The sequence below is a fragment of the Actinoplanes italicus genome (assembly GCF_003001815.1).
Taxonomy (GTDB): domain Bacteria; phylum Actinomycetota; class Actinomycetes; order Mycobacteriales; family Micromonosporaceae; genus Actinoplanes; species Actinoplanes italicus.
Map to the genome: position 1 here is coordinate 57,672 of NZ_PVMZ01000011.1, position 115,343 is coordinate 173,014.

Annotated in this window: 94 protein-coding genes, 1 tRNA gene and 3 pseudogenes (1 of these 98 only partly in view); 50 read left to right on the plus strand and 48 right to left on the minus strand. The window is 70.2% G+C overall.

Annotated elements, in window-relative coordinates:
• From CLV67_RS25915 to CLV67_RS25925, 3 genes are all read left to right on the plus strand, one after another.
• Positions 1 to 262, plus strand: the 3' portion of a protein-coding gene (locus CLV67_RS25915; RefSeq protein ID WP_239166541.1) for a GntR family transcriptional regulator. 482 nt of this gene lie to the left of the window's left edge; the window shows 262 of its 744 coding nt (coding positions 483-744); the start codon falls outside the window, past its left edge; its stop codon occupies positions 260 to 262.
• A gap of 87 nt (positions 263 to 349) precedes the next feature.
• On the plus strand, positions 350 to 919 hold the full coding sequence (locus tag CLV67_RS25920; RefSeq protein ID WP_106322807.1) for a DJ-1/PfpI family protein: 570 nt from the start codon (positions 350 to 352) through the stop codon (positions 917 to 919).
• A gap of 1 nt (position 920) precedes the next feature.
• On the plus strand, positions 921 to 1,733 hold the full coding sequence (locus tag CLV67_RS25925; RefSeq protein WP_106322809.1) for an alpha/beta fold hydrolase: 813 nt from the start codon (positions 921 to 923) through the stop codon (positions 1,731 to 1,733).
• A 123-nt stretch (positions 1,734 to 1,856) separates the two neighbouring features.
• Here the strand turns inward: CLV67_RS25925 and CLV67_RS25930 are convergent, their stop codons facing one another.
• The gene (locus CLV67_RS25930) at positions 1,857 to 2,792 is read right to left on the minus strand and encodes a hypothetical protein (RefSeq protein WP_106322811.1); all 936 of its coding nucleotides are present in this window, start codon (positions 2,790 to 2,792) and stop codon (positions 1,857 to 1,859) included.
• 36 nt (positions 2,793 to 2,828) lie between these two features.
• On the opposite strand from CLV67_RS25930, the gene CLV67_RS25935 reads away from it, so the two are divergent.
• The 3 genes from CLV67_RS25935 to CLV67_RS25945 all read left to right on the plus strand — a co-directional run bounded on the left by CLV67_RS25935 (position 2,829) and on the right by CLV67_RS25945 (position 5,559).
• Positions 2,829 to 3,581, plus strand: coding sequence for an SDR family NAD(P)-dependent oxidoreductase (locus CLV67_RS25935; protein WP_106322813.1), 753 nt, complete (start codon positions 2,829 to 2,831; stop codon positions 3,579 to 3,581).
• A gap of 452 nt (positions 3,582 to 4,033) precedes the next feature.
• Positions 4,034 to 4,528: a hypothetical protein gene (locus CLV67_RS25940; protein WP_146169294.1), complete on the plus strand. Its 495-nt coding sequence runs from the start codon at positions 4,034 to 4,036 to the stop codon at positions 4,526 to 4,528.
• Positions 4,525 to 5,559, plus strand: coding sequence for an NAD(P)H-dependent flavin oxidoreductase (locus tag CLV67_RS25945; RefSeq protein WP_106322817.1), 1,035 nt, complete (start codon positions 4,525 to 4,527; stop codon positions 5,557 to 5,559). The genes CLV67_RS25940 and CLV67_RS25945 overlap by 4 nt, the downstream gene beginning before the upstream one ends.
• Before the next feature lie 1,312 nt (positions 5,560 to 6,871).
• Here CLV67_RS25945 and CLV67_RS25950 read toward each other — a convergent pair.
• The 3 genes from CLV67_RS25950 to CLV67_RS25960 all read right to left on the minus strand — a co-directional run bounded on the left by CLV67_RS25950 (position 6,872) and on the right by CLV67_RS25960 (position 10,720).
• Positions 6,872 to 8,437: a GntP family permease gene (locus CLV67_RS25950; RefSeq protein ID WP_106322819.1), complete on the minus strand. Its 1,566-nt coding sequence runs from the start codon at positions 8,435 to 8,437 to the stop codon at positions 6,872 to 6,874.
• A 9-nt stretch (positions 8,438 to 8,446) separates the two neighbouring features.
• Positions 8,447 to 9,982 carry an alpha/beta hydrolase gene (locus tag CLV67_RS25955; protein ID WP_106322821.1) on the minus strand — a complete coding sequence of 512 codons (1,536 nt, stop codon included), beginning with the start codon at positions 9,980 to 9,982 and terminating at the stop codon, positions 8,447 to 8,449.
• Between the two features lie 63 nt (positions 9,983 to 10,045).
• Positions 10,046 to 10,720, minus strand: coding sequence for an SDR family oxidoreductase (locus CLV67_RS25960; protein WP_106322823.1), 675 nt, complete (start codon positions 10,718 to 10,720; stop codon positions 10,046 to 10,048).
• Positions 10,721 to 10,802: 82 nt separating this feature from the next.
• On the opposite strand from CLV67_RS25960, the gene CLV67_RS25965 reads away from it, so the two are divergent.
• Positions 10,803 to 11,384: a TetR family transcriptional regulator gene (locus tag CLV67_RS25965; protein ID WP_106322825.1), complete on the plus strand. Its 582-nt coding sequence runs from the start codon at positions 10,803 to 10,805 to the stop codon at positions 11,382 to 11,384.
• Positions 11,385 to 11,422: 38 nt separating this feature from the next.
• On the opposite strand, the gene CLV67_RS25970 is transcribed toward CLV67_RS25965, so the two are convergent.
• Both CLV67_RS25970 and CLV67_RS25975 read right to left on the minus strand, forming a co-directional pair.
• On the minus strand, positions 11,423 to 12,028 hold the full coding sequence (locus CLV67_RS25970; protein WP_106323190.1) for an acyl-CoA-like ligand-binding transcription factor: 606 nt from the start codon (positions 12,026 to 12,028) through the stop codon (positions 11,423 to 11,425).
• A gap of 115 nt (positions 12,029 to 12,143) precedes the next feature.
• Positions 12,144 to 13,667 (minus strand): MFS transporter, encoded by a 1,524-nt coding sequence (locus CLV67_RS25975; RefSeq protein ID WP_106322827.1) that lies wholly within the window; start codon positions 13,665 to 13,667, stop codon positions 12,144 to 12,146.
• Positions 13,668 to 13,813: 146 nt separating this feature from the next.
• Between CLV67_RS25975 and CLV67_RS52040 the strand changes: the two genes are divergently transcribed.
• Positions 13,814 to 13,972 (plus strand): hypothetical protein, encoded by a 159-nt coding sequence (locus CLV67_RS52040; RefSeq protein ID WP_170153995.1) that lies wholly within the window; start codon positions 13,814 to 13,816, stop codon positions 13,970 to 13,972.
• A 150-nt stretch (positions 13,973 to 14,122) separates the two neighbouring features.
• Positions 14,123 to 15,094: a PfkB family carbohydrate kinase gene (locus CLV67_RS25980; protein WP_106322829.1), complete on the plus strand. Its 972-nt coding sequence runs from the start codon at positions 14,123 to 14,125 to the stop codon at positions 15,092 to 15,094.
• Between the two features lie 147 nt (positions 15,095 to 15,241).
• On the opposite strand, the gene htpG is transcribed toward CLV67_RS25980, so the two are convergent.
• Together htpG and CLV67_RS25990 are read right to left on the minus strand one after the other, a co-directional pair.
• The gene (gene htpG, locus CLV67_RS25985) at positions 15,242 to 17,104 is read right to left on the minus strand and encodes a molecular chaperone HtpG (protein ID WP_106322831.1); all 1,863 of its coding nucleotides are present in this window, start codon (positions 17,102 to 17,104) and stop codon (positions 15,242 to 15,244) included.
• A gap of 59 nt (positions 17,105 to 17,163) precedes the next feature.
• Complete coding sequence (locus CLV67_RS25990) at positions 17,164 to 17,718, minus strand: SMI1/KNR4 family protein (protein ID WP_106322833.1); 555 nt, start codon at positions 17,716 to 17,718, stop codon at positions 17,164 to 17,166.
• A 173-nt stretch (positions 17,719 to 17,891) separates the two neighbouring features.
• Here CLV67_RS25990 and CLV67_RS25995 point away from each other — a divergent pair, with 173 nt between their 5' ends.
• Positions 17,892 to 18,485 carry an HAAS signaling domain-containing protein gene (locus CLV67_RS25995; RefSeq protein WP_106323192.1) on the plus strand — a complete coding sequence of 198 codons (594 nt, stop codon included), beginning with the start codon at positions 17,892 to 17,894 and terminating at the stop codon, positions 18,483 to 18,485.
• A 60-nt stretch (positions 18,486 to 18,545) separates the two neighbouring features.
• Here the strand turns inward: CLV67_RS25995 and CLV67_RS26000 are convergent, their stop codons facing one another.
• The 3 genes from CLV67_RS26000 to CLV67_RS26010 all read right to left on the minus strand — a co-directional run bounded on the left by CLV67_RS26000 (position 18,546) and on the right by CLV67_RS26010 (position 20,913).
• Positions 18,546 to 19,478, minus strand: a complete 933-nt coding sequence (locus CLV67_RS26000; RefSeq protein WP_239166539.1) for an endonuclease/exonuclease/phosphatase family protein — start codon at positions 19,476 to 19,478, stop codon at positions 18,546 to 18,548.
• Between the two features lie 86 nt (positions 19,479 to 19,564).
• Positions 19,565 to 20,455 (minus strand): alpha/beta fold hydrolase, encoded by an 891-nt coding sequence (locus CLV67_RS26005; protein ID WP_239166538.1) that lies wholly within the window; start codon positions 20,453 to 20,455, stop codon positions 19,565 to 19,567.
• A gap of 95 nt (positions 20,456 to 20,550) precedes the next feature.
• Positions 20,551 to 20,913, minus strand: coding sequence for a hypothetical protein (locus tag CLV67_RS26010; RefSeq protein ID WP_106322837.1), 363 nt, complete (start codon positions 20,911 to 20,913; stop codon positions 20,551 to 20,553).
• Positions 20,914 to 21,089: 176 nt separating this feature from the next.
• Between CLV67_RS26010 and CLV67_RS26015 the strand changes: the two genes are divergently transcribed.
• Positions 21,090 to 21,371, plus strand: coding sequence for a hypothetical protein (locus CLV67_RS26015; RefSeq protein ID WP_106322839.1), 282 nt, complete (start codon positions 21,090 to 21,092; stop codon positions 21,369 to 21,371).
• Between the two features lie 67 nt (positions 21,372 to 21,438).
• Here the strand turns inward: CLV67_RS26015 and CLV67_RS26020 are convergent, their stop codons facing one another.
• Positions 21,439 to 21,984: a TrmH family RNA methyltransferase gene (locus CLV67_RS26020; protein ID WP_106322841.1), complete on the minus strand. Its 546-nt coding sequence runs from the start codon at positions 21,982 to 21,984 to the stop codon at positions 21,439 to 21,441.
• Positions 21,985 to 22,146: 162 nt separating this feature from the next.
• On the opposite strand from CLV67_RS26020, the gene CLV67_RS52045 reads away from it, so the two are divergent.
• From CLV67_RS52045 to CLV67_RS26035, 4 genes are all read left to right on the plus strand, one after another.
• Positions 22,147 to 22,302: a hypothetical protein gene (locus CLV67_RS52045; RefSeq protein ID WP_170153997.1), complete on the plus strand. Its 156-nt coding sequence runs from the start codon at positions 22,147 to 22,149 to the stop codon at positions 22,300 to 22,302.
• Between the two features lie 112 nt (positions 22,303 to 22,414).
• On the plus strand, positions 22,415 to 24,421 hold the full coding sequence (locus CLV67_RS26025) for an NADPH-dependent 2,4-dienoyl-CoA reductase (protein WP_106322843.1): 2,007 nt from the start codon (positions 22,415 to 22,417) through the stop codon (positions 24,419 to 24,421).
• 14 nt (positions 24,422 to 24,435) lie between these two features.
• Positions 24,436 to 25,233 (plus strand): crotonase/enoyl-CoA hydratase family protein, encoded by a 798-nt coding sequence (locus tag CLV67_RS26030; protein WP_106322845.1) that lies wholly within the window; start codon positions 24,436 to 24,438, stop codon positions 25,231 to 25,233.
• 11 nt (positions 25,234 to 25,244) lie between these two features.
• Positions 25,245 to 25,799 carry a PadR family transcriptional regulator gene (locus tag CLV67_RS26035; RefSeq protein ID WP_106322847.1) on the plus strand — a complete coding sequence of 185 codons (555 nt, stop codon included), beginning with the start codon at positions 25,245 to 25,247 and terminating at the stop codon, positions 25,797 to 25,799.
• A 77-nt stretch (positions 25,800 to 25,876) separates the two neighbouring features.
• Here CLV67_RS26035 and CLV67_RS26040 read toward each other — a convergent pair whose 3' ends face one another.
• Positions 25,877 to 26,641, minus strand: a complete 765-nt coding sequence (locus tag CLV67_RS26040) for a CDP-alcohol phosphatidyltransferase family protein (protein WP_106322849.1) — start codon at positions 26,639 to 26,641, stop codon at positions 25,877 to 25,879.
• On the opposite strand from CLV67_RS26040, the gene CLV67_RS26045 reads away from it, so the two are divergent.
• The 5 genes from CLV67_RS26045 to CLV67_RS26065 all read left to right on the plus strand — a co-directional run bounded on the left by CLV67_RS26045 (position 26,634) and on the right by CLV67_RS26065 (position 31,718).
• Complete coding sequence (locus CLV67_RS26045) at positions 26,634 to 27,716, plus strand: zinc-dependent alcohol dehydrogenase (RefSeq protein WP_373873170.1); 1,083 nt, start codon at positions 26,634 to 26,636, stop codon at positions 27,714 to 27,716. The two genes, CLV67_RS26040 and CLV67_RS26045, sit on opposite strands and share 8 nt — an antisense overlap.
• A gap of 57 nt (positions 27,717 to 27,773) precedes the next feature.
• Positions 27,774 to 28,172 (plus strand): 6-pyruvoyl trahydropterin synthase family protein, encoded by a 399-nt coding sequence (locus CLV67_RS26050; RefSeq protein WP_106322853.1) that lies wholly within the window; start codon positions 27,774 to 27,776, stop codon positions 28,170 to 28,172.
• Positions 28,169 to 29,455: a glycosyltransferase family 4 protein gene (locus tag CLV67_RS26055; protein WP_106322855.1), complete on the plus strand. Its 1,287-nt coding sequence runs from the start codon at positions 28,169 to 28,171 to the stop codon at positions 29,453 to 29,455. Before CLV67_RS26050 ends, CLV67_RS26055 begins: the two co-directional genes overlap by 4 nt.
• A 346-nt stretch (positions 29,456 to 29,801) precedes the next feature.
• Positions 29,802 to 30,581: a class I SAM-dependent methyltransferase gene (locus CLV67_RS26060; RefSeq protein ID WP_373873169.1), complete on the plus strand. Its 780-nt coding sequence runs from the start codon at positions 29,802 to 29,804 to the stop codon at positions 30,579 to 30,581.
• Between the two features lie 120 nt (positions 30,582 to 30,701).
• On the plus strand, positions 30,702 to 31,718 hold the full coding sequence (locus CLV67_RS26065) for a lysylphosphatidylglycerol synthase domain-containing protein (protein WP_239166540.1): 1,017 nt from the start codon (positions 30,702 to 30,704) through the stop codon (positions 31,716 to 31,718).
• A gap of 50 nt (positions 31,719 to 31,768) precedes the next feature.
• On the opposite strand, the gene CLV67_RS26070 is transcribed toward CLV67_RS26065, so the two are convergent.
• Positions 31,769 to 32,461, minus strand: coding sequence for a RibD family protein (locus tag CLV67_RS26070; protein WP_106322859.1), 693 nt, complete (start codon positions 32,459 to 32,461; stop codon positions 31,769 to 31,771).
• A gap of 113 nt (positions 32,462 to 32,574) precedes the next feature.
• Between CLV67_RS26070 and CLV67_RS26075 the strand changes: the two genes are divergently transcribed.
• The 3 genes and pseudogenes from CLV67_RS26075 to recQ all read left to right on the plus strand — a co-directional run.
• On the plus strand, positions 32,575 to 33,246 hold the full coding sequence (locus CLV67_RS26075) for a GTP cyclohydrolase II (protein ID WP_106322861.1): 672 nt from the start codon (positions 32,575 to 32,577) through the stop codon (positions 33,244 to 33,246).
• 68 nt (positions 33,247 to 33,314) lie between these two features.
• Entirely contained in the window at positions 33,315 to 35,228 is a 1,914-nt protein-coding gene (locus tag CLV67_RS26080) for a SpoIIE family protein phosphatase (protein WP_239166536.1), read from the plus strand.
• 36 nt (positions 35,229 to 35,264) lie between these two features.
• A pseudogene (gene recQ, locus CLV67_RS26085) lies at positions 35,265 to 37,103 on the plus strand (DNA helicase RecQ); the annotation flags it as partial.
• A 1,579-nt stretch (positions 37,104 to 38,682) separates the two neighbouring features.
• On the opposite strand, the gene CLV67_RS26090 reads toward recQ, so the two are convergent.
• Both CLV67_RS26090 and CLV67_RS26095 read right to left on the minus strand, forming a co-directional pair.
• Positions 38,683 to 39,354: a YceI family protein gene (locus CLV67_RS26090; protein ID WP_239166535.1), complete on the minus strand. Its 672-nt coding sequence runs from the start codon at positions 39,352 to 39,354 to the stop codon at positions 38,683 to 38,685.
• Positions 39,355 to 39,740: 386 nt separating this feature from the next.
• Positions 39,741 to 40,145: a VOC family protein gene (locus CLV67_RS26095; protein WP_106323202.1), complete on the minus strand. Its 405-nt coding sequence runs from the start codon at positions 40,143 to 40,145 to the stop codon at positions 39,741 to 39,743.
• Between the two features lie 187 nt (positions 40,146 to 40,332).
• On the opposite strand from CLV67_RS26095, the gene CLV67_RS26100 reads away from it, so the two are divergent.
• Positions 40,333 to 41,922, plus strand: coding sequence for a hypothetical protein (locus tag CLV67_RS26100; RefSeq protein WP_106322863.1), 1,590 nt, complete (start codon positions 40,333 to 40,335; stop codon positions 41,920 to 41,922).
• 230 nt (positions 41,923 to 42,152) lie between these two features.
• Here CLV67_RS26100 and ppdK read toward each other — a convergent pair whose 3' ends face one another.
• Positions 42,153 to 44,837, minus strand: coding sequence for a pyruvate, phosphate dikinase (gene ppdK / locus CLV67_RS26105; RefSeq protein WP_106322865.1), 2,685 nt, complete (start codon positions 44,835 to 44,837; stop codon positions 42,153 to 42,155).
• A gap of 370 nt (positions 44,838 to 45,207) precedes the next feature.
• The gene (locus CLV67_RS26110) at positions 45,208 to 45,900 is read right to left on the minus strand and encodes a hypothetical protein (protein WP_106322867.1); all 693 of its coding nucleotides are present in this window, start codon (positions 45,898 to 45,900) and stop codon (positions 45,208 to 45,210) included.
• Between the two features lie 97 nt (positions 45,901 to 45,997).
• On the opposite strand from CLV67_RS26110, the gene CLV67_RS26115 reads away from it, so the two are divergent.
• From CLV67_RS26115 to CLV67_RS26140, 6 genes are all read left to right on the plus strand, one after another.
• Positions 45,998 to 46,069: transfer RNA gene (locus tag CLV67_RS26115), tRNA-Gly, on the plus strand.
• 1 nt (position 46,070) lies between these two features.
• Entirely contained in the window at positions 46,071 to 48,218 is a 2,148-nt protein-coding gene (locus CLV67_RS26120) for a hypothetical protein (RefSeq protein ID WP_203737297.1), read from the plus strand.
• 74 nt (positions 48,219 to 48,292) lie between these two features.
• Positions 48,293 to 49,753, plus strand: a complete 1,461-nt coding sequence (locus CLV67_RS26125; protein WP_106322869.1) for an FAD-linked oxidase C-terminal domain-containing protein — start codon at positions 48,293 to 48,295, stop codon at positions 49,751 to 49,753.
• A gap of 63 nt (positions 49,754 to 49,816) precedes the next feature.
• Positions 49,817 to 50,974, plus strand: coding sequence for an FAD-binding oxidoreductase (locus CLV67_RS26130; RefSeq protein ID WP_106322871.1), 1,158 nt, complete (start codon positions 49,817 to 49,819; stop codon positions 50,972 to 50,974).
• Between the two features lie 40 nt (positions 50,975 to 51,014).
• Positions 51,015 to 52,463, plus strand: coding sequence for a (Fe-S)-binding protein (locus CLV67_RS26135; protein WP_106322873.1), 1,449 nt, complete (start codon positions 51,015 to 51,017; stop codon positions 52,461 to 52,463).
• 383 nt (positions 52,464 to 52,846) lie between these two features.
• Positions 52,847 to 53,935, plus strand: a complete 1,089-nt coding sequence (locus CLV67_RS26140; RefSeq protein WP_106322875.1) for a cellulose binding domain-containing protein — start codon at positions 52,847 to 52,849, stop codon at positions 53,933 to 53,935.
• A 384-nt stretch (positions 53,936 to 54,319) separates the two neighbouring features.
• Here the strand turns inward: CLV67_RS26140 and CLV67_RS26145 are convergent, their stop codons facing one another.
• Together CLV67_RS26145 and CLV67_RS26150 are read right to left on the minus strand one after the other, a co-directional pair.
• Positions 54,320 to 54,646 carry a putative quinol monooxygenase gene (locus CLV67_RS26145; RefSeq protein WP_106322877.1) on the minus strand — a complete coding sequence of 109 codons (327 nt, stop codon included), beginning with the start codon at positions 54,644 to 54,646 and terminating at the stop codon, positions 54,320 to 54,322.
• A gap of 120 nt (positions 54,647 to 54,766) precedes the next feature.
• Positions 54,767 to 55,456, minus strand: coding sequence for a suppressor of fused domain protein (locus CLV67_RS26150; protein WP_106322879.1), 690 nt, complete (start codon positions 55,454 to 55,456; stop codon positions 54,767 to 54,769).
• 213 nt (positions 55,457 to 55,669) lie between these two features.
• On the opposite strand from CLV67_RS26150, the gene CLV67_RS26155 reads away from it, so the two are divergent.
• The 5 genes from CLV67_RS26155 (at position 55,670) to CLV67_RS26175 (ending at position 60,809) form a co-directional block, all read left to right on the plus strand.
• Entirely contained in the window at positions 55,670 to 55,963 is a 294-nt protein-coding gene (locus tag CLV67_RS26155; protein ID WP_106322881.1) for a hypothetical protein, read from the plus strand.
• Positions 55,964 to 55,971: 8 nt separating this feature from the next.
• Positions 55,972 to 56,451 (plus strand): SsrA-binding protein SmpB, encoded by a 480-nt coding sequence (gene smpB / locus CLV67_RS26160; protein WP_106322883.1) that lies wholly within the window; start codon positions 55,972 to 55,974, stop codon positions 56,449 to 56,451.
• 9 nt (positions 56,452 to 56,460) lie between these two features.
• Positions 56,461 to 57,462: an LLM class flavin-dependent oxidoreductase gene (locus tag CLV67_RS26165; RefSeq protein WP_106322885.1), complete on the plus strand. Its 1,002-nt coding sequence runs from the start codon at positions 56,461 to 56,463 to the stop codon at positions 57,460 to 57,462.
• A 289-nt stretch (positions 57,463 to 57,751) separates the two neighbouring features.
• A complete protein-coding gene (gene helR / locus CLV67_RS26170; RefSeq protein WP_106322886.1) occupies positions 57,752 to 59,995 on the plus strand; it encodes an RNA polymerase recycling motor ATPase HelR in 2,244 nt (747 codons plus the stop codon).
• Between the two features lie 88 nt (positions 59,996 to 60,083).
• Positions 60,084 to 60,809, plus strand: a complete 726-nt coding sequence (locus CLV67_RS26175; RefSeq protein WP_106322888.1) for an alanyl-tRNA editing protein — start codon at positions 60,084 to 60,086, stop codon at positions 60,807 to 60,809.
• Between the two features lie 85 nt (positions 60,810 to 60,894).
• On the opposite strand, the gene CLV67_RS26180 is transcribed toward CLV67_RS26175, so the two are convergent.
• The 4 genes from CLV67_RS26180 to CLV67_RS26195 form a co-directional block, all read right to left on the minus strand.
• Positions 60,895 to 62,028, minus strand: a complete 1,134-nt coding sequence (locus tag CLV67_RS26180; RefSeq protein ID WP_106322890.1) for a sugar ABC transporter substrate-binding protein — start codon at positions 62,026 to 62,028, stop codon at positions 60,895 to 60,897.
• A 243-nt stretch (positions 62,029 to 62,271) separates the two neighbouring features.
• Entirely contained in the window at positions 62,272 to 63,141 is an 870-nt protein-coding gene (locus tag CLV67_RS26185) for a carbohydrate ABC transporter permease (protein ID WP_239166534.1), read from the minus strand.
• Entirely contained in the window at positions 63,138 to 64,097 is a 960-nt protein-coding gene (locus CLV67_RS26190) for a carbohydrate ABC transporter permease (protein ID WP_106322894.1), read from the minus strand. Before CLV67_RS26190 ends, CLV67_RS26185 begins: the two co-directional genes overlap by 4 nt.
• Before the next feature lie 8 nt (positions 64,098 to 64,105).
• On the minus strand, positions 64,106 to 65,518 hold the full coding sequence (locus CLV67_RS26195; RefSeq protein ID WP_239166533.1) for an ABC transporter substrate-binding protein: 1,413 nt from the start codon (positions 65,516 to 65,518) through the stop codon (positions 64,106 to 64,108).
• 110 nt (positions 65,519 to 65,628) lie between these two features.
• Between CLV67_RS26195 and CLV67_RS26200 the strand changes: the two genes are divergently transcribed.
• Positions 65,629 to 66,195, plus strand: a complete 567-nt coding sequence (locus tag CLV67_RS26200; RefSeq protein WP_106323208.1) for a GNAT family N-acetyltransferase — start codon at positions 65,629 to 65,631, stop codon at positions 66,193 to 66,195.
• A gap of 123 nt (positions 66,196 to 66,318) precedes the next feature.
• Here the strand turns inward: CLV67_RS26200 and CLV67_RS26205 are convergent, their stop codons facing one another.
• The gene (locus tag CLV67_RS26205) at positions 66,319 to 67,746 is read right to left on the minus strand and encodes an NAD-dependent succinate-semialdehyde dehydrogenase (RefSeq protein ID WP_106322896.1); all 1,428 of its coding nucleotides are present in this window, start codon (positions 67,744 to 67,746) and stop codon (positions 66,319 to 66,321) included.
• A 115-nt stretch (positions 67,747 to 67,861) separates the two neighbouring features.
• Here CLV67_RS26205 and CLV67_RS52050 point away from each other — a divergent pair, with 115 nt between their 5' ends.
• The 4 genes from CLV67_RS52050 to CLV67_RS26220 all read left to right on the plus strand — a co-directional run bounded on the left by CLV67_RS52050 (position 67,862) and on the right by CLV67_RS26220 (position 70,889).
• Positions 67,862 to 68,017, plus strand: coding sequence for a hypothetical protein (locus tag CLV67_RS52050; protein WP_170153999.1), 156 nt, complete (start codon positions 67,862 to 67,864; stop codon positions 68,015 to 68,017).
• A gap of 54 nt (positions 68,018 to 68,071) precedes the next feature.
• Positions 68,072 to 69,637: an alpha-amylase family glycosyl hydrolase gene (locus CLV67_RS26210; protein WP_106322898.1), complete on the plus strand. Its 1,566-nt coding sequence runs from the start codon at positions 68,072 to 68,074 to the stop codon at positions 69,635 to 69,637.
• A gap of 68 nt (positions 69,638 to 69,705) precedes the next feature.
• A complete protein-coding gene (locus tag CLV67_RS26215) occupies positions 69,706 to 70,464 on the plus strand; it encodes a PDDEXK family nuclease (protein WP_106322900.1) in 759 nt (252 codons plus the stop codon).
• On the plus strand, positions 70,434 to 70,889 hold the full coding sequence (locus CLV67_RS26220; RefSeq protein ID WP_106322902.1) for a hypothetical protein: 456 nt from the start codon (positions 70,434 to 70,436) through the stop codon (positions 70,887 to 70,889). Before CLV67_RS26215 ends, CLV67_RS26220 begins: the two co-directional genes overlap by 31 nt.
• 307 nt (positions 70,890 to 71,196) lie before the next feature.
• Here CLV67_RS26220 and CLV67_RS26225 read toward each other — a convergent pair whose 3' ends face one another.
• A complete protein-coding gene (locus CLV67_RS26225) occupies positions 71,197 to 72,159 on the minus strand; it encodes a hypothetical protein (protein WP_203737294.1) in 963 nt (320 codons plus the stop codon).
• Between the two features lie 244 nt (positions 72,160 to 72,403).
• Here CLV67_RS26225 and CLV67_RS26235 point away from each other — a divergent pair, with 244 nt between their 5' ends.
• Complete coding sequence (locus CLV67_RS26235; RefSeq protein WP_106322904.1) at positions 72,404 to 73,324, plus strand: helix-turn-helix domain-containing protein; 921 nt, start codon at positions 72,404 to 72,406, stop codon at positions 73,322 to 73,324.
• Between the two features lie 56 nt (positions 73,325 to 73,380).
• Here CLV67_RS26235 and CLV67_RS54795 read toward each other — a convergent pair.
• The 3 genes and pseudogenes from CLV67_RS54795 to CLV67_RS26245 all read right to left on the minus strand — a co-directional run.
• Positions 73,381 to 74,112, minus strand: a pseudogene (locus tag CLV67_RS54795) (HNH endonuclease signature motif containing protein); the annotation flags it as partial.
• A 663-nt stretch (positions 74,113 to 74,775) separates the two neighbouring features.
• A pseudogene (locus tag CLV67_RS54800) lies at positions 74,776 to 75,522 on the minus strand (DUF222 domain-containing protein); the annotation flags it as partial.
• Positions 75,523 to 75,632: 110 nt separating this feature from the next.
• A complete protein-coding gene (locus CLV67_RS26245; protein WP_106322906.1) occupies positions 75,633 to 76,076 on the minus strand; it encodes an NUDIX hydrolase in 444 nt (147 codons plus the stop codon).
• 39 nt (positions 76,077 to 76,115) lie between these two features.
• Between CLV67_RS26245 and CLV67_RS26250 the strand changes: the two genes are divergently transcribed.
• A complete protein-coding gene (locus tag CLV67_RS26250) occupies positions 76,116 to 76,748 on the plus strand; it encodes an L-threonylcarbamoyladenylate synthase (RefSeq protein WP_106322908.1) in 633 nt (210 codons plus the stop codon).
• On the opposite strand, the gene CLV67_RS26255 is transcribed toward CLV67_RS26250, so the two are convergent.
• The 5 genes from CLV67_RS26255 to CLV67_RS26275 all read right to left on the minus strand — a co-directional run bounded on the left by CLV67_RS26255 (position 76,729) and on the right by CLV67_RS26275 (position 88,450).
• Entirely contained in the window at positions 76,729 to 79,800 is a 3,072-nt protein-coding gene (locus CLV67_RS26255; protein WP_170154000.1) for an AfsR/SARP family transcriptional regulator, read from the minus strand. The genes CLV67_RS26250 and CLV67_RS26255 overlap by 20 nt on opposite strands.
• 311 nt (positions 79,801 to 80,111) lie before the next feature.
• Positions 80,112 to 81,347, minus strand: coding sequence for an SGNH/GDSL hydrolase family protein (locus tag CLV67_RS26260; protein WP_106322913.1), 1,236 nt, complete (start codon positions 81,345 to 81,347; stop codon positions 80,112 to 80,114).
• Between the two features lie 262 nt (positions 81,348 to 81,609).
• The gene (locus CLV67_RS26265) at positions 81,610 to 82,728 is read right to left on the minus strand and encodes a lytic polysaccharide monooxygenase auxiliary activity family 9 protein (protein WP_106322915.1); all 1,119 of its coding nucleotides are present in this window, start codon (positions 82,726 to 82,728) and stop codon (positions 81,610 to 81,612) included.
• A gap of 2 nt (positions 82,729 to 82,730) precedes the next feature.
• Positions 82,731 to 85,616 carry a glycoside hydrolase family 48 protein gene (locus CLV67_RS26270; RefSeq protein WP_239166531.1) on the minus strand — a complete coding sequence of 962 codons (2,886 nt, stop codon included), beginning with the start codon at positions 85,614 to 85,616 and terminating at the stop codon, positions 82,731 to 82,733.
• A 122-nt stretch (positions 85,617 to 85,738) separates the two neighbouring features.
• A complete protein-coding gene (locus CLV67_RS26275; protein ID WP_106322920.1) occupies positions 85,739 to 88,450 on the minus strand; it encodes a cellulose binding domain-containing protein in 2,712 nt (903 codons plus the stop codon).
• Positions 88,451 to 88,783: 333 nt separating this feature from the next.
• Here CLV67_RS26275 and CLV67_RS26280 point away from each other — a divergent pair, with 333 nt between their 5' ends.
• The 4 genes from CLV67_RS26280 to CLV67_RS26295 all read left to right on the plus strand — a co-directional run bounded on the left by CLV67_RS26280 (position 88,784) and on the right by CLV67_RS26295 (position 93,906).
• Positions 88,784 to 90,148 (plus strand): UDP-glucose dehydrogenase family protein, encoded by a 1,365-nt coding sequence (locus CLV67_RS26280; RefSeq protein WP_106322922.1) that lies wholly within the window; start codon positions 88,784 to 88,786, stop codon positions 90,146 to 90,148.
• Positions 90,149 to 90,515: 367 nt separating this feature from the next.
• A complete protein-coding gene (locus CLV67_RS26285) occupies positions 90,516 to 91,886 on the plus strand; it encodes an ABC transporter substrate-binding protein (protein WP_106322924.1) in 1,371 nt (456 codons plus the stop codon).
• 164 nt (positions 91,887 to 92,050) lie between these two features.
• Positions 92,051 to 92,986: a carbohydrate ABC transporter permease gene (locus CLV67_RS26290; protein WP_170154013.1), complete on the plus strand. Its 936-nt coding sequence runs from the start codon at positions 92,051 to 92,053 to the stop codon at positions 92,984 to 92,986.
• Positions 92,986 to 93,906 (plus strand): carbohydrate ABC transporter permease, encoded by a 921-nt coding sequence (locus CLV67_RS26295; RefSeq protein WP_106322928.1) that lies wholly within the window; start codon positions 92,986 to 92,988, stop codon positions 93,904 to 93,906. The genes CLV67_RS26290 and CLV67_RS26295 overlap by 1 nt, the downstream gene beginning before the upstream one ends.
• 81 nt (positions 93,907 to 93,987) lie before the next feature.
• Here the strand turns inward: CLV67_RS26295 and CLV67_RS26300 are convergent, their stop codons facing one another.
• Entirely contained in the window at positions 93,988 to 95,655 is a 1,668-nt protein-coding gene (locus tag CLV67_RS26300) for a DHA2 family efflux MFS transporter permease subunit (RefSeq protein WP_106322930.1), read from the minus strand.
• Positions 95,656 to 96,020: 365 nt separating this feature from the next.
• Complete coding sequence (locus CLV67_RS52745; protein ID WP_203737284.1) at positions 96,021 to 96,851, minus strand: NAD(P)H-dependent oxidoreductase; 831 nt, start codon at positions 96,849 to 96,851, stop codon at positions 96,021 to 96,023.
• 63 nt (positions 96,852 to 96,914) lie between these two features.
• Here CLV67_RS52745 and CLV67_RS26310 point away from each other — a divergent pair, with 63 nt between their 5' ends.
• The gene (locus CLV67_RS26310) at positions 96,915 to 97,283 is read left to right on the plus strand and encodes a MerR family transcriptional regulator (protein WP_106322932.1); all 369 of its coding nucleotides are present in this window, start codon (positions 96,915 to 96,917) and stop codon (positions 97,281 to 97,283) included.
• Positions 97,284 to 97,502: 219 nt separating this feature from the next.
• Here CLV67_RS26310 and CLV67_RS26315 read toward each other — a convergent pair whose 3' ends face one another.
• Positions 97,503 to 99,386, minus strand: a complete 1,884-nt coding sequence (locus CLV67_RS26315) for a zinc metalloprotease (RefSeq protein ID WP_106322934.1) — start codon at positions 99,384 to 99,386, stop codon at positions 97,503 to 97,505.
• 94 nt (positions 99,387 to 99,480) lie between these two features.
• Between CLV67_RS26315 and CLV67_RS26320 the strand changes: the two genes are divergently transcribed.
• Entirely contained in the window at positions 99,481 to 100,239 is a 759-nt protein-coding gene (locus CLV67_RS26320; RefSeq protein ID WP_106322936.1) for an ABC transporter ATP-binding protein, read from the plus strand.
• Positions 100,240 to 100,271: 32 nt separating this feature from the next.
• Positions 100,272 to 102,125, plus strand: coding sequence for a hypothetical protein (locus CLV67_RS26325; protein ID WP_106322938.1), 1,854 nt, complete (start codon positions 100,272 to 100,274; stop codon positions 102,123 to 102,125).
• A 200-nt stretch (positions 102,126 to 102,325) separates the two neighbouring features.
• Here the strand turns inward: CLV67_RS26325 and CLV67_RS26330 are convergent, their stop codons facing one another.
• Positions 102,326 to 102,958: a maleylpyruvate isomerase family mycothiol-dependent enzyme gene (locus tag CLV67_RS26330; protein WP_106322940.1), complete on the minus strand. Its 633-nt coding sequence runs from the start codon at positions 102,956 to 102,958 to the stop codon at positions 102,326 to 102,328.
• A gap of 53 nt (positions 102,959 to 103,011) precedes the next feature.
• Positions 103,012 to 103,578: a TetR/AcrR family transcriptional regulator gene (locus tag CLV67_RS26335; RefSeq protein WP_106322942.1), complete on the minus strand. Its 567-nt coding sequence runs from the start codon at positions 103,576 to 103,578 to the stop codon at positions 103,012 to 103,014.
• 23 nt (positions 103,579 to 103,601) lie between these two features.
• Here CLV67_RS26335 and CLV67_RS26340 point away from each other — a divergent pair, with 23 nt between their 5' ends.
• A complete protein-coding gene (locus CLV67_RS26340) occupies positions 103,602 to 104,816 on the plus strand; it encodes an amidohydrolase family protein (RefSeq protein WP_106322944.1) in 1,215 nt (404 codons plus the stop codon).
• A gap of 69 nt (positions 104,817 to 104,885) precedes the next feature.
• Here the strand turns inward: CLV67_RS26340 and CLV67_RS26345 are convergent, their stop codons facing one another.
• The 9 genes from CLV67_RS26345 to CLV67_RS26385 form a co-directional block, all read right to left on the minus strand.
• Complete coding sequence (locus tag CLV67_RS26345; protein WP_106322946.1) at positions 104,886 to 105,506, minus strand: hypothetical protein; 621 nt, start codon at positions 105,504 to 105,506, stop codon at positions 104,886 to 104,888.
• Positions 105,507 to 105,705: 199 nt separating this feature from the next.
• Positions 105,706 to 107,055, minus strand: a complete 1,350-nt coding sequence (locus tag CLV67_RS26350; protein ID WP_106322948.1) for a nitrate/nitrite transporter — start codon at positions 107,053 to 107,055, stop codon at positions 105,706 to 105,708.
• Between the two features lie 2 nt (positions 107,056 to 107,057).
• Positions 107,058 to 107,375: a Rieske (2Fe-2S) protein gene (locus CLV67_RS26355; protein ID WP_106322950.1), complete on the minus strand. Its 318-nt coding sequence runs from the start codon at positions 107,373 to 107,375 to the stop codon at positions 107,058 to 107,060.
• Complete coding sequence (gene nirB / locus CLV67_RS26360) at positions 107,372 to 109,834, minus strand: nitrite reductase large subunit NirB (RefSeq protein ID WP_106322951.1); 2,463 nt, start codon at positions 109,832 to 109,834, stop codon at positions 107,372 to 107,374. The genes CLV67_RS26355 and nirB overlap by 4 nt, the downstream gene beginning before the upstream one ends.
• A complete protein-coding gene (locus CLV67_RS26365; RefSeq protein ID WP_106322953.1) occupies positions 109,834 to 110,181 on the minus strand; it encodes a molybdopterin oxidoreductase in 348 nt (115 codons plus the stop codon). Before CLV67_RS26365 ends, nirB begins: the two co-directional genes overlap by 1 nt.
• Positions 110,182 to 110,183: 2 nt before the next feature.
• Positions 110,184 to 112,280 (minus strand): molybdopterin oxidoreductase family protein, encoded by a 2,097-nt coding sequence (locus CLV67_RS26370; protein WP_106322954.1) that lies wholly within the window; start codon positions 112,278 to 112,280, stop codon positions 110,184 to 110,186.
• Between the two features lie 95 nt (positions 112,281 to 112,375).
• Complete coding sequence (locus CLV67_RS26375; RefSeq protein WP_106322955.1) at positions 112,376 to 113,056, minus strand: sirohydrochlorin chelatase; 681 nt, start codon at positions 113,054 to 113,056, stop codon at positions 112,376 to 112,378.
• 379 nt (positions 113,057 to 113,435) lie between these two features.
• Positions 113,436 to 114,533: a uroporphyrinogen-III synthase gene (locus tag CLV67_RS26380; RefSeq protein WP_203737288.1), complete on the minus strand. Its 1,098-nt coding sequence runs from the start codon at positions 114,531 to 114,533 to the stop codon at positions 113,436 to 113,438.
• Positions 114,534 to 114,849: 316 nt separating this feature from the next.
• On the minus strand, positions 114,850 to 115,065 hold the full coding sequence (locus CLV67_RS26385; protein ID WP_106322957.1) for a hypothetical protein: 216 nt from the start codon (positions 115,063 to 115,065) through the stop codon (positions 114,850 to 114,852).
• Positions 115,066 to 115,343: the final 278 nt, after the last annotated feature.

A 115,343-nucleotide genomic window follows, 5' to 3' on the forward strand; every position in this document is an offset into this window, starting at 1 on the left:
CGCGCTGAGCGCGGAGAATCAGGTCATCCGGGAGACGCTCGCTCGCCTGCACAGTCACGTGCACCTCTTCCGGCTGCACCACGACGCCCAGGTCACCCACCTGGCCATGGCCGAGCACGAGCAGATCGTGGCCGCGATCGCGGCGCGGGACCCCGACGCCGCCGCCTACGCGATGCGCCGGCACATCCTGCGCTCCGGCGAGCGTTTCCGGCGGATCTTCGACGAGGTCAAGGACGCGGACATGATGGTGGGAGAGCCTTGACGGGTGGGCCACCCCGAGGAATGCTGACTCGACCGGATCGGATCCGATCCGATCCGCACAGCCGCCCCCGGATGTGAGGAGAAGCAGATGCCCAGAGCACTGCTCCTGACCGGCGACGCCGCCGAAGAGCTCGACACCATGTATCCCTACTACCGCGTGCAGGAGGGCGGCTGGGACGTCGACGTCTCGTCGCGGACATTGCGTGACGTGCAACTGGTCATCCACGAGTTCGACCCCGGCTCCGACGCGTACGTGGAGAAGCCCGGCCGGAAACTGCCGGTCGACGTGCCGTGGGCCGAGGTCGACGTCGAGCGCTACCACGCCTTGATCATTCCTGGAGGCCGTGCCCCCGAGTGGATCCGCGTCGACGCCGACGTCCGGCGTATCACCGAGCACTTCTTCGCGCGCAACCTGCCCATCGCCCTGGTGTGCCACGGCGCGCAGGTGCCGGCGGTCTACGGGCTACTGAAGGGCCGCAAGACGGCGTGCTTCCCGCCCATCACCGGCGACATGGAGAATGCGGGTGCGACGGTCATCGACGCTCCCGACGTCGTGGACGGCAACCTCGTCTCGTGCCGGGGCTGGCCCGACATGCCGCAGTTCGGCCGGGCGATGATGGACGTGTTCTCGAAGTCCGTCAGCTCCGCGTCGGCGTGAGGTGGCGGAATTTCGGACCGTCACCGTCGGCGGCTCGCCCGTCCACGTCCTGGACAGCCGCGGCGGCCCCGCCGTGCTGATGCTGCACGGCTCCGGGCCCGGCACGACCGGGTCTGGAGCCTGGGCCGCGACGGCGGAGGCGCTGGGCCCGTCCTGGCGTTGGGTCGTGCCTGACCAGGCGGGATTCGGCAGCACTCCGGTGCCGCCGGGCTCCCGGGGCGGCCTCGGACTGTGGACGGAGCAGGCCGCGGGCCTCATGGATGCTCTGGGCGTCGAGCAGTACGCCGTGGTAGGGCACTCGATGGGCGGCGCGGTGGCCCTGGCGCTGGCGGCCGCGCGCCCCCGGCAAGTCACCCGGGTCGTCGCCGTCTCGACGATGGGCGCTCCCGGTGCGCCGCTGTCCGCCGACCTCGACGCGATCTGGGCCGCCCCCGCCGACCGGCACGGAGCCAGGGACATGCTGAGCCGCCTGTTCCTCACCCAGGCGCTGGTGACCGACACGGCCGTCGACGCCCGTGCGGCCGCGATGCGAAAGGGGGCAGCCGCGTACGCGTCGTTGTTCCCCCCGCCCCGGGCACGATGGGCCGACGACCTGACCCTCCCGGCGCGGGCACTGGCCGCGATCCGCGCTCCCGTGCTGCTCGTCCACGGCGCCGAGGACCGGGTCACCCCGCTCGTGACGGCAGCCCTGCCCCTTCTCGAGCACCTGCCCGACGTCCGCCTGCACGTCCTCGGCCGCTGCGGTCACGTTCCGGCGCTCGAGCACCCGCACGAGTTCCGGCAACTCCTGTCAGGCTTCCTCTCCCGGGACTGATGCCCCGATGCCGGTCACCGATACCCGCGCGGGCCGGGCCGCAGCAGCGCTACCCGCGAGCACCAGCCATGCACGCGCCGCACGGCCCCACCGCGACTCCCGGGCTGAGGCGATGGGTCACCCTCACTCCGTGGCCCGCCGGTCGGCGTAGCGGCGCGCCTCCTCCGTGTGCCAGCCGGGCCGGAACGTGCCGGCGGCCACCGCCGCCTCGAACTCCGCCAGGTCCGACGAGATCTCGGCGAACCGCTCGATGCCGCGGGAGGCGCCCGGCCCGTCGCGATAGGCCACGATGACGTCGACGACGCGCCGTGCGAGAGCGACGAGGTCCACCTCCGGGCGATACATCGACGCCCACACCTCGGACTCCAGCGTGAGGGCCTCGATCTCCCACGGCTCCGCGGCGGGGAACTCCCCACCGTCCCGCTCCGCCCAGGCCCGATCGATTCCGATCATCCGGGCCGCGTACGGCGGGCCGAACTGGAGAAATGTGTCGAACACGCCGTCTCTGACCGGAACGGCCCACGGCCTGGTCCGTCCGATCCGGGCCACCCCGAGTGCCTTGACGAGCGCGAACAGCAGGTCGTCGGCGGGCGTCTCCGCACTGCTACGGGCAAGCAGTTCACGAATCCTGTCGCCGTCGCCCGGAAGACCGGCGGCGGCCGCCCAGGCGACCAGTTCGGCGTGCACGGTGTCGAGGCCCCGCGCGACCGGGTCCGGCAGATAGCGAGGCTGGTGCTTGAAGGCGCCACAGAGCCGGTCGACGTCCCACAGGTGGGCGAAGACTCCCGCGCGTTCCGGAGTCGAGGCGTACATCGCCCCGCAGTACCCGTCGCTGATGTAGACGGCGAGAGCCGGCCTCCCGGTCGAGGCGACGAGCCCGGTCGTCGGAGCGACGAGGTCCGGCGGATCACTGAGGCCCCAGGTCTCCACCATCTGCCAGCCGTCACCCAGTTCCCGCAGCCAGCGCTTCTCGTCACCGTAGCCGCCCCGCACAGCGTCCTCGTCCGTCAGCAGCCCCCGCGGTTTGGCGACCACGACGGTCCCCCAGTACCCACCCATAACGCCGACCCCCGTTCGCGCGGGCACAATACAACCATGCGCCCGTCCTTCGTCGTCACCGGCGCCGCCCAGGGAATCGGCCGCGCGATCGCCCAACGCCTGACCGGGAACGGTCACGTGGTCGTCCTCGACGTCACCGACCGCCTGACCTGGCAGCACGACGCCGTCACGCTCGTCTCCGGCGACGCCGCCGACCCGGACACCGCCCGCCGCGCCGCCGACACTGCGGAGGCGCACGGCCCGCTGGCCGGCTGGGTCAACAACGCGGCCGTCTTCCACGACGCGAACCTGACCGACGCCACACCCGCACGCGTCCTGGACCTGATCACGACGAACCTGGCTCTCGCCGTGACCGGCTGCCACACCGCCGTGAACCACTTGCTGGCGCACGGGCGTACCGGCGCGATCGTCAACGTCTCCTCGCACCAGGCCCAGCGCCCGGTCCGCGGCGCCCTGCCGTACGCCACCGCGAAGGCCGCGATCGAGGGCCTGACCAGGGCCGTCGCCGTGGATCACGGGCCGGGCGGCATCCGTACCAACGCCGTCGCCCTGGGGTCGATCACCACGGATCGCTCCGAGGAGTACCGGGCAACCGACCCCTCGTTCGACGCCCAGATGGCCGGCCTGCACCCGCTCGGCCGCCCCGGCACCCCGGACGAGGTCGCCGACGTGGTCGCGTTCCTGCTCTCCCCCGCGTCCGGTTTCGTCAACGGCGCGATCCTGCCCGTTGACGGCGGCCGGTCCGTGAACGGCCCCGACCCGGAGGCTCAATCCCTCCCGCGCGGCTAGACACCTTTCGCGGTCAGGGTGCGGCCCGCCAGCCGTAGCTCAGCCGTGGAAATCCGGCCGGCAACGGAGGGCAGCGGGATCCCTTGACCGGCTTGAAGAGCGCGGCCTGATCCGGCGCTCCGGAGAGCACCGCCGTGCAGGGCCGGTGGTGCGGCGGTGGGAACACACGCAGCCGTTGCGCGCGACCCTGCCGCCGCCATAGCGACGGCAGGCGTCCATGGACCCGCAACGTGGGACCTCACCGTTGTTGCCGACAACGTCAGGAGCACACGCAAAGCCTGGGTGTGCCCAGCCGAAGCCGAGCCACGTCATGGCAGCTGGATTCGAGGACTGAGATCGGGCCGGCGGGCTGGACCTCGACGGCGAAAGCTCTCCAGGTAGTCCCAGCACCACCATGAAAGGCAATGCTGGCGGGATGTCGCCGACCCACGCCGCAGGCCGAGGATCGGGGTATGCGAATTCCGGTGGAGGTGCCCGCCACGGTGCGGGTGGCGTTCTGGTGCTGGCTCGCCGCCGTGGGCGCGGGCGTGATCGAGACGATCCTGGTGGTCACCGGTGGCGGACATCAGGACGGCCTGGTGGCCGGTGTGGCGGTCCGCGCGGTCGTCTTCACCGCCGCGGTCGTCGTCTCCTGGCAGATGCTGACCGGGCGGCCATGGGCGCGGATCGCCCTGACCGCCGGGCTCGGTGTGATCGGCCTCTCGTCGCTGGTCGCCGATCCGATCGCCTGGCTCGCCGAGGGCAACTCGGTCGCCAGCCTGCTCGCCGACAGCACCATGTCCGACCTGATCTTCGGCGCCGTCCGGGCGGTCCACGTCGTCGCCGTCCTGGCGGCCACCGCGCTGATGTTCACGCCCCCGGCCAACGCCTGGTTCCGCCCGGCGTCCGCCGGTGATCACCCTCGTCTAACGTCAGGAAAGGCACATCCGGCGAGGAGGGCATCATGAGTGACCGCCTGACCAGGCTGCTCGGCATCGAGCACGGCATCGTGCAGGGCCCGTTCGGCGGCGGCCTGTCGTCGGTCCCGCTCGCCGCCGCGGTCAGCGCGGCCGGTGGTCTCGGCTCGTTCGGCGCCAACCACCTCACGCCCGACGGGATCACCGCGCTGGTCGGCGAGCTGCGCGCCGCCGTGCCCGACGGCCTGCCGTTCAACGTCAACCTGTGGGTCCCACATCCCGGCGAGCAGGACCTGCGCCCCACGGCAGCCGACGTCGAGCGCTTGAGACCCTTCTACGAACGTCTCGAACTCAAGACCCCTGATGGGTACGCTCCGCCGCCGCTCTTCGACGACCAGATCGACGCCCTGCTCGCCGCCGCCCCACCGGTGATCAGCTTCGTGATGGGCGTTCCACCGGCGCGGGTCGTCGAGGAGACCCGCCGCCGCGGCATCGTCACGCTGGGCACCGCCACCACGGTCGACGAGGCGCTGGCACTGGAGGCCGGCGGCATCGACGTGGTGATCGCCTCCGGCAGCGATGCGGGCGGCCATCGTGGCGCTTTCCTGAGACCGGTGACCGAGTCCCTGGTGGGCACGTTCTCCCTGGTCCCCCAGGTGGCCGACGCGGTCGGTGTCCCGGTGCTGGCGGCGGGCGGCATAGCCGACCGCCGAGGCGTGCTGGCAGCGCGCGCTCTGGGCGCCGACGGCGTACAGATCGGCACCGGTTTCCTGGCCACCACGGAGTCCGGCACGAGCACCGCCCACAAGGCGGCCCTGGCCGGCCCCGACGCCCGGACGACGGTACTGACCAGGATCTTCTCCGGCCGCCACGCCCGGGCAATCCTCAACCCGCTGATCCGCGAGATGGCCGCCGCCGAGGATCAGGTGCCGCCCTACCCGGTCCAGAACACGCTGATGCGCCCCCTACGGGCAGCGGCCGCGTCCCGCAACGACGCCGCACACGTCAACCTGTGGGCCGGTCAGGCCGCAGCCCTGTCCCGTCCCATCCCAGCCGCCGACTACGTGGAGTCGCTCCTCTAGAAAGCGCCCGAATCAGGTCCGCCAGGCCGCGGGATTGCCCGGCGGTGTGGAGGAGCGCGGCCTGAGTTGGTGCCCCGGGACAGCGATGTTGTGAGGGCCGGTGCTGCGGCCGCGCAGTCACACGTAGCGGCTGCGCGCGACCCGGCCGTCGTGATCGCGACGGTGGGCGTCCCCCGACCGACAATGTGGGACCTCACCGTCGTTGCCGACGACTTCAGGCGCACACGCAGAGCCCGGGCATGTGCTCCCGGGGCTTGCAGGCAGTTGGCGGCAGCACCAAGTCCGTCAAGCGCCGCAAGCATCCTTCCCGACGCCGTGACCCGCGGTGCGAATCGAGCCGCCGTCAAGCGCCGCAAACATCCTTCCCGACGCCGTGATCTACGGTACGAATCGAGCCGCCGTCAAGCGCCGCTAACATCCTTCGCGACGCCGTGATCTACGGTGCGAATCGAGCCGCCGTCAAGCGCCGCAAACATCCTTCCCGACGCCGTGATCTACGGTGCGAATCGGGCCGCGGTGAAGCTGCCGGCCGCAGTCCGAGCGGTTCTTGATCGGCCACCGATGTCCTACGCACCCTTCCTGGCCCGGGAAGCAGCCATATCACCGGGCTCACCTCCGAAAACGGCCCAGAATGATCGTCCTGCACAGGGATATGGCGATCAGATCTCGCGAGCCGTAACTCACGACGGTATGGCGCCGGGCTGAACTGATCTCGGGAGCTCCGGGGAGCCCGGCGGAGACAAAGCCGGTGCGTTCGGCGGTAGCGGAGTGCGGCCGGAGCGGTGGCCGCCGCACAAGCCCGGCGGCCACGTCGAGACCTGAAACCGTCGAGACCTGAAACCGCAGCCCCGCGTTTCTGCCGCGAGTGGAGGCGAGGTCCGGCACCCCGCCCATCTCACATCCACCGCGCGCCGAAGCCCGTCGCTACACCCCTTCGCGTTCGCCGCGCGTCAGTGCCAGACGCCATACCCCCTCGCGTCCACCGCAGGACGGGACCGGAACCCTTAGCGTCCGCTGCGGGACCAGACCAGACCCGTCGCGTCCACTGCGGGACCAGACCAGAACCCCCCGCGTCCACTGCGGGACCAGACCAGAACCCCCCGCGTCCACTGCGGGACCAGACCAGAACCCCCCGCGCCCACTGCGGGACCAGACCAGAACCCCCCGCGCCCACTGCGGGACGGAACCGAGATTTCCTCGCGTCCACTGCGGGACGGAACTGGGACTTCCTCGCTTCCGCTGTGGGACGAGACCCGGAACCGGGACTCCTCGGGTCCGCTGGCCACGAGACCGTGCGCAGGCCGTACCGGAATCAAATGATCAGTGAGAGCAGCATGACGCAAGCAAACCCGACCACCGAAATGATCGTCTCCATGACCGACCAGGTCTTGATCGTCTGGCCGACCGTCATGCCGAAGTATTCCTTGACCATCCAGAAGCCGGCGTCGTTGACGTGCGAGAAGAACAGCGAACCGGCACCGATTGCCAGTGCCAGCAGGGACACCTCGGGCCGGTCGAGGGTGGTGGCGAGCGGCGCCACGATGCCGGCCGCGGTGATCGTCGCGACGGTTGCGGAACCGGTGGCGACGCGGATGCCGACCGCGACGAGGAAGCCGAGGACCAGCGCGTTGAAGTTGGCGTCGCGGGCGGCGTCGGCGATCACGTTGCCGACGCCCGCGTCGACCAGGACCTGCTTGAAACCGCCGCCCGCGGCGACGATGAGCAGGATGCCGGCGATCGGCGGGAGCGCGCCGCCGATGACGGCGTTGGTCTCGCGGCGGTCGAATCCGGCTCGTTTGCCGAGTGCCCACATGGCGACCAGGACGCCGGCGAGCAGGGCGACCACGGGTTCGCCGATGACCTCCAGGACGTCGCGAGCGGCGTTGCCTTCGGGGAGGATCAGTTCCGCGGCGCCGCGGGCGAGCATCAGCAGGACGGGCAGGAGCACCGTGAGCACGGCCGCCGAGAAGCCGGGGTCCCGGCGCGGGCCGAGCTGCTCGTCGACGGACCGGCCGGGGGCGACCGGGTCCGCGATGTCGTCGCGGTCGACGAAGTCCTGACCACCGACCGGTCCGGTGGGCGGCCGGTCCCCGCCAGAAGAACCGCCAGAAGAACCGGTGGAAGAACCGCCGGAAGAACCGGTGGAAGAACCGGTGGAAGAACCGGCGAGAGAGCTGCCGGAACCGCCGGCGGAAGAACCGGAAGAGCCGGCCGGGGCGAGCAACGCCGGAACCGGCAACGGCACCCGCTTCGCGATGAAGTTGCCGAAGAGAGGACCGGCGACGATGACCGTCGGAACGGCGCAGATCAAGCCGAGCATCAGGGTCAGACCGAGGTCGGCCTGCAGGCTCTCGATGGCGACCAGCGGCCCCGGGTGCGGCGGCACGAGACCGTGCAGCACCGACAGTCCGGCCAGTGCCGGAATCCCGAGGCGGAGCAACCCCACGTCGGTACGCCGCGCGACGAGAAGCACGATCGGCACCAGCAACACGACGCCGACCTCGAAGAACAGCGGCAACCCGATGAGCGCCGCCACGCCGGCCATCGCCCACGGCAGCGCGGCCCCGGAGACGCCGTTGACGATCCGGTTCACGATGCCGTCGGCGCCGCCCGACTCGGCGAGCAGCGCGCCGATCATCGAGCCGAGCGCGATGAGGACGCCGACGCCGCCGGCCGTGGTGCCGAGGCCCTTGGTGAACGAGTCGACGGTGGCGTCGGGCGCGGCGCCCGCGGTGATACCGAGGACGCCGGCTCCGACGATCAGGGCCAGGAATGGATGCCACTTGGCCCACGCGATGAGAAGAACGACCGCCGCGATGCCGAGCACCGCCGCGAGCACTAGCTGAGCGGTGCCGGCATCGGTGATGGTCTCCGTCATGGGGCGCGATTACCCCGCGGAAACACCCCTCAATCCCGGGACGAGCGGGTACGGAATGCCCGACTGTGCCCTGAGCGGTGATGTCGGGAAGACGGCCGGGCAGTGGGTGCCCTTCGCCGGGGTGCTGCGGTCGACGAGGTACGTGTCGATCGCGGCCCGTGCGCACGGGCTCAGCCAGTAGGTGCCGTGCCCGACACCGTCGTAGGTGAGGAACGTGGCGCTCGGCAGCTGGCCCGCCAGGGTCCGGCCCCACTCGTACGGGGTGGCGACGTCCCACCGGCTGTTGGCGAGCAGGATCGGCGGCAGTTTCGCCGAGGCGCGGAGCCGGTGCGGCGGGTTGGTGACGCCGTACGGCCAGTTCTGGCACCCGGTGAGGTCGGACCAGGCGAGCGGGTTGAGCCGGGTGTGCGGGGCGAGCCGGTTCTGGGCCTTCTCCAGTGCCCGCAGCGCCGGATAGGTCCCGACCTCGAAGCGGAAGTCGGAGCACATGACCGGCAGGTACCCGTTGGGCACCGGCTCGCCGCGCAGCCGGGCCGGTTCGCCGCCGGAGCCGAGCAGGATCAGCTCGTCGGCCAGCTGGAACCAGGACGCGGGCTCGTAGAGGTAGCCGAACACCAGGTTGAGCAGGTCCTCCGGCTTGATGACGTTGCCGTTGACGACCAGTTCACCGGCCTCGGCCCGCGCGTAGAGGTCGTCGAAGTACGCCAGCGCGCCCTCGTCGTGCAGCGCGCACTCCCCGGTTCGGTCGCACCAGGCCGTGAACTGCAGGAATGAGCCCTCCATCGCCAGCGTCTCCCACTTCTGGTAGCTGGGGATGCTCTGCGAGTGGTCCATGTTCGAGTCGAGCGTCATGGCGCGGATCCGGTCCGGGAACAGTTCCGCGTACTGCTGGCCGATCATGGTGCCGTAGGAGACGCCGTAGTAGCTGATCCGCCGCTCCCCGATCGCCGCCCGGATCGCGTCCATGTCGCGGGCCACGCTCGCGGTGTCGACGTATTTGACCAGCGGCCCGGACAGGTCACGGCAGGTCTGGACGAGGGCGCGGTTGGCGGCGCGCAGCTCGGCGAACTCAGCCTTGCTGTGCGGATACAGCTTCGCCGCCTGCGCCGCGACCGCGTCACCGTCGCAGTTGATCACGTTGCTGCGGGCCTGCCCGCGCGGATCGAATCCGATGATGTCGAACCGGTCGGTGATCGCCGGCGAGAACGCCTCCGACGCGGCGTAGGCGAAGCTCACCCCCGACCCGCCCGGTCCGCCCGGGTTGATCAGTAGCGGCCCGATCCGGCGGGCCGGGTCGGTGGCCGGCAGCTTCGCCAGCGCCAGGGTCACGGTCGGCCCGTGCGGCCGCGACCAGTCGACCGGAACCTCCAGCTCACCGCAGACGACCCGATCCGGCGGCCCGTCCTCCGGATCGCAGGGCCCCCACGAGATCGGATCCGGGGCCTTCCCCGCCGGTTGCGCGGCGTGGGCGACTCCCGGCATTGCCGGTCCGAGAAGAGCCAGGACAAGGGTGGGTACGGCGAAACGCGCGCTTGTGCGACGCATGGGCAGACCTCACGTGTCGGCGACAGAGACGAGCCCCATTGAAGTCTGCCGATGCAACCCGTCTCACCGCGCCGACAGTCCCGCCTTCACGCCGCGGGTGAAGTCGTCGCCGAGCACCTCGGCGTCCCCGCGCGCGATCGCGTCGAGAGCCAGCGCCGCGACGACGGCCGGGTCACTCTTCTGCTCGGGCGGGATCGCGGCGGCCATGTCGGTGTCCATGTAGGCGACGTGCAGTCCGGTGACCGCGATTCCACGCGGGGCGAGCAGTTCTCGGGTCGCGTTGGTGAGCGCCCACGCCGCCGCCTTCGCCGCCGAGTACGACCCGTAGCCACCCGGATGCGCCCAGGACAGCACCGACAGAACGTTGAGCACCCCGCCTCCGCCGTTGGCCTCGATGACCGGGGCGAACGCGCGGGTGGCGTACAGCGTGCCGAAGTAGTTGGTCTCCATGTCGAGCCGGATGCCGTCGAGATCTCCGTCGAGCACCTGCCCACCGGCGGCGACGCCGGCGTTGTTGATCAGCAGGGTGGCGTCGGCGGCGGTCGCGGCGGCCTTGGCGATCGACTCGGGATCGGTGACGTCGAGCTGCAGCGCGATGGCGCCCGGGAGGTCGACGCTCTCCGGGTTCCGCGCGGCGGCATAGACCTTGGCGCCGCGTTCAAGCAGCTGGGAGGCGAGGTGGCGACCGAACCCGCGGTTGGCTCCGGTGACGACGGCGACTGCGTTGGTGAGTTCCATGCGAATTAGATTACGAGCATCATCTAAAGTACGCCAGAGCCAACCGGGTAATAGATGACACACCTCATCTATAGTTGCGGGCATGGGACGGGTGTCGCAGGCGCAGGCCGCACAGAATCGGGAACGCATCGTCGACACGGCGGCACGCCTCTTCCGCGAGCGTGGCATGGCCGGGGTGAGCGTCGCCGACGTGATGGCCGAGGCGGGCCTGACGCACGGCGGCTTCTACAAGCACTTCGCCTCGAAGGACGCCCTGGTCGCCGAGGCGGTGACGCTCGCCTTCGCCCAGCAGGCCGCCCGTGTGGGAGGCGCCGGTCCCACGGACGGCTCCCCCTCGGCGCCGGCGCGGGAGTCCGCCGCGACCGGCCGCCAGGCGCTCGTCGGCGCCTACCTGTCCGCCGCACATCGCGACGATCCCGGCAACGGGTGCCCGACCGCCGGTTTCGGCGGTGACGTGGCCCGTGCCACCGGCGGCGACGGCACACGCGCCGCCTACGCGAACGGTGTCGAGGGCTTCGCGCGCCTTCTGAGCGGCGACGACGACCCGGACCTGCTCACCCTCAGCACCATGGTCGGCGCCCTGATCCTTTCCCGTGCCACAGCGGGCACCGACCTGTCCGACCGAATCCTGGCCGCCGCCCGCACGGCACTGCTCGACTCCTAGCGCGCCGCAAGGCCGTGCCGTCGGGATGGAGCGCCCGGTCAGCCGAGAGGCAGGCCCTGCCGCAGAAGCGTCAGGGCCTCCTCGACCCGCTGGAAGTCGCGCGGGGTGACACCGTCAGCCGGCACCGCCCCACCGGACGGCAGGACCGCGAGCATGGCACCGATCGCCGCGCCCGCGGTGACCCGCGCGGAGAAGTCGTCGGCGGGCAGGCCCGCCCGCTCGGCGATCACGGCCGCGACCAGGTCGATCGCCTCGGTCATCTGGTGCATGACGCGTGCCCGCAACTCCGGGATGCCGAGCACCAGCCGCTGCCGCCGCCGTTCGAACTCCCACATCTCGGGGCTCATCGCGGCGAACACCTCACGCAGGGACCGCAGGATCGCCTCGATCGGCGGAACCCCGGCCGGCTGCGCGCGAATGGCCTGCACGAGCACCTCGTCGACGTCGTCGACCAGGACCACGTCCTCCTTGGCCGGGAAGTACCGGAAGAACGTGCTCGGCGAGACCTCGGCCGCGTCCGCGATCTGTTCCACGGTGGTCGCGGCGTACCCCTGCTCCTCGAACAACCGCATGGCATGCTCGCGAATCGCGGCACGGGTCTTGGCCTTCTTGCGCTCACGCAGGCCGTACGGGGACGCGGTCATGCCGCCGATTCTGCCAGCCGCACCGCCACCCACCGGGCCGGCGGGGACGCCGCCACCCACCGGGCCGGCGGGGACGCCGCCACCCGCCGGCCCCGCGGACACACCGACGGCGGCGTCACGCCACTGATTCCGCCATCGGCGCGGGCGACCGGTCGGCAGGGAGGCCACGCGGCAGGATGATCAGCGCGAGGATCGCGCCGGCTGCGGCGACCGCGCCGGAGACGATCAAGGACAGACCCATCCCGTGTACGAACGCGTCGCGCACCGAGTCGAGCAGTTCCGGACTGCCGGCCCGCCCGGCGACGGCGACTCCCGAGGCGGCGCTGTCCCGCACCGCGTCCGCCGCTTCCGGCGGCAGGCCGCCGACGTCGACGGTGTCGCGGTAGCCCGAGTTGAGCACCATGCCGAGCACCGCGACACCGATCGCACTGCCCACCTGGCGGATCGCCTGGATCAGCGCGTTGCCTACCCCGCTGCGCTCGGCGTCGAGGGTGCTGATGGTGACGTTCATCGAGGTGGGCATGGTGAGCCCGAGCCCGACGCCGGCCACGCCGATCCACGCGGCGACCCATCCGTAGCCGGTGCCGGTGCCGGTCGCGGTCCCGGCGAAGAGGGCGGCGGACATCAGGGCCAGACCGGCGGCGATCACCGCGCGCGGTCCGAACCGGGCGGCGGCCTTCTCCCCCAGCCGCGCGCCGACCATGAGGCCGCCGATCACCGGGAGCAGCCGGACACCGGTACCGAACGCGTCCGTGCCGTTCACCGCCTGGAACAGCTGCGGCAGAGCGAAGAGCAGCCCGAAGAACGCGAATCCCGCGATCGTGGCCATGATGGTGCCGCCCGTGAACGAGCGGTTTCGGAAGAGTCCGAGATCGATCAGGGGCGCGGCGGCGCGGCGCTGCCACAGCACGAGCGCGACCAGCGCGAACACACCGACGGCGATGGTCACCGAGGTACCCGCGTCACCCCAGCCGCGGTCACCGGCTTCGATGATTCCGTACGTCACGGCGACGAGCCCGATCGTCGACAGCAGGATGCCGGGCAGGTCGAAACGGCGCCGCCGATCGCCGTACGACTCCGGGACCAGCACCGCGACGGCGATCAGCCCGAGCCCCACGATCGGCAGGTTGATGAGGAAGACCGAGCCCCAGTGGAAGTTGTCGAGCAGCCAGCCGCCGAGCAGGGGTCCGAGCGGGATGCCGAGCGCGTTCGCGGTGATCCAGATGGTGAGGGCGCGGGGCCGTTCCCGCTCGTCGAAGAGGACGGTCAGGACCGCGCCGATCAGCGACATGATCACCGCGGAGCCGAGCCCCAGCACGGCCCGGGCGGCGATGAGCTGACCGGTCGTCTCCGCCATCGCACAGGCAGCCGACGCGGCCCCGAAGATCACCAGCGCGCCGAGGAGCAGCCGTTTACGGCCGAACCGGTCGCCGAGCATCCCGGCCGGCAACAGCATGGCGGCCAGCACCAGCAGGTAGGAGGTGGTGAACCACTGCAGGTCGGCGGTGGTGGCGCCGAGGTCGCCGGCCAGCGTGGGCAGGGCGACGCTGAGCACGGTGCCGTCCAGCCCGATGGCGACCGTGCAGAGGGCGAGGGCGGCGAGGGCGTACCAGCGCGCGTTTTTCTTGGAAGTGACCATGTTTTGAAGGTAACTCTCAAAATCTAGTCGCTTCCATATTCCTGAGAGAAGCCTCAGCCCGGCGCGCCGACCTGCGCTGGTTGCGCCCCTGTGTCACGATCTTGGATGGCATTCCGGGCGGGCAGCATGCGGAGGATCGATTCCCGATGAAGAAGGTGCTCGGCTGGATCCTGCTCTTCCTGCTCGTCTTCTGGATCGGCACCAACCCCGGCCCGGCCGCCGACGTGGCCCGCGGCATCGGCGAGGGCATCGGCGAGATCTTCAGCAACATCGGTACTTTCTTCGTCGAACTGTCCAACGGCTGACCCGCCGACCCTCATGGCCACCTCCGCCGAGCCATGCCGCCGCTCCCAGCACCGCCCAGCAGGTCACCGCCCCGCAGGTCGCCGCTCTGCCTGCCACCCCCTGACACGTCGCCGCCCAGCGGGTCGTCCCGAGATCGTTCGCCGTCCGCGATGACGGCGAGGCGTAGGCGACTGCTCTTCGTCGGCCTGGCGACGGTCGACCTCGTGCAACGTGTGCAGCGGCTCCCCGGAACCGACGAGAAAGTCCAGTCCGACTCGGTCGACGTAGCAGCCGGCGGGCCGGCCGCCAACGCCGCCGTCACCGCGGCGGCGCTGGGCGCATCGCTCGAGGCGGCGCTGGGTCCGGGCCACGGCTTCGAGATCACGCTGGTCAGCGCCGTCGGCGCACACCCCCTCGGCGACCTGATCCGAGCCGACCTCGCCGCACACGGGGTCACGCTGATCGACGCGACCCCCGACGCTCCGGACCCGCCGCCCGTCTCCGCGGTCACCGTCCTGGCTTCCACCGGCGAGCGAACCATCGTCAGCCGCAACGCCGGCGATCGCACGGTGAACCCGCCGCCTGAAGGGCTACCCGACGCCGATCTCACCCTGGTCGATGGTCACCATCCCGCACTGGCGTCGGCCGCGGCCCGCTCAGCGAAACGCCTGCTGGTCGACGCGGGAAGCTGGCGCCCGATCTTCGCCGACATCTTCCCGAACGCCGATGTCGTCGCGTGCTCCGGCGACTTCCGCCACCCCTCGGCCGAACCCGCCAGGCCAACGACCGGTGCCCCCGCGCCCGATCAGGCACGACGCGACGCGGCCACCGCGTCGGCGATCGCCGCGCCGCACGTCGTGATCACTCATGGAGCCGCGCCGGTCCGCTGGTTCAGCGCCTCGCGCCCCGAACGCACGGCTCAGGCGGCACCCACCCGGCCCCCGCGGGCGGGTGAGGTGACCGTCCCGCACGTGACCGCGGTGGACACCGCCGGCGCCGGCGACGCGTTCCACGGCGCTCTGGCCGTCGCTCTGGTGCAGGGTGACCGCGATCTCCCGGCCGCGATCGCCTACGCCTCCGAGATCGCCGCGATCCGCGTTTCCCACGCGGGTCCGCGAGCCTGGCTCAGCCACCTGCCCTGACAAGAACAAACGTTCCGTCCAGGAGGCTTGAAAGACCCCGCCCGCACAATCCGGAGGCGACCGGATCGTGCGGGCGGAGCCGTTCTGCCTGTCGAACCGCGCGGACCAGGCTCGGCTTGGCAAACCGCGCGCGTCAGACCACGCGCGTCAGACCGTGCGGGCCAGACGGTCGGCCAGCAGCTTTGCGAAGCGGGCCGGATCATCCAGGTCGCCGCCCTCCGCGAGGAGCGCCGTCCCGTACAGCAGCTCGGCGGTGTCCGGCAGGGCCGGGTCCTCCGCCCCACGCTCATGGGCCGCCCGCAGGCCGGCGACCAGCGGGTGGTTCGGGTTGAGCTCGAGGATTCGCTTGACCCGCGGACCCTCCTGCCCCATGGCCCGGTACATCTTCTCCAGCGCCGGAGTGATGTCGTCGGCGTCGCTGACCAGGCAGGCGGCCGAGGTGGTCAGCCGGTGCGACAGCCGGACCTCCTTGACCCGCTCGTCCAGCTTCTCCTTGAGGAAGCCGAGCAGCGGGGCGAAGTCGCCCTCGGGCTCCTTCTCCTCTTCGTCCTTCTTCAGGTCGACGGTGCCTCGGGCGATGGACCGCAGCTTCTTGCCCTCGAACTCGGGAACGGCGTCGACCCAGATCTCGTCGACCGGGTCGGTGAGGATCAGCACCTCGTAGCCCTCGGCCTGGAAGGCCTCCATGTGTGGCGAGTTCTCCACCTGGGAGCGGCTCTCGCCGGTGAGGAAGTAGATCTCCTCCTGGCCCTCCTTCATCCGCTCCACGTAGGCGGCGAGCGTGGTGGGCTCGCTGCCGTGGGTGGTGGCGAACGACGCGATCTCGAGGATCGGCTTGTGGTTGTCGGGCTCGGCGAGCAGACCCTCCTTGACGGCCCGGCCGAACTCGCGCCAGAACGTCGCGTACTTCTCGGGGCTGCTGCTCATCAGGTCCTTGATCGTGGACAGGACCTTCTTGACGAGCCGGCGGCGGATCATCTGGATGTGCCGGTCCTGCTGCAGGATCTCGCGGGAGATGTTCAGCGACAGGTCGGCCGCGTCCACCACGCCCTTGACGAAGCGCAGGTAGTCGGGGATCAGCTCCTTGCTGTCGTCCATGATGAAGACGCGCTTGACGTAGAGCTGCAGGCCCCGGCGGGCGTCACGCTGGAACAGGTCGTGCGGCGCCCGGGACGGGATGAAGAGCAGCGCCTCGTACTCGAAGGTGCCCTCCGCCTTCATGTTGATGATCTCGAGCGGGTCGGTCCAGTCGTGGCTGATGTGCCGGTAGAACTGGTGGTACTCCTCGTCGGTGACCTCGCTGCGCGGCCGGGCCCACAGCGCCTTCTGCGAGTTGAGGACCTCGGGCTCGCCGTCGCCGGAGGAGACGCGGCGGATCGGGAACGCGATGAAGTCGGAGTATCGCTTGACGATCTCCTTGATCTTCCACTCGTCGACGTAGTCGTAGAGCGCGTCGTCCTCGTCCTTCGGACGCAGGTGCAGCGTGATCGTGGTGCCGACCGGAGCGTCCGGCTCGTCGTCGATCGTATAGGTGCCCTCGCCCGCCGACTCCCAGCGCGTGCCGTGTCCCTCGGTGCCGGCCTTGCGCGTCACCAGGATGACCTTGTCGGCCACCATGAAGGTCGAGTAGAAGCCGACGCCGAACTGCCCGATCAGCTCGGGGTTCTCCTTCGCCTCCTTGGCCTCCTTGAGCTTGCCGAGCAGCTCAGCGGTGCCGGATTTGGCGATCGTGCCGATCAGTGCGACGACCTCGTCGCGGGTCATGCCGATGCCGTTGTCACGGACGGTCAGCGTGCGCGCCTCGGCATCGGTCTCGATCTCGATGTGCAGGTCGGAGGTGTCCGCCTCGAGGCCGTCCTGCAGCTTCGCCAGGCGCAGTTTGTCCAGCGCGTCCGACGCGTTCGAGATCAGCTCGCGCAGGAAGATGTCCTTGTTCGAATAGATCGAGTGGACCATCAGCTGCAACAGCTGGCGCGCCTCGGCCTGGAACTCCAACGTCTCCATCGTCACCCGTTTCCGTCATGTCCGGTGGTACGCCTCGATCGTAGAGCTCCACCGACCCGCACCGGTCACCCGGCGTCGAACCACTCCTCGCCCGCCGCCCAGTGCCGCACCCATCCGGCGAATCCGGGCTCGCCGGTGGTGTGCCCGAACTCGGCTCCGAACGGCATCGCGCCTTCGCCGGAGATCATCCACACGTGTCCGCGATGCGGGCCGGTGACGATCAGGTGCCAGTTCATCCCGCAGCCGTCGGTGCCGAGCACGATCGACCCGTCGTCGAAGACGCTCCGCAGACGCGCCTCGTCGGGCTCGTCGTCCTCGCCCTCCCACAGCCACGGCTCGGTCAGCGGGAACGGCCTGGCCAGGTCACGCTCCGAGCCGTCGCTGCCGTAGTCGGCGGGCAGATCCTCGAGACCGACCAGGCCGTAGTCGGGTGGGCCCGCTTTCGAGCCGTCGGACACCTCGGCCACGAACGACCGATACGGCTCGGGCAGCACCACACCGTGCCGCTGCTCGAAGGCCCGCACGGCCGGCCGGCCCAGCGCCGAGGCACCGTCGTCGTCGGCGCCGACAGCCTCACGCAGCTCGGCCAGGACGGCCGGATCGACGTACTCGAGGTTCATGGGGAATTGATACCAGCCGGGTCCGGCAATCTCCGCCACGCCCCCCGGCCCACATACTGCAGGCCTACGACCAAAGGTGGATGCCTCCGCCGACAGTTACCACCATGGACCGATGCGGCCCGGGTGCCCGGCCCGGAATGCTGTTCGTCACCGGTACCCACGGAGGGATCTCGATGGTGACGGCACCGCTGGCCCACGACGACGTGCTCGTTCTCGACTACCTGGCCGCGCTCTGGGCGGCCGCCGACGACCTGCCACCGGAGACCCGCGACGACCTGATGAACACGGTCGCCGGGTACATCACGATGCGCCGTGATCTGGCCGACGACCCGTCCCGGGTGCTCAGCCGGTTAGGGCCCCCGGAGGACCTGGTCGCCGCCGTGCTCCGCAGCGGCACGCCCACCCATCTGCGCCTGCCGGTGCCGTCCCCGGTGTCACCGCCCGTCGTCCCGGCCGCGCGGCCGGGTGGCTCGGAGCGGGTGGCGGTCGCCCTGCTCACCGGTGGCGCCGTGGTCCTGCCGCTGGTCGGCCAGGCCGCCGGGCTGCTGGTCGCGACAGTCTCGCCGCGGTGGACCGGCACGCAGAAGGCCGTCGCCTGGCTCCTCGTCTGCGGGCCGCCGGCCGGGGCGTTCCTGTTGCTGATGATGCTGGCCGGCGTGTCGCTGTTCTCCGGGCTCGGCTTCCTCATGATCTACGCGGCCGCGTGCGCCGGCTCGATCGTCGCGGGCCTCGCCCTGCACGGCGTCGACCGGCCGGGACAGCCGTAGCCCGGACCCATCGGGCGGAAGTTCATTTGATCGGGGGCCGCCCGGTGGATACGCCGCTGTTCAGAACCGCAGGCGGGCGGCGACGGGCAGGTGATCGCTGCCGGTCTCCGGCAGAGTGCGGACCGAGGTGACGGTCAGCGTACGGGCCATGACATGGTCGATCCGCGCGACCGGCAGGGCCTTCGGGAAGCTGAACGCGAACTCGGACTCGGACGTGCCGAGACGGGAGGTCACGGGTTTCAGGCCGTGGTCGTCGACGGTGGCGTTGAGGTCGCCGAGCAGGATCACGTTCGCGATCGGCTCGGCCGCCAGCGCCGCGGCGAGTTTCGTGGCGGCCTCGTCCCGCGGGGCGGTGCCGAGCCCGGTCAGGCCGGGCCGCACCGACGGCAGGTGGGCGACGTAGACCGCGATGTCACCGCGCGGGGTGTGCGCCACGGCGCGCAGCCCGCGGTTCCAGTCGGCGCCGAAGCTCGCGGGCCTGATGTCCAGCGGCGCGGCGGCGCTGAGCGGATGGCGTGACCACAGTGCGACCGTGCCGTGGACGGTGCGGTACGCGTACTCGGCGGGGAACGCGGCCGCGTAGGCGGGCACGGCCTCCGGCGTGATCTCCTCGAGCGCGACCAGGTCGGGCCGGGCGGCGAGGAGTGTGCGGACCGTTCCGCCCGGGTCGGGGTTCACGTCGCTGACATTGTGCTGCACCGCGACCAGGTCGTAAGGCGCCTCGCTGTCCGGGATCAGGCGGTCGCCGAAGACCCCGAGCCAGGCGACGAGCGGCAGCAGCGCGGCGACCAGAGCGATGCGGTGCCGTCGCCGGATCCCGACGACGAGCAGAACCGGGACGGCAAGCCCCAGCCACGGAAGAAGCGTGGGCAGCAGGCGGCCTCCCGGCAGCACCGGATGAGCCACGAGCAGCACCGTGACGAGCACGGCGGCGGACAGGATCACCCACCGGCCCACGCGACCGGCCATACGTACCCGCCCAAGATCAGCCACGCGCCGATGCTGGCACAGCCGTTCAACCGGCTGTGGCTCACCGCTGTCTCACGCGGCCCGAGACGACGGTACGACCCAGCCGGGGGTCAGGCGGCCAGGTCGAGGATCTCGGTGAGGACCTGGGTCCAGACGGCTCGGGGCGGGAACTCGTGGCCTACACCGTCGAGCCAGACCAGGCGGGCCTTCGGGATGCAGCGGGCCAGTTCCTCGGGATGGCCGGCCGGGATCCGGCGGTCGAGGGTGCCGTGCAGTACGACGGTCGGTGTGTCGATACCGCCGAGCAGGTCACGGACCGATGGGCCGTATCCGGCGAGCCGATGGTTGAGGCGGGTGGCGGCCAGGTCGGCCGATCGGTCGAAGACGCGTTCGGCGAAGCGGCGCAGGTGCGGCTCCTCGGGGGTGAACGGGCCGCCGCACGACCGGACCTCGTCGATCATGCGGGCCACCGCGGCCTTCCGGTTCGACCAGTCGGTCTCGTCGGTGGCGGCGGGCGCTTCGATCGTACGCACGCCGGCGGTGACCGTGCCCGCGGAAACGGTGACCGGACCGCCCACGGTGACCGGGGTGTTCGCGGAGGCCCCTCCGTCGACGCCGGTCGAGATGAGGGTGAGGCTCAGCACCCGCGACGGATGGTGGACGGCGATCCGCTGAGCCAGCGCGCCGCCGAGCGAGAAGCCGACCAGATGGGCGGCCGGCACCCGGAGGGCGTCGAGCACACCGAGGGCGTCGTACATCAGGTCGGTGCCGGAGTATGCCGGCGCGCCCGCTGGGTAGGAGGTGGACCGTCCGGTGTCCCGATGGTCGTAACGGATGACGAACCGGCGACCGGCCGCCAGCCGCCTGCAGAACTCGTCGTCCCACCAGTCCATCGAGCTGGCGTCCCCGGCCATGAGCAGCATGGGGGAGTCGACCGGTTCGCCGAAGGTTTCCACGCACACCTGGATGCCGTTGATAGGCATCATCGTCTCGTGCACCACGTGTTCATTGTGGCCAGGCTCACTGACAGCAAGGTTACGCCGACATCACATCGGATGACCGGGCCGCTGAGAGGACCCGGTCATCCGTTCGACCCTTACCGTCCCGGCGCGACGGCGGCGGCCCGTGCCTGGCCGCGCACCACCCGCAGGGAGATCGCGGTCAGGCCGAGGGCGATACCGAACAGGGTGAGGTGCAGGTAGGGGTTGGCGATCGGCACGAACCCGATGATCGCGACCGGGATCTGGACGACCCCGATCAGTGCGGCGAGCAGCCACCGTTGGCTGCGGCTCCACAGCAGGGCCGTCCACACCGGTGCGGAGACGACCAGCAGTGTCAGTCCGTCCAGCAGCATGTGCATGTACGGGTTGTGGACCGCGTTGTGGGCGAACGCGCTCGCGGGCGAGGCGATCCAGAGACCGGCGAGAACGAGGGTGAGAACGACAGCGGCACGACGCATGGGATCCTCCAGCGCAATCAGACCGTTGCTCCGAGTAATCAAGGTAGCACCGATCCGTAGTCTCACGTCGATTCATTCGCTCGGTCGGGTCTGTTACACAGCGTTGCACGTGAGGCTGATGATCTCGACCGTTCGGCCAGCTGACCACCGTGAGTGATCATGACTAACCTGCCCGGGTGCGTTTGATCGAGATAGCCATGGCCAGTGCAATTACTGTAAGTATCTGCGGTGCTTCTTACGCTGCGTTGAATCCGCAGCAGCTCACGTCCCGTGCGCAGGTGGTCGCCGACCAGGCGACATGCCGGACGGTGGACACCGCGATCGTCGGCTACCTCATGAACAACGGAACGGCACCGACGTCGATCCGGCAGCTGAAGGATTACGTGCGCGGCGACATCTCGAAGTACCGGATCGTCGGCGGGGTGGCCACCGGACCGGGCTGCCCGGCCAAGCCATAGGAAGAAGTTCACCGCGAAGCAACACTGTGGCCCCTGCCCTGACATCCGGGACCCGGCGCGGCCCCCCTCACAGCAGTCCGGCCAGTTTGTAGAGCACCAGCGACCCCGCGACGGCGACGTTCAGGCTCGACCCGGTGCCGGTCATCGGGATCTCCACGGCGCCGTCGAGCAGGTCCAGTGCCTCCGGCGGGATGCCGGTGGCCTCGTGGCCGAGCACCATGACGGTCCGGCGCCGGGCCGCCGGGAGGTCGGCGAGCCGGACCGCCTCGTCGGCGAGCTCCACACCGAGGACGGCCGCACCGGCCCGGCGTTCGTCGGCGAGCCACCGCAGCGGGCTGCCGACACGGTGGACGCAGGTGGGATGCCGCAGCGTGTTCCCGCGGGCCAGGGCCTCGTCGACCCAGCGGAACGGTGGCACCGCCAGGCAGGCGCCGACAGCGTCGCAGGTGCGCAGCAACGTGCCCAGGTTGGCGTCGTGCATCGGCCACAGTGGCGCCGCGACGAGATGTCCCCAGCAACGGTGACGGCGGGGGCGGCGGGCGGACCGGATCTCCCGCGCGGTCCGGGCGCGGATCGCGGGCTTCACCGCGTGGGAGCAGCAGCGCTCCAGCATTCGTTGATCATGCGAAACGTGCTTCTCGGCGCACGCAAGCCATCGACGATGGTGGATCTGAACGATGTGGATCCAGCCGACAGCGTACCGCGGTTTGTTTAACGGCGCCCGGCACGGGGGTACAGCGACGCCGCTCGCCACCCCCCACTCTCAGGAGCGATCATGACCATTCAGGGCGTCTTCTACCTCATCGCCGTCATCCTGCTCGTCCTGGCGGCGCTGCCGATCACCACCCGGGGCATCAGCCTGGGACTGCTCGGTGCGGCGTTCGCGCTGCTCGGCTACTCGTGGGACACGATCACGGGCGGCACCGTCTGACGCCCGCGTAACGCCTCCCGAACCGCAGAGCGCCGGTATAGGCAACTTGTTGCATAGGTGCTTTGTTGTATAGGCTGCGGCGGCCGGGTTCCCGGGTGCGAGGAGGCACCGAATGACTGCGTATCCCACCCTGCTCAGTCCGCTCGACCTCGGGCACACCGTGCTTCGCAACCGTGTCGTCATGGGGTCGATGCACACCAAGCTCGAGGATCGCACCCGGGATCTCCCGAAGCTCGCCGCCTTCTTCGCCGAGCGCGCCGAGGGCGGCACGGCCCTGATCGTGACCGGCGGCTACGCGCCGACGTGGCGCGGCTGGCTGCTCCCGTTCGGCAGCCAGATGACGACCACCCGGCAGGCGAGGGCGCACCGCGTCGTGACCGACGCGGTGCACGGCCACGACGGCAAGATCCTGCTGCAGGTCCTTCATGCCGGACGGTACGCCTACCACCCCTTCAGCGCCGCCGCGTCCCGCGGGAAGTCGCCGATCACGCCGTTCAAGCCGCGCGCCATGAGCACCCGTGAGGTCGACCGGACGGCCACCGCGTTCGCCAGGGCCGCCGCGCTGGCGAAGCGGGCCGGCTACGACGGCGTGGAGATCATGGGCTCCGAGGGCTACCTGATCAACCAGTTCCTGGCGGCGCGCACGAACGCCCGTACCGATGCATGGGGTGGATCCGCCGCGAAGCGGATGAGGTTTCCGCTGGAGATCGTCAAGCGCACCCGTGACCTGGTCGGCGACGACTTCATCGTGCAGTACCGGATCAGCCTGCTCGACCTGGTCGACGACGCCCAGTCCTGGCAGGAGACCGTCGAGCTGGCGCGTGGCCTGCAGGAACGCGGCGTGTCGATCCTGAACACCGGCATCGGCTGGCACGAGGCCCGGGTGCCGACGATCGTGACGTCGGTGCCGCCGGCCGCGTTCGCCTGGGTGACCGGCAAGCTGCGGCACGAGGTGGACGTTCCGGTCATCGCGTCGAACCGGATCAACCGGCCCGAGATCGCCGAGCAGATCCTGGCGTCCGGCGACGCGGACCTGGTGTCGATGGCGCGGCCGCTGCTGGCCGACGCGGAGTTCGTGAACAAGGCGGCGTCCGGCCGCGACCGCGAGATCATCACGTGTATCGCGTGCAATCAGGCCTGCCTGGACCACACGTTCAGCAACAAGCGGGCCACCTGCATGCTCAATCCGCGCGCCGGCTACGAGACCGAGCTCGTGCTGCTTCCGACCCGTACCAGGAAGAAGATCGCCGTCGTCGGAGCCGGCCCGGCCGGTCTCGCCGCGGCCGTGGAACTCGCCGGCCGCGGCCACGGGGTCGAGTTGTTCGAGGCCGCCGACCGGATCGGCGGGCAGTTCAAGCTCGCGGCGCGGATCCCCGGCAAGGAGGACTTCGCGCACACGCTGGCGTACTACGAGCACATGGTCGCCACGCGCGGGATCACGCTGCACCTGAACCGGAGGGCCACCGCCGAGGATCTGACCGATTTCGACGAGGTGATCATCGCGACCGGCGTGACACCACGGGTCCCGGCGATCCCCGGCATCGATCATCCGAAGGTGCTCACCTACCAGCAGGTCGTCGGGGAGGGCGCGGCCGTCGGCGACCGGGTCGCGGTGATCGGCGCGGGCGGGATCGGCTTCGACGTGGCCGAGTTCCTGCTGCACGAGCCGGGCGAGAGCGCCGAGCACTGGATGCAGCGGTGGGGCGTGACCGACCCCGACCAGCAGCGCGGCGGTCTCACCACCAAGACCAAGGCTCCGGTACGCCGTGAGGTGCACCTGCTCCAGCGCAAGACCGGCGCGCTCGGCAAGGGTCTGGGCAAGACGTCCGGCTGGGTGCACCGGGCGACACTCAAGGACTCCGGGGTGACGATGATCGGCGGCGTCGAGTACGTCCGCATCGACGACGAGGGCCTGCACATCACGGTGCAGACCGAGGCCCGGGTGCTGGCCGTGGACACCGTGGTGGTCTGCGCCGGCCAGGAGTCGGTACGGGATCTCGTCGTGCCGCTCACCGGGAAGAACGTGAGCGTGCACGTCATCGGCGGCGCCGACGTGGCCGCCGAGCTGGACGCGAAACGCGCGATCAAACAGGCGACCGAGCTGGCCGCCCGGCTGTGACAAGAGGAACCACCATGACCTACGTGACCACGCGGATCGAGGACGGCATCGCGCAGGTGCGCCTGTCCCGTCCGGAGAAGCTGAACGCGCTCACCCTCGACACGCTCACCGAGCTCGTCGCCACCGCCCGCGGGCTGCGCCGGGACCGCACGCTGCGGGCCGTGGTGATCGCCGGTGAGGGCGACTCGTTCTGCTCCGGCCTGGACATCGCCGGCACGATGAAGCAGCCGCGCCGGATCGCGGCGGCGTTCGTGCCGGCCCCGTGGCGTGGCACGAACCTGTTCCAGGAGGCGTGCTGGGCCTGGCGGCGGGTGCCGGTCCCGGTGATCGCGGCGGTCCACGGGCACTGCTACGGCGGCGGCCTGCAGATCGCGCTGTCGGCCGACTTCCGGTACGCGACCCCGGACTCGCGCTGGTCGGTCCTCGAGGGCAAGTGGGGCATCATCCCCGACATGACCGGGGTCCGCAGCCTCACCGAGGTGGTCGGCCTGGACGTAGCCAAGCGCCTGACCATGACCGCCGAGGAGATCTCCGGCACCGAGGCGGCCCGGTTCGGGCTGGTCTCCGAGGTGCACGACGAGCCGATCGAGGCCGCGACCGCTTTCGCCCAGCGCCTGGCGAGTCGCTCCCCCGACGCACTGGCCGCCGCGAAACGCCTGTTCGACGGGGCGGTCACGTCGAGTGCGCGCCGGACGTTCGCCCGGGAGCGCCGCGAGCAGCTGCGGCTCCTGCTGCTGCGCCGCAACACGAAGATCGTGCAGCGGGCCGCCATGACGAGGACGGCTCCCGAGTTCCGCCCGCGCGGCTCGTAGTCTTTACTCCCGTGTCGTTGCGCAACGCCGTCCTGGCCGCCCTGATCAACCGCGAGGCCTCCGGATACGAGCTGGCCAAGCAGTTCCACGTGTCGGTCGCGAACTTCTGGACCGCCACGTCGCAGCAGCTCTACCGCGAGCTGGAGAAGATGGAGGCGGACGGCCTGCTGTCGGCGCGCCTGGTGGCGCAGGAGAAGAGACCCGACAAACGCCTCTTCTCGCTCACCGATGCGGGACGCACGGCTCTGCGGAACTTCACCAGGCAGGATCCGAAGCCGACGACGGTACGCGACGAGCTGCTCGTGCAGATCGAGGCACTGGCGCACGCTGACGTGGCGAGTGTCCGGTCCTCGATCGTGCAGCGGATCGAGTCGAGCGCGCGCCGACTGGAGTCCTACGAGCGGCGGCTCGCCGAGATCCTGCACGGCCGCAGCGAGGAGGACTTCCTGGCCACCGGCAACCGGATCGGGCCCTACCTGACCCTGCAGCGGGGCATCATCTTCGAGCGCGAGAACCTGACCTGGGGCCGTCTCGCCCTGTCCGTCCTGGAGCGTCGTTTCCCCTGACATCCCGGCCGATCCTGTGATTTTCCGGCCGGACGTCCTCGCCGCAACTCACCGGATCGGCCGCTGACCGTCGCGCGTCAGCCGACGAGGGCGTGCTCGCGGCGCGGCGCGGACCAGCGGCTGCGCGCCGCCTCACGGACCCGCGACGCGTGGTACAGCCAGGCGATGTCGCGGCCGAACGACCAGGTCAGTGAACCGAGGGCGACCGCAAGGGCAAGGACGGCGAAGGCGTACGGCAGCAGCCCGCTCGCGACCACGGCGAGCATGACGCCCTGCTGGGCGGCGACGACCTTGCGGCCGAACTTCGGCGGCAGCGGCGCGTTCAGCCAGGGCATCGCCCACGAGGCGGCGACGAACACGTAGCGGAAGGCGCCGATCGCGACCGCCCACCAGCCGTACTCGGCGCCGGCGTAGATGCTCAGCATCAGGATCAGGAACGCGTCGATCTCCATGTCGAAGCGGGCGCCCAGCGACGTCGTGGTGCCGGTGCGGCGGGCGACCTGGCCGTCCACGCCGTCCATGGCCAGCGCGACCGCGGCGACCGTGACCAGCAGCGCGACCGGAGAATCCGGGGTGAGCACCATCGCGGTGACTCCGCCGGTGAGGATCGCCCGGCCGAACGTGACCGAATTCGCCCATCCGAGCCGCGTCATCCCGGCACGCTGTAAGGCGAGACCGAGCAGACCGCACAGAACGGTTCCGTAGACCACCCCGGCGACCCATCCCCACGTGCCCAGACCCACCGTCACGGACAGCACGGCGAGAAGCAGCAGCTGGGCGGCGAACCCGGCCAGCGGAGCCCGGTACGGACTCGACGTGGTCGTGACGGTACTGATGGTCACCGTTCCTCCTGGGCATAGGGTTAGCCGCTGTCCCCGATTGACACGCTCTCCGGGGAGATCCGGTTCAGTTTCGAAGGGAAAAGCTTTGGAAGCTCGTTCGTTCTGGTTGACTTGCCCGGGAACCGGCGAGATACGCACCGAACGGGTGCCCGATCCGGGCCCGGGCGAGGTGTCGGTGCGCACACTGCACTCAGGTGTGAGCCGCGGCACCGAGACGCTCGTCTTCCAGGGCCGGGTCCCGGAGAGCCAGTGGGCCACGATGCGCGCGCCCTTCCAGGACGGCGAATTCCCGGCTCCGGTGAAGTACGGCTACCTGAGCGTGGGAGTCGTCGAGGCGGGTGTCCCCGAGCTGATCGGGAAGACCGTGTTCTGCCTGTACCCGCACCAGACCCGCTACGTGGTCCCGGCGAACGCGGTCACGGTGATCCCCGACGGCGTGCCCGCCGCCCGAGCCGTGCTGGCCGGCACGGTCGAGACCGCGGTCAATGCCGTGTGGGACGCCGCCCCGCAGATCGGCGACCGGATCACGGTCGTCGGCGCCGGCATGGTCGGTTCCTCGGTGGCGGCCGTCCTGGCCGGGCTACCGGCGACCGACGTCGAGCTTCTGGACGTGGACCCCGGCCGCGCCAGCACGGCGGATCAGCTGGGCGTCGCCTTCGCTCACCCCGACGACGCCCGCGGCGATCGGGACATCGTCATCCACGCCAGCGCCACCGAGGCCGGCCTGCACCGCTCGCTGGAACTGCTGCGCGCCGAGGGCACCGTGGTGGAGCTGAGCTGGTTCGGCGACCGCCGGATCACGGTCGGACTGGGTGAGAACTTCCACAGCAAACGCCTGACGATCCGCAGCAGCCAGGTCGGCGGCATCTCCCCGACCCGTCATCGCGACTACGCACAGCGCCTCCAGGTCGCGCTCGACCTGCTCAGGGACCCGAGATTCGACGCTCTCACGACCGGGCACAGCGACTTCGAGGATCTGCCCACGGTGCTGCCGGCGCTGGCCGACGGAACGCTCAAGGCACTCTGCCACGTCATCGACCACCCGGCCGGCCACCCGGCCGACCATCCGATTTGATCTTTCCGGATCGGGTACCCGTACTACCGCCACGAACCACACCTGAGGAGTGAGCCCTTGTTCAGCGTCACCGTCCGCGACCACATCATGATCGCGCACAGCTTCAGCGGAGAAGTCTTCGGACCGGCGCAGCGCCTGCACGGCGCCACCTTCGTGGTGGACGCGACCTTCCGCCGCCCCGAGCTGGACGACGACAACATCGTGGTCGACATCGGCCGGGCGAGCGAGCAGCTGCACACCATCTGCTCCGGGCTCTCCTACCGCAACCTCGACGACGACCCGGAGTTCTCCGGCGTCAACACGTCGACGGAGTTCCTGGCCAAGGTCATCGCCGACCGCCTCGCGGTCCGCGCGCAGGCCGGTGAGCTCGGCCCCGGCGCCACCGGCCTGACCGGCCTCTCGGTCACCCTCCACGAGTCACACATCGCCTGGGCGACGTACGAGCGCGACCTGTGATCCAGCCGCTGTTCGCGGTGCTGCCGGCGTCGATCGACGACCCGGCGGCACCGAGCGGCGGCAACCGATACGACCGGGAGGTCCTGCGCCGCCTGGCCGGGGAACCACGAAACGGCGATCCGGTCCCGGTCGCCGGTGGTTCTTCTTCCACCACCACCGATATACGGCTCCGCGCGACCGCCGAGCGCGGATCCCGGCACGACTCCCCCGTATCCCGCGAGGAGTCCACGGTTCCCCCGGTCTCCCCCGCGCTCGCCTTCGACGTGCGTGAGCACCTGCTGGGCGGAGACTGGCCGCGCCCCGCCGAGCCGGACCGCCGGGCGATGGCCACGCTGCTGTCCACGCTCCCCGACGACGCGCTGGTGCTGCTCGACGGCCTGATCGCGTGCGGGGTCCCCGAACTGCTGGAGCCGCACAGCACCCGCCTCCGCCTGGCAGTGCTGGTCCACCTCCCGCTGAGCGACGAGACGGGCCTGACCGGCCACGAGGCCACCGAACTGCGAGCCCTGGAGTCCCGGGCGCTGCACCTGGCCACCACGGTGATCGCCACCAGCACGCCGGCGGCCCGTCGCGTGGAGGACCTGCACGGCCTGTCCGGCGTCCACGCGATCCCCCCGGGCGTGGACAGGGCCCCGCGGGCCACCCCGTCCGCCGACGGCGGACGGCTGCTCAACGTGGCCTCTCTGACACCTCGCAAGGGCCAGGACATCCTGCTGGCAGCCCTCGCCGACCTGCCCGGCCTGCCCTGGACCTGCACCGTGGCCGGCGCCGGACGCCTGCCGCCGATCACGCCGCCCTGGTCGCACCCCGGTCACGAAGCGCGGATCCCCGTCGATCTCGTACACCGATCGCCGCCCGGGCAGCCACCAACGACCGAGATCTACGCAGGCCGGGCGCACGGCGACCGGCGTGTGCGGTTCGTGGGGGCGCTCGCCGGGCCGGCGCTCGACGACGCCTACGCCGATGCCGATCTCTTCGTGCTGCCGTCGCGGGCGGAGACGTACGGCATGGTGGTGACCGAGGCACTGGCTCGCGGACTTCCGGTGGTCGCGACGGACGTCGGGGGTGTCCCGGAGGCCCTCGGTACCGCGCCGGACGGTGCGGTACCCGGCCGTCTGATCCCGTCCGGCGACCCGGCGGCGCTGGCCGGCGCTCTGCGCGACTGGCTGACCGATCCCGCGCTGCGGGATCGCTGGCGCGCCGCCGCCCTGGCCCGCCGCGAGACGCTGACCGGCTGGGACGAGACGGCCCGCCGCCTGGCGCGAGTACTGGCCGCCCTCTGAATGTGGGAATGACGGAGCCGGCCGGGATGCCGGGCCGGCCGACAACGGTGTGGGCCGATGACAGTGGGCCAATGACAGTGGGCCGATGACAGTGGGCCAATGACAGTGGGCCAATGACAGTGGGCCGATGACAGTGGGACGGCGGGACGACGGTGGTGACCGCTGTGAGGATGCCGAGGAGGCACGCATGACCGAGGTGCACGGGAAGATCGAAGCCGGTACGCCGCTCGTCGGTGGCACCGGGCGACTCGGCGGGCCGCTTCCCGGGGCCGGGCCGCGGCCCGGGCCGTTCAGTGAGAGCGAGCCCGCCGGGCACAGTGAGGCGCACGGCGCCGACGGGGGGACGATCAGCGCCGAGGAGAGCGGGGGCGAGTTCAGCGCGGCCTGGCTGTCGCTGCGGGAACCCGCGGACGCCTCCGCCCGTGCGCTCGAGCTGGTGGAGCAGCTGCCGGGGACGGTACGGACGGTTCGCGACCTGGGCTGCGGGACCGGGTCGCTGGGGCGGTGGCTGTCGCCGCGGCTCGGTGCGGGACAGCATTGGATCATGACGGATCGAGACCCCGCGCTGCTGCTGCACGCGGCGGAGAGCATGCCGGACGGGGTGACCGTCAGCACGCAGCGGCTGGACGTCACCGACCTCACCGCCGCCGACCTCGCCGACACGGATCTCGTCACCTGTTCGGCGCTGCTCGACCTGCTGACCGCCGAGGAGGTGGAGCGGCTCGCGGGTGTGTGCGCCGAGGCCCGGGTGTCGGTGCTGTTCACGCTCTCGGTGACCGGGGAGGTGCAGCTCGCGCCGCACGACCCGCTGGACGCCGAGTTCGAGGCGGGGTTCAACGCCCACCAGCGGCGCGTGATGGACGGGCGGCGGCTGCTCGGGCCGGACGCGCCGCGGGTCGCCGAGGAGGCGTTCACCAGGGCCGGAGCCACCGTCACGGTACGGCCCAGCCCGTGGCGCCTCGGTCCGGCGATGCCCGCGCTGACCGCGGAATGGCTACGCGGCTGGGTCGGCGCGGCCGCCGAGGAACGCCCCGACCTGCCCGCCGGCGACTATCTGGAGCGCCGTCTGGCAGCACTTCCGCATGCTTCCGTGGGTCACAAGGATGTTTTGGCGATCTTCAACTGAACCGGGAGACGCCGACCGGGCGTACTAGTCCTCGAAAGCGACGAGGGGACATGGGACGTGAACCGATCGATCTGGGCCTGGCTGCGTCTGGTGGGTGGCGCGGGAATCCTGGCTCTGGTGATGTGGCGGCTCGGGACCGGCGCGTTCCTGGACGGGCTGCGGGTGCTCGACACGGCCGCGCTGCTGGCGGCGCTGGGGATCGGCGCCGCGACCACGCTGCTCAGCGCGTGGCGCTGGTGCCTGGTGGCCCGCGGGCTCGGCATGCGGCTGTCGCTGAAGGACGCGACGGCCGACTACTACCAGGCGCTGTTCCTGAACGCCGCGCTGCCGGGCGGGATCCTCGGCGACGTCGGCCGGGCGGTGCGCCACGGCAAGGACGAGGGCGACCTGGGACGTGGGGTCCGGGCCGTGGTGCTGGAGCGTACGGCGGGACAGGTCGTCCTGCTCGTCGTGGGGGCTGCCGTTCTCGTAGCCGTACCCTCGCCGGTCTTTGATCTCCTGAAGGCGCACGGACCGCAGGCCGCGGCAGCCACCGTGACCGTCGCCCTGGCCGGCGTCCTGATCGTTCTCGGACTCCGCCGGTTGCGCGGTGGCCGGTCGAAGGCGGCCGGCGCGGCGCGGACCGGGATGAGCGAGATCCGCGCCGGGCTACTGTCGCGGCGCAGCGGGCCGGGCGTGCTGCTGGCGTCGGCGGCCGTGCTGGCCGGGCACCTGGCGACGTTCCTGGTGGCGGCCCGTGCGGCGGGCAGTGCCGCGTCGCTGCTGGAGCTGGCGCCGCTGCTGCTGCTCGCGCTGATCGCGATGGGCCTGCCGGTGAACGTCGGCGGCTGGGGGCCCCGCGAAGGTGTGATGGCCTGGGCGTTCGGCGCCGCCGGGCTGAGCGCGGCGCAGGGTCTGACGATCGCGGTGGCCTACGGCATCCTGGCGTTCGTGGCGGCGGCTCCCGGCGCCGTGGTGCTGGTGGCGCGGCTGCTGGCACGTCGGGCCGAGGCGCCGGTCGCGGAGCCGGCTGCCCAGCCCGCCCCCGTTCCGGCACTCACCGTGGCGCCCGCGCCGGCCATGGCGCTGGAGCCGGTGGTCGTGCCGCTCCCCGCCATCCGGCTGCGGGCCCGGACACGGGTCGGTGTCGCGGCTTGACGGACGGGTCCCCTCTCACCCGGACGGTGCGTCTGTCCCGGCCGGTCCGCTCAGGACCGGCCGAACCGCTCCGACAGGGCGTATCGCAGCAGCACGACGTCACCGATCTGGCGGACCTCGGCCAGCGTGGCCCGGTTGTCCGGGCCCCACGGGAAGTCGCCGTCGTGGACGAATCGCGGCGCCCGCGAGTCACCGACGAAGAATGGCGCCACCACCAGCTGCAACTCGTCGGCGAGACCGGCGCTGAGGAACTGGGTGTGCATGTGGCCGCCGCCCTCGACCATCAGCCGGCGCACGCCACGCTCGCCCAGATCGGCGGAGACCAGCCGCACGTCGACCGGATCTCCGCCATCGACGACCGTCGCCTTCTCGCCGAGCAGCTTGCGGGCCTCGTCCACGGTCGACGTCGCACAATAGACGAGCTTGTCGGCGTCACCCGTGGTGAAGAACGACGCTGCGGGGTCGAGGTGGCAACTGCCGGTTACGGTGACCTTCACCGGGTCCGGATCTTCCCCTCGGGCGATCCGGGCGGCGCGACGGGCCGCCGAACGCACGAGCAGTCGCGGGTTGTCCTGGCGGATCGTCCCGGCGCCGACCAGGATCGCGTCGCACTGGGCGCGGACCGCGTCGACCCGGTCGAAGTCGGCCTCATTGGAGAGGAGCAGCCGCTCCTCACCGGCGTCGTCGAGATAGCCGTCGATGGACATGCCACAACTCAGCAAGGTGTAAGGACGCTCAGCCACCGATGACGCCTCCAGGTATCGGCCCTCACCATAATCCCCGTGTGCGGGAACCGAACTCTGGGCAGAGGATCACCGGCGCGCCGAGTACGGCGGGAACCAAACGAGGAGGACCGATGTTCGAAGCCCAGGCCACGCGTCTCGCGGTTGCGGAAGCCACCCTGCGGCGGCAGGTCACCGTGCCGCTGCGCTTCCCGGACGGCTACGCGACCAGTGCGCGGGTGATGACATTCGACGGCCTGTCCGACGGGAAGGAACATCTCGCCCTCGGTCTCGGCGACTGGCAACGGGCCCTGACCAAGTCGGCGGCCGGTGGACGGGCGCCACTGGTCCGCCCGCACAGCGAGTGCCTCACCGGCGACGTGTTCGGCAGCCAGCGCTGCGACTGCGGCCCGCAGTTGCGCGAGGCCGTCGAGCGGATCGCCGAGCAGGGCGGATTCCTCCTCTACCTGCGGCAGGAGGGGCGGGGCATCGGGCTGTACGCGAAACTCGACGCCTACGCCCTGCAGGACGACGGGCTGGACACCTACGAGGCGAACGTGGCGCTCGGACGGGGCGAGGACGAGCGCGACTACACCGCGGCGGCGCAGATGCTGCGGGCGCTCGGGGTGGACCGGGTGCGCCTGCTCAGCAACAACCCGGACAAGGCCGTGCAGCTCACCGACCTGGGCATCGACGTCACCCAGCGGATCCCGACCGGGGTGCACCTGTCCGCGGCCAACGTGCGCTATCTCAGCGTGAAGGCCTCGCACACCGCCCACACGATCGAACTCCCACTGGCCGAGTGACGTTCCCTGGCCGAGTGACGTGCGAGGCCTTCTAGCGGCGGGTCCGGCAGGATGGCAGGGTGACCGGCGTGGACAAACCGGAGGCGGGCGATCTCGGCGCGATGACCGCCGCGGTCGACCAGCTGCCCTTCATCGTCGCCGTGTGCGAGGGACCGGACCTGCTGCTGGTGGCCGCCAACGCGGCCACCCGGGCCGTGCTTCCCGGCCGCGACGTGATCGGCCGCCCGATCCGGGACGTGATCAGCGACCTGGCCGGGCAGCAGTTCGTCGACGCCTACTACGAGGTGTACCGGACCGGTGAACCCGTCACCGGCCGGCAGTGGCGGGCCCATCTGGACCAGCCCGACGGGTCGGTCCACGAGATGTACGCGACGTTCACGATCGTCCCGTGGATCGACGGCGGCGTCCTGCGCGGGGTGATCGGGGCGGCGTTCGACGTCACCGGGCTGGCCCGTGACCGTCAGGCCGCCGAGCAGGAGGCGGAACGGCTGCGCCGCGACTACCGGCAGAGCCGCGACGTCATCAACGCGCTGCAGCGGGAACTGCTGCCGTCCGGGCTGCCGGTGCTGCCCGGCCTGCAGGTGGCGGCGAGCTACCTGCTGGCCGAGACGGACACCGCGGCCGGAGGTGACTGGTTCGACGCGGTGGCCCGCCCCGACGGGCTGGTCGCCCTCGTCGTCGGCGACGTGGTCGGGCACGGCGTCACCGCCTCCGGGGTGATGGGGCAGCTGCGGGCGGTGCTGCAGGAGCGCCTCGACGCCGGGGTCGGCATCGCCGAGGCCCTGGCCGCCGCCGACCGGCTGGCCGGTCGGGTGCCGGCGGCCTACGCGGCGACCGTCTGCCTGGCCCTGCTCGACCCCGTGACCGGCGCGCTGTCGTACTGCACGGCCGGGCATCCGGCGCCACTCGTGGTCCCTGCCCTGGGCGGTGCCCGCTATCTCGACACCACCCGCGGCACCCCGCTCGGCACCGGCGGCGTCTTCCCGGTGCGGCAGGACCGGCTCGAACCCGGCGACCTGCTGCTGCTCTACACCGACGGGATCCTCGAACGGCCCGGCGCGGTCGCCGGCGGGGCCGGTGAACTCGCCCAGGTCGCGGCGGACGCGGCCGCCGGGCGGGCCCTGCACGAGCCGGCCGCCACCGCGGCGGAGCGGGTCTGCTCGCAGACCCTCGAGCTGCTCGTCCGCTCCGGCGGGTACGCCGACGACGTCACCCTGCTCGCGGCTCAGCGCGTGTCCGTCGTACCGGAGATGGTCCTCGACCTTCCGGCGCAGCCGGCCGCCCTCAGCGGAGCCCGCCGGGAGATCGCCGCCTGGCTCGGGGCGATCGGCGCCGCCGCGAACGACGTCTTCGTGATCCAGCACGCCCTCGGTGAACTGACCACCAACGCCATCGAGCACGCGTTCGGCGGCGACGGGCGCGAGAACATCGAGGTCCGTGCCGTGCTGGACCGGTCCGGGATGGTCGAGGCCACCGTCACCGACCACGGCGGCTGGCGGGTCCCGGAACGGCAGCCGACCCGCGGGCGCGGCCTGGCGCTCACTGCGCAGCTCGTGCAGAGCCTGCGAGTCGATCCGGGCGAGCACGGCACCGTGGCGACCGTCCGGCATCCGCTGGTACGCCCGGCACGGCTGCTCACCCACTTCGACGAGGCGGTGCCCGCACCACCGCGCGACGAGGACGTGGCGATCACCGAACTCCCCGGCGGTGACGAGGCGCGGGTCCGGCTGGACGGGCCGATCGACGCGGGAACCTCCGACGGCGTACGCAAGGAGCTGCTCCGCCGCAGCCGTGGCGGCACCGTGCCGATGACCGTCGACCTGACCGGCGTCAGCCACCTGGCCAGTTCAGGGGTGTCCGCGCTGCACGAGGTGGCCGTCCACCACCACGACGGCAAGGCGCCGCTGACCCTGATCGCCGCGCCCGGCAGTCCCGCCGCACGGATCCTCGACCTGGTCGGACTCCCGTCATCCACAGGGTGAATCCGATCGGCCGTTCGGCTCTCTAGACTTCCCCGGGTGACTTCGGCTCCCCAGCTTCAGGTGTCCAGCGCCGTCGACGCCCTCAACCGGGTGTTCGGCTACCCCTCGTTCCGCGGGCAGCAGGGCGACATCGTCGACCACGTGATCGCCGGCGGTGACGCGCTGGTGCTGATGCCGACCGGCGGCGGCAAGTCGCTCTGCTACCAGATCCCAGCCCTGGTCCGGCCCGGCACCGGTGTGGTCGTCTCGCCGCTGATCGCCCTCATGCAGGACCAGGTCGACGCGTTGCGCACCCTCGGCGTGCGGGCGAACTTCATCAACTCCGCACAGGACCTCGACGAACGCCGTCTCGTCGAGGCCGAGTTCGTGGCCGGCGAGCTCGACCTCCTCTACGTCGCTCCGGAAGGCCTCGGCACGGCAGCGGTGCAGCGCCTGCTCGACCGGGGGAAGATCTCGCTGTTCGCCATCGACGAGGCGCACTGCGTGTCGCAGTGGGGCCACGACTTCCGGCCCGACTACCTCGCCCTGTCGATGCTGCACGAACGCTGGCCGGACGTGCCCCGGATCGCGCTGACCGCCACGGCCACACCGGCCACCCGCGACGAGATCGCCACCCGGCTGCAGCTCACCGACGCCCGGCACTTCACCGCCAGCTTCGACCGGCCCAACATCCAATACCGGATCGCCGCCAAGAACAACCCGGCCCGCCAGCTGCTCGAACTGCTGCGCACCGAACACCCCGGCGACTCGGGCATCGTGTACTGCCTGTCGCGCGCGTCGGTGGAGAAGCACGCCGAGTTCCTGTCGCAGAACGGGGTGCCGGCCCTGCCGTACCACGCCGGGCTCGACAGCCGGACCCGCTTCGAGAACCAGTCCCGCTTCCTGCGCGAGGACGGCCTGGTCATGGTCGCCACCATCGCCTTCGGCATGGGGATCGACAAGCCCGATGTACGTTTCGTCGCCCACCTCGACCTGCCGAAGTCGCTCGAGGGCTACTACCAGGAGACCGGGCGCGCCGGACGTGACGGACAGCCGTCGACCGCCTGGCTGGCGTACGGCCTGCAGGACGTCGTGCAGCAGCGCCGCATGATCGAGAACTCGGAGGGTGGGCTGGAACACCGGCGCAACGCCGCCCGCCACCTCGACGCCATGCTTGCCCTCTGCGAGAGCGTGACCTGCCGCCGCGCCCAGATCCTGCAGTACTTCGGACAGGACGCCGCCGAGACCTGCGGCAACTGCGACACGTGCCTCAACCCGCCGGAGTCGTGGGACGGCACCGTGCCCGCGCAGAAACTGCTGTCCACCGTGTTCCGCCTGCACAAGGAACGCAACCAGCGGTTCGGCGCCCAGCAGTCGATCGACATCCTGCTCGGCAAACGCACCGACAAGGTGAGCCGCTTCCGCCACGACGACCTGTCCGTCTTCGGCATCGGCACCGACCTGAGCGAGGTCGAGTGGCGCAACGTGGTCCGTCAGCTGCTGGCCGGCGACTTCCTGGCCGTCGAGCCGACACATCAGACGCTGGCGCTGACGTCCCGCAGCGGCGAGGTGCTGCGCGGCGAGCGCAAGCTGCTGATGCGGCGCGAGGTCGCGACGCCGCGCACGTCCCGCAGTTCCACCCGCGGGGCCTCTGGCAAGGCCGCGGCCCCGCCGGTCGATCTGTCCACGGAGGCGACGGCGCTGTTCGAGCGCCTGCGCAACTGGCGCGGGGCGACGGCCAAGGAGCAGGGCGTACCCGCGTACGTCATCTTCCACGACGCCACGCTGCGGGCGATCGCGGCGCTGGCGCCGGCGACTCTGGCCCAGCTGGGCACGGTCAGCGGCGTCGGCCAGAGCAAGCTGACCAAGTTCGGCGACGCGGTGCTGGCCACGATCCGCGGCGAGGACGTCCCGGACGCCCTCGCCTCAGACATCGGGCCCGCCGGTGCGGCCTCCGCCTCCGCGAAACCGGCGCCCGGGTCCGGCGCACCCTCCGCGTCTGGCGCACCGTCCGCGTCTGGCGCACCGTCCGCGTCTGGCGCACCGTCCGCTGCTGCGCGGCCTGTGCCGCGGGCCGCGCCGCCCACATCGACCGGGCTCTCGGCAGACGCTCCGGTCTCCCTGTTCGCCGTCGAACCCTCGCCCGCCGCCGGATCCGCATCCTCAAGATCGTCCGAGCCCTCCGCCGAACGCGACCCCGCCGCCGGTGCCGGGCCTTCCCTCGGGGCTCGACCCTCCGCCGGAACCGACCCCGCCGCGGGAACCGGCCCCGCCGCCGGAACCGCCCCCGCCGCGGCAACCGGCCCCGCCGCCGGAACCGGCCCCGCCGCGGGAACCGGCCCCGCTGCCGGAACCGGCCCCTTTGTCGGTTCCTCGCCTGCCGACGGGACTGCCCTCACCCCGGAGGGCGGGCCTTCCACAAGAACCGGGTCTTCCGCCGGAGCCGGCCGCTCCAGCGCGCCGGGGTCGGCGCGAGCCGCCCGGCGATCCGAAACGGTCCCGCCCGCCTACTTCGACGACTCGGAGCTCCCGCCCCTGCCGCCGGAGCCGGACTTCGACGACGACTTCTACTACGAGGGCTGACATCCGCCTGGCGGGTGTGCCCACACCCGCCAGGCCCCTGTCTCATCCCTCCGCGAGACGTGTCGCGGTCCGGGCCCTCCACCCGCCGCCGGGACGATCGGCACGGGCCGTTCAGCTGCCCCATATGCGGCTGGAGGCTGCCACCCGAACCACCCAGCGCCTCCGCCCTGAGCCGTGCGATAAACAACCCCGAACACACACCCCCGCCGCGATCAAGGACTGCCACACGAATCCGCCAGCGGCCTACACCCACAGCCGCACGATCAACAACCCCGAACACACACCCCCGCCGCGATCAAGGACTGCCACACGAATCCGCCAGCGGCCTTCACCCACAGCCGCACGATCAACAACCCTCACCCACAGCCGCACGATCAACGACGCCGAACACACGGCCCCGCTGCGACCAGGGGCTACGACCGAAATAGCTCAACAACCGTCATCCGCTGCTGCACGATCAACTAGGCCCCCAAAAAACCGACCGGCTGTGGTTCAGGGCTGCTAACCGAGCGATTTAGCAACCCCGCCCCATGGCCGCGCGATCAAATGGGGCTCGAGATACGTGCCCGGCTGTGGACCACGGCTGTTACGACGGTCGGTGGCTCCGATGGCCGGCGACTCCGACGCATGACGGATCCCCCAACAACCGGCGACTCCGACGCATGACGGATCCCCCGACAGTTGACGGTTCCAACGCATGACGACTAAGTCGTTCGACGGCTACATCGTTTGGCAACCATGACGTTCGGCGACCCGACGCTTTTGCGAGGACTCGGCACCACGGCAAGCAAGCCGACGACCTCGCAGCGGCCGACGGCCAGCGACAAGCGGCCGGCGACAAGCGGCCGGCGACAGGCGGCCGGCGACAGGCCCCGGCGTCAGGCGTCAGGCCTCAGGCGTTGCGGATGGCTTCGCCGGCCAGTTCGATGCGGATCTTCTTGCCGACCAGGACGCCGCCGGACTCGAGCATCACGTTCCAGAGCAGGCCGTAGTCCTCGCGGTCCAGTTCGGCGGAGGCACTGAACCCGAAGATCTCCCGGCCGTACGGGTCGCGGCGTGCACCGCCGAACTCCATGTGCATGTCGATCGGCCGGGTGACGCTCTTGACCGTCAGGTAGCCCCTGATCACGAACCTGCCCGACGCACGGGTCGCGGCCGGCGGCAGGTCCGCGGCCGTTCCTCGCCGGCCGAGCGGGTTGTTGCGCAGCCGTACCCAATTGAAGATCGGATCGCTGTCCGCCTCCCAGGTGATAGCGGTGCTGCGGTACTCGATCGTCGGGTAGCGGTTGACGTCGAGAAAGTCCGGGCTGGACAGGTGCGCGTCCCGCTCCGGGTTGTGTGTGTTGATGCTGTCCGTGCGAATCGTGGCACTGATCGACGAGCGCAGTGGATCCGTCGCCACCACGATCGTCGCGGCGCCCCTCGCGAACTCCCCCCGGATCGGACTGACCATCATGTGCTGTGCGACGAACCCGATGCGTTTGTGGGCCTCGTCCAGTGTGTAGACGCCTGGATCCGGAATGATCAGGCCGTTCCACTCACGGACCGGCCGTTCGACCGTCACGTAGCTCTCCCCCTCGCAACATCGCTGCCGCTCGGGGCGGCGCGCGAGCCCCCCGGCTCGCCCGATGCTGATGCGCGAGGATTCTAAGCACCGAAGTGTTCGGACAGTTAACCCCCGGATTGCGTTACGTGTTCACCGCCACAGTGGACCCACTGTCACCCATCCGGCGTCCCGGACAAATCGCATTCCCAATTGTGGACACTCTGAACAGCCAAAATGCGTTCGGCGCAACAATTCGGGGCGATTTAACAATCACTCGGAAGGGTGTCAGAAGGGTGACACGGAGCGTGAGCATGGCACGCGAAGTTAACTCCGCGTACCGGATCTTGAGATGGCTCGACCACCGGCGGACGCCATAGGCCCGTCCGCCGGTGGGATCGCGACCCTCACTGGGTGATGTTGACCATCCATGGGATGCCGAACCGGTCGACCAGCTGACCGAACTCGTCGCCCCACATCTGCTTCTCCAGCGGCACCCGGACCTGGCCGCCGGCCGACAGTTTCTCCCAGGCGGCGCGCAGGGTGTCACCGTCGGGGCCGCTCAGGCTGACGGTGATGTTCTCGCCGGGCTTGTACTCCATCCCGGGCGGGCAGTCGGAGGCCATCAGCGTGTAGCCCTGCGGGGTCTCCAGCTGCGCGTGCATGATCAGGTCGGCCGAGGCCGGGTCGGGCGCACCGAACTCGCCGAAGGTGTTCACCTTGAGCTCGCCGCCGAAGATCGAGTGGTAGAACTCGACGGCCTCGCGAGCCTTGCCGTCGAACGTCAGATACGGGTTGAGGGTGGACGTCATCGGGTGCTCCATCGTCGTCGTTGACTCCGTCCCCTCGGACGCTAGACCCGGCCCCCGACATTTTCGCCCGCGATCGCCCCGGCTCCACCCGACCGGGGCACGAACGGCACCGCCGATGTCGTACCCCACCGGTAGCATCCGCCCAGTGAACTGAATCGATATGGACCGGGGCGATCGAGGGGGCACCATGGCGGCGACCAGCAATCCCGGTGTGACCGTGCTCGACCGCGGGCTGCGGCTGTCGCTACTCGCACGTTCCGGCTCCGACGCGTCGTTCCTCCAGCTGATCGATCGGGCCCTGGAGACCGAGCTCACGGGTGACGACACGGTCCGGCGCCTTCCGCAGATCCTGCACCTGAGCCTGCTGCGCGCCGCCCTGACCGGCACCGCGGCCCCGCCCAGGGCGGCGCCCTTCAGTCCCGAGGGTTCCCCTTCGCCCGGCACCGAGCACGAGCCTTACCTGCGTGAGCTTCGTGCCCGCTGGACCGATCACGCGGGCCGTCACCTCTACTCCACTCCGGCCGCCTGGCTGCACGCGCTCCTCCCGCCCGCACCGCTGCCCGGAAACCCGCACTCGCTGGCCCGTCTGCTCCGCGTCTTCGTCACTCACCTCGCCCCGGCCGACTGCCGGGCCGCGACCTCGCTGGCCGCCCTCATCGAGGACTCCGGCGAGGCTGCTGTGGCCCAGTGCGCGCTGGTCCAGGTGGCGCTGGCGGCCCATGATCTGGATGCCGAGGCCCAGGCCTGGTCCCGTCAGCGGCAGCTGCTGACCCGGATGCCGGCCTGGTCCTGGCCCGGCGGGCACACCGGCCACGACCGTGACGTGCTGGCCTATCTGCGGCCTGACCACCGCGCCCGGTTCGACACGGCGATCGGAGTGCTGCCGTTCGCCACCGGGCTGGGCCACGCCCTGCTCACCTGTCTGCCCGCGTTGAACGACATCTATCGGGACGCGTACGCCTGCCACGGCTCGCTGGAATACACCGAGCACCGTCTGGCCGGTCATCGTCCCGCCCAGGCTGCGGCCATCGTGCACGAGGAGACCCGGCGCAACCCCGCGGGCAGTCCGCACGTCCCCGGACTCCCTCCCGCTCCCCCGATCGTCGCGGCGATCGTGTCGGCCGACGAGCAGGTCCTAGGTGGCCCGGAGCTGCGGATCGACGATCCGGTCTATCGGCTGTACGCACGGATCAGCGCCCGGACCACCCGCGCTCGCCGGCTCGGTGCCGACGACCTCACGCCCGAACCGGCCCCGGCAGACCTCGATCCGAAACGACTTCCCGCGTACGCCGAGATGGTCCGGCTGAACGCGGACAGCCCGATCGTCGCGGCACTCGCCGGCCGCGTCCGTGCGGAGGCGGCCGCCCGCAACGACCACGAGGCGCTGCTGATCCTGGCCGACGCCGGCTACGCCGACCCAGACCAGGTCCTGGACAGTCTGGACACCCCGGCCGACTTGGAGAGCCCGACCGCCGGGGAAGGCCCGACCGGCTCGGACAGCCCGCCTGCCGGGGACGGCCCGGCCAAGCCGTACCCGGAGTGGTCCGCTCTGCTTTTTCGGCACCGCCCGGCCGAGGCGGTCCGCCGTCTCAGCGAGGCCGCGTCGCAGGACTGGACAATCGCCGCCGCCATGCTGGAACACGCGGCCGCCGAACTGCTCGCCGCAGCCGGCCCACGGATCGCTCACGACCTGCACGAGGCCGTGGTTCAGGCGTTCGTCTGCGCCACCCCGCCGGGCACCGACCCACCTGCGGTGGTGGACGGCACCCACGTGTGACCGGCTCCCGCCAAGCGATGATCAGTTCAGGTCGTGCCTGAGACGCCGTTTACACGCGCCAGGTACGACAGACGGGCTGACCGCCCCGGAGCCGGCACAAGCCGGCGCTCCACGCGGAGCCGGCGCGAACGGACAGCCGTGGCAGACGGCGTACACCAGGTGAGCGGCGGGCGCGAAGCGAACCGCTTCGCGCCCGCCGCCCGGCTCCAGGGACAGTGTCGGCGTGGGGATCAGCGGTGGTCGGATCCTGCCGCCGTGGAGGCGACCGCGGCACGGCCGGCCTCAATGCGGGCGATCGGCACGCGGAACGGCGAGCAGGACACGTAGTCGAGCCCGACCTCGTGGAAGAAGTGCACGGAGTCGGGGTCGCCGCCGTGTTCGCCGCAGACGCCGAGTTTGAGGCCGGGCCGGGCGGCCCGGCCCTCCTCGGTGGCGATGCGGACGAGGCGGCCCACGCCGTCGGCGTCGATGGACTCGAAGGGTGAGATGCCGAAGATGCCGAGTTCCAGGTAGCGCCAGAAGAACGCGCCCTCGACGTCGTCGCGGGAGAAGCCCCAGGCCATCTGGGTGAGGTCGTTGGTGCCGAAGGAGAAGAACTCGGCGGCCTCGGCGATCTGGCCGGCCGTGAGTGCGGCCCGCGGTACCTCGATCATCGTGCCGATCAGGACCTCGACGCCGGAGTCGCCGACGATCGCGTCGATGATCTTCTCGGCCTCGGCGCGGACGGTCTCGAGTTCCTGGACGGCGCCGACGAGCGGGACCATGATCTCCGGGCGCGGTTTCCCGCCTTCGGCCGCCAGGGCGACGGCCGCCTCGGCGATGGCCCGGACCTGCATCGCGAACAGACCGGGAATGACCAGCCCCAGTCGTACGCCCCGCAGACCCAGCATCGGGTTCTGCTCATGCATGCGGCGGACGGCGGCGAGCAGCTGCTCGTCGTGTTCGACGCTCTGGCCGTGCTCGTGGGCGACGGCGACCTTGACGGCGAGTTCCTCCAGCGAGGGCAGGAACTCGTGCAGCGGCGGGTCGATGAGCCGGATCGTGACGGGCAGGCCGTTCATCTCCCGGAAGATGTCCAGGAAGTCGGCCCGCTGCAGCGGCTGCAGGGCGGCGAGCGCCTCGTTGCGCTCGGCCTCGCTGCGCGCCAGGATCAGGCGTTCGACCAGCTCACGGCGGTCGCCGAGGAACATGTGCTCGGTACGGCACAGCCCGATCCCCTGCGCGCCGAAGCGACGCGCGCGGGCCGCGTCGAGACCGGTGTCGGCATTGGTGCGCACCTTGAGCCGGCGCTGGTCGTCGGCGTGCGTGATGATCCGGTGCACGGCCGCCACCAGCGGATCGTTGGCCTGTGACGGGTCCAGGTCGCCCTCGAAGTACTGCACGACCTCGCTGGGCCGCACCGCGACCTCGCCGAGGTAGACACGCCCGGTGGTGCCGTCGATGGAGATCGTCTCGCCTTCCCGGACGGTGTGCGAGCCGATGGTGAACGAGTCACGGCCCACCTCCATCTCGTCGGCGCCGCACACGCAGGTCTTACCCATGCCACGGGCCACGACGGCCGCGTGCGAGGTCTTGCCGCCGCGGCTGGTGAGGATGCCGTTGGCGGCGATCATGCCGGGCAGGTCGTCGGGGTTGGTCTCGCGCCGGACCAGGATGACCGGCGTGCCGGACGCCGCGACCTCGACGGCCCGTGCCGAGGTGAAGACGACCTGCCCGAAAGCGGCTCCCGGTGACGCGCCGACCCCGCGCGTCAGCGAGTCCGGCGAGGAGGACAGGTCGAAGCGCGGGAACATCAGCTGGGCGAGTTGCCCGCCGGTGACCCGGGTGAGCGCCTCGTCGAGGTCGATGACGCCCTCGTCGACGAGCTGGGCGGCGATGGTGAAAGCGGCCGCCGCGGTGCGCTTGCCGACGCGGGTCTGCAGCATCCACAGTTTGCCGCGCTCGATGGTGAACTCGATGTCGCACAGGTCCCGGTAGTGGCCCTCGAGCGTGGCCATGATCTGCATCAGCTCGTCGTACGAGCGCTTGTCCAGCCGCTCCAGGTCGGCCAGCGGCAGCGTGTTACGGATGCCTGCGACGACGTCCTCGCCCTGCGCGTTGGACAGGTAGTCGCCGTAGACGCCCTGCTCGCCGCTCGCCGGGTCGCGGGTGAAGGCGACGCCGGTGCCGGAGTCGGCGCCCAGGTTGCCGAAGACCATGGCGACCACGTTGACGGCGGTGCCCAGGTCGGCGGGGATGCGCTCCTGGCGGCGGTAGAGGACGGCCCGGTCGGCGTTCCAGGACCGGAACACGGCCTCGACGGCGAGGTCGAGCTGTTCACGCGGGTCCTGCGGGAACTCGTGGCCGGTGTGTTTGACGAACACCTTCTTGTACGCGGTGACGAGCGCCCGCAGGTCATCGGCGTCGAGCTGGACATCGTCCTTGACGCCCTTGGCGACCTTCGCGTCGTGCAACGCGTCCTCGAACTCGTGGCCGGGCACCTCGCACACGGTCTTGCCGAACATCTGGATCAGACGCCGGTACGAGTCCCACGCGAACCGATCGTTGCCGCCGGCCTGCCGGGAGAGCCCGTCGACGGAGGCGTCGTTGAGGCCGACGTTGAGGACGGTCTCCATCATGCCGGGCATCGAGAACTTGGCGCCGGAGCGGACCGACACGAGCAGCGGGTCGGCCGGGTCGCCCAGGCGGCGGCCCATCTTGGACTCCAGGGCCGCGAGGTGTTCGTCGATCTCGGCGCCGAGGCCGTCGACGTGCGTGCCGTTGCGCAGGTACTGCTGGCACGCCTGGGTGGTGATGGTGAAGCCGGGCGGCACGGGCAGGCCGAGGTTGGTCATCTCCGCGAGATTGGCGCCCTTGCCACCCAGCAGATCCTTGAGGTCCTTGTTGCCCTCGGCGAAGTCGTAGACGAACTTCATGCCCTACCTCCGGTCGTGATCCAGCTGGTTAAGAATCCGCGGCGGATAAGACTTCCTGCCCTGGGATTCGTAAGGCTAAGCACGATCGGAGTGAATAGTTAACAGTCCCGTGGCTTTTTCCACACGGATGCGGACAACCCTGATCGGTACGCGCTCTCTCCGAGCAGAATCGAGCAGCCGACCGCTGATCACGTTGCGAGAGGGGTGTGGCGGCACGGTTCACGGCACAAAATAAGGGCGCCGCTGCGAATTCCACGGGGGAAGAACTCGCAACGGCGCACCGCGAACATTAGACGACGAACGTCAACCTGTCTATCCCACCCGGTCAGCCACCCGGTCAGCCAGCCGGTCAGCCGCCCCGGGCTACCCGTCAGTTCACCCGCTGCACCACGGAGCCCACGAGGCGCTTCCAGTCGGCCTCGAAGCCGGCCGAGGGGCTCGCGTTGTCGAGCCGGTAGATCGCGTAGGTGTCCACGAGCACGACGTTGCGGGTGCGCAGCACGGCGACGGCGGTCTCCGCGGTGCCCGGGTGCGCGGCCTCGTACAGCTTGTTCCGGATGATCACGAACCCGTTCCAGGCGCCCTCGTTCAGGTCACGGACCTCGAGAGTCTCGGTGTAGGCGGGCTCGTTGCGGTCGGCCGTCACGGTGGCCGGCACCTCGGACGACTTGGCGCACTGGTCGGCCACCGTGCGCAGCAGCAGTTGACCGGCCTCGGCGCTGGCGGCGTCGGCGAAGACCAGCGCCGTCTGCTGCAGGGTCTGCGCGCCCTTCTCACCCTCGTCGCTCGCCGACGACGAGATCAGCTCGGCACCGGGCGGCGCCTGCGGCGGGGTGCTCGTGCCACCGCAGAAGCTGACCATCTGCTGCGGGTCGGCACTCTCCTGCGGCGCGGCCCAGGCCGGACCGATCTCGGCGGGCTGCAGGAACGCGCCCCGCATGGTGGTCACGGAGATCAGCCCGCCGTCCGGCGCGGAGTCGTCGGAGGAGCTGCACCCGGCGGCCATGACCAGGGCGCAGGCGGCGCCCAGGGCGGCACGGACGGGTCTCGCGGTCACGAACATCCGGCCATACTGCCAGACCGCCGGGCCGGCTCCGAAATGCCGGGAAAACCCGTTCGCCGGGGCCTGGGCGGCTGGCTATGGTTCCAGCCATCACCAGCGGCATGTAGCTCAGCAGCAGAGCGCCCGGCTTCCAACCGGGAGGGCGCGGGGGCGGGACCCGCCATGCCGGCATGACGGAACACGGGGACGGAATCGGGCTCGGCTACCCGGCCGCGCAGCTACTGAAGGCCGAGACGAGCGGAAATGCAGACCGGGCCGCCCGGTGGCGGGCGGTGCTCACCGGGATGCTGCGCGGAAAGCTGCGGATCGGGTCACGGACCCCGGTGAAGGGCCTGCCGGTGTGGGTCACGCCCGAGGTGATCCACGGCGGATTCGCCACGGGCAAGGCGGCCGCGAGCGGTCCGCTCTCCGAGGCGGAGTCGGCGTACGCCGAGCGGCACGGACTCGAGCGGTCGCGTGCCGAGATCTTCCGGCACCAGCTGGACCCGGCCCGCCGCGCGGAGCTGCTCGCCGAGGACCGCTTCACGATCGGGCGCGCGGAGGAGGCGCTGAGGGAGGAGGCGCTGAGGGAGGAGAAGGCGCTTCCGGAGGAGGCGGTGCTCCCGGTGCTGGCATGGCTGTTGCGCGCCGGAGACGAGGCGGCAGCGCTGAGCCTGCTCACCGAGGTGCAGCCGTACTCGGGCGTGCTCTGCTTCACCCCGCGGCCCGCACCGGGACCGGCCGCCGCTCCGGAGCTCGTCTGGCGGGCGACCGCGGGCGAGACCGCCGGGAAGCTGCGCGATCGCGGGCCGAAGCCACGGATCGAGACGATGCGCGGCAGCCTGACGGTCTGGAACCTCTACGCCGACCGGGTGCTGGCACTCTGGCTCCGCACGATGCGGGACGGCCGTGTCGGCGTACAGCTGGATGATGGTTGGAAGCGCGAAGCGCGTGCTCTCCTCGACGACTATGAGCGGCTGGCCCGGGAAAATCCGCCGAGCAGGCGGCACAGCCGTCCGGGAGCCAACCTGACCGTGCTGCGTGAGGCGATTCGCGACGTGCTCGCCGGGCGGGAGTGGCGTCGCGGGCTGACGCAGTCCGTGGTCGACGCCATGGTGCGGCGGCGCGGCACGCCGGGCGGCACGGAACACTCCGATCTCCGGGCCCGGCAGGCGGCCGAGGCCGCGGTGCCGCCGCATCACGTGATCGCGGCGGCCGTCGCCGAGCGCCTCGCCGCGCTTCCCCGGCACACCGGTATCGCCGACACGGAGGCCGTGCTCGGCCCGGTCGGCGGGCGAGCCGTTCCGGACCCGATCCGGGCCGTCGTGCGCCGGGCCACCGCGGCCCCGGTCGAGGACCTGGTCGCGGCCGGTCTGATTCCCTCGGCCGAGGTGCTGGCCACCCTCGTGCCGCGGATCACCGCGCAGGCGGTCGGCGCCGCCTACCCCGACCCGGACCTGCGCGCCCTCATGACGGCCAACTACCTGGCGTTCCGCAACCGGCGGTCGCTGCTGCTCACCGGCCTGGAGAGCCAGGTCAAGATCGACGAGCTTCCGTGGGTACGGGCGGTCGCCGCCCACCGCGCGCCGGGCGGGGACTCACGCGCGGCGGCCTCGGCGGCGCTGCGACGGCTGGGCGGTCTGGTGCTGGGCGCGTTCCCGGCCACGCTGCCGCCGAACCCGATGGTCCGTGAGCTGACAACCCTGAGCAGGGAGGCCGGACTCGGGCTGCCGTGGGTGGAGGAACTGGCCGCGGACATCTTCGACGGCCGGTTCGCGGCGAAGTTCCTGTATGCGGCGCAGCGGGCCGGCGAGCTGCTGGCCGGAACGCTGTACGAGCGGTACTACCGGATCGACTACGCCGCACTCGCCGGGTTCACCGTCGTCGGCAAGCGGCCATCGATCTCGCCGGACTTCGCGGCGCTGTGCCGCACCCGGGCCGGAGTGAGTCCCGGCAGGTCGGTGGCGGCAAACGGGATGGTGATCGAACAGGCGCAGATCCTCACCACGCACAACCTGGCCACCCTGGTGACCGGCGCCGGGGTGACGGCCGACGTGACGGCCGCCGCCGAGGCGTGCTGGGCGGCGATCGAACGGCTCTCGGCACGGCCGCTCGCGCTGCGGACGATCAAGGACATCGCGTACGCCTGGCGTCAGATGATCTTCTTCCTGTCCCTGACCGACGCCGGGCCGTTCGTGACCGCGCTCCCCGAACGCGGCCTGCTCGCCCCGGCGGTCGCCGGACTCCAGAGTGTGCTGGCCGGCGGCGAGGCGCGGCCGCTGACCGGCTGGACCTCGGGACGGCACTGGCTCCTTTCCGGCGACCAGGATCCAGCGTGACGCGGTTAGCGTGACGCGGGTTGAGGTGACGCGGGTTAAGGTGACGGCAGGGCAGCGCCGCCGAGGAGGTTCCGATGACCGGGATCGATGCCATCGCCGCTCGGCTTCGTGCCGAGCTGGCCCCCGACCAGGTCATCACCGACAGGCAACAGCTGCGGACGTACGAGTGTGACGGCCTCGCCCACTACAAGGTCGTCCCGGCGCTGGTCGTTCTGCCGCGGACCCCTGCCCAGGTCGCCGCGACGGTTCGCGCCTGCGCCGAGGCCCAGGTCCCGTTCGTGGCCCGCGGCTCCGGCACCGGCCTGTCCGGCGGGGCGCTGCCGCACGCCGACGGCGTCCTGATCGTCACCTCCCAGCTGCGCGAGATCCTGTCGCTGAACCCGGCCGACGAACGCGCCGTGGTCCAGCCCGGCGTGATCAACCTGCACGTCACGCACGCCGCCACCGGGCACGGCTACTACTACGCCCCCGACCCGTCGAGTCAGCAGATCTGCTCGATCGGCGGCAACGTCGCCGAGAACTCCGGCGGCGCGCACTGTCTGAAGTACGGCTTCACCACCAATCACGTGACCGGCCTGCAGGTGGTCACACCTGACGGCGACCTGGTCCGGCTCGGCGGGGCGGCGCCGGACACCCCCGGGTACGACCTGCTCGGCGCCTTCGTCGGCTCGGAGGGCACCCTCGGCGTAGCCACCGAGGTGACGGTCAGGCTGACCCGGCTTCCGGAGACCGTGCGCACCCTGCTCGCCGCGTTCCGCAGCACCGACCAGGCGGGCGCCGCCACCTCCGCGATCATCGCGGCCGGGGTGGTGCCGGCCGCGATCGAGATGATGGACGCGCTCTCCATCGAGGCCGCCGAGGCCGCCGTCCACTGCGGCTATCCGGCGGGCGCGGGCGCCGTGCTCATCGTCGAGCTCGACGGTCCGGCCGCCGAGGTGGCGGCACAGTTCGACGAGGTCAGCCGGCTCTGCGACGAGAACGGCGCGTTCGAGACCCGCGTCGCGGCCGACGACACCGAACGGCAGCTGATCTGGCGGGGCCGCAAGTCGGCGTTCGCCGCGGTCGGCCGGATCAGTCCCGACTACATCGTCCAGGACGGCGTGATCCCCCGGACCGCGCTGCCCGAGGTGCTGCGCCGCATCTCCGCGGTGGCCGGCGAACACGGCGTCCGGGTCGCGAACGTCTTCCACGCCGGCGACGGCAACCTGCACCCACTGGTCCTGTTCGACGACGCCGTACCCGGCGAGGCCGGCCGCGCCGAGACCGTCTCCGGCGCGATCCTCGACCTGTGCATCGAGTACGGCGGCTCGATCACCGGCGAACACGGCGTCGGCGTCGACAAGGCCCGCTACATGCCGCGCATGTTCAGCGACGACGACCTCGACACGATGCAGCTGGTGCGGTGCGCCTTCGACCCTTCCGGCATCGCCAACCCCGGCAAGGTGTTCCCCACGCCTCGCCTGTGCGGCGAACGCCCCGGCCGCCGCCAGGGCGCCCATCCCCTGCACGAGACCGACGTGGCGGAGGTCTTCTGATGGCGCGCCCCCTCAGGGCCGCCGCCGGCCACTTCCCCTTCACCTCGCCGCCGGAGGCAGACCATGAGCGCTCTGGATGATCTCGCCGTCAAGGCCGGCGATGACGACCTGGTCGGCGGGGTGCCCGCCCGCCTCGTCGCGGCTCCCGCGACCACCGCGGAGGCAGCCGCGCTGATCGCGGAGACCCGCGACCTCACCGTGGTGATCCGCGGCGGTGGCTCGAAGATCCATCACGGTCCGCCGCCCCGCGAACTGGACCTGATCATCGACACCCGGCGACTGGCCGGGGTCGTCGAACACGCGGCCGGCGACCTGATCACGGTGGTCCGGGCCGGGACCCCGATGGCCGAGCTGCACCGCCTCCCCGGCCAGCAGCTCGCCCTCGACGCTCCCCCGTCGGCGACGGCGGGCGGCACGGTCGCGGCGAACGGCAGCGGTCCGCGCCGGCTGCGGTACGGCACCGCCCGCGACCTGCTCATCGGCATCACGGTCGTCCGGCCCGACGGCCGGATCACCAAGGCCGGCGGCAAGGTGGTCAAGAACGTCGCCGGTTACGACCTGGGCAAGCTCTACACCGGATCGCAAGGCACGCTCGGGCTGATCACCGAATGCGTGTTCCGGTTGCATCCGGTTCCCTTGACCACCTCTTTCGTACGGGCCGTCGCACCACCCACCCGAGCCGCGGACGTCCTGGCCGGCCAGTTCGCGGCGAGCGCTCTCGAGATCAACGCCGTCCCCGGCGGCGACCCGGAGATCGCGGTCCTCCTGGAGGGCACCGAAGCGGGGGTCCGTGACCGGGCCGGTGCCCTGGCCAGGCTGCTCGACGGCGAGGTCACCGACGTGGCTCCGTCCTGGTGGGACACCCCACCGTGGCCGGACGGCGGCCTCGGCCTGAAGCTGACGTCCGTCCTGTCCGCCGTCCCCACCCTGGTCGCCGCCGCCGTCGAAGCGGGCCTGACCATCCGCGGCTCGGCCGGAACAGGAGTGCTCTACGCCGGGTGTCCCGGGCCGGCGGGCGACGCCACCCGGCTCGTGAGCCTGCTCCGGGCCGCGGCGACCGCGGGCGGCGGCCATGCGGTGGTGCTGACCGCGCCGGAGCCGGTCCGGGACGGGATCGACATGTGGGGGCACGTGCCCGGCCTCGAGCTGATGCGCCGAGTGAAGGACCAGTTCGATCCGGACCACCGCTTCGCACCGGGGCGTTTCGTGGGCGGCATCTGAGTGAACGGCACGGGTGGACTTCGACCGGGAGGTTTCCGCAATGGCTGACATCGACGCCACCCATGGCACCGGCACCCCGCCCGACGATGCGGTGCCTGCTGGTGGGGTGCCGGCTGGTGGGGTGCCGGCTGGTGGGGTGCCGGTTGATGCGCTCCGGGCGGCCGAGAACGGGGCCACGTCACCCGCGGGGCCGCCCGCGTTCGACGGTGACCACCCGCCGAGCGCCGACCTGGTGTCCGATTGTGTTCACTGCGGATTCTGTCTGACCACCTGCCCCACGTACGTGCTGTGGGGCGAGGAGATGGACTCGCCCCGCGGCCGCATCCACCTGATCGGGCAGGGACTGTCCGGTGAGCCGCTGAGCGACTCGATGGTCACCCACTTCGACCGCTGCCTGGGCTGCATGGCGTGCGTGACGGCGTGCCCGTCCGGCGTCCGCTACGACCGGCTGATCGAGGACACCCGCGCCCAGGTGGAGCGCCGTCATCCGCGCGGCCCGCGGGATCGGGCCCTGCGGGCGGCGATCTTCGCGCTCTTCCCGTACCCGAGGAGGCTCCGGCTTCTGCGGGGACCGCTCCGGGCGTACCGCATGACGGGTCTGAAGAACCTGATGGACCGCAGCGGCCTGCTGAACCGCCTCGCGCCGACCCTCGCCACCCTGGATTCCCTCGCGCCGCGGCTGCGTTCCGTGCCGAAGCCGCCGGCGCGAGTGCACGCCCGCGGTGATCGGCGCGCCCTGGTCGGCATGCTGACCGGTTGTGTTCAGTCGGCGTTCTTTCCGGACGTCAATTCGGCGACGGTACGCATCCTCGCGGCCGAGGGCTGTGAGGTGCTGATCCCGCCGAGCCAGGGCTGCTGCGGCGCGCTGAGCGTGCACAACGGGCGCCGGGCCGAGGCGCAGCGGTTCGCCCGGAACCTGATCGACACGTTCGAACGCACCGGCATGGACTATTTCGTGGTCAACGCGGCCGGTTGCGGCTCGTCGCTGAAGGAGTACGACGAGCTGCTAGCCGACGATCCCCGCTACGCCGAACGCGCCGCCACGTTCACCGCGAAAGTCCGTGACCTGTCCGAACTGCTCGTCGAGCTGGGCCCGGTGGCCCGCCGCCATCCGCTGCCGATGACGGTCGCCTACCACGACGCCTGCCATCTCGGGCACGCGCAGGGTGTCCGCGCTCAGCCACGAGCCCTGCTCGCCGGCATCCCGGATCTCACGGTCCGTCCGATCCGGGAGGCGGAGATCTGCTGCGGCTCCGCCGGGGTGTGGAACGTCCTGAACCCGGCTCCGGCGGCCGAACTCGGTGACCGCAAGGCGAAGGCCGTCCTGGACACCGGCGCGGAACTGCTGGTGACCGCCAATCCGGGCTGCCTCATGCAGGTCGCCGCCGGGATCCGCCGCCAGGGCGGGTCGATCGCTCTGGCGCACACCGCTCAGGTCCTCGACGCCTCGATCCGCAACCTGGGCACGGAAGCTCTGCTCGAATCCTGACCAGGGCTCGAATCCTGAGCAGGGCCCGAATCCTGACCAGGGCCCGAATCCTGAGAGCCAGCGCCCTGACCAGCCGGAACGTGGGGAGCCCGGTCCCGTAGTACCCGAGTCTCCCCACGCTCTCCCGGCCGGCGACCGATCCGGAATGGCCGCGCCCCCGCGCAGCCGATTCCGTTCCACCACGGCCGCTGACCCATGCGGCACCCATCCCATCGCGCCGCACGTCTCGCCCAGCACCAGCGCCTCTCCCGGGCGGCGACGAATCGACGGGTGACCATTCTCAGAACTCCATTCTCTCGCGTCCCATAGATGTGCGTTAATTGGGAGCGCTCCCAGCGTGCTCTGTCCCCGCACGCCCGTCAAGCACATCCCCGGAGGCAACCGTGCAAAGACGAAAATGGACTGTCCTCGGCATCGTCACCGCGCTGCTCTCGTTCGGCGCGGTCGCCCTCGCGACCAGCGCCAACGCCGCCGCAGGCTGCTCGGTGAAGTACACCGTCAGCAGTCAGTGGCCCGGCGGCTTCGGCGCGGCCGTCGACGTCACCAACCTCGGCGACCCGCTCCCCGACTGGTCGTTGGTGTTCACGTTCCCCGCCGGACAGACGATCACGCAGCTATGGAACGGCGCGGCGACCCAGTCCGGCTCGACCGTGACGGTCCGCAACGCCGCCTGGAACGGGTCGCTGGCCACCGGCGGCAAGGCGTCGTTCGGCTTCAACGGCTCGTGGACCGGCAGCAACCCCGTACCCGCCGCGTTCACGCTCAACGGCGCCGCCTGCACCGGCGGCGTCGTCCCCAGCACATCACCCAGCACACCGCCCAGCGGGTCGCCGTCACCGTCGCCGAGCACCAGCACCGGCACCGGCTCCAAGACGCGGATCATGGCACTGGGCGACTCGATCACCGGTTCACCGGGCTGCTGGCGCGCGCTGCTCTGGCAGCAGCTTCCGGCCGCCGAGGTCGACTTCGTCGGCACGCTGCCCGGTGACGGCTGCGGCTTCCCCTACGACGGCGAGCACGACGGTCACGGCGGTTACCTGGTGACCAACGTGGCCGGCCAGAACATGCTCCCGGCCTGGCTCAACGTGGCCGACCCGGACGTGGTCCTGATGCACTTCGGCACCAACGACGCGTGGAGCAACATCCCGGCCACCACGATCCTCAACGCCTACACCACCCTGATCGGCCAGATGCGCGCCAAGAACCCGCAGGTCAAGGTGATCGTCGCGCAGATCATCCCGCTGAACCCGTCCACCTGCACCGACTGCGGCCAGCGCGTGGTCACCCTGAACGCCGCGATCCCGGCCTGGGCCGCGTCACTCAGCACCGCCGCGTCCCCGGTCACCGTGGTCGACCAGTGGACCGGCTTCAACACCACCACCGACACCTACGACGGCGTGCACCCCAACGACGCCGGCAATGTGAAGATCGCCGCCCGCTGGCTGCCCGCCGTCCAGGCCGCCCTCGACTGACCGCCCGCACCTGACCACCCGCACCTGACCGCCCGCACCTGACCGCTCTGCGTGATGGCGTACGACCCGGCTGTCGCGCACCGCTGCCTCAACACACCCCGAGACAGCGGTGCGCGACAACTGGAGAGTCGGCGGCTGGACGAGAATGGGAGGTGTGGCGACCGACAAGTTCGGTGAGCTGTGGCGGGGCGAGACCTTCGAGGATCTCGCCGAACTCGTTCGCGAATACGAGGCCGGCGGCTACCGCCCGGACGCGAGCCGACGGACACGCGCCGATCGGGTTCGACCGGCGAGTGTCCGGCCCGGCCCGGCCCGACCCGGTCCGGTCCGACCCGGTCCGGGCGCGGGGTCGGTCACGGGCGGGCGGCGGCAGCGACGAGCCGGTCAGCGGTCGACGGCCATCTCACCGAGTTCGGACCAGCCGGACTGGTCGATCGACTGGCTGATGATCTTCGGGGTGGCGACCAGGTACTGCGGCAACTCCTGCTGAGCCTGTTTGAAGTGGTCCGATCCGACGTGTGCCCCACCCGCCTCGCCGTCGCGGAACGCTTCGACCAGGACGTACTCCGCCGGGTTGTCGAGGCTGCGGGACCAGTCGAACCAGAGGCAGCCGGGTTCGGCGCGCGTCGCCTCGGTGAACGGGCCGGCGATACGCGGCCAGTCCTCCGCGTGCTCCGGCTTGATCAGGAATTTCGCGGTAATGAAGATCATCGCGCCTCCTCCGGGTGCCGTCGCCCTATCGAACCACGGCCTACCGGACCACGGCCCTATCGAGTCATGGCCCCTATCGAGTCAAGGCCCCTATCGAGTCACGGCCTACCGAATCACGGCCTATCGAATCACGGCGAAGGACGGCCGCGCCGGGTCGAGCAGTTCGGTCACCCGCCCGCGGTCGAGGATCTCGATCAGCGCGTCGGTGCCCCTCTCGATCTTCACGGCGACCTCGTCCGGGTGCAGCGGGATCACCGCGAGCACGTTGATCTCCGTACCGTCGGGAGCCGTGATGATCCGGGCCTCGGCGGGCACCCGCAGCATCGGTGTGATGACGGCCCCGGCGAACGGCGTGCCCGGCGCGTACGGCTCGGCCGGGTCCCCGTTCGGCAGCGAGTGCCATTCGCCGATCCACGTGCCGTACTCGTGCGGCAGCCGCGCCACCTGCTTGAGCACCGTGATCGGCCAGTCGACGCCGGGGTTGCGGGGGTAGAACTCCTCGAGCGGCCAGTCGGCGGGCAGGCAGAGCATGACCTCGGCGTACGGGCTGATGCCCTCCGGCACCGTCATCGGCAGTTCGCTCATCCCGGAGGTGATCAGCGTCCGGAAGGGCCGCGCCTCCGTCGGCTCGATGACGTAGACGTGCACGCTGACCAGGTGGGAGCCGAACTCGTGGTAGACGAAGTCGACGGGTCCGAAGAACTGCTCGATGTGCCGGTCGATCGCCTCGGCGATCCCCTCGCGCTGACCCTCCGCCGCCACGAAACCGTCGTGCAGAGGTTGATGTCGCAGCACCCCGTCGCCACTCATGACGCGGGAGCCTACGCCGGCGTGATGGCGGAGCCGAAGACGAGCCGGCTCGGCTCTCACCGGACGGGCAGGTCGTGCCTCTATCCGAAGCGACTCGCCGACGTCTGCCAACCCGTGCTGAAAGACCTGGTGACTCGGGGGTTTCGGCATCTCGGCGGACTTACGGTCATCTCCGAACCGCAATAGGTCGAATCGGGCGGCATAATCACCGGCGTGGACAACTGGGAATACGCGCGGCTCGAATACCGCGCGGCGGGCACGCTCGGCGCCGACCGCTTCATGGACTGGACCGCGACGTTTCATCACCCCGGCGGCGTGCTGCGCTGGGGCACCGATGAGCGCTTCGACGACCTGCGGCATCTGAACCGGGCCGGGCAGGCCGGCTGGCAGGCCTACGACCGGGCCGTCATCCATGTGAAGGACGAGCCGCATCGGCTGAGCAGCGTGACGTACTCGATGCGCCGCACGATCCCCGCCGATCTGAACGACCTGGATCCAGAAGCCTAGGGGGTGACATGCCCAGAGAGACGGGCGTCAAGCTGATCGCGTCGAACAAGAAGGCGCGGCACGACTACGCGATCCTGAAGACCTATGAGGCGGGTCTCGTGCTGGCCGGCACCGAGGTGAAGTCGCTGCGGCTGGGCCGGGCCTCGCTGGTGGACACGTTCGCGCAGGAGCACGAGGGCGAGATCATGCTCTACGGGCTGCACATCGCGGAGTACGGGTTCGGCTCGTGGACGAACCACGCCCCGCGCCGCACCCGCAAGCTGCTGCTGCACAAGGTCGAGATCGTCAAGATCCTCAACCAGCTGCGGGACGGCTCGGGTCTGACGCTCGTGCCGCTGTCGCTGTACTTCAAGGACGGTTGGGCCAAGATCGAGCTCGGCTTGGCCAGGGGCCTCAAATCGTACGATAAAAGGCAAGTGATGGCCGAGCGCGATGCCAAGAAGGAGATCGCCAAGGAGATGGGCCGGCGCCTGAAAGGCCGCCGCTAAGATCGGGCCGTGGAATTCGGGCTCGACACGTTCGGTGACGTCAACGGCAAGCCGTATGCGGAGGTGATCCGGGACGTCGTCGAGCAGGGTGTGCTCGCCGACCGGCTCGGCCTCGACTTCTTCGGCGTCGGCGAGCATCACCGCGACGACTACGCGATCAGCTCACCGGAGATCGTGCTGGCGGCGATCGCCGCGCGCACCGAGCGGATCCGGCTCGGCACGGCGGTCACGGTCTTGAGTTCCGATGATCCGGTACGGGTCTTCGAGCGCTTCGCCACACTCGACGCCGTCTCCCGCGGCCGGGCCGAGATCATTCTCGGCCGCGGCTCGTTCACCGAGTCGTTCCCGCTGTTCGGATACGACCTGGCCGACTACGAGCGCCTGTTCGCCGAGAAGCTGGACCTGATGTCCGAGCTGCTGTCCGAGGGCCCGGTCACGTGGGAGGGCTCGATCCGCCCGCCGCTGCGCGACCAGCAGGTCTACCCGAAGACCGAGTCCGGCGGCATCCGCACGTGGATCGGCGTGGGCGGCAGCCCCGAGTCGGTGGTCCGCGCCGCCCAGTACGGCCTGCCGCTGGTGCTGGCGATCATCGGCGGCGCCCCGGCCCGGTTCGCCCCGTACACCGAGCTGTACCGTCGCGCGCTCAAGGAGCTCGACCAGCAGCCGCAGCCGATCGGCGTCCACTGCCCCGGCTTCGTGGCCGAGACCGATCAGCAGGCCGTCGACATCCTGTGGCCGCACGCCCGCCGCAACCTGGACCGCATCGGCCGCGAGCGGGGCTGGCCGCCCGCCACCCGTGCCCGCTTCGAAGCCGACGTCACCGACGGCGCCTGGCACGTCGGCTCCCCCGAGACGGTCGCCCAGAAGATCGCCGCGACCGTCAAGGCGCTGGAGATCGACCGCTTCGACCTGAAGTACTCGCACGGCCCGCTCCCGGCCGAGCACCTGACGACCTGCATCGAGTTGTACGCCACGAAGGTCGTCCCCCGGGTCCGCGAGCTCCTAGCCTGACCGGCGTCGATTGTCCGGCTGTGCCGTGTGGCCGCTGCTGCGGTCGGGGCGGATCGCGTGGGCGCGCTCGGGGGCGGTCGGTGTTGTACCGCCGGACGCCCCTGGGTGACGCGCTCCCAGAGGGCGGCGCCATCGAGCCCGGGCAATAAAAAGGGCGGATCGGGAACTACTTCCCTCCGCCACTTCTAAGCTATAGCACGACCCGGGGCTTGCCGCAAGACCCCATTCCCGGCGCAGAATCATCGCTCGAACCCATCCGGGTGTCCGAGATCTGCGGAACGGGGAAACCTTGAACCTGCCCATCACCAGCGTTTTCGATCTTCCCGAGCGGCTCGCCGCCAAGGCTGATCCCGCGTTGATCGCCGCGGACGACGAACACTTCACGACCATCGCCGGGAGCCTTGAACGGTCGATCGCCGACCTGACCGCCAGCCTCGACGCCGAGCGGCGGGCGCCGGCCGGCAGGGGCCGCCAGGCGGTGGACCGGGACGACGCGGTCCGCCGGCTGAGCTCACGGCTGCGTGCGCTGCGCCGGTACAGCCTCGATCTGTGCCTGGGCCGCATGGTCTACACGGACGGCCGCACCGTGTACGTGGGCCGGCTGGGTCTGACCGGCAATGGCGTGACGGGTGGCGGCGTGACCGGTGGCGGCGTGACCGGTGATGGCGTGACCGGTGACGGCGTGACCGGTGACGGCGTGACCGGTCATGAGGGCGACCGTCTGCTGGTCGACTGGCGCTCACCGGCTGCGGAGCCGTTCTTCGGCGCCACTCACGCCAACCCGATGGGTCTGGTGAGCCGCCGCCGTTACCGATGGGCGGACGGCCGGGTCACCGACTACTGGGACGAGGTGTTCAGTGAGGCCGGCATCGAGGCGCGCGGTAAAGCGGCGCTCGACGACCAGTCGGCATTCATCGCGAGCCTGGGCAGCAGCCGGTCGCCGCGGATGCGGGACGTGCTCGGCACCATCCAGGCCGACCAGGACGCGATCATCCGGGCCGGGTCGGCCGGGGTACTGGTGGTCGACGGCGGACCCGGCACCGGCAAGACGGTGGTGGCGCTGCACCGCACGGCGTACCTGCGCTATTCCGACCCCCGGCTGGGCCGGGGCCGCGGCGGCGTGCTGTTCGTCGGGCCGCACGAGCCCTATCTGGCGTACGTGGCCGACGTACTACCGAATCTCGGTGAGGACGACGTGCAGACCTGCACGGTGCGCGACCTCGTTCCGGAGGGCGCCGCCGCGGCCCACGAGACCGACCCCGAGGTGGCACGGCTCAAGTCGTCGGCCGAGCTGGTCCGGGCGATGGAGACGGCGGTGCGGTTCTACGAGGAGCCCCCGGCCAACGGCATGACGATCGACACCGACGAGGGGGACGTACGGGTGACCGCGCGCGACTGGGCGGCGGCGTTCGAGGCCCCGGACCCCGGCACTCCTCACAACGAGGCCCGCGACCAGATCTGGGAGGAACTGCTCGCCATTCTCGCCGAGCGGTCCGGCGTCAGCGAGTCCGAACTGGGCCGGAGCTCCGAGCTGCGTACCGCCCTGAATCGGTCCTGGCCCCTGCTCGAGGCTGCCGACCTGGTCGCCGACCTCTGGTCGGTGCCCGCCTACCTCCGCAGATGCGCGCCCTGGCTGAGTATCGACGACATCCGGCGGCTGCAGCGGCCCTACCCGCGGGCCTGGACCGTGTCCGACCTGCCCCTGCTGGACGCGCTGCGGCAGCGGCTCGGTGATTCGTCGGCGTCCGAACGGCGGCGCCGGGAGCGGGCGGCCGTCGTGGCCGGCCGGCGGGAGATGGACCGGGTCGTCGACGACCTGATCGCCTCCAACGAGTACGACGACGGTGAGGGCCTGATGACGATGCTGCGCCAGCAGGACCTGCGGGAGGTGCTCGCCGAGGGCAGCGCGCTCGCCTCCGCCGACCCGGACCTGCTGGCGGGGCCGTTCGCGCACGTGGTGGTGGACGAGGCACAGGAGTTGACCGATGCGGAGTGGCAGATGCTGCTGTCACGCTGCCCGTCGCGCAGCCTGACCGTGGTCGGAGATCGCGCTCAGGCCCGGCACGGGTTCAGCGAGTCCTGGCAGGAGCGCCTGGAACGGGTCGGACTGGACCGGATCACACTGTCCCGGCTGACCGTGAACTATCGGACGCCCGAAGAGGTCATGGCGGCGGCCGAGCCGGTCATCCGGGCCGCGCTGCCGGACGCCAACGTGCCGGTGTCGATCCGCAGCAGCGGTATCCCGGTGCACCACGGCTCGGTCGCGGAGCTGGACACGATCCTGGAGTCGTGGCTGGCCACCCATGCCGAGGGCACCGCCTGTGTGATCAGCGATGGTTCGGTCCCGGTCCCGGCGCGGGACCGGGTGCGGTCGCTGACGCCGTCGCTGGCCAAGGGGCTCGAGTTCGACCTCGTGGCGCTGATCGACCCGGACTCGTTCGGGGACGGCGTCGAGGGCGCCGTCGACCGGTACGTGGCGATGACACGGGCGACGAGCCGCCTCGTGGTCCTGAGCAGTGCAACTCAGTCCTGAGCAGTGCAACTCAGTCCTGAGCAGTGCAACTCAGTCCTGAGCTGTTCAATGCCGAGCGGTTCGGGTCACCGGGGTTAGAGTTCGGTTCGTGACGGAACGCCTGGACTGGATCGACCCGACCGTTCGTGAATGGGACTGCACCGTGGTGTGGTCCGATCCGGGCGATCCGGAGGCGGGCATCGTGCTCGACCGGTCCGCCTTCTACCCGGGTGGCGGCGGGCAGCCGCCGGACCACGGAGTCCTGCTCTGGGAGGGCGTGCGCACCCGCATCGTCGACACCCGCAAGGGCGACGAGCACTACCTGATCCCGGCGCCGGGCGATCCGGTGCCGGCGGCCGGGACGACGGTGCGGGGCGCGCTCGACGACGACCGGCGGAACAGTTTGATGCGTACCCACTCGGGTCTGCATATTCTCTGTGGCACCGTGTTCCGTGACTTCGGCGCACTGGTGACCGGCGGAAACATGCAGCCGGGCGAAGCCCGGATGGACTTCAACCTGCCCGAGGTGCCGCCCGGCTTCAAGGTGGCGCTGGAGGAGGCGGTCAACGCGGAGATCGCCGCGGACCGCAAGATCGTGGCCCGGGTGCTACCGCGCGCCGAGGCGCTGGAGATCCCCACGTTGGTGCGCACCCAGGACGCGCTGCCGCCGCTGGACCAGCCGGAGATCCGGGTGATCGACATCGTGGGCCTGGACGTGCAGGCCGACGGCGGCACCCACGTGGCTTCGACCGCGCAGGTCGGCCGGGTCGAGGTCGTCAAGGTGGAGAGCAAGGGCCGGCAGAACCGCCGGGTCCGCATCAGGATCGCGGACTGAGGCGGGCCTGCCGGCCCCTGCTCACTACTGCTTGAATCCAGTGCTGCTTGAATCCGGTGCTGCTTGAATCCAGTGCTGCTTGACGTCAGTCGATGACGCCGGCGGTCTTGCAGGCGCGCTTGAACTTCGCGTTGCAGAGGGTGTTGACGTCGACGAACTTGGCGTCCACGACCGTCTTGATGTTGTTGATCGTGATCGCCTTCGGCTCCAGCTTCTTGAACGGGACGTAGGCGCCGGACTCCGGGTCCTTCAGCTTGTCCAGAGCCGGCGGCTTCTTGCCCTGGAACAGAGCGACGGCCAGCTCAGCGGCGGCGTCCGCCTCGAGCTTCACGTCCTTGAACACCGTCATGCACTGGTCGCCGGCGAGGATGTTCTGCAGGCCCTCGACGGTCGCGTCCTGACCCGTGACCTGGACCTTGCCGTTGAGCTTCTTCTCCCGCAGCACCTCGATGGCCGCGTTGCCGAGACCGTCGTTGGCGGCCAGCACGCCGTCCAGGTTCGGGTACTGCTTGAGCATCAGCGAGAAGATCTCGCGGCCCGTGTCGTTGTCCCACTCGGCCACGAACTGGTCGGGGCCCTTCTGGAGCTGGCCGTCGTTGAACATCTGGTTCAGCACGCCGTCGTAGCCCTCCTTGAACAGGAAGGCGTTGTTGTCGGTGGGCGAGCCGTTGAGTGAGGCGACGACCGGGTTGGCGACGTTCTTGGCGTCCAGGCACTTCTTGAGCTCGGTCGCCTGCAGGAAGCCGACCCTCTCGTTGTCGAAGCTGACGTAATAGTCGGCGCCGCCGTTGAGGGTCAGCCGGTCGTAGTCGATGACCGGGACGTTGCGGCTGCGTGCGTCCTGGATGACGGCCTTGCCGCTGGCCGCGTCCAGGTTGGCGATGACGAGCACCTTGGCGCCCTTGTCGAGCAGGGTGTCGGCGAGCTTCTTGAACTCTTCCTTGTCGCCTTCGGCGTTGACGATCTCGGCCTTGACGTTGGCCTTCTCGAAAGCCGCCTGCAGGAAGGTGGGGTCGGATGTGCTCCACCGCGCAGAACTCTTGGTGTCGGGCAGGATCACACCGATACCGACGTCACCGGAGATGGTCTCGCTCCCACCGTTCGAAGTCCTCGCGCTGTCGCTGCCGGTGTCACCGGTGTCGCCCCCGTCATCACAGCCTGTGAGCGTGGCAGTCGTCAGCAGGCCGGCGGCGACCAGGGCGAGCAAAGACTTGCGCATGCGATCTGTGTCCTCTCAGGGTTTCCCGAGGTGCGGTGGGCGCTGGGAACGGTCCGCCAAAGTATCGGTCAGCGCACAACGTGATCATCATCGGGTGGGGGCCGGAGAACAAGATTATTCATCTCTACAGGCCGACTGCCAACAATCACTCTGGGTATTTGTGAACTTTGCTCAGAGCTACGACGTTACTGTCCGATCATCCCGTCTCCACCGTCCGATCACCGGCGTCCCGTACCTGCCCGGTCATCCCTTGTCGGCACCGGCCGTAAGGCCCTCGGTCAACAGCCGTTCGGCCGCAAAGAACAGGATCACAATCGGCAGGGTGAGCACCACGGAACCGGCCATCAGGACGGTTTTGCTGACCTCGATGCCGCCGGAGAGCTGCGCCAAGCCGAGCGAGACGGTCCAATCGGCTCGATCTTCCACGAGAAACAGCAACGCGAACAGGAATTCGTTCCAGGCGATCATGAAGACATAGAGGGCGTTCGCCATCACCGCCGGCGCGGCGAGCGGCAGCACCACCTTCCGCAGGGTCTGCAGGCGGCTGTAGCCGTCGACCGCGGCGGCCTCCTCCAGACTCTCCGGGATCGTGGTGAGGTAGTTGCGCAGCATGTAGATCGAGACCGGCACGGTCTGCGCGATGTACACCAGGGTCAGACCGGCCAGCGAGCCCCGCAGTCCGAGCCGGGTGAACAGCACGAACAGCGGGATCGCGAGCAGGATCGACGGGAACAGATAGACCGCCAGGAACAGGAAATGCACCTGGCGGCGCCCGAAGAAACGCAATCGCGCCACCGCGTACGCCCCGGGAATCGACACCAGCAGGGTGAAGGCCGTCGCCGCCACCGACACGATCGCCGAGTTCGTCAGGAAACGCAGGAAGCCCTGCCCGCCGTCCTCGGCCGGGTCGAGCACCTCGCGATAGGTCCGCAGGGTCCACTCTGACGGATCGATCCACAGCCGGCCCGGATTCTGGAGCAGGTCCTCGATGGGGCGCACCGACAGCATCAGCATGTACAGGAACGGGAAGAGCGTGATCACCGCGAGCACCGTGATCACGATGGGCCGCAGAACCCGGATGGCGCGGGTCTCGATGCTCGCCCGATCCATCATTCCTCCTCCCTGGGGTCCACCTTGGGTGCCAGAAACCGCAGATAGATGGCGAGCAGCACGACCAGTCCGGCGGCCAGGACGAGCGCCTGCGCGGCCGCGGCACCGATGTCGAAGCGGGCGGTGAGGAACTCGTACACCCGGACGCTGACCACCTCGGTACCGGAGCCGCCGCCGGTCAGCAGATAGACGTCGTCGAACTTGTTGAACGTCATGATGAACCGCAGCACGCTGAGCAGGGCGATCACCGCACCCAGCTGCGGCAGCAGGATGTGCCGGAAGATCTGGGTGGGCGCGGCGCCGTCCACACGCGCGGCCTCCTCCAGATCGGCCGGCACCGCCTGCAGCCGGGCCAGCAGGAACAGGAACGCGAACGGGAAGTACCGCCACGTCTCGAACGCGATCACGGTGAGCAGCGCGTATTCGCTCTGGCTGAGGAAGGCGATCGGACGGTCCCAGTCGAGGAACCGCACACCCCAGTCGTTGACCAGCCCGAACTGCGGGCTGAGCAGCACGTTCCAGACGAACGCCACGGCCACGACCGGAGCCACGTACGGCAGCAGCACCGACGCCCGGACCAGCGTCCGGCCACGGAAACGGCCACGCAGAGCGAGCGCCGCGACCAGCCCGAGCACGATCGAGCCGACGGTCGAGCCGACCGTGTAGACGAGAGTGGTCCACAGCGACGACCAGAACCCCGGTGAGGTCAGTACCGTCTCGAGGTTGGCCAGCGTGTACTCGCCGAAGACCCCGGCCCGGCGCAGATTGATCAGCCGGATCCGCTGGAAGGCCAGCATGACCGTCCAGAGGATCGGCAGCACCACGACGACCAGCACGACCACCAGCGTCGGCGACAGGTAGGCGAGCCCGGCCCGGTTCTCCCGCTGCCGGGCCGTCAGCTGACGTCTCGCTCCCCGGCTCGTTTCCGGGCTCGTTTCCCGGCTCGTCGTCCCGCTCACTGCCCGGCTCACTCCAGGGACTTCTGGATCGCCGCGACGTCCTCGGCGGCACGTTTCGCCGCTCCGGCGGCGTCCATCTCACCGTTCGCCAGACCGTTGATCGCCTCGGGCACCGGCAACTCTCCGAGCGTGGCCCCGACCAGCTCACCCTGCTTCTGCGGGAATCCCCAGCGCTGGAACGTGCCCGGGCTCTCCTGGAGCGCCGTGAGGAACTCCGCCGGGTAGATCTCGGCGAGCGGCTTCTTGGTGTCCACGCCGGCCGGCAGCTTGTTCCAGTCGGCCACACCGGCCCGTACCGGGATCTTGCCCTCCGGTGCGATGCCGAGCCAGTCGGCATACCCCTCGTTCATCATGTACGCCACGAACCGCTGGGCGGCGTCCGAGCGCGGAGTGTCCCGGGTGATGGCCCAGCTGGTGATCTCGCCGTACTGCGCGGGTTGCCCGCCTGCCCCGGAGATCGCGGTGACCACGCCGGTGTTCTTGGCCAGCCACTGCGGGTCGGACCCGCACTGCGGACAGGTCGGCAGGGCGTCGTTGCGGAGCCCGGCCAGCTCGTCCAGCAGGAACGACGACCAGATGACCATGGCCGCCTTGCCGGAGAAGTACGTGGCCCGGGTGGTGTCGACGTCCTGTGCTCCCGGCACCGACCAGTTGCGGACCAGGTCGGCGTAGAGCTGGAACGTCTCCACGCAGGCCGGCGACTGCAGCTGAACGGCCTTGGCGTCGTCGACCAGCTGGCAGCCGTTGCCGAGCGCCAGGTTCTCGAACGTCTGCTGGGTGAAGGCGTCGTTGCCGACCGTCGCGAGAGTGATCCCGGCGACGTCCTTGCTGTTCAGCTTCTGCGCGGCGGCGCGGATCGCGTCGTACGTCTCCGGAATCGCCAGGCCGGCGGCCTGGAACAGGTCCTTGCGGTAGAAGAGCAGCTGAGCCCAGCCGTCCGACGGCACGGCCAGCTGCGCGCCGTCCTGGCTGGTCAGCTCCAGCGCCCGGGCGGAGAACCCGCCGGCGCCGAGCTGATCGACAACGGCCTTGGCGGCGTCGGTGTCGACCAGCTCGTTGGTGTGCATCTGTGCAACCGCGGCCAGGGGCAGCGCGCCGACCACGTCGGGCAGCGTGCCGGCCGCCGCGGCGTTGGTGATCAGGCTGCTGAACTGGTTCTCGTCGGTCGCGACCAGCTTGACCTGGATGCCGGTGGCCGCCGTGAACCGGTCGATGATCTTCTGGCTCGCCTGCACCCGGTCGGTCAGGTTCTCCAGGCTCCAGACCGTGAGGGTCTCGCCCTCCGGATGGCTGTCGGCGTCACCGCCGCATCCGGCCAGCCCGCCTACCAGCAGCAGGGCCGCCGCCGCGGTCATCCACCCCGACTTGTTCCATCCCGACTTGATCCACCCCGACCTCATCCATCCCGACGTCGTCGTCACGAGATGTCACCCCCGGTTCACAGATGGGTTGCATCAATTGGGTTGCATCAATGACGTTAAGTCCGGCCCGGCACATCCGCGACTTGAGGAGGAGTGACCAGAATGGGCGCATGACGCTGACCGTCCGTCTCGCCACCCACGACGACATGCCCGCCCTGCGGAAGTTGATGACAGCCGCCATCGCGGAGCTGCAGAAGGAGTTCCTCACCGAGGAGCAGATCGCCGCCAGTGCCGCGATCATGGGTCTGGACACCCAGCTCATCGATGACGGCACCTATTTCGCGGTGGTGGAGAGTTCCACGGTGGCGGAGAGCACGGCAGTAGGGGGTGAATCTGTTCGTGGATGCGGTGGGTGGAGCCGGCGGGCCACCCTCTACGGCGGCGACCACACCGCGGGGCGCGACGCGGCGCTGCTGGACCCGGCGAAGGACCCGGCGAGGGTCCGCGCCATGTACACCGACCCGGCCCACACGCGCCGGGGCATCGGCCGGATGATCCTCACCGCCTGCGAGGAGGCCGCCGCGGCAGAGGGCTTCCGGACTCTGGAACTCATGGGCACCATGTCCGGACAGCCGCTCTACGCCGCGGCCGGGTTCGTCGTGGTCGAGGAGCTTCAGGACGATCGCGGTGGCGCGTCTGTCCCGCTCGTCCGCATGCGGAAGACGATCACAGGCTGACGGGCCGATCCTGCCTGATCACTGCCCTACCTAATTCACCGCCCTACCAGTTCACTGCCCTACCTATTCACCGCCCTACCTATTCACCGCCCTACCTATTCACCGCCCTACCTATTCACCGCCCTACCAGTTCACCGCGATGTACTTGCTCTCCAGGTACTCGAGCAGCCCGTCGTGGCCGCCCTCCCGGCCGATGCCGCTCTGCTTCACCCCGCCGAACGGCGCCGCCGGGTCACTGACCAGCCCGCGGTTGATGCCGACCATGCCGGCCTCGATCGCCTCGCTCACCCGCAGTCCACGCGCGAGATCCTGCGTGTAGACGTACGCGACCAGGCCGTACTCGGTGTCGTTGGCCAGCCGGACCGCCTCGTCCTCGCCGGTGAACGTCACGATCGGCGCCACCGGCCCGAAGATCTCCTCCCGCAGGATCGGCGCGTCAGCGGGCACCCCGGTCAGCACCGTCGGCGGGTAGTAGAAGCCCGGCCCGTCCGGGCGGCTGCCACCGGTGACCGCCTCGGCGCCACCGTCCAGCGCGCCCTTCACCAGGCTGTCCACCTTCGCCACGGTGTCCTCGTTGACGAGCGGCCCGACCTGCGTCTTCTCGTCCGTTCCCGGCCCGACGACCAGCGCCGACATGCGCTGCGCCAGCTTGCGGGAGAACTCCGCGGCGACCGGCGCCTCGACGAAGAACCGGTTCGCGGCCGTGCACGCCTCACCGCCGTTGCGCATCTTCGCGATCATCGCGCCGTCCACCGCGGCGTCGAGGTCGGCGTCGGCGAACACCACGAACGGGGCGTTGCCGCCCAGCTCCATCGACGTGTTGACGACGTTCTCGGCGGCCTGGGCCAGCAGGATCCGGCCCACCTCGGTCGAACCGGTGAACGACAGCTTGCGAACCCGGGCGTCACGCAGCATCGCCGAGACGACCTTGCCCGAGCTGCGCGACGGCAGCACGTTCACCACGCCCTCGGGGACGCCGGCCTCGGCCAGGATCGCGGCCATCGCCAGCGCGGTCAGCGGCGTGTCGCTGGCCGGCTTGAGCACGACCGTGCAACCGGCCGCCAGCGCCGGACCGATCTTGCGGGTGGCCATCGCGGCCGGGAAGTTCCAGGGCGTCACCAGCACACACACGCCGACCGGCTGCCGTACGACCAGGATCCGGTTGGCGCCCGACGGGGCCGTCGCGACCGCACCCTCGCCACGGACCGCCTCCTCGGCGAACCAGCGGAAGAACTCGGCGGCGTACGTCACCTCACCCTTGGCGTCGGTGAGTGCCTTGCCGTTCTCCAGGCTGATCAGTTTCGCCAGCTCGGAGGCGCGCTCGGTCATCAGCTCGAACGCCTTGCGGAGCACCTCCGACCGTACCCGCGGAGGCGTCGCCGCCCATCCCGGGCCCGCCGCTGCCGCCGCCTCCACCGCGGCGATCGCGTCCGCCTCCCCGCCGTCGGCGACCGTGGCGATCGTGTCGCCGGTCGCCGGGTCCAGCACGTCGAACCGATTCCCCGACGAAGCAGGCACCCACTTGCCGGCGATGAAAAGGTCGGTCTCCACAGCAGCTCCTCAATCCCACGGCCGGTCGATCTCACAGCTTTCTCACGCCCAGCATTCCCCGGAACGTGACGTGCCGCCATGATTCCGCCACGACCCGGCTGGGCACATTAAAGGCATGGCTACCATCACGCAGCGCATCCAGGCATTTCTCACCAGTCCGCGCGGCCGGCAGCTCGCCGATCAGGGCCGCCGTCAGCTCGCCAAGCCGGAGAACCAGCAGCGCCTCCGCGGCCTGCTCGCCCGGCTGCAGGGACGCGGTCACCGCCGCTGAGGAGGTGGCCGCTGAGGGGCTCGCCCGCCCTGACGGGTCATCGATAATCGGGCGATGTGGTGGTCCGAGGGTGTCGTCTATCAGGTGTATCCGCGGTCCTTCGCGGACGGCGACGGTGACGGCATCGGCGATCTTGCGGGCCTGACGGCCCGCCTCGGCCACATCGCCCGGCTCGGCGTGGACGCGATCTGGCTCACGCCGTTCCAGCGTTCGCCTCAGAAGGACCATGGGTATGACGTGAGCGACTACACCGACGTCGACCCGCTCTTCGGTGACCTGGCCGGTTTCGACGCGCTCGTGACCCAGGCCCACGATCAGGGCCTGCGGGTGATCGTCGACATCGTGCCCAACCACTGCTCCGACCAGCACCCGATCTTCCAGCGGGCGCTGGCCGGCGACCCGTCGGCCCGCGCCCGGTTCCACTTCGTCGAGCCCCTGGACGGTTCTGGCCCGCCCAACGACTGGCCCAGCGTCTTCGGCGGCCCGGCCTGGACCCGGCTCGCCGACGGGTCCTGGTACCTGCACCTCTACACGCCCGAACAGCCCGACTGGAACTGGCGCGACCCTCGCACCGCCCCCTTCTTCGACGAGGTGCTGCGCTTCTGGCTCGACCGCGGCGTCGACGGCCTGCGCATCGATGTCGCGCATGGCCTGTTCAAGGCACCTGGCCTGCCGTCGCTGCCACCCGGCACCATTCCCGAACCCGGCCGCTTACGCGGCAACCCCCACGCCTGCGACCAGCCGGAAACCCTCGAGGTCTACCGGCGCTGGCGCAAGATCACCGATGGGTACGATCCACCGCGCGCCCTGATCGGCGAGGTCAACCTCGACCCGCACCGGGCCGCCGCCTACGTCGGCGACGACCGTCTGCACCAGTCGTTCGCCTTCCAGTTCCTGGTCGCCCCGTGGAACGCGCACGCCTGGCGCGACACCGCCACCCGTCTGCTGGCCCACCGTCCCGTCACCTGGGTCGTCGAGAACCACGACGTCATAAGGACCGCGACCCGCTACGGCAACGCCGACCGTGCCCGCGCCGCCCTGCTGACGATCCTCGCCCTGCCCGGGGCCGCCTACCTCTACCAGGGACAGGAGTACAGCCTGCCGGAGGCCGACGTGCCCGAACACGCCCGCCAGGATCCCGCGTGGCACCGTTCCGGCCCCTCCCGCGGCTCGGCACCCGGCTCCGCGCCCCGCTCGGCCCAAGACTCCGCGCCCGGCCCGGCCAACGGCTCGGGTTTTTCGCGTGACGGCTGCCGTGTCCCGCTGCCCTGGCCGACAGGCTTCTCCCCGCCGGGCGCGGCACCACCGTGGCTGCCAGTCCCGTCCGGCTGGAAGTCCCACCTCGCCTCCCCCACGCTTGCGCTGACTCGCGACGCCATCGCCGTACGCCGAAGCCTGAATCTCTCCCCCGACGCTCCGGTGACCCTGACCGTCGACGATGACGACCGCCTGATTGCGGAGATGCCCGAGCTCACCCTCGTGGTGGCCATGGGCACGACCCCGGTCCCCCTCCCACCCGGCGAGGTCCTGCTGACCAGCGGCCCCCTGGTCAGCGGCACCCTGACCAGCGAGTCCCTCCTTCCACCGGACGCCGCCGCCTGGCTGGCCCCGCTGGGCTAAATTCACTCCACCCAGCGGTCCCTCCACCCAGCGGTCACTCCACCCAGCGCCGACCTCAGGAGCGCCTCGTGCCCAACGATCTGGTCTACCTCGTGCAGGGATCCGAGGCGACGCCCGCCGCACGGATATCGCTGGCCGAGGCGGGACTCAAGGAGCGCGAGGACCTCCAGGAATGGGTGGTCGAGCATGCGGAGGTCCTCGGTGAGGGTGTCCGCGTCATCACGATCGAGTACGACCGCTGGTCGACCGGCTCCGGCACCCCGGCCCGGCAGCGGCTGGACGTGCTGGGCCTGACCGGCGCCGGGCAGCTTCTCGTCGCCGAACTCAAGCGCGAGCAGGACCGCGACATCCATCTGCAGGCACTGACCTATGCCGCGCTGGTGTCCCGGTTCACCGTCCGTACCCTGGCCGCGGCGCACGCTGACTTCCTGACCCGTCGTGGCCGTGAGACGTCGGCCGAGGAGGCCGAGGCGCTGCTGCGCGACCACGTCGAAGGCGACCTCGATCCTCAGGTGCTGGCCAACCCCCGGATCGTCCTGCTCGCCTCGGACCATCCGCCGCAGGTGGTCACCGCGGTCGACTGGCTCTGCGAGGTCAGTGACCACCGCCTGCAGATCGAGCTGCGCACCGTGAACGCATGGCGGATCGGGCACCAGACGGCCGTGCGGTTCGACGTCATGTACCGGTCGCGGGCATCGACGAGAAGCTGTTGTCACCCACCGAAGCCGGCAGCGCCTCATCGGTCGCCTCGTCGGTCGCGGAGAAGACCGCCGAGGCGACCCGTGCCGCGAACACCGTGCGGATCATCGTCGACGGCGGTCTGCTGAACACCGGCGACGTCCTGATGCTGCAGCCGACGACCGAGATCCCGGCGGACATGCGCGCGGCCATCGAAGCCTGGGTGGCCGACGAACCGGCTCGCGGTCGTGCCACCTGGACCGGCGCCGCGGACAGGCCGCTGCGCTGGGAGGGTGACGGCGGCACCTGGCGCCCGACGACCCTGGTCCGGCACATCGTCAAACAGGCGACCGGCCAGAACCGCGGAGGCCGGGGGCCCGCGTGGTGGGTGACGGAGACCGGCGTCGATCTCACGGCCCTCGCCTACGGACGTACCGGCCGCCGCGACTGGGAGGACCTGCATCAACTGATCGCCGCGATCGAGGAGGGCGAGTGGACCAACTACGGTGAGCTCGCCCAGGTCATCGGCGTCTCCGCCATCAGCGTCGGCCAGCACATCGCGAAGAGGTCCTGACCGCCGAAGGCGTCACCTTCGATCCCGTTGGACGCGCCGCCGTCACCCACAAGGTCTCGGCCTCCACTCTCCAGCAGCGGCGCAGGTCTTCGCCGGGAGCGTAGGCCGGCGCCGTGCAGCAGCCCCGGCTCGGCTCCTCGGCTCGGCTCGGCTCCTCGGCTCGGCCGGCTCGGCTCGGCTCGGCTCGGCTCGGCTCGGCTCGGCTCGGCTCGGCTCGGCTCGGCTCGGCTCGGCTCGGCTCGGCGAGGATGGGCTGCCACTCGAAGGGACCTACCGGAAGTGGTGCCGAAGGCCGGCTACGCGCCACTCAGTGCCGGTCGAGACGAGCGACCAGCAGGTTCGGATTCTTCTGTGTGACGTAGGCGGCGCTGGTCACGTAGACGTTGCCGCCGCTGACCAGGACCGAGGTCGGGTTGGAGAGTCCGTCGGCCTCGGTGAGTACGGTCTTCGCCGGGGCCCCCTCACCCTCACCGGTCAGCACGACTCTGTTCTCCGTGACGAGGCCGGCCAGGATCTGTTCGCCCCTACCGGTGAAGTCGAAGTCGTCGATGCCGGTGAGACCGGTGGCGATCGTCGTGAACTCCCCGGCCCGGCGACCGGTCAACGGGGTGCGCAGGATCGTGCCCCGATCAAGGTTGGACACGTAGAGACGCCCGTCCCGGATCCGCGCCCCATTGACGCCGAAGAAGCCGGTCGACGTCAGCTCAGGACCGTCGCTGAAGATCGTGACCCGGCCTTTGCGGTTCACCGCGTAGACGACGCCCTTGGCGGAGTCCGTTACATAGAGGGTGCCGGTCGCCGCGTCGCGGGCCATCCCGTTGGGCAGACCGTCTGCCGGAAGGTCGGCGATCTTGTACGGCCTGCGGCCCTCGGTGAACGTCCACACGCCGGTCTCGGTCGAGCCGGTCGCGTAGAGCACGTAAAAGGTGTTCCCCTCACGAACCAGGCCGGTCGTGAGGGGGAAACCGAGCAGAGGCGTCACCGCGGCCGGATCTGCCGGGGCGGGCAGGGTCGCCAGCACGCGGGTGCTGCCATCGGGACCGATCCGAGCCACCTGCCGGGCACCGGCGAAGGTGACGTCGACGCTGCCCGAGCGATCGGCCACGACGTTCTCCGGCATCTGCCCGCCGGCGAGGTCGAACCGCGCGACGACGGCCGGACGCCGCACCGGCGCCGTGGCCGCGTCGGCCGTGCCGGCCACGGCGACGAGAGCACCTGAGGCGAGCACAGCGGCGGCCAGCGCAGATTTGACGACACCGCGCGACAGCACACCGCGTGAGGAGGTCCGGCTGGACCGGACATGGTCGGGCCGAACAAGGCGGGATTGGGCACTGCGGGATTGGGCACTGCGGGAAGCGGCGGTACGGGAAGCGGCGGTACTGGAAGCGGCGGTACTGGGTGTGGATGACATGGGAACGATCGTGGGCGGGTGCACGCGGCGCATCCAGACCCGCTTCTGCCTACCCCTGACAGATGCAGGCAAGGCCGACGAGGTCTCCGCATACTTGGCAACCATGGACACCAAGTCGCCGCTCGGCGAGTTCCTGCAGGCCCGGCGGGCGCGGCTCAGCCCGGACGATGTCGGCCTGCCCCGATATGGCGACCGGCGCCGGGTGCCCGGGTTGCGGCGGGAGGAACTGGCCATGCTCGCCGGCGTCAGTGCCGGGTACTACACGCGGCTCGAACAGGGCCAGTCGCTCAACGCCTCGCCGGAGGTGCTCGACTCGATCGCCCGGGCGATGCGGCTGACCTCGGCCGAGCGCGATCACCTGCACGTCCTGTCGGCGACACCGACCAGGACTGCGGGCGGGGTGCCCGACAGGGCGCGGGGTGCGACGGCCGATCGGCGGTACGGGCCCGAGCGACGGTACGAACCCGAACGGGTCCCCGCGGAGCTGCGCACTCTTCTCGCGGCGATGGAGCAGGTACCCGCGCTCGTCGTCGGCCGCCGCAACGACGTGCTCGCCTGGAACAGGGCCGGACACGCGCTGCTCGCCGGCCATGTGGACTTCGGCGCGCCCGACCAGCACGGCGCAGGGCACCCGGATGCGGGCCCCAACCTGTCCCGGCTGGTGTTCCTGGACGCGCACACCCGCGCCCTCTATCAGGACTGGACGAAGAAGGCCCGGGCCGCGGTCGGCAACCTGCGGGTGATGACCGCCCGCAACCCCGGCGACGCCGGTCTGGCTGCGCTGGTGGGTGAGCTGGCCATCGCGAGCGCCGACTTCGCCCGGATGTGGGCCGAGCACAGCATCGAGCCGTGTGACAGCGAGATCTACGAGCTGGACCACCCCGTGGTGGGACGCCTGACGGTCACCCAGCAGACGCTACGCATCCCCCAGCAACCGAACCAGTCGCTCGTCACGATGACGGCCGAACCGGGTTCCCCGTCCGCCGCGGCCCTGACGATGCTGCAGCACACGATGTCCCGATAGCGCGGGTCCCGATAGCGCGGCTCCTGATAGCACGGCTCCCGACGACCAGTCGGCTCTCATATGCGCAGGTGGTAGGCGTTACGGCGGGGTATGCGATCGGCGTCGAGCCACGCCGGCGGAAGAAACTCGGCGTGTCCGTCAGCGGCCATGCGAACCCGCCATCCGGCAGCCTTCCGACCGGGGCCCTCACGATCGGCACCCGTCAGACCAGCACCCGTCGAGCCAGCGCCTGTCAGGCCGGCACTTTCGAGACCGGCATTTCCGAGACCGGCGCCCTCCCACGCGGCGTCATCGTGGATGAGGCGGTGGTGGAAGCCGCAGAGCAGCACGAGGTTGCTCAAGTCGGTGGGGCCGCCGTCTGCCCAGCTGACGATGTGGTGGGCGTCGCACCAACGGGGTGGGCGGTCGCAGCCCGGGAAGGCGCAGCCTCTGTCGCGGGCGTTCAGAGCAAGGCGCAGGGTGCCGGTGGCGGTGCGGCGAGTGCGGCCGGCATCCAGGATCCTGCTGTCGCCGTCGAGGACGACAGGAAGGACCCGGGCATCACAACCGAGCCGGCGGACCGCCCCAGCGGACAAGGGTTCGCCGTTGTCGAGCAGGCCGGTGCCGAGTTTCGCGCGCAGGGGGTCGTAGCCAACGGTGACGGTGAGTTGCGGCCGGTCGCCGCCGTTGGCCGGCAGGCCGCCGCTGGTCAGCGCGAGCCTGCAGACGTCGATGAGCGCGTCGGCCCGCCGCTGGCCGGGCGTGCGCGCCGCGCTCCCGGCCGTTGCCAGCTCGGAACCGATACCGGCTAGCTCGGGGCCGGACTGGGCGAGCGCCGAATCGGCCTGGGAGAATCCGGGCCCCGCCTGCGCGAGCCCGGGATCGGCCTGAGCGCGCAGGGAATCGGCCTGAGCGCGCACGGGATCGGCCTGAGCGCGCACGGGATCGGCCTGAGCGCGCACGGGATCGGCCTGAGCGCGCACGGGATCGGCCTGAGCGCGCACGGGATCGGCCTGAGCGCGCACGGGATCGGCCTGAGCGCGCACGGGATCGGCCTGAGCGCGCACGGGATCGGCCTGAGCGCGCACGGGATCGGCCTGGGCGCGCACGGGATCGGGCTGGGCGAGTTCGTGGCCCTCCTGTGCGAACTCTGAACCCGTCTGAGCGAACGCGGAACCGGCCTGGGCGGGCGCGGAACCGGCCTGGGCGGGCGCGGGACCGGCCTGGGCGGCGCGGGTGCCATCCTGGATTGATCCGGGCTGGGCTCGGGAAGATCCAGGGCCAGCCTGACCGAATTCCAGACCGGCCTGAGCAAGCCCGGGACCAGCCTGAGCGAGCACGGATCCAATCTGACCTAGCCCCTCACCGGCCTGAACGACCTCCGGACCGATCGGGGTGAGTTGGGCGCAGTGCAGGGTGCGTTTCGCACCTGTCCGGGAGGGTGCCCCGTTCAGCTGGCCTGGTTCAGCGGGATCCGGCTTGCAGAGCGGGTCGAGGGCGGCATTGACCACGGCGGCGGACTCGGTGTCGAGCATCCCGCGGAGACGGACCCGGCCACCGCCGGCGGGGCTGAGGGTCAGATAGCGGTCGGCGTGGGCGTCGCGCTCCATGCGGCGCAGCCAGCGCTCCTCCTCGGCGTCGGCCACCTCGGGGGCGACGTGGCTAAGGACGCGGCGGCCGGCGATGCGCAGTCCGCCGGGGTCGAGGTGTCGCGCCCAGTCGGTGAGCACTGCGCCGGCTCGGGCGCGGGTTTCCGGGTCGACGGCGGCCGGCAGTTCGGCGAGCGCGGCGACGATGGTCCCGAGTTGTTCGGCGTTGACCTTTCCGGCGGTGACGGCGGCGTCGAGGGCCGGGTCACGGTCGATGGCGGTGGCCTGCGTCAGCAGGTGATGGGCGGCTGCAGGACTGACCCGCAGTCGGCCGCGCAGCCATGACTGGGGCGAGGGGGCGTGCTGGGCGGCCGGCACGCCACGGCGATCGGCCTCGCGCACGGCGTGCAGGAGCGCGGCGTGGAGCATCTGCTGGGCGGAGTGCACGGTGTCGAGGAAATCCAGCAGCTCACCCTGCGACAACGGCGCCAACCACCGCGCCGCGGCCTGCGCGGCGAGATCGGCGAGCTCTCCCATGACCTCCGGCACGCCACCCATCTTCGAACACTCGTACGACAATTCCAGTCCGCCAGAGGGGACCCTGTCAGCGCCGTCACACCGCGACGACATGCAAACGGCACCGCGAAGACGGGCACGGCACCGCGAAAACGAGAACGGCACCGCGAAAACGAGAACGGCCCCGCGAAAACGAGAACGGCACCGCGAAACGGGCGAACAGCTCAGCCCAGTCCTGCGACGATCTCGGCGAGGGCCGGCGGTTCGAGGCGGCCGGGCAGCTCGGTGAAGTCGGCGGGGTGGACCCAGGCGTGGGTGAGAAGTTCGCGCTGCTCGTACGGCAGGAGGCCCTCCCGGATCACCACCGGCCGTGAGGTGGGGAAGGACGCCGTGAAGAACTGCTCCGGACCCACGAAGTGGGTTCCCTTCCACACCGTGTCGCGCTGGACGTCGATGAAGTCCTCGCCGATCGCGGAGGGGTCGAGACCGGTCTCCTCGGCGAGTTCGCGCCGCGCCGCCTGCAGCGGCGTCTCCCCCGGGTCGATGCCGCCGCCGGGCGGCTCCCACAGGCGTGCGCCGGAGACCGGATCCTCCCAGTTCATGAGCAGGACACGCCCGTCGGCGTCGAAACAGATCACGCGTACCGCCGGGCGGTGAACGTTCGCCATCACGGAAGCCTAAGGCTGCGACAAGTTAGGCTGCGACGAGTGGCCAAGTACTTCGACGTGCACCCGGACAATCCGCAGGCGCGCAGCATCCATCAGATCGTCGACCTCATCCGCTCCGACGGGCTGATCGCCTATCCGACCGACTCGTGTTTCGCGCTCGGATGCCGGATGGGCAGCAAGGACGCGCTCGACCGGATCCGGGCGATCCGTCACCTCGACGACAGGCACCACTTCACCCTGATGTGTCATGACTTCGCTCAGCTGGGCCAGTTCGTGACGATCAACAACGCGCTGTTCCGGGCGGTGAAGGCGTCCACACCGGGCCCCTACACGTTCATCCTCCCGGCCACGAAGGAGGTGCCGAGGCGTCTGCTTCACCCCAAGAAGAAGACGGTGGGCGTACGGATAACCGCGCACACGACAGCACAGGCGATCCTCGCCGAACTCGGTGAGCCGCTGGTCTCCAGCACGCTGCTGCTGCCGGGCGAGCCGGAGCCCATGACGCAGGGCTGGGAGATCAAGGAGATGCTCGACCACGCGATCGACGCGGTCGTCGACTCCGGTGACTGCGGCACTGAACCCACCACGGTCATCGACCTGTCCGAGGGCGAACCCGAGATTTTGCGCGTGGGCGCCGGCGACCCGGAGAGGTTCAGCTCGAGCCCGGCATGAGAGAGCCCGGCGCGAGAGGGGCCGGCGCGAGAGGGGCCGGCGTGAGAGGGGCCGGCGCGAGAGGGGCCGACGTGAGGGGACGCAGCTTGACTCGCAGGGTCGCGGCCCCGGGATGATCGAGCTTCTCGAGCAGGGCGAGCGCCTGCCGCCACTGCAGGGCCGCGGAGGCCGGGGCGTCGGCCGCGGCGTAGGCGTCGCCGAGGTGTTCACGGATCTCGGCCTCGTTGAGCAGGTCACCGGCCGCCCGGTACAGGTCGAGCGCCCGCCGGTAGGCGTCCACCGCCCGCTCGTGGTCGCCGAGGTGGTGGTGCGCCCAGCCGACGCTGTCCCAGGAGGCCGCTTCGCCGTACCGATCGCCTAGCTCCTGATGCAGTTCGAGGGCCTCTTCGCAGTGCCGCAGCGTGAGGTCGTGGTGGCCCTGCCTGCCGAGGGTCCATCCGAGCGCACTGAGCGCCCGCGCCTCGCCGACCCGGTTGCCGGCCTTGCGGTACAGCTCGAGGGCCTGGCCGGTGAGCAGCAGGCACTCGTCGTCGCGCCCCTGCTGGTCGCGCATCCAGCTGATGCTGAACAGGGTGTGCGCCTGACCGAGCAGGTCACCGGCCAGCTCGTAGAGCCGTTCCGCCTCGGCGTAGTGCGGTTCGGCCTCGGCGAAGCGGCCGACCTGGACGTAGCCGCGGGCCAGTACGCGATGCGCGGACGCCTCGGCGCGGATCTCGCCACGCTGGTGGGCGGCGGCCACGGCGATCGTCTCGACGGTTATCCAGTCGTCCCAGTGACCCTGCCGATCCAGGAAGTCGATCACCACCCAGGGCAGCTGCCAGCCGTGATCCCCAGTCCAGCCGTGATCCCCCGAATCGTGCTCACCCGTGCCCTGCTCACCCGTGTCCCGCTCGCTCAGATCGCGGACGTACCGGATCGCGGCCATCAGGGCGGCGTGCTCGGCGGCGAACCAGTCCAGCGCCACGGTCTCGCCGCGGATCGGCTCGGGTTCCACACCCGCCGCGGGCTCCGCGAGCGCCAGTGGCTCCCGCTGCGGATCGACCTCCAGCGCCGCGGCGTGCCCGGTGTGCAGCAGGTGGTCCAGCATGCGGCGGGCAGCCGGGTCGCGTTCGGCCTCCGGCAGAAGATCCTGGGCGTACGCCCGGAGCAGATCATGCATCACGAAACGTCCCGGCCGATGCTCACTGATCAGGCTGGCCGCCAGTAGTTCGGCCAGGGCGGCGCTCGTCTCGGCGGCGGGACGGCCGGCCAGGGAGACCGCCGCGGCAGCCGACAGGTCGGGCCCGAAGCTCGCGCCGAAGAGACGGAACAGCCGGGCCGCGGCCGGGGCCAGCGCCTGGTACGACCACGAGAACACGGTCCGCGGATCAGTCTCGGCGTCGGCGCCGGTGTCGCCCTGTGCCCCAATACCAGGCTCGCTGTCGGCATCGGTGCCGGTCAGCCCCGCGAGCCGCGAGCCGTCCAGGCGGGTCGCGGCGAGTTCGGCGGCCAGTTCGGCGAGCGGCTGCCCGGCCCGGATCGCGGCCCGCGCGGCCACCGTGACCAGCGCCAGCGGCAGTCCGGCGGTGGCGGCCGCCAGCGTCGCGACGATGCACGGCTCGGCGGCGAGCCGGGCCGCGCCGAGCCGGGCCGCGAGCAGTTCCCCGGCCTGGCCCGGATCGAGCGCGTCGACCCGCACGGGCAGCGCGCCGTGCGAGGCGACCAGGCCGGCGAGCCGGTCGCGACTGGTGACCACGACCGCGCAGTCACCGGTACCGGGCAGCAGCGGCCGCACGTGCGCGGCGTCGCGGGCGTTGTCGAGGACCAGCAGCAGCCGGCGACCGGCGAGGAGGCTGCGCAGCAGGCCGGTGCGGGCATCGAGGCCGGCCGGGACCGGGTGACCCGGCGCGAGCGCGACGAGCAGGTTGCGGGCCGCCTCCTCGGGCGTCATCACGTCGTCATCGCCGCCGACACCCGGCTGAGAGCCGTGCCTCGACTGCGAACCGTCCCAGGACTGCGAACCGTGCCGGGACTGCGAACCGTGCCGGGACTGGAAACCGTGCCGGGACTGGAAACCGCGCAGATTCAGGTAGAGCTGCCCGTCCGGGAAGCGATGGGTCGTCCGGTGACCCCAGTGAACGGCCAGCGCCGACTTCCCAGCCCCGGGCGGACCCGACACCACGACAAGCCGTACGCCGCCCGCTGACGGACCGGTCAGCGCGCGGTCGAGTTCGGCCAGCTCGGCACGCCGGCCGGTGAACGCGAGGGCGTCGGCGGGCAGCTGGGCGGGCACGCCGGGGCGCGGCCGGACGGTTGCGGACGGCCCGGCGTCACCGCGCAGGATGCTGGTGTGCAGGTCGGCCAGCTCGGGGCCGGGTTCGCTGCCGAGCCGCTCGACGATGGCATTGCGGGTACGGGCGAACATCTCCAGCGCCTGCGCCTGCCTCCCCGCCTCCACGAGCGCGTTCATCAGCACCGCGACCAGGCTCTCGACGGTGGGGTGCTCGGCGGCGGCGGGACCGAGCCGGTCGGCGACCTCCTCGGCGCGACCCAGGCGCAGGGCGCACCGGCCGTACCGGGCCAGCACGTCGAGGCGCTCGCGGGCCAGATCGTCCCGGACCCGCCCGGCCCAGGCTCCGGGCACCCCGGCGAGCGCCTCGTCGCCCCAGTCCCCCAGCGCGGCAAGCAGCAGTGCGGTGGCCCGCTCGTCGTCTCCGGCCTCCTCGGCGGCGCGGGCCTCGATCACCCGGCGGCGGGCCCGGTGCAGATCGACGGAGTCCGGGTCGCAGTCGATCAGGTAGCCACCGGAGGTGTACCGCAGGCTGCCCGGCCCGAGGATCGGGTCGAGGACACGGCGCAGGCGGGTGGCGTACGGCGCGAGCGGAGTGGTCGAGCGGGGCGGCGCGTCGCCCCAGATCCGGTCGATCAGGGTGCCGGCCGGCACCACCTGACCCGGCGTGAGCAGCAGTGATGCGAGTAGACAGCGCTGCTTGCCGGGCCCCAGAGCGACGGGTTCAGGGTCTTGACCCTCGTCACCGGTCAGCTCCATCGGGCCGAGCAGGCGCCACCGCATCGTTGTTCCGTTCCCCCGTTTGAGCAAGACACCGTCCTGCAAGACACCGTTCTGCAAGACACCGTCCTGCAAAACACCATCCTGCAAGACACCATCGTGCAAGAAACCATCGTTCTGGGCGGGTTCGTGCAGGCAAAGATCTGGAACCCAGGATTTAGAACCATTGCCCATGTGCAAGCAATATGCAAACACGTGTCGGCACCATGACCCGGCGTCCACGGAGCACGGGGGATCGTGGGCGTGTACGGGGGCGGCGTGCGGGGGCAGCGACGTCCCCGCCTCTATATCCCCACCTCTACATCCCCAGGCGCTCAGCCGAAGAGCTCCAGCGGTACAGCCATGGCCAGCGCCGCCGTACCGACATCGTTGGGATGCAGGCCGTCACCACTGTCGTAACGGACGTCCAACCGGGTGGGAGCCGCCACATCGCGGACCGCGGCGTCGAAGTCGATCACCGCGTCGTATTCGCCGCTCCCCCGGATCCAGTCGTTGATCTCCTGGCGTTTGGCCCGGTTGGGCGCGTTGTTGTAGCGGTGCGCGGCGCCACCGAACGGCAGCAGCGTGCCGCCGTAGACGCTGAGGCCCGCGCCCCGCGCCCGGGAGATCAGCTGGCGGTGACCGGCGATCAGCTGGGCCGCGGTCAGGTCCGGGGCGTTGGCCAGGTCGTTCACGCCGATCAGGGTGACCACGTACCGCACGCCGGGATGGGCGAGCACGTCCCGGTCGAAACGACGCAGCGTCGCCGCCCCGATCAGCGCCTTCTCGTGGGCACGGCCGGTCGGGTCCTCGTACCCGAAAAGGAGCCGGTTGCCGCTGAGACCGGCGTTGAGCACGCCGCGCGGGCGGGGTTTGTCTCCGGCCCGCAGCCGGGCGGAGAGCAGGTCCGGCCAGCGGTGGTTGGTGTTGTCGGTGGTCTCGGTGCCGCACGTGATCGAGTCGCCGAGCGCGACGATCGCGGAGGCGTTGCGCACGGTACGCACGCTCACACCGGACAACCACAGGTAGCGGGTGATCCGCCGGCCGGCGCCGGGCCGGTCGACAGCGGTGGCGTCCCCGTTCACGACCAGGTTGGTCTGCTTGGACCGCGGGCTGATGGTGCCGGCCGGGGTGGCGTCCGGCAGGTAGAGGCTGATCACCAGGTCGGCGCCGGGCTCGACGATCAGGTCGGCGTGGTCGCTGGTGGCGGTCTGGCCGGGAGCAAGGAGGACCTCGGTGGCGCCGTCGAAGGTGAGCGGCCGGCGCTGTCCGGGCACCGTCTCGGTGGACGCGCCGGTGCCGGAGCGGACGGCGATCGAGGCGGCACCGATGCGTACCGGCTCGGCCCCGTAGGCATTGGAGAGCGTGACTCTGGGAAGATCACCACCGACGCTGGTGTGCACGACCTGCCGGACCGTCTGCCCGGCGAGGGTGAGCACCTTCCCGGCCGGGACCGCGGTCGGGGCGGCCGCCCAGGTGCCGACCCGCACCGGCAGCCGGTGGATCGGGTCGCCGTGACCGGCCTTGCCGGGGGTGCCCATCACGACGGCGGCGCCCGTTGCGGCCAGCATCAGGCCGCGGCGCGTCAGGGCACGCGGAACTGCGGTGCCCCGGAAGGCGGCGCCCGGGAGGGCGGCGGAGCCTTCTGCACCTAATTGGCCGACAAGAGAGCTTTTCGTGGTTATGCGGCTAACGTACGTAGACCGTCGGTTCTGAGTCAAGCCGGCCTCCGACGAACGGACTCCCCCGGCGGGCGACATCGGTCACATCGCCGGGGGAGCCGTCATCCGAGCGTCAGCTCACAGGGTCAGCGCACAGGGTCAGCTCACAGGGTCACCCTGTGGTACAGGTCAGGTTGCCGACCTGCGCTGCCGCCGATCCGGAGGCGAGGAACCCGAACGTGACGGAGCCGTTGGCCGCGACCGTGGAGTTCCACGACTCGTTCGTCACCGACACCAGTGATCCGGAACTGGTGCCCTTCGCGCTCCAGACCTGGGCGAGCTGCTGGCTCCCGGGCCAGGTCCAGGAGATGTTCCAGCCGTTCACCGCGGTCGATCCGGCGTGCACCATGACCTCACCCTGGAAGCCACCGGTCCACGTCGACTTGACGCTGTACATCGCCGTGCAGCCACCGGCCGGGTTCGAAGGGCCGGGGTTGGACGGGCTCGGACCCGGGTTGGACGGGCTGGGACCCGGGTTCGACGGGCTGGGACCGGGGTTGCTGGGCGACGGGCTGGTGCCCCCGCCGCCGATGCCGGTGACCTCGCCGTTACCGCCGTCGAAGACCACGTCCGAGCAGCCGTAGAACGTCTCCGTGCTGTCCGAGCGCGACCAGACCGAGTAGATCAGGTGCTTGCCGGTCTTGTTCGCCGGCAGGCGGCCGTTCCAGTAGTAGTGACCGTCGTCGGTGCCCGGTCCGCCGTTCGCGGGCGGGTTGGTCACCTGGTCGAACGGCGTCGGCTCGAGATCGCTCCAGGCGAGCGGCTTGCTCGGGTTGTAGCCGTCCTTGGTGATGTAGAGGGAGAACGTGCCGGGGTGCTTGGCCCAGTTGTTGTACTTGAACTGGACGCTCGCACCGGCCGTCAGGTGGGTGGTCGGCCAGTCGTTGCGGGCCAGGTTGAAACCGGTGAAGTTGTACGGGCCACCGGTTCCGCCGCTGCACAGCTGGCCGTCCGGGATGAACCCGTTGACCCGCCCGGCGCCGTCCGAGCGGAGCACGGCGAACCAGTTGTACAGCGAGGTGACCCCGCTCTGCGCGACCGCCGCGGCGCAGGCCGCGTTCTTCGGCTCGATCGCTCCGCTCTGCGGGTTACGGCCGTCCTGGTAACAGAACCAGGTGCGGCTGCCGGGCACCTGAATGGCGCCGTGGGCCTGGGCTGGGCTGCTGGGCGAGGCCAGGAGCCCGGCCGCGGCGGCGAACAGGACCACCGCGGCCATACGGAAGATTTTCATCGTCACCCTTGGGGGAAGAGGCGGGCGTATTCGGCGTAGCCGGTGGCGACGTCGACCTGCGCCCAGAACCGGTGGTAGTTGAACGACGGCGCCGGGCCGCCCTTCAGATAGGCGTCGAGCTTCGGGAAGTCCGGGTCGTTGCGGTAGAAGCTGCGGATGTCCAGGAACGAGACACCCGGCTTGATGACGTCGCCGTTCGGCATCTCGCCGGTCCAGCCCGGCGGAATGTAGATGCCCTGACCGGTGGAGGCGTTGTAGACGTCGTCCATCCGGTTGTAGTCGGCGCGGGTCTCGGTGCTCGACACGCCCTTGCTGTCCTTGAACGCCCAGATCGCGTCGAGCAGCCCCTTGGCCGCAGCCTTGGCCTGCGCGTTACCGGACTTGGCGGCGTAGAAGGTGAGCAGCTTGGCGTACGAGCCGGCCACACCGAGGTCCTGGCTGTGGTTGAGGACGGTCACGTGCAGGTTGGTGTTGGCAGCCGGGCTGGACGGGTTCCAGGTGGCCGGCGCGCCCGACCACTGCAGGTCGGACGGGATGGCGAAGGTGTTCGTGCCGATCGTGGTGTTGGCCAGCGCCCACGGCACCCACTTGTCGAGCACCGCCTTGGCCTTGGCGTTGCCGGTCACGTAGTACAGCTCGGCGAGCCGCTCCAGCGACCAGGTCTGCATGCCGAACCAGCGGTTGGACGGCGGGTCCTCGTAGACCGGGGCCTCGACGTAGGACAGGCCGTAGAACTGCGGGACGTTCGTCGGCCGGGCCGAGTAGTTGCCGTTCCAGCTGTTGGTCGCACCGCCGGCGATGGCACCCTCGGACGATTGCAGCCACTGGTAGAACTCCAGCTGCCGGTCGAGGCTGGCCTGCCAGTCGGCCTTCGCGGTCGGCGACTTCGGGTTGAAGGCGCTGACGTTGGACATGATGTACGCGGCCATCGGGTTCTGGTATCCGAAGTGGCTGACGCTGGAGCCGATGCGCCACGCCCAGCCGGCGCTGGTGTCGTAGGCCCCGCCCCAGGCGTAGTACCACGACATCAGGTTGTTGGAGGCGTTCTTGCCGGTGCCGGCCGGGCACGAGGTGGACCCGCAGCCGGGCTGCTTGAAGTACTTGTCGTAGAAGGAGTACCGCAGGTAGTCGCCCATCTTGGCGGCGTTGGCGACGGTGGTGGAGATCTGCGACGCCTTGCCCTGCTCGGTGGCCCACTGCAGCGCCCAGTAGGCGACCTGCACGGCGCGTGCGTCCGCGTCCGGGGCGTTGGTGTACTTCCACTGCTTGGCGTAGGACGCGTCCTTGGTGAACAGGTCCAGGTAACCGTTCGGGCCGCCGTGCGCGAACGTGTCGCAGGACGGCTGCGGCACGGTCTCGAAGGTCGACTCCTGCGGGCCGCGCTGGAACGTGTTGATGTACGCGACGCGCGTGGTGCCGTCACCGCAGTGACCGAAGCCGTACACGTTGTCGACGTCCAGCAGCCAGTGCATGCCGTAGATGTCGGAGGTGCCGTACGCCGTCTTCAGCTCGTTGGCGAGCGGGTCGGTGCCGACCGACACACCGGTGTCGAGCTGGGACGGGTACTGCGACGGCAGCGGGTACTCGGCCGCGTACGTCGCCGGCTTGGCCGGGTTGTAGTTGGTGTTGGTCGGCTGGTCGGCGTGCGACGGGATGATGTACTTCTCCATCGTCGCCCAGGCGCTGTTGAACGGCGCCCAGTCACCGCTGATCCGGGAGTGCGCCGCCTCGAGCCACAGCCAGTACGAGAACGCCTCGCTGGTGGTCTCGTGACCGTGGTCGGGCGCCTCGTCGATCAGTGTCTCGATCGAGTGGTAGGGCACGCCCTCCGGGCTGAAGTAGCCGTTGGCCGGGTTCTTCAGGTCGTTGTAGAGCTGCGTGAAACGGGTGTCCACCGAGCCCGGTTCGGTGACCGTGACGCCCAGCTGGGCCGCCGTGTAGCCGGTCGAGGTGGCCGAGATCGTCGCGGTGGCCCCGATCGCCGCCGAGGACGAGGCCGCCACCGTGACGGACTGGCCGGTGCTCCAGTTCGACGGGGTGAAGGTGAGCGTCGCCGGGGTCACGGTGACCGCCGTGGATCCGGCGCTGCGGGCCACGGCCACGGTGACGTTCGCGGTCGGCGCCTTGCTCAGCGCGAGCTTGAACGCCCCGCTGGCTCCGGGGTTGATGGCCAGTGACGTGGCGTCGGCGACGATCGCCGGGGTGGTCGCCGCGTCGACGAAGACCGGAACGTCGGCCGTGTTGCTCTTGGTGCCGGCGTTGTCGTACGCGATGGCCTGTACGCGGTAGGCGGCGCTCTGCGCCGGAACCCCGTCCCAGCTGTACGTGTACGGGGCGGCCGTGTCGGTGCCCAGCAGCAGGCCGTCGTGGTAGAACTCGACCTTGCTGATGGTCTGGCCGCTCGCCGCCGTGGCCGTGGCCGCGATCGGGATCGACGCGGGCGCGGTGTAGCGGGTGTTGGCGGCCGGGCTGGTGATCGCCACGGTCGGCGCGTTCGCCGTCTGGTTGCAGGCGGTCCCGTTCAGGGTGAACGCGGTCGGCACCGGGTTGGCCGAGCCGAAGGTGCCGTTGAAGCCGGTCCCCACGGTCGCGTTGGTGCCGAGGTTGCCGTTCCAGCCGGCGTTGTTGACGGTGACGTGCTGACCGGACTGGCTGTAGACGCCACTCCAGCCCTGCACCGCCTTCTGGGCCGCGTCGGGGAAGTCGAACTCCAGTTTCCAGCTGGTCAGCGGGTCACCGGTGTTCTTGATCTGAATGTCGCCGGTGAAGCCGCCGGGCCACTGGCTCTGCACCTTGTAGACGACGGTGCAGCCGGCCGCGGCATAGGCCGGGGCACCGGCCGCGAGGACCGCACCGGCGCCGAGAACGGCGACGCCGGTGAGGGCCACTTTCCGTCGGAGTCTTCCGCCGGTTCTCGGTGATCCGGATCTTTCGGGGGATGGGGTCACAGCGATGTTCCTCTCCGCCGGAGGTGGTGGCGCCGGCTGGAGCCGGCGCCACGACATCCGGCCTACGGGGTGGTGGAGCAGGTGATCGGGGACGGAACGGGATTCGTGGTGCCGGTGGAACTGCCGAGGAATCCGAAGGTGGTGGATGCCCCGGACGAGAGGGCGCCGTTGTAGCCGGCGTTCACGACGCTGACGGCGCTGCCGGACTGGGTGGCGGTGCCGCCCCAGGCCTGGTTGACGGTCTGCCCGGCGGTGTAGGTCCAGCCGACCTTCCAGCCGGTGGTCGCCGCCGTGCCGTTGTTCTTGACGGTGACCTCGCCCTGGAAGCCGCCGGTCCACTGCCCGGTCACCTTGTACGTGGCGGAACAGCCGGTGGACGTGCTGGGCGAGTTGGACGGCTGGACCGAGGTGGACGGCTGGACCGAGATCGAGGGCTGGACCGAGGCCGACGGCGAGACGGACGTCGACACCGAGGCGGACGGGGACGGGCCGGCCGACGACGCGGAGACCGACGGCGTCGGGGTGGTGGGGCCACCGAGCCGGTCGGCGTAGAGGATGCCCCGGCCGTTGGTGCCCAGGTAGACCCGGCCGTAGACACGCGGGTCACCGGCAAGGGCGTCACCCGCGTTGCCGTACTGATGCTTGTCGTCGTTGATCCTGACCCAGTAGGCCCCACTGTTGTCGGATCGGAACACCCCGTCGACGCCGTCGACCGTGCCGACGAGGAACACCGCCGGACGCGTGGCACCGGGGGCCGCCTTGCCGAACGCCACGTTGACGCTCTCGGACACACCGCCGCCGACCGTGGTGAACGACTGCCCCGAGTTCGTGGAGCGCAGCAGCCCGGTCTTGCCGGCCAGCCACACCTCGCCGGCGACACCGGGGACGGCCTTCAGATTGACCCGGCCCTCCGTGGGCATGGCCGCTGTCGAAGCGGTGAACGTCGCGCCGCCGTCCGTGCTGGTGTAGAACTTGCCGGCGGCGTACCCATAGAAGGTCTTGGGGTTGACCCTGTCGCTCTCGACCTTGGCGCCGGCCGGGATGCCGGTGGACGCGCTCCACGTGCTGCCCCGGGTGGTCGAGTAGTGCACGCCGACGCCGACCGGCGACCAGACCACCGCGTTGGCGTCGGCGCCGACCGCGACCGTGCCGCCGCCGGTGACCCCGGACGGCTCCTGACCCTGGTACCAGCTCTTGCCGCCGTCGTTGGAGACGCCGATGTGCGGTGCCGCGTCCGCATTGCCGACCCGCACGAAGAACGACGGGCTGAGCTCGGCGAAGTCGAGGCCCGTGTTGCTGCCCAGTGCCGGGGTGTCGTGGAAGTTCGCCTGCACCGTGTCGAGGTCGGCGTGGTGGAAGCCGCCGACGTCGTAGAGCGCGCTGACCAGCGGAGCACCGGTCGGCGGGCTGGCCAGGTCCTGGACCGCCGTCTCCTCGATGCCCTTGGCCATCGGCTTGATCGTGAAGGTGGTGTTGCTGTCCCAGTTGGTGAGGTTGGTGGTGCCGTAGAGGGTGGCGCCGGTGCCGTAGAGCAGGCGGTTGGAGTCGAACGGGTCGATCGCGAGGGACTCGTTCATCCAGCCGAGCTTCGGGCTCTCCTCGGGCGCCTGGGCGGTGCTGTTGAAGTCCAGCCACGGGTTCGCCGAGATGTCCATGGTGTAGCGCTTGGTACGGCTGGGGTAGCCGTTCCAGTCCCAGGCGCGGGTCCAGGTGGCGCCGTAGTCGGTGGACCGGAAGAAGATCGCGTCCGGCCACCAGGAGATCTGGGTGGCCACCATGAGGGTGCCGGGCTTCTTGGCGTCCACGGTCAGGCCGGAGTAGCCGTAGTAGCGGTCGGCGACCGGGGTGGGCGAGATGTCGGTCCAGACGCCGGTGGTGGTGTCCAGGCGGGCGACCTGCCCGGCGGCGCCGTCGTACGGGCCACCGGTGTCACTGGTCGCGATGAAGAGGTATTTGCCCTGGATGACACCCTTGTGCGCGAGATATCCGGTCGGCTGGCCGGCGACCCGTTCCCAGGTGACGCCGGAGTCCAGCGAGCGGTAGACCGGGTTCTCCTTGTCGGCCACTCCGACATATACAGCGGGTGACGCCGGGTCGAGGGTGACCCATGTCAGACCTTGGTTCTGATTCAGATAGCCGTTCGGATCGGCGGGGTCGGCGACGTAGTTACCGACGTTCGGGAAGTTGGCTACTTTTCCCCACGTGGCGCCGTAGTCGGTGCTGCGCCAGAGCCCGTTTCCGCCCTCGGCGGCGAAATAGACGTTCCGGTTGTTGCGGGGGTCCACGGCGAGCCGCTCCCCCATGCCGCGACCGGGCATGTTGCCGCCGACCTTGAACGGCAGCATGGTCCGTGACCAGGTGTTTCCCTTGTCCGTGGAGCGCAGGATCGCCCCGTTGCTGGGGTCCCAGCTGTTCGTGTACATGCCGACCGCGGCGTAGACGCGGGCGGTGTCGACCGGGTCGGCCGCAATGCTGAGGACACCGTTGTGACCCCAGTCGTCCTGCCCGACCCAGTCCAGCAACGGGGTCCAGCTCTGGGTCGACTGGCTCCAGCGGTAGGCGCCGCCGATGTCGGTGCGTGCGTAGATGAGGTCCTTCTCGCCGGGGTTGAAGACGACGCCGGGCACGAAGCCGCCGCCGTCGATCCGGACGTTCTTCCAGGTGTAGGGCTCTGCGGGGGCGGCTGCTGCCAGGTTCGGGCCGGAGGCGACGACCACTGCGGTCGCCGCGAGCACGAGGGCGGCGACGACTATGCCGCCGGGGGACCTTCGCATCGGGGGATGACCCTTTCCATTGAAATGCACCTCGCTAAGGCGCGTCTCATCGAAGTGCATGAGTGGGAGCGCTCCCAGAAGCGTCGGTCGCTGTCATCTTCGTGTCAAGAGCCGGAAACTTCTCGGTGATGACGAGCCGGCCGTTCACCCCAGCAGAACGAAGTCGACATTCAGTGACATTTGACCGCTGGAAGGGCTGTGTATCATTCGGCCGGAACACGCAGGTCGGCACCATCCGAGGCGCCGGCCGGCCGGCCCGGCGAGAGGCCGGTTGGGCCACGTGACGAATACGTGGCGTAACCGCGGGTACGGCATAGCGGTGGAGGAGATTGCATGAAGGTTTGCGTTATCGGTACCGGCTACGTCGGCCTGACCACGGGCGTCAGCCTGGCCTTCCTCGGCCATGAGGTGACCTGTGTCGACCTCGACCAGGCGAAGGTCGACATGCTGCGCGGCGGCAAGTGTCCGATCTACGAACCCGGGATGGAGGACCTGCTCGCCGAGGCGGCGCAGAACCTCACCTTCACCACCTCCTACGAGGAGGCCGTTCCCGGCGCCGACGTGGTGTTCGTGGCGGTGCAGACCCCGTCGGCCGAGGACGGCAGCCCCGACCTCCGCTACCTCCGCCGTGCCGCCGAGCTCGTCGCGCAGAGCCTGAACCACGACTTCACCGTGGTGGTCAACAAGTCCACCGTGCCGATCGGCAGCGGCAACTGGGTCGACGCCATCCTGCGCGACTCGTTCGAGCAGCGCGAGGACCGGCCCGGGGGCGTCGAGTTCGCCGTCGCGTCGAACCCGGAGTTCCTGCGTGAGGGCAACGCCATCGCCGACACCCTCTACCCGGACCGGATCGTCATCGGCTCGGACAACGCGCGCAGCCTCGAGGTGCTCAACCGCCTCTACCGGCCGATCATCAACCAGACCTTCACGCCGCCGAGCTTCCTGCCGCGGCCCGAGGACGCCAGTGCCGTCCCGCTGGTCTCCACCGACCTGGCCTCCGCCGAGCTGATCAAGTACGCGGCCAACGCGTTCCTGGCCCTGAAGATCAGCTACGCGAACGAGATCGGTCAGCTCGCCGCCAAGGTGGGCGCCGACATCACCGAGGTCGCCCGCGGCATGGGCCTGGACCAGCGGATCGGCTCGCGGTTCCTGCAGCCGGGCGTGGGCTGGGGCGGCTCCTGCTTCGGCAAGGACACCAAGGCGCTGATCGCCACCGCCTCCGAGTACAACCTCGACATGCCGATCGTGAAGGCCGCCCGCGAGGTCAACAGCCGGCAGCGGGCCATCGCCGTCGAGCGGCTGCAGGACGAGCTGCGGATCCTCAAGGGTCGCAAGATCGGCCTGCTCGGCCTGGCGTTCAAGCCGAACACCGACGACCTGCGTGACGCGCCGGCGCTGGACATCGCCAACTCGCTGCTCGCCCGGGGCGCCCGCGTGAAGCTGCACGACCCGGTGGCGACCAGCCGCTTCCGCGTCGAGCAGCCGGAGCTGTCGGCGTACCTCAGCGAGACCATCGACGACGTGTTCGCCGACTGCGACGCGGTCGTGCTGGTCACCGAGTGGGCGCAGTACCTCGAGCTGGACTGGGCGAAGTTCGTCGGCCTGATGCGCACCCCGATCCTGCTGGACGGGCGGCACGTGCTCGACGCCGACCGGATGCGCCGGCTGGGCTACCGCTACGTGGCCGTTTCCGGATAACCGCACGTCCTTCGGGATAACCGCACGTAGACGCACGTCAACCGCCGTGGCGGCCTCAGGGCCACCGCGGCGGTTCTTTTTGCGGGTCTGCGGGCTGTTCAGCAAAACCGCCTTACATCCTAGGCGACTTGCGGTTTAGTCCGGATAAATATGGACAAAGACCTGCAGGTCAGGTCGGCGGCCAGTAAGCTCTTCCGCCAATCTCCTTAACCGGTTAAGGTGCCGATGGGTCGCAGCGATATCGTTACCGACTCGATCGCGCTGAAATCATTGCGCAACTTGCTGGTTACCTCTTGACTGTTGGTCAAGAAGCGCTTCGGACGGCGGTGTCGAGAGACGCCGGAGGCGCTATGACATAGGGAGCGGTATGTTCGTTCAACGTGGGAGTTCGCGATCGCGGATCGCACTCGCCGGTGCCCTCAGCGCAGGTCTGGTTCTCAGCCTGAGCGCCTGCGCTGACGACAAGGAGCCGAGCGGCGGCACTGCCCCCGCCTCGTCGCTTGCACCCATCGACTGTGCGCCCTACACCGCGTTCGGTGACCTCAAGGGCAAGGAAGTCTCGATCTACACGGGCATCGTGACCCCGGAGGACACCCCGCAGAAGGAGTCCTACAAGCCCTTCGAGCAGTGCACCGGCATCACCATCAAGTACGAGGGTGACAAGTCCTTCGAGACCCAGGTGCTGATCCGCGCCGAGGCCGGCAACCCGCCGGACCTCGCGTACGTGCCGCAGCCCGGTCTGCTGCAGCGCCTCGTCGCCACCGGCAAGGCCGTCGAGGCCCCGACCGAGGTCGCCGCGAACGTCGACAAGGACTTCGGCGCCGACTGGAAGGCGTACGGCACGGTCGACGGCAAGTTCTACGCCGCGCCGCTGGGCGCCAACGTGAAGTCGCTGGTCTGGTACTCCCCCAAGGAGTTCAAGGACAACGGCTACCAGATCCCGCAGACGCTCGGCGAGCTCAAGACGCTGAGCGACAAGATCGCCGCGACCGGCAAGAAGCCGTGGTGCGCGGGTATCGCGTCCGGTGAGGCGACCGGCTGGCCGCTCACCGACTGGATGGAGGACTTCTTCCTCCGGCTCAACGGCCCCGAGGCCTACGACAAGTGGATCAAGCACGAGATCCCCTTCAACGGCCCCGAGGCGACCAAGGCTCTCGACGGCGTCGGTGAGTACCTGAAGAACGACAAGTACGTCAACGGTGGTCTCGGCGACGTGAAGAGCATCGCCGGCACCGAGTTCAAGGACGCCGGCCTGCCGATCCTCGACGGTGACTGCTCGCTGCACCGCCAGGCCAGCTTCTACGCCGCCAACTTCGACAAGAGCACGAAGGTGGCCGAGGACGGCGACGTCTACGCCTTCTACCTGCCGGGCGAGACCGCCGACAGCAAGCCGGTCCTCGGTGGTGGCGAGTTCGTTCTCGCCTTCGCGGACCGTCCCGAGGTCAAGGCGTTCCAGACCTACCTGTCCAGCTCCACCTGGGCGAACAACAAGGCGAAGGTCTCGTCGGGCTGGGTCAGCGCCAACAAGCAGCTCGACGTCGCCAACCTGGTGAACCCGATCGACGCCCTCTCCGCCAAGATCCTGCAGGACCCGAAGGCGACGTTCCGCTTCGACGCCTCCGACCTGATGCCCGCCGCCGTCGGCTCCAACGCCTTCTGGAAGCAGGGCACGAGCTGGATCACCGGTCAGGACACCAAGACCACCCTCACCAACATCGAGAACGCCTGGCCCAAGTGATCAGGTGACTGCACCGGGGCCGGTCGGGATCTTCATCCGACCGGCCCTGGCAGTCTGATCACTTTTGTTCTTCACTTAACCTCTCACAACCCCTCCGAACGTCTTGAGGAGGAACGGGCCGCGTGTTCACCACCGCCACCACCACGTCGCAGAAGATCCTGCAGATGTTCGCGGCGATCCTTCTGTTCGTCGCCGTCATCGGCCTGATCCTTTACATCGCGAGCCGGTTCACCGGTAAACGCGATCGCGCCATCGCCGCGCTCTACCTGGCCCCGACCGTGCTGATGCTCAGCGTCGGGTTGCTCTATCCCGGACTGCGGACCATCTACCAGTCGTTCTTCGACGCCTCACTGAAGAACTTCATCGGGTTCGACAACTACACGGCGATCCTCACCGACGCCGAACAGCTGACGGTCCTGCGCAACACCGCGTTCTGGGTACTGGTGACCCCGTTCCTGGCCACCGCCATCGGACTGATCTACGCGATCCTGGTCGACAAGGCCCGGATGGAGTCGTTCGCCAAGGCGCTGATCTTCCTGCCCATGTCGATCTCGTTCGTCGCGGCCGGCGTGATCTGGAAGTTCATGTACGAGTACCGGCCCGACCAGGGGTCGATCAAGCAGATCGGCCTGATCAACCAGATCATCGTCTGGCTCGGCGGGAAACCGATCCAGCTGCTCATCGAGTCGCCGCTGAACACGTTCCTGCTGATCGCGGTGATGGTCTGGATCCAGGCCGGCTTCGCGATGACCGTGCTGTCGGCGGCCATCAAGGCGATCCCGGACGACATCATCGAGGCGGCGCGTCTCGACGGCGTCGGCCCGCTCGGCATGTTCCGGTTCGTGACCCTGCCGGCGATCCGCCCGGCGGTCGTGGTGGTGCTGACGACCATCGCGATCGGCACCCTCAAGGTCTTCGACATCGTCCAGACCATGACCGGTGGCCGGTTCGACACCAGCGTCATCGCGAACGAGTTCTACAGCCAGACCTTCCGCAGCGACAACCGCGGCTTCGGCGCGGCACTCGCGGTGGTCCTGTTCATCCTCGTCATCCCGATCGTCGCGTACAACATCCGCCAGCTTCGCCGATCGGAGGCGTGATGACCACGGCAGCACCTCTCACCACCACGCCGGTGTCGAAGACCGAGGGCAAGAAGCTGTCCGCCGCGGCGACGGCCAAGAAGAAGCTCACCTCACCGTGGGCGTCGCTGGCCGCGGTCGTCATCGCGGTGCTCTGGACGATCCCGACGTTCGGTCTGCTGATCTCGTCGTTCCGCCCGGAGGACGCGATCAAGCGCACCGGCTGGTGGACGTTCTTCACCAACCCGCTGGTGACGTTCCAGAACTACGAGGCGGTCCTCGACCCGAACGAGGCGGGCGCCAACCTGCCGGCGTCGTTCCTGAACTCGCTGGTCATGACGATCCCGTCGGTGCTCATCCCGCTGTGCCTGGCGTCGCTCGCGGCGTACGCGTTCGCGTGGATGAACTTCCCGGGAAAGAACGTTCTGTTCATCGCGATCTTCGCGTTGCAGATCGTCCCGCTGCAGGTCACCCTCCTGCCGCTGCTTCAGCTGTTCGTCTCGTGGGACATCGACGGCACGTTCTGGACGGTGTGGTTGTCACACTCGACGTTCGCGCTGCCACTGGCGATCTATCTGTTGCACAACTTCATCAAGGAAGTCCCGTCCAGCCTCATCGAGGCCGCCCGGATCGACGGTGCGGGTCACGTGTCGATCTTCTTCCGGGTGCTGCTGCCGCTGCTCACCCCGGCACTGGCGGCGTTCGGCATCTTCCAGTTCCTGTGGGTGTGGAACGACCTGCTGGTCTCGCTGACGTTCGCCGGCTCTCCCGCGATCTCGCCGCTGACCGTGCAGTTGTCCAACCTCAGCGGCACGCGGGGCACCGCCTGGTACCTGCTGTCCGCCGGCGCGTTCATCTCGATCCTCGTGCCGGTCACGGTGTTCCTCCTGCTCCAGCGCTACTTCGTCCGCGGCCTGCTCGCGGGCAGCGTCAAGGGCTGACCTGCTCCATCAAAGGCCGCACCCTCCGCGGAGGGTGCGGCCTTTGCCGCGTCTAAGGGCGGCATTCCTCGACAAAGATCCTCATCCGGTACGTCCGGAGCGGTCCCGTCCGGAGCGGTCCCGCCCGGCGTCATCCCGCCCGGCGTCATCCCGTCCGGCGTCGTCCCGTCCGGCGTCGTCCCGTCCGGCGTCGTCCCGTCCGGCGTCATCCCGTCCGGAGCCGTCATGACCGGGCGATCGCAGTGATCGGAAGGCGATCAGCCAGCTCGCCGCCAGCAGGATTACCGGAAGCAGGTAGACCGCGCCGACCGCCGCCGCCAGCTCAGGGCGGAGAGCCTCCCGCGTGGCGATGTCGAGGCCCAGCATTCCGGCCACACCCCCGCCCTCCTCCGGCAGCCGCAGGGTGACCAGCACGCTCACCGTGACCGCGACGACGGCACCCGCGACCGCATTGGACAGCTGGGTAGCCAGGCCGAGCAGCGTCGTGCCGCGCGGTGTCTCGGCGTGGTCGAGGTCCCGCAGCGCGACCGTCATCGTCGGCATCAGCGTCGCCCCCGAGCCGGCGCTGAGCAGCACACTCGCCGCGGCGATCCACGGATACCCGGCGTCGGTGACCGTGGCTGCCAGCAGCGCCGCACCACCGACCGTGCCGAGAGCGGTACCGGTGAGCACGATCCGCCGCGCCGGGATCCGGTCGACGAGCCGGGTAGCCACCTGGGCAACGATCCCGACCACGATCGCCGACGGGAGCCCGAGCAGCCCGACGAAGCTCGCCGGATCACCCCGCACCCCTTGCACGAACAACGGCAGCACCGACATCGACCCGAAGTAGGCCGCAGCGAAGCACACCAGCACCCCGGCACCCGCACGAACCTGCCGGTGCCGCAGCAGTCGCAGGTCCACGAGCGGGTCGGCCACTCGCCGGGCACGCCACACGAATCCGGCGAGCATCCCCAGCCCGACGGCGAGCACCCCGAGAGCACCGGCATACGCCACCGCTCCCGATTGCACCGCCCCAGAATGCACCGCCCCTGAATGCACCGCGCCCGAGTCCGCCGGCCTGTCCATTGCCGTCGCACCGAGCACCACCAGGACCGCCCCACCGGACAACAGCACCAGCCCCGCCCAGTCCATCCCCCGACGCCCGTGCGGGTCGTCCCGGGAACGCGGGTCGTCCCGGGAACGCGGGTCGTTCGGCAGGAGGCGGGCGCAGAGCAGGACGGCCACGACGCCGATCGGAATGTTGATCAGGAAGATCCAGCGCCAGGACGCGGTGTCGATCAGCCAGCCGGCCAGCAGCGGGCCGATGACCGGGCCGATGATGAGCGGCAGGACCAGCAGGCTCATCAGGCGGCCGCGCGCGTTCCGGGGTGCGGCACGCAGCCCGATCGCCTGTCCCACCGGGTTGAGCAGGCCACCGCCCAGACCCTGCAGCACGCGGAAGACGGCCAGCGACGTGACGTCCCAGGCCAGTCCTGCCAGGGCGGAGAAGACGGTGAACACGGCCAGCGCGGTCAGATAGACGCGCCGGGCTCCGTACCGCTCCGACAGCCGCGCCGCCAGTGGGATCACGGCGACCAGCCCGAGCAGATACCCGGCCGTCGCCCACTGCGCGCCCGCGAGGGTGGCGTCCAGGCCGGAGACGATCGCCGGGACGGCCACCGTCGTCACGGTCGTGTCGATCACGACCATGAGGCCACCCACCGCGAGCGCCAGTCCGATCGCGCGGACCCGTGGTTCCAGCGGCACCCGGTCACGGTTCCCCTTCGCCGGTGTCAGCCCTGGATCTGCGGCGCCAGGCTCCGCGAACCTCGGGCCGGTCAGATCCGAATCGCCGCGATCCGGGCCAGCCAGATCCGGGCCAGCCAGATCCGGGCCAGCCAGATCCGGGCCAGCCAGATCCGGGCCAACCAGATCCGGGCCAACCAGATCCGAATCGCCCCGATCCGGGCCAGTCACATCCGGGCCAGCCAGATCCGGGCCAACCAGATCCGAATCGCCCCGATCCGGGCCAGTCACATCCGGGCCAGCCAGATCCGAATCGCCCCGATCCGGGCCAGTAACATCCGGGCCAGTCAGATCCGGGCCGGTAGCCGTATGCCGTGGAGGGCGGGTCATCGGGCGTAGGGGCGCTCGTGCCGGGCCGTCCGGAGCATGCTCGCCCACCAGGTCAGCTCGTGCAACGCCGCGTCGAAGGCCTCGGCGATGTCGGCCGGCGGGGTGTAGCCGGCAGGGCTCAGATCGGTCCACGGGCGGGACAGGCCGACGACCCGGCGGGTGGTGACGACATGCAGTTCGGCCAGGACGCCGCGGAGGTGCTCGGTGGCGAGCAGGCCGCCCTGCACGCCGTAGGACAGGACCGTCGCGGGCTTGAACATCCACTCCCGGTAGTGCCAGTCGATCAGGCGCTTGAGGCCCGCCGGGTAGCTGTGGTTGTACTCGGGCGTGACGAACACGAAGGCGTCCGCGGCGTCGATGCGGGCCGAGACCGCTGTGCCGGCACTGGCGCCCGGGCGCAGCAGACCGTCGTCGGGCAGGTCGGTTTCAGCACAGTCGATGAGGTCCACCTCGGCTTGGGAGGCATCGGCGCGGGCAGAGCCAGCGCTGCGAGAGCCGGCGCTGCGAGAGCCGGTATTGGACGCCCCGGTATTGGACGACCCGGTATTGGACGAGCCGGCATGGGACGAGCCGGCATGGGACGAGCCGGCATGGGACGAGCCGGTATGGGACGAGCCGGTATGGGACGAGCCGGTATCAGACGAGTCGGCGCGAGGAGAGTCGGCACCTGCTGGAGCGGCGCGGAAGGCGGCCCATTCGGCGATGGCTCGGCCCATCCGCTGGTCGCGGACGCTGGCGGCGATCACCGCGATCCGCAGCGGGTCGCCGGGCGCGCCCTCGCCTGTTCCGGGGACGGCGGGCAGGGCGGCGTACGTGGTATCAGTCATGCGCCCCAGACTCGGCGTTCAACATATGTTGAAGTCAAGCACGGCCCGGAGCACGATGGGGTCATGACCGTAGAGGCTCCTGCCACTTACACCCTGACCGTCGGCGAGGTTGCCGCCGCGAGCGGCGTCGCCACCTCGGCGGTGCGGTTCTATGAGCGGCACGGTGTCGTTCACGCCGAGCGCACCTCCGGTGACCAGCGCCGCTTCGACGACAGCGCGGCCTGCCGGATCCGGGTCGCCAAGGTCGCGCAACGGGTCGGGCTGACCGTACGGGAGATCGCCGACATCTTCGACGAGTTGCCACGCGATCCGCAGCCGCAGGACTGGGGCCGGGTCGCCGAAACCCTGATCCGGGAGGCGGAGGAGCGGACCGCGGCCCTGCGCGCCCACCTCGACGCGATGCGATCAGGTTCTCGTCTCTGCGAGCTGTGAGCGCCCGCACGACGAACGCCCGGGCAGCGCGACCCGCACGACGAACGCCCGGGCAGAACGCCCGGCCGGTGCAGGCACCGCACGGGGAACGCCCGGGTACTGAAGACTTGCACGGGGAACGGCCGGACGGACAAGGACGAGAGGGGAACGCGTAGCCGTACCGCAGAAAAGAGCCGGCCCCGGGAAGACCCGGAGCCGGCGGCATTGCGGTGATGGGGTTTAAGGCTGGCTACGCGGGCTGTCCGGAGCCAGGGTGTCGATGAACTCGTGCGGCTCGTGGACCTTGCTGCTGCTGCGGGCCGCGTCGGCCTCGGCCTTGAGAGTGGCCGCCACGCCTGCCTTGTCGACGCCGGGGATGGCGGCGACGGTGCCGTACGCCTTCTCGGAGAGGGCGTACGCGGCGCGGTAGTCATGGGCCGCGAACGCCTTCGACGCGCCGCCGAGCAGCTTGTCGGCGACCTTCAGCTGGAGCTTGCCCTTGCCGGCCGGGACCGTGGCGGCGAGGCGGTTCGCGGCCTCCCAGTAGGCGGCGGTGAGGAACCGGTCGCTGTTGTCGCGGTCGAACTGGCTGAAGTCCCAGTTGACGTCGATGTAGCTCATCATCGAGTTGTTCTCGTCGCCGGCGTTGACGAAGTAGAACTCGTTGCCCGGACCGTAGTCGACACCCGTGGCGCTGTCGTAGCCGTCGTGCGGGTGACTCATGCCCAGGTGGTGGCCGACCTCGTGGATCTGCGTGGTGGTCAGGCCGTACCCGGCTTCCACGATTTCCGGGGAGATGAACGAGAACACGTAGCTCTGGGTGCCGTCGACCCAGTTGTCGTCGGCGTAACCGAGACCGGGCGTCGGGATGCCCTCGTCGACCGCGTAGTTGAACAGCGGGATCTCGTAGTCGACCTTGCCCTGGTCGTCGAGGGCCCGATCCAGGTTCTCCCGGTTGTAGACGAACAGGTTGGCGGCGGCCGGGAAGTCGGTCTCCGGGTAGCACGGCTCGCCGGTGACGACCTGACCGAGGTAGCACTGCTCGGCCTTCGCGTCGTAGGGCAGATCCTGCGTGTCGTACGAGAACCGGTTGCGCCAGCGCAGTTCGGAGAGCTCAGCCTTCAGCAGCTGAGGCGTCGTGTACTGCTCGGACGCGTTGACACCGGCCCAGCCCTCGTAGGTGTTGTCGTCGATGTTGAGGGTGCGCGGCGGCTCCGGCGTGGGTAGCTCGACCGGGTACAGCGGCGACGAGGTGAAGAGCAGGTTCAGCGCCACGTAGCGGGTGATCTTGCCGAGGTCGCCGGCGAGGGCCGACGGGGCACGGTAGCCGCCCGCGGCGTACTCCCAGGTCGGCGGCATCCGGTAGTCCTCGACGCCGTCGCCGTCGAGGTCACGGTTGTCGACGTCGTAGTTGCTGGTCCAGGACTCCGGACCGGCCGACAGGTCGTGGAACCAGAGCCGGCGGGTGCTGCCGAGCCCGGTCTCCTCGTCGTTCGCGGTCGTGCCGCCCCACGCGATGATCTTCCGGCTGGCCCGCTGGACACCGAAGTCGTAGCCGGTGTCCGGGTCCGGCTCACCGGTCTTGGTGTAGACGTGGTGCTTGAAGTCCGACCGGCCGTACCAGTTGATGAAGAAGACGGTGTTGCGGCGCGTGTCCACACCGGACGGCGCGTTGTAGGCCAGCCACTTCTCCACGCTCGGCGCGTCGATCTCGTGGTTGCCGGCCACGTCCAGGATGTTGTTCTCCTGGTCGTTGTAGGCCTGCTGGAACGTCGTGAGCGCGGCCGGCTTGGCGAGTTTGCCGAGCTGCTTGAAGAATTTGTCCTCATAGCGCTTGTCGGCGTACGTGAGCTTGTAGTCGTACTTGTAGGTGATGCCGAGCTTCTCGGTCACGCCGTACCAGAGACGGGACCGGACCACCGGTTCGTACCCGCCCGCCAGCTCGCCCAGGAAGGCGCTCTTGGCGACCTGGTTCGGCTCGTAGCCGACGAACACCACGTTGACCGGCACCTTCTCGACGAGCCGCGGCTGTCCGCCCGGCTTGAGATAGCCGTACGACGGCGCGCCCGCGGCTGCGCCGGCGGGTCCCACCGACGCGCCGACGAGTACCGCGACGAGTCCCACGGTGAAAGATCTTCTCCAACCCATGTGGACACGCTGCCATCAACATAAGCCGATGGGAACCCCTGCTGGTCGACCATTGATTATCCTGACCGCCATGCCAGCGCCAGCATTGGAAATACGGGGACTTCGCAAGACTTTCGGAACGTTCCGGGCGGTGGACGGGATAGACCTGACGGTCCGCGCCGGCACCTTCCACGGGATCGTCGGACCGAACGGCGCAGGCAAGTCGACCACCATCGGCATGGCCGTCGGGCTCGTGGTCCCGGACGCTGGTGAGATCACCATCCTCGGCCACGACGCCGTCCGCGACCGGGCGGGCGCCCGCGCCGTGACCGGAGTTCTTCCCGACGGGCTCGACCTGCCGGAACGCCTCACCGGCGCGGAACTGCTGCGTTACAGCGCCGGCCTGCGTGGCCTGTCCCGGGCCGCGGCCGCCGAACGCGTCACCGAACTCATCGAGGTGCTCGGCCTGACCAAGGCGGCCGCCACCCCGCTCGCCGACTGCTCCACCGGCAACCGCAAGAAGGTCGGCCTCGCCCAGGCGCTGCTGCACGCGCCGCGACTTCTGGTGCTCGACGAGCCGTTCGAGGCGGTCGATCCGGTGTCGGCGGCGAGCATCCGGCGGGTGCTGCGCCGATTCGTCGACAGTGGAGGCACCGTCGTGCTGTCCACCCACTCGATGATGCTGGTCGAGCAGTCCTGCGACGACGTCACGGTCATCCATCAGGGCAGGGTCGTGGCCGCCGGCACGGTCGCCGAGGTCGCCGGCGGCATCCCGCTCGAAGACCGGTTCGTCGAGCTCGTCGGCGCCGAGACGAGCGGCACCGACGGACTGGCATGGCTCGTCAGATGAGCACGGCTCGTCAGATGAGCACGGCTGGTCGAATGAGCACGGTCGCCTTCACTCCGGCGCGGATGCGCGCGAGCATGTTCCAGCGCTCGCTGCGCGAGCATCCCGGTCCGGCGGTGGCCGGCCTCTGCGGTCTTCTCGCGGCCGGCTGGCTGATCAGATATGGGTTGTACGGGGATCAGCACACACTTTCGATCCTGGCGGGGACGTGGGTTCTCGGCTGGATCGTGCTGCCCCTGATGCTGGGCGGCGGCCGCGGCCGGGTCCGCCCGTCACACCTGCGCCTGGAGCCGGTCGGCATCCTGCCGGCGGCCTTCGGTCTGCTCGCCGCCTCGGCCGTCGGGATCGGCCCGCTCGTGTCGCTGATCGCACTGGTGTCGCTGCCGGTGCACGCGGCGCGACACGGCCCGGCCGCGGTCGTCGTCGCCGGGCTCGGCGCCCTGCTGCTGTGGCTGATCGGACTGATCGGGTCGGCGTTCGCGCTGGAGGCCATCGGTCACGCCGGTGGTCCCGTCGGCGCGATCGCGACCGGGGTGTTCACCGGCACCGTGATGGGTGTGTTCGGCTCGGTGTGGGCGGTCGCGCCGTGGATCACGGAGTTGCTCTCCGGCGCACCGGCTCACATCGTCCGGTGGCTTCCCTGGTTCCCCGGCAGCTGGCCGCTGGCCGCCGCCACCGGTCCGTCCGGGCGTGGGCTGCTGGTGATCGCCGGCCTGTTCGTGCTGGTGGGAGTGTTCGCGCTGGTGTACCTCGCGCTGGTCCGCCGCACCCTGGTGACCGGCTCGTCCTGGCGGCCGCGCCGTTCCGCCGCCGCTTCGGCATCCGCATCCCTGACCGCGACCTCCACGGCGTCTCCCTCCTCAGCCGCCGCGCGGCGGGTGCCCGGTGGCTGGTGGGGGCGGGGTCCGGTGTGGGCGGTCACCGGGCGGGAGCTGCGCACCTGGGGCCGGCATCCGCTACGGCTGCAGTACCTCGCGTTCGCCGTCGTCTACGGGACGCTGCTCGCCGGGCTGCCGATGCTGGCGAACGTGGACCTGCTCGTACCGTGGGCCGGTGTCCTGACCGCGCTGTGGGCGGCCGCCATGTCTGCCGGTCTGGTCGGACTGGACGGCACCGCGCTGTGGCTGCCTTTCACCACACCCGGCGGTGAACGTGCCGAGGTCCGCGGGCGAGGACTGGCATGGCTGCTCCTGGTGACACCGATCGCGGTGCTGCTCACGGTCGCCGCAGTCCTCGTCGCACCGGCGACCGATCCGCTGGCGGCGATCGCGGTGCTGCCGGCGGTGCTGGGAGCGGGCGCGACCGTGCCCGTGTGGGTCGCGCTGCTGAGGGTTCGCCCGGTCCCCGACCCGCGGCATCCGACGTCGGCCGACAACCCGACCGACATCATCAGCGTGCTCGTCGCCTCCGGTGCCGGTCTGCTGACCGCCGCGATCCCGATGGCGCTGATCATCTGGGGGCCGGACGATCTGCGATGGCTCGCGCCCGTGCTGGGACTCGCGGCCGGTGCCGCCGCCTGGTTCGGTGGCCTGTGGCTCGGCGACGACCGGCTCGCCAACCGCAGCGCCGAGGTGCTGACCGCGGCCGGCCGCCGGACCCGCGCGCCGGAGGCGGCGATCCCGTTGAAGTGGGACGCGGACTGGTACCGCGAGAACCGGGCCACCGCGTGGGCACTGGTCCTGCTGATGGCGGGCTGGATCCCGGTCGTCCCGCAGGGCCTGATGGTGCTGGTCTTCGACATCGGCGGCGGCTGGATCGTGGCCTCGCACTTCGCCGGTTCGGCCCGGACCGGCGTGGCCGTGGCGATGGTCGCCCTGGGCGGCGCGATGCTGCTGACCGGCCTGGTGCTGTGGGGCCGCCGTCCGCAGCCGGTGCCGGCCGCCACCTGAAGCGTCCGGGCCGGGCCGCCGCAAGAGGCAGCCCGGCCCGGCCGTGATACGGCACAAGGGCCCGGCCGGCGATCGACAGCGCCGGGTCGACGTGCCGCTCGACCAGCAGGACGCCGACACCGAGGCTGCCGGCCAGTGCCTCGGCACGGTTATTCAGGAACAACAGTGGGTGGCCGGGTGTAGGGAATGCGCGTTGACAATCAGGCCGCGAAGCGGGTGCGCAGGACGTCGGCTCCGGGTCCGGTGAGTCCGGGCAGGACGACGGAGCGGCCGGCGGCGATCAGCATCAGCCCGGCCATCGTCCCGCGAACCTCCGGACCGTCGCCGTACGTCCAGTCGATGTCGGTGGCGACCAGCCGGAGACCGGTCATCAGCCGCGCCGAGGGCAGCGGCGGCGGCACGCGCATGGTCAGTCCCCGACGGGTGACGGCGGCCGCCGCCTCCGGGGGCACGGGATGGGACCGCCCCAGCGGCAGCGCCACGTCCTGCGCATGAACGAGCAGGTCGGCGAGGGTCTCCAGGGGTGTGACGCCGGGGTTGCGCCGGCGGCGGGCGGCGGTCTCGCGGATCTCGGCGACCAGCCACGTCGCGTCATGGGCGGCGGCACGGCGGCGGGCGGCGTCAGCGATGGTGGGATGCATCCCGCCGCGCCAGTGCCGCAGCATGTCGGCCAGCTCCCGCAGACCCGCCTGCTGCAGGGTGAGATGGGCGGCGACGTCGCGGACCGTCCACCCGTCGCAGAGCGAGGGGTGGTCCCATTCGTCGGCGGTGAGGTCGTCGAGAAGGTCGGCGACAGCCAGCCGCTGCCGGTGGATCTCGGGCCAGGGATTCATCTCAGCACCCCCTCCGGGGTGTCATCGCACTGGTATGTCATCGCACCGGTATGTCATCGCACCGGTGCACCGACGACGGACAGGACCAGGTCGGCGATCTGGGCGGACGGGTCGAATGTCGGGTCGGGGATGGCCAGCTCGTGCAGCACGACACCGGTCCAGTGGTTCATGATCACGGGGGCGTGGCGGTGCGGGTCGGTGGAGCCGGCGGCTCGCAGCCAGGTGATGAACCAGGCGTTGATCCCGGCTCCGGTGGCGAGCAGCCGGGCCCGGAGCGAGGGATGGATGCCGGCCTCGACGAGGATCGCGTAGCGGGCCAGGGTCAGGGTGCGGTGCCGGCCGGTCGCCTCGTGCGCGAAGAGCGTCATCACCCGGGCGAGTTCAGCGGGTGACGTCGGGGTCTCACGCAGGGCGATCGTCTCCCAGTTGTGGCGCTCGCGCTCGGCGAACCGGCCGACCACCGCCTCCAGCAGCGCGTCTCTGGTGCGGAACAGATTGGACGTGGATCCGGCCGGGAGCCCCGCCTCGACGTCGACGCGGCGGTGGGTGAGCCCGCGCATGCCGGATTGCCCGAGTACCTCGATAGCGGCATCGAGTACGTCGTCCCTTCTGCTTCCCATGGCGGAACACTACCATTGTAGTTGTGGAAACTACAGGTGTAGTTAGGCTCGCGATCCGAGCCGATGCCGCCTTCGACGGGGAGCGGCGCCTTCCGGAAGGGGCGCTGGTCCTGGTGGACAACGGTGCGATCGTCGCGGTCGAGCCGGGCGGCGCACCGGCGCCGGAGGGCTGGGACGTGCACCACGAGCCGGGCACGACGCTGCTGCCGGGGCTGATCGACGCGCACACCCACCTGTGCGGGGACAGCGGGCCGGAGGCACTCGACAAGTTGCCGGACCTCTCCCCCGGCGAGATCGACGCGATCGTCGAGCAATCTCTGGCGATCCATCTCGCGTCGGGAGCCACGGCGGTACGGGATCTCGGTGACCAGGACTGGGCGGTGGTCGAGCGGCATCGCGACCACGCGACCGGGCCCGCCGTGGTCGCCTCCGGACCGCCGATCACCACTGCGGACGGTCATTGCGCGTGGCTGGGCGGCGCGGTGAGCGGCGGGACGGATCGGATCGCGCAGCTGCGCCGCGCGGTGCGGGAGCGGGCCGAGCGGGGCGCCGACCTGGTGAAGATCATGACGACCGGCGGCATGATGACGATCGGCACCGACATCCGGGCCTGCCAGTTCACACTGGAGGAACTGCGGGCGGTGGTCGACGAGGCACACCGGCTCGGTCTTCCGGTCACCGGGCACGCCCACGCCCTGGCCGGCGTCCGGCAGTGCGTCGCGGCGGGCGTGGACGGCATCGAGCACTGCACCTGCGTCGGGCCGGACGGCGTGGCGAATCCGCGGGGACTGGCCGACGAGATCGCCGCGGCAGGCATCACGGTGTGTCCCACGGTGGGGCATCAGTTCCCGGGCGGGCAGCCGCCACCGGACGTGGCCGAGCGGATGGCGAAGGCGGGCTTCGACCTGACGCGACGCCGCGAGCAGGTGGGCGAGTTGTACCGGGCCGGAGTGACGCTGGTCAGCGGTGTGGACTCCGGGATTCACATGGCGAAACCGCACGGCTTTCTTCCCCGTACGATCGCCGAGCTCGTCAAATGCGACGTGCCTGAGATCGCGGCACTCACCTCGGCCACGGCGGTGGCCGCGCGGGTCTGCGGCCTCGACGGACGGACCGGCCGGTTGCGGGCGGGCCTGGACGCGGATCTGCTCGTCGTGCGTGGCGACCCGATGGCCGACATCGTGGCGCTGGAGTCGGTGCACGCGGTGTTCCGGCGTGGACGCCCGGCCGGGGAGTGACCGTACGGACGAAACGGCCGAGGGCCGCACCCCGGGAAGGGTGCGGCCCTCGGCCGATCGAGCGGGAGCTCAGTTCTTCTTACCCGGAACCTTGCCGGCGTAGGCACCGCCGCCCTGGCCGTAGTTACCGCCCTGGCCGTAGTCACCCTTGCCCTGGCCGTAGTTACCGCCCTGGCCGTAGTCACCCTTGCCCTGGCCGTAGTTACCGCCCTGGCCGTAGTCACCCTTGCCCTGGCCGTAGTCACCGCCCTGGCCGTAGTCACCCTTGCCCTGGCCGTAGTCACCGCCCTGGCCGTAGTCACCCTTGCCCTGGCCGTAGTGGTGGTTTCCCGGACCGCCGTTCCAGTGCTTGCCACCGTGGTTGTAGTTCCAGCCGTAGTGGACCTTCAGCGCCCAGTCTCCGCTGTGGAAGCCGCGGTAGACCTTGAAGCAGGAGTACCGCTCCCACTGGTTCTTCCACTGACCGAGCTTGCCGATCTTGTGGCAGGTCCGCGGGCTGTTGTAGAAGCCGAAGATCCGGTCACGGCGCTTGACGTCCTGCTTCTGGACCTTGACGTCACTCTGGGAGACCGACGGTGACGCGGTGGTCGCCGAGGTCGCCGGTGAAGCCGCTGCGGGGCCGGCCGCCATGGTGACGCCGGCGGCGACGGCGGCGCCGGTCATGACGATGGCACGGGTCATCTTGTTCATACGATCACCGATTCCGTAAGAAAGGGTAATTTCTGGACAAGAAGGATCGTATGATCCACAGGAGTCCGTGACCTTGGAAACGCGCACCCCAAAAGAGTGAACTCCCGCAGCTCAGCTGCGGGAGTTCATACTTTCAGCCAGGTCTGTGATCCGCTGTTCAGCGGATCACAGATCGGGTCAAAAGTGGAGCACGGATCGGTCAGACGGCGATCTTGGTACGGGCCGCCGGGCGGAGATAGACCGCCCAGGTGATCAGCACGCAGAGCGCGTAGAACCCGATGAACGCCATGTACGCGGCGTCCGCATCCTTGTAGGTCAGGAACGACTGGCGGAAGGCCAGGTTCACCAGAACACCGCCGACCGCGCCGATCGCGCCGGCGATGCCGATGACCGCGCCGGAGATCCGCCGGGCCTGGTGCTCGTCACCGGCGTACTTCTGCTTGAAGATCGCCGGGATCATCTTGTAGGTCGAGCCGTTGCCCAGTCCGCTGAGGATGAACAGGGTGATGAAGCCGACCAGGTAGAGCGGGAGCGACCGCTGCTGCGAGGCGATGAGCACGATCGACGCGCCGACGGCCATCGCGATGAAGTTGACGAACGTGACCTTCGCGCCGCCGAGCCGGTCGGCCAGCGCGCCGCCGAACGGACGGATCAGGGAGCCCAGCAGCGGGCCGAGGAACGTCAGGTAGGCGGCCTTGATCGGCGTGTTGAAGGTCTCGGCGAACTGCACCTGCAGCACCTGCCCGAAGGCGAACCCGAAGCCGATGAACGAGCCGAAGGTGCCGATGTAGAGCACCGACATCACCCAGGTGTGCGACTCCTTGGCGGCGTCGCGCATGCCGCGCTTCTCGTTGCGGGCCTGGGTGAGGTTGTCCATGTAGATCGCCGAGCCGACGGCCGCGATCACGATCAGCGGGATGTAGATGCCCGCCACGATGCCGGGGCTGCCGGCGCCGAAGGTCGCGAGGACGAACAGGCCGACCAGCTGCACCGCGGGGACGCCGATGTTGCCGCCGCCGGCGTTGATGCCGAGCGCCCAGCCCTTGAGGCGGTCCGGGTAGAACGCGTTGATGTTCGCCATCGAGGAAGCGAAGTTGCCGCCACCGACGCCGGCGATCGCCGCCAGGATCAGCAGGGTCGAGTACTCGACGCCCGGCTGGATCATGAAGGACATCAGGATCGACGGTACGAGCAGCAGCGACGCGCTGATGATGGTCCAGTTACGGCCGCCGAAACGGGCCACCGCGAAGGTGTACGGGATCCGCAGCGCCGCACCGACCAGCGTCGGAACGGCCGTGAGCAGGAACTTCTGGGCCGGGTCGAAGCCGTACTGCGGGCCGAGGAAGAGCACCATCACCGACCAGAGCGACCACACCGAGAAGCCGATGTGCTCTGAGAAGATCGAGAAGATGAGGTTCCGCTTGGCGATCTGCTTGCCGCCGTTGTCCCAGAACGCGGGGTCCTCGGGCCGCCAGTCGTCGATCCAGTGGCCCTTCAGCGACTTTGCCGCGGGCCTCTCCGGGGTGATGGTGGGAAGGGTCGCAGTCATTGTCAGTCTCCCAGAATGATGTGACCGTCATCGACCCGGACCGGGTAGACGCTGATCGGGGGCTGGCCGGACTGGGAACACCCGGTGGCGAGGTCCCAGGCGTACAGGTGCAAGGGGCAGACGACAACCCTGTTGTCGATCTGTCCGTCCGCGAGCGGGCCGCCCTTGTGGGGGCAGACCGCGGACACCGCGCGAAGGGAGCCGTCGCGGAGGCGGAAGACTGCGATCATGTCGGGCCCGACGGCGTAGGTACGACCTTCGCCGAACGGGATCTCGTCGACGGGACCGAGGACGGTTTCGGAGATCGGAGCGATGGTCATGAGCGCACCGGAACCTGAGGGAGAACGGTCAGGGGAAGGGACGTACGGAACTGGCCGGGAGTGGCGGGGACGGCCCGCTCCTTCCAGGGGTCCTTGTAGGACTGCACGGCCTCGTCGACAGCCGCGTCCAGAGCGTCGGCGATGCCGTCGGTGTCCTCGACGACGATCTCGCGGATCCGCTCGATGCCGATCCGGGGCACGAACGAGTAGGTGCGCTCCAGCCAGTTCGCGTTCTCGCGGTAGTACTGCAGGAAGCGGCCGGTCATCCGGATGACCTCCTCCGCCGAGTCCAGCGTGCAGAGCAGGTCTCCCTTGCGGATGTGGGCTCCCGCGGCGCCGCCGACGTAGATCTCCCACTTGCCGCCGTCGATCGCCACGACACCGAGATCCTTGACGTACGCCTCGGCGCAGTTACGCGGGCAGCCGGTCACCGCGAGCTTCATCTTGCCGGGACCCTCGAGGCCCTGGTAACGCTCCTCGATCGCGATACCGAGCGCGGTCGAGTCGCCGACACCGAACCGGCAGAAGTCGGAGCCGACACAGGTCTTCACCGTGCGGAAGCTCTTCGCGTAGGCGTACCCGGAAGGCATGTCGAGGTCCGCCCACATCGCCGGCAGCTGCTCCTTCGGGATGCCGAGCAGGTCGATGCGCTGGCCACCGGTGAGCTTGACCATCGGCACGTTGTACTTCTCCGCCACCTCGGCGATGCGCTTGAGCTCGGCCGGGGTGGTGACGCCGCCCTTCATCTGCGGGACCACCGAGAAGGTGCCGTCCTTCTGGATGTTGCCGTGCACCCGGTCGTTGATGAAGCGGGCGTCGCGCTCGTCGACGTACCGGTCGGCCCACATCATCTTGAGCAGCGAGGCCAGGCCCATCTTGCTCTTGGCGTCGTGCTCCCCGCCGGGGACCAGCTTCTCGAAGACCGACGAGACGCTCTTCAGCTCGTACTTGCGGATCGCGGCCATCAGCTCCGGCTTCGGCATCGGCACGCCGGGCACGTACCAGGACGCGGCCGGGTCCTCCTCGGCCTCGCCGCCGGCGGCCCACTCGACGATCCGCTGCACCAGCGGCTTGCAGGTGCCGCAGCCCTTGCCGGCGCGGGTGGAGTCCATCACGCCGGAGACCGTCTTGCAGCCGGCGTTGACGACGCCGCAGATGGCGCCCTTGCTGACGCCGTTGCAGTTGCAGACCTGCGCGTCGTCCGGCATGTCCTCGGGCTTGACCTCGCCGGTCGGGCCGCCGATGTCGAAGAGCATCTCGGCCCGCTCCTCCGGCAGGGCCTGGGCGCGGTCGAACGACTGGATCAGGCCGGCGGCCTTGCTGTTGTCGCCGACCAGGATCGCCCCGGCCAGCGCCCCGTCGCGGATGATGAGCTGCTTGTAGACGCCCTTCTTCGGCTCGCTGTAGATGATCACCTCGTCGTCGTCGCTCTCCGGGGCGATGAGGCCCATCGAGGCGACGTCGATGCCGGCGACCTTCAGCTTGGTGGAGAGCTTCGAGCCGGTGTACGCGGCCTCGACGTCCCGGCCGGTGATGTGGTCGGCGAGCACCTTCGCCTGGTCCCACAGCGGCGCGACCAGGCCGTACAGGTTCCCGCGGTGCTGGGCGCACTCACCGACCGAGTAGATGTCGTCCTCGTCCTGCACCCGCATCTGGTCGTCGACCACGATGCCGCGCTCGACGGTCAGCCCGCTGTCCGCGGCGACCTGGGTGTTCGGCCGGATGCCGGCGGCGATCACCACGACGTCGCACGGGATGACGGTGCCGTCGGCCAGCTTGACGCCGGTGACCCGGTCCTTGCCGAGGATCTCGGTCGTCATGGCGTTGGTGATGACCTTGATGCCGAGCTTGTTCTCGACGCTGGCCTGCAGCATGTGGCCGGCCTTCTCGTCGAGCTGCCGCTCCATCAGGTGGCCCATGGCGTGCAGCAGGGTCACGTCGCTCAGGTGGTTCTGCAGGCCGCGGGCCGCCTCGAGGCCGAGCAGGCCACCGCCGATGACGACGGCGCGCTCGTGATCCCGGGCGTACCGGATCATGCCGCGGGTGTCGTCGAGCGTCCGGAACGCGAAGACGCCCTGGTGGAAGCCGCGCTTCGGGTTGTGGATGTTCTTGATCGGTGGCGTCCACGAGCTGGAGCCGGTCGCGATGATCAGCTTGTCGTACGGGGTGGCCGTCCCGTCCGTCGCGTAGACCACCTTGGCGAACCGGTCGATCCGCTCGATCCGCACCCCGGCGTTGAGGGTGATGCCGTTGTCGGCGTACCAGCTCAGGTCGTTCAGGTAGATCCCGGCCTCGTCCTCCACCCCGGCGAGCAGGTTGGACAGCATGATCCGGTTGTAGTTGCCGTACGGCTCGTCGCCGAACATCGTGATGGTGAAGTCACCGTTGCGGGCGAGGATCTCCTCAACCGTGCGGGCGCCGGCCATGCCGTTGCCGATTACCACAAGTCTCTGGGTCATCAGATCTCCACCAGTCCGAGGTCCACGATCACGTTTCCGGTGAGGCCGGCCGGCGCGGCGAGCCACAGCTCCACCGTGGTGCCGCCGGCCAGGTCCTCCAGCACCCGCAGCGGCACGTGGACGTCGCCCTTGGCGCCGACCGGGAAGTACCGCATGGGTGCGCCGTCGCGCATCAGCACGACGCAGATCAGTTCGTCCGTGGCGTTGCCGCCGCGGAAGTAGACGGCCTGCGCGGTGGCGCCGGCCGGGACCGTCCAGCCGAGGGCCGTGCTCAACGGCGCCGGCTCGTCCAGGCCCTTGCCTTCGAAGGCGTAGACGCCCTGCAGAAAGCGGGGTGTGGAGTGCATGGTCAGGAACTCCGTTCTTCTGCTTTGCGGAGCGCGATCGCGCATGCCTTGAAGGCGGGCATCCGGGAATGGGGATCCAGAGCCGGGTTGGTCAGGGCGTTGGCTCCGGGCCAGTGGAACGGCGCGAACACCGTGTCCGGGCGGATGCCGTCGGTGAGCCGGGCGCGCAACGTCGCTGCGCCGCGGCGGCTTCGGAGTTCGACCAGGTCACCGTCGGCGATGCCGTGGCGGCGGGCCAGGTCGGGGTGGAGCTCGGCACGCGGTTCGGGCAGCGCCACGTTGAGCGCCCGTACCCGCCGCGTCTGGTTGCCGCTCTGGTACTGCTGCATGTTGCGGCCGGTCGTCAGCACGTACGGGAAAGTGGAATCGGGAAGCTCGGCCGCGTCGCGGTGATCGACCCGGATGAACCTGGCGCGGCCGGAGGCCGTCGGGAATCCGTCGGCGAACAGCCGCGGCGTGCCCGGATGGGCCTCGTCGGGGCACGGCCAGAAGACGCCCTGCTCGTCCTCGATGCGCTCGTAGGTGATGCCGGCGTAGTCGGCGATCCCGCCGGCACTGGCCCGGCGCAGTTCCTCGAACACCTCGCGCGGCTCGTCGCTGAAGAACTCGCCGCGGCCCAGGTGCCCGGCCAGCTCGGTCAGCACCGTGAGGTCCGACTTGACCAGCGGCGGAGGCGGCAGCGCCATCTTGCGGCGGATCACGCGGCCTTCGAGGTTGGTCATCGTGCCCTCCTCCTCCGCCCACTGCGCGGTCGGCAGGATGACGTCGGCGAGGTCGGCGGTCTCCGAGCGGAAGATGTCCGAGACGACCAGGAAGTCGAGTTTCCGCAGCTTGTCGATGACGTTGTTGCTGTGCGGGGCCGACACGACGATGTTGCTGGCCAGGACCCACAAGACCTTGACACCGCCTTCGGCGCCAAGACGATCGATCATTTCGTACGCGGAAAGCCCCGGCCGTGGGAGCTCGTCAGCGTCGATGCCCCACACCGCGGCCACGTGAGTGCGCGCCGCCGGGTCGTCGAGCTTGCGGTAACCCGGCAGCTGGTCGGCCTTCTGCCCGTGCTCGCGGCCGCCCTGCCCGTTGCCCTGGCCGGTGATGGTGCCGTACCCGGAGAAGGGTTTGCCGACCAGGCCGAGCGCGAGGGCCAGGTTGAGCCACGCCTGCGCGGTGTCGGTGCCGTTGCTGTGCTGCTCGGCGCCGCGCGCGGTGAGGATCATGCTGGGGCCCTCGGTGGCGAGCAGCCGCACCGTCTCGCGCAGCTGCGCCTCCGGGACGCCGGTCATCCGCTCGACCCGCTCCGGCCAGTACGAGTTCGCTTTGTTTAATGAGTCGAACCCCTCGGTGCGCGTCTTGATGTAGTCCTCGTCGACCCAGCCCTCGCGGATCGCGATGTGCAGCATCCCGTTCGCCAGCGCCAGGTCGGTGCCGGGCAGCGGCTGCAGGTGCAGGTGGGCGCCGTTGGCCGTGTTCGTGCGCCGCGGGTCGACGACGATGTGCTTCGCGCCGTTGGCCCGGCCGGCGTCCAGGTACTGCATGGACGGCGGCATCGCGTCGGCCGGGTTCGCGCCGACCAGCAGGACGGTCCGCGCCTCGGCCACGTCGGCGAGCGGGAAGGGCAGGCCGCGGTCGATGCCGAGCGCCCGGTTCGCCGCGGTCGCCGCACTCGACATGCAGAACCGGCCGTTGTAGTCGATCGCCGACGACCGCAGTGCCACCCGCACGAACTTGCCGAGCGCGTACGCCTTCTCGTTCGTCAGGCCGCCGCCTCCGAACGCTCCGACACTGTCCGGCCCGAACCTGTCCTGGCTGTCCCGGATCGCGGTCACGATCCGCTCGTACGCCTCCTCCCAGGACGCCTCCCGCAGGGGAGAATCCCGGTTGCCGGCCTCCTTGCGGACCAGCGGCGTCAGCAGCCGGTCGGAGTGGTCCAGCAGGTCCGCCGCGGTGAAGCCCTTGGCGCACAGGCCGCCCCGGTTGACCGGGAACTCGGCCGGCTCGAGCCGGACACCCGGCATCCCCAGCCTCGTGGGGAGCTCGGGCGTCAGCGTCATCCCGCACTGCAGGGCGCAGTAGGGGCAATGCGTCTGGGTCGCCGTCACGAGAGAGATGCTTTCGGGCCGCCGTTAACCCTTACGACGCCTTGCGGTGACGCTGTTGTTCGGAAATCCCTACAACCGCTCCGCCACAGTTGTGACTACAAACCGCTACCGACGGTTGTGAGGATCTGGCTATCGAACCGACGCAGAACCAGATCGGCGACCGCCGGGTCATGACACAGCGGAGGGGTCACCACGTCGGCGCCGGCACTGTGCAGGGTGCGGTAGAACAGGCCCTCAGCAAGCAGGTACGCCGCCACCGCGACCTTCGCGGCGCCCTCGTCACGCAGCCGCGCCACCACGTCGGCGACGCGCGGGCCGCTGCCCGAGGTGTAACCGAGCTCGACCCGGCCCGGCAGCTCGGCGGCTACCTCACGGATGCCGGCCACCCACAGCGGATCCGACGAACCGGCCGAGGCCAGCACGATCGCGTCGGCGTCGCCCGGAACGTTACGGCGCAGGTGCTCCAGGAAGACGTCGTCCGGCCCGAGCGGCGCGCTCACCCGGAACCCGGTCCCGGCGACGGCCTCGGCGATGTCCACCCGTACGTGATACCCGCACGACAACAGCAGCGGCACGACCACGGCTTCGGCACCTTCGGCGACCACACCCGCGACGATGTCGGCGACCTTCGGTTCCTGGACGTCGACGTAGCAGAGGCGGACGTCCAGGCCCGGGCGGCGGCGCGCGGCGGACGCGGCCAGCTCCTGGATCTGCCGCCGGCCGGCCGGCGAACGGGTGCCGTGCGCGACGGCGATCAGCGTGGTGTTCTCACTCATGGGGCGTCTCCTCATGCTGTCCCGCGCCTCGCGACCGACGGCGCGGGCCCGGTGGGATGTGCTGCGGGAGCGGCCCGGCATGGCATCAGGCGCGCGATCTCGGCGCGGCCGAAGCGGACTTCTCCCTCGTCGCCTCGGACGTGCCGTCTTCGGGTTCCGGTCTCCCGGGTTCCGGTTGGCCTCTTGACTCCTGGCGGCCCGGCATGGACATCGGGCTCTTCCAGATCCGGCCTCGTCGCCGGGGAGCGGTGCTTCGTCGTTCTGTCAGACCGGCACTTTTCTCAGCCGGCTCCGCCGTTCGTCAGGCGGCCTCGCCGCTCGCGTTCGTCAGGCGGCCTCGGCGCTCGCGTTCGTCAGGCGGCCTCGCCGCTCGCGTTCGTCAGGCGGCCTCGTCTATCCGGAGGCGGTAGCCGCGCTTGATCACCGTCTCGATGTGCTTGCCGGAGCCGAGCGCGGCCCGCAGACGGGCCACCGCCACGTCGACGGCGTGCCCGTCGTTACCTCGCGGCAGCGCGGCGGCCAGCTGGTCCTTCGAGACGACCGCGCCGGGCCTGCGGGCCAGCGCGGAGAGGATCGCCATCGCCGCCGGGGCCAGCGCGTGGGTCACGCCGTCGATCAGGACCGCGTGTCCGCGTACCTCCAGAACCGATTCGGCGACGTTGAGCCGGACAGCACGCCGCGGCAGCTCGTCGGTGACCGTCTTGATCAGCGCACCCAGGCGGTAACGCTCCGGCATCACCACCGGAATGTCCCGCTCGACGAGCGGCGCGGCCGTGACCGGGCCGACGCACGCGGCGAGCGTGCGGCACGCGAAGGCACCTGCGACGTCCGCTTTGGCATCCTCGGCGATCTGCATGAACGCCTTGACCGCCGGCGCGCTGGTGAACGTCACGGCGTCGATCTGCCCGGCCGCGACCTGCTCGACGAGCCGCCGCACCGGCGCCACATCGGGCGGCATCGCCCAGCGGTAGACCGGCACCTCGACGACGGCCGCGCCGGCCGTACGCAGGGCTTTCACGAACTCGGTCTGCGGCTCGCCGTGCTCCTGAACGACGATCCGCAGCCCGGCCACACCATCGCTGAGCAGCCGTTCGAGCACCTCCTCGGAGGCCTCGGTCTTGGCCGCCCACTCCTCGGTGAGCCCCGCCGCACGGATCGCCCCGCACGGTTTCGGCCCACGAGCGATGATCTTGGCGCTGCGCAGCACGTCACGCAGCGAATCGCCCAGGCCCCAGCCCTCGGCCGCCTCCAGCCAGCCACGGAACCCGAACCCGGTCGTAGCGATGACCAGGTGCGGTTCCAGCCCGATGCAGGCGGCGGTCGCCGCGTGCAGTGCGTCGTCGTCGATCAGTGGAATGATGGTGATCGCGGGTGCGCTGATCACCCGTGCTCCGCGTCTTTCCAGCAGAGCAGCCATCTCATTCCGGCGTCGTTCCGCGGTCACCGCCACGGTGAAGCCGGCCAGTGCGCCCTCGATCATCCGGTCCCCATCCTGTGCCGCTGTCCGGTGCAAGAGTCCTAAGGCCTGGTTTCGGGACCGGCAAGTCAATGTTTCCGCCAGAATAACGGCCGGTCACTTGGCTGTACGCCGCCGTTGTGAGCTGTTGATCATGAGCCGGTGACGTGGTTTCACACTGCCGGAACGCCTCCCGCCCGCCGTCACACTCCAGCATCCCGTCACCGACCAGGCCCGCCGCCATCAACCAGGCCCGCCGCCGTCAACGGGAACGCCTTGACCGACCGGGAAGGCCGCCGTCAACCGGGAACGCCACCCTCAACCAGGACGGGCGCCGTCAACCGGGGACGTCGTCCGGCCGCTCGAACAGCGAGCCGTCGACGCCGAGGATCTTCCGTACCTCCATGATCAGATGGAATGCCGCGATCCGGCCGTCCAGCAGCCCGATCCGGTAATCGGCGCCGATCTCGGCGTCCTCAGCGATCTGCGGGTCCCGGTATCCGGCGGCCCCGTCCACCCGCCCGGCGTTGTAGGCCACCAGAGCGTCGTCCATCTCGTCCTCTTCCCAGCGTGTCCCCGGCCCGGCAGACGCCCGGCCGACCTCTTGCCCGGCCCGGTCGCGCTTCCCCGCCTTTGCGTCCGGGCGTGATTCCGGCCGGCATGACCCCATCCCGGTCGTGCTCTTTCGCGTCTCCCTGTCTGGGGCGGGTTTCCGCCTTGGAACGTCGCGACAATTTCGCACACCGTGAAGCCGTGGCCCACCGGCCGACCGTCCCGAACCGGACAGCCGTCCGCCGCCCCCGCACGTCCGGCCGTCGGTAGGACACCGGC

Bases quoted from the DNA above. Each gene is read 5' to 3' on its own strand.
- CLV67_RS25990 (WP_106322833.1), bottom strand. From the start codon at position 17,718: ATGAACCTCGAGTACGTCGATCCGGCCGTCCTGGCCGAGCTGCGTGAG.
- CLV67_RS26110 (WP_106322867.1), bottom strand. From the start codon at position 45,900: ATGTTCGTGACCGCGAGACCCGTCCGTGCCGCCCTGGGCGCCGCCTGC.
- CLV67_RS52050 (WP_170153999.1), top strand. From the start codon at position 67,862: ATGGCTACCATCACGCAGCGCATCCAGGCATTTCTCACCAGTCCGCGC.
- CLV67_RS52045 (WP_170153997.1), top strand. From the start codon at position 22,147: ATGACCATTCAGGGCGTCTTCTACCTCATCGCCGTCATCCTGCTCGTC.
- CLV67_RS26295 (WP_106322928.1), top strand. From the start codon at position 92,986: ATGACCACGGCAGCACCTCTCACCACCACGCCGGTGTCGAAGACCGAG.
- CLV67_RS26200 (WP_106323208.1), top strand. From the start codon at position 65,629: ATGACGCTGACCGTCCGTCTCGCCACCCACGACGACATGCCCGCCCTG.
- CLV67_RS26180 (WP_106322890.1), bottom strand. From the start codon at position 62,028: ATGCGCAAGTCTTTGCTCGCCCTGGTCGCCGCCGGCCTGCTGACGACT.
- CLV67_RS26375 (WP_106322955.1), bottom strand. From the start codon at position 113,056: ATGAGTGAGAACACCACGCTGATCGCCGTCGCGCACGGCACCCGTTCG.
- CLV67_RS26285 (WP_106322924.1), top strand. From the start codon at position 90,516: ATGTTCGTTCAACGTGGGAGTTCGCGATCGCGGATCGCACTCGCCGGT.
- CLV67_RS25930 (WP_106322811.1), bottom strand. From the start codon at position 2,792: ATGGGTGGGTACTGGGGGACCGTCGTGGTCGCCAAACCGCGGGGGCTG.
- smpB (WP_106322883.1), top strand. From the start codon at position 55,972: ATGCCCAGAGAGACGGGCGTCAAGCTGATCGCGTCGAACAAGAAGGCG.
- nirB (WP_106322951.1), bottom strand. From the start codon at position 109,834: ATGACCCAGAGACTTGTGGTAATCGGCAACGGCATGGCCGGCGCCCGC.
- CLV67_RS26260 (WP_106322913.1), bottom strand. From the start codon at position 81,347: ATGCTGGCCGCAACGGGCGCCGCCGTCGTGATGGGCACCCCCGGCAAG.
- ppdK (WP_106322865.1), bottom strand. From the start codon at position 44,837: ATGAAGTTCGTCTACGACTTCGCCGAGGGCAACAAGGACCTCAAGGAT.
- CLV67_RS25945 (WP_106322817.1), top strand. From the start codon at position 4,525: ATGAGTGACCGCCTGACCAGGCTGCTCGGCATCGAGCACGGCATCGTG.
- CLV67_RS25960 (WP_106322823.1), bottom strand. From the start codon at position 10,720: ATGGAACTCACCAACGCAGTCGCCGTCGTCACCGGAGCCAACCGCGGG.
- CLV67_RS25975 (WP_106322827.1), bottom strand. From the start codon at position 13,667: ATGGTCACTTCCAAGAAAAACGCGCGCTGGTACGCCCTCGCCGCCCTC.
- CLV67_RS52745 (WP_203737284.1), bottom strand. From the start codon at position 96,851: ATGACTGATACCACGTACGCCGCCCTGCCCGCCGTCCCCGGAACAGGC.
- CLV67_RS26365 (WP_106322953.1), bottom strand. From the start codon at position 110,181: ATGCACTCCACACCCCGCTTTCTGCAGGGCGTCTACGCCTTCGAAGGC.
- CLV67_RS26150 (WP_106322879.1), bottom strand. From the start codon at position 55,456: ATGAGTGGCGACGGGGTGCTGCGACATCAACCTCTGCACGACGGTTTC.
- CLV67_RS26125 (WP_106322869.1), top strand. From the start codon at position 48,293: ATGACCGGGATCGATGCCATCGCCGCTCGGCTTCGTGCCGAGCTGGCC.
- CLV67_RS26385 (WP_106322957.1), bottom strand. From the start codon at position 115,065: ATGGACGACGCTCTGGTGGCCTACAACGCCGGGCGGGTGGACGGGGCC.
- CLV67_RS26310 (WP_106322932.1), top strand. From the start codon at position 96,915: ATGACCGTAGAGGCTCCTGCCACTTACACCCTGACCGTCGGCGAGGTT.
- CLV67_RS26335 (WP_106322942.1), bottom strand. From the start codon at position 103,578: ATGGGAAGCAGAAGGGACGACGTACTCGATGCCGCTATCGAGGTACTC.
- CLV67_RS26350 (WP_106322948.1), bottom strand. From the start codon at position 107,055: ATGACTGCGACCCTTCCCACCATCACCCCGGAGAGGCCCGCGGCAAAG.
- CLV67_RS26130 (WP_106322871.1), top strand. From the start codon at position 49,817: ATGAGCGCTCTGGATGATCTCGCCGTCAAGGCCGGCGATGACGACCTG.
- CLV67_RS52040 (WP_170153995.1), top strand. From the start codon at position 13,814: ATGAAGAAGGTGCTCGGCTGGATCCTGCTCTTCCTGCTCGTCTTCTGG.
- CLV67_RS25980 (WP_106322829.1), top strand. From the start codon at position 14,123: ATGACGGCGAGGCGTAGGCGACTGCTCTTCGTCGGCCTGGCGACGGTC.
- CLV67_RS26210 (WP_106322898.1), top strand. From the start codon at position 68,072: ATGTGGTGGTCCGAGGGTGTCGTCTATCAGGTGTATCCGCGGTCCTTC.
- CLV67_RS26100 (WP_106322863.1), top strand. From the start codon at position 40,333: ATGGCGGCGACCAGCAATCCCGGTGTGACCGTGCTCGACCGCGGGCTG.
- CLV67_RS25955 (WP_106322821.1), bottom strand. From the start codon at position 9,982: ATGCGTCGCACAAGCGCGCGTTTCGCCGTACCCACCCTTGTCCTGGCT.
- CLV67_RS26095 (WP_106323202.1), bottom strand. From the start codon at position 40,145: ATGACGTCCACCCTCAACCCGTATCTGACGTTCGACGGCAAGGCTCGC.
- CLV67_RS26065 (WP_239166540.1), top strand. From the start codon at position 30,702: ATGTGGCGGCTCGGGACCGGCGCGTTCCTGGACGGGCTGCGGGTGCTC.
- CLV67_RS26320 (WP_106322936.1), top strand. From the start codon at position 99,481: ATGCCAGCGCCAGCATTGGAAATACGGGGACTTCGCAAGACTTTCGGA.
- CLV67_RS25940 (WP_146169294.1), top strand. From the start codon at position 4,034: ATGCGAATTCCGGTGGAGGTGCCCGCCACGGTGCGGGTGGCGTTCTGG.
- CLV67_RS26075 (WP_106322861.1), top strand. From the start codon at position 32,575: ATGTTCGAAGCCCAGGCCACGCGTCTCGCGGTTGCGGAAGCCACCCTG.
- CLV67_RS26265 (WP_106322915.1), bottom strand. From the start codon at position 82,728: ATGAAAATCTTCCGTATGGCCGCGGTGGTCCTGTTCGCCGCCGCGGCC.
- CLV67_RS26355 (WP_106322950.1), bottom strand. From the start codon at position 107,375: ATGACCATCGCTCCGATCTCCGAAACCGTCCTCGGTCCCGTCGACGAG.
- CLV67_RS26010 (WP_106322837.1), bottom strand. From the start codon at position 20,913: ATGCGTCGTGCCGCTGTCGTTCTCACCCTCGTTCTCGCCGGTCTCTGG.
- CLV67_RS26330 (WP_106322940.1), bottom strand. From the start codon at position 102,958: ATGAATCCCTGGCCCGAGATCCACCGGCAGCGGCTGGCTGTCGCCGAC.
- CLV67_RS26020 (WP_106322841.1), bottom strand. From the start codon at position 21,984: ATGCTGGAGCGCTGCTGCTCCCACGCGGTGAAGCCCGCGATCCGCGCC.
- CLV67_RS26325 (WP_106322938.1), top strand. From the start codon at position 100,272: ATGAGCACGGTCGCCTTCACTCCGGCGCGGATGCGCGCGAGCATGTTC.
- CLV67_RS26135 (WP_106322873.1), top strand. From the start codon at position 51,015: ATGGCTGACATCGACGCCACCCATGGCACCGGCACCCCGCCCGACGAT.
- CLV67_RS26120 (WP_203737297.1), top strand. From the start codon at position 46,071: ATGACGGAACACGGGGACGGAATCGGGCTCGGCTACCCGGCCGCGCAG.
- CLV67_RS25920 (WP_106322807.1), top strand. From the start codon at position 350: ATGCCCAGAGCACTGCTCCTGACCGGCGACGCCGCCGAAGAGCTCGAC.
- CLV67_RS26290 (WP_170154013.1), top strand. From the start codon at position 92,051: ATGTTCGCGGCGATCCTTCTGTTCGTCGCCGTCATCGGCCTGATCCTT.
- CLV67_RS26345 (WP_106322946.1), bottom strand. From the start codon at position 105,506: ATGAACAAGATGACCCGTGCCATCGTCATGACCGGCGCCGCCGTCGCC.
- CLV67_RS25970 (WP_106323190.1), bottom strand. From the start codon at position 12,028: ATGACCGCGTCCCCGTACGGCCTGCGTGAGCGCAAGAAGGCCAAGACC.
- CLV67_RS26045 (WP_373873170.1), top strand. From the start codon at position 26,634: ATGGTCACCGTTCCTCCTGGGCATAGGGTTAGCCGCTGTCCCCGATTG.
- CLV67_RS25965 (WP_106322825.1), top strand. From the start codon at position 10,803: ATGGGACGGGTGTCGCAGGCGCAGGCCGCACAGAATCGGGAACGCATC.
- CLV67_RS26245 (WP_106322906.1), bottom strand. From the start codon at position 76,076: ATGGCGAACGTTCACCGCCCGGCGGTACGCGTGATCTGTTTCGACGCC.
- CLV67_RS26255 (WP_170154000.1), bottom strand. From the start codon at position 79,800: ATGCGGTGGCGCCTGCTCGGCCCGATGGAGCTGACCGGTGACGAGGGT.
- CLV67_RS26025 (WP_106322843.1), top strand. From the start codon at position 22,415: ATGACTGCGTATCCCACCCTGCTCAGTCCGCTCGACCTCGGGCACACC.
- CLV67_RS26030 (WP_106322845.1), top strand. From the start codon at position 24,436: ATGACCTACGTGACCACGCGGATCGAGGACGGCATCGCGCAGGTGCGC.
- CLV67_RS26235 (WP_106322904.1), top strand. From the start codon at position 72,404: ATGGACACCAAGTCGCCGCTCGGCGAGTTCCTGCAGGCCCGGCGGGCG.
- CLV67_RS26275 (WP_106322920.1), bottom strand. From the start codon at position 88,450: ATGCGAAGGTCCCCCGGCGGCATAGTCGTCGCCGCCCTCGTGCTCGCG.
- CLV67_RS25950 (WP_106322819.1), bottom strand. From the start codon at position 8,437: ATGACGGAGACCATCACCGATGCCGGCACCGCTCAGCTAGTGCTCGCG.
- CLV67_RS26145 (WP_106322877.1), bottom strand. From the start codon at position 54,646: ATGATCTTCATTACCGCGAAATTCCTGATCAAGCCGGAGCACGCGGAG.
- CLV67_RS26280 (WP_106322922.1), top strand. From the start codon at position 88,784: ATGAAGGTTTGCGTTATCGGTACCGGCTACGTCGGCCTGACCACGGGC.
- CLV67_RS26185 (WP_239166534.1), bottom strand. From the start codon at position 63,141: ATGATGGATCGGGCGAGCATCGAGACCCGCGCCATCCGGGTTCTGCGG.
- CLV67_RS25935 (WP_106322813.1), top strand. From the start codon at position 2,829: ATGCGCCCGTCCTTCGTCGTCACCGGCGCCGCCCAGGGAATCGGCCGC.
- CLV67_RS25995 (WP_106323192.1), top strand. From the start codon at position 17,892: ATGGTGACGGCACCGCTGGCCCACGACGACGTGCTCGTTCTCGACTAC.